Source organism: Rhizobium anhuiense (assembly GCF_003985145.1).
In the GTDB taxonomy this organism is placed as follows: Bacteria; Pseudomonadota; Alphaproteobacteria; order Rhizobiales; family Rhizobiaceae; genus Rhizobium; species Rhizobium anhuiense.
In genome coordinates, this window is sequence record NZ_ML133521.1 from 112789 (window position 1) to 227429 (window position 114641).

Genomic DNA, 114641 nt, shown 5'->3' on the forward strand with positions numbered 1-114641 from the left:
ATCCCGCATCTGTGGGGGTGCCTCGTCAGGCCCCTGCCGCATGATCCCGCTCGCGCCGTCTCCCCAACCTCATCGGGATGCACCCGGAGCATCTTCGGCGAGGTAGACCTCGATCAGCTCGTCGACGCTGCTTTCGGCGGTAAATCCGAGTTGCGCCGCGCGTTGCGGCGTAAAGGATTTCGGCCATCCGGCGACGATCTCCTCAATGACCTCGTCGCGGCGCCGATCGATCAAATCCGCCGCTTCGGGGCCGGCGGCACGGCGCAGCGCATCAATCTGGTCGGCAACGGTGGCGGCAACCCCTGGCATGGTGAGCGTGCGCCGGACACCGAGCGACGCTGTATCGAGCGTGGCGGCATGGATCAGGAAGCTGACGGCCGAACGCGGGCTCGCCAGCCAGTGCTTGACCGTTTCTTCGACCGGCAGAACGGCACGCTGGCCTGCGAGCGGTTCCCGCAGGATTCCGGAAAAGAAGCCCGATGCGGCGGCGTTCGGCGCGCCGGGGCGGATGACGATGGTCGGCAACCGAATTCCGATGCCGTCCACGAAGCCGCGGCGCGAATAGTCGGCAAGCAGAAGCTCCGATATCGCTTTCTGGACTCCGTAGCTGGTGAGGGGCGCCAGCACGTAGTCATCGGGAATGGGATCGGGAAACGGCGCGCCATAGACCGCGATCGACGAGGAGAAGACGAAACGGGGGACATAGGCTTGGCGACTGCCTTCCCGGCGGATCGCTTCCAGCAAGGCTCGCGTGCCGTCGAGATTGACCCGATAGCCGAGGTCGAAATTGCGCTCGGCTTCGCCGGAAACGATCGCGGCGAGATGGAAGATCACATCGGCCCGACCCGCCGCAAGTGCCGCCGCTGCGTCGCTTTCGGAAATATCGGCCGCCAGCGCTTCCGCCGGCACGGAGATGTCGGCGGGCACCGGCGGAAGCGTTACATCCACAAGCGTCATGCGCGTGATTGTATCTCCGCCGAGGAAACCGCTGCGCCCCAGTGTGGCGGCGAGCTTCCGGCCGATCATTCCTCCCGCGCCGATAATGAGAATATGCATCGTGTTTCGCCTCCCTGCGAACTACGAGAAGAGTAACTTGGTCGTCGTATAAATACGGGTTTCGTGGATTGCGAAGGCCGCAGCCGCAGCATCCGGGTCCCGCGTCTCCAGGCCGGCAAGGATCATCCGGTGATCGGCGATGCTGGTGGCGATGCTACCGGGCTGCGATACGACGCGCCTTCGGTGGCTGAGAAGGTAGGAATAGAGGTCGGCGGCCATATCAGCCAGCACCGCGTTGCCGCTGGAACGGTAGATAGCGGTGTGAAATTCCCGGTCGCATATCAAGAAACGGACAGGATCGTCACAGGCGGCCTCCTGTGCTGCGATCGACTTGCGGAGATAGTCAAGCGTCGAGGGCTCCATCTTGACCGCGGCAGCCCTGACGACCTGCGCTTCGATGAGAAGTCGCGCCTCATGAACATTGTCGAGACTGTAGGCCGCAATGTCGCGATACCGCGCAGCCTGGACAGCCAATTCGCCGACATCCTCCGATGCCACCACGGTTCGGGTCCCATGGGCGACGGAGAGAATCCCATGCGTGGAAAGGATGAGGATCGCGCCACGGACGGTCTCGCGGCTGACCGACAGCGCGGAAGCCAATTCGCGCTCGCTTGGCAAGGGATCGCCCACTTTGAGGATGCCCGTCGCTATGAAGGTCGCAATCTTCTGGACGACGAAGTCTTTCATCGACTTCTTCGGCGCTCCGCCGAGCGTCGCAACGTCGTCTTCGAGCATTGCTCGAACATCCATTGCTTTTCCCCCTCCCCGCGCTCAGGTCTACTGGTCCGGTAAGTGGACCAGTAGACCTGAGCGGAAGAGGCTTGTCAATGCAGCACGTCATGATCGGCCGAGCATCCTCGCCTTGACGATGACCCCTTCCGCACGGTCATCCAGGCGTTATAGTATGGGGAAGCAAGAGCGAGCGTGATGACGGGACAAGATACAAGCCACCTCCTGGAACGGATGACGATCGTCGGTGATCTCGAGGCCGCCTCCTTTGTCCCCTGGATCCGGCGCCACGCCGCCAAGCTTGGGCTGTCGCACACCATCTCTCATACGAGTCCCATGCGGATCGAACTTGAGGTTGCCGGGCCGGAGGAGCTGATCGACATGATGGAGATGGGATGCTCTCTCGGGCCTATCGACGTATGGGTCGAGGGCATAGAACGCACGACGATCATCGGCGAAAGAGCCTAGTACCGGCTACCGTGTATTTTGCGCCGTGCATATTATTTACTCAATGTTGCCAATGCGAAATAATTATGCAAACCTGATAAGGTTGAGCGGAATTGCCTCGATGCGGAGGCGGGACGTGCTCGGCAAGCATATGATTTTGTTTGGGAACTCTAGTCATGCCATCCGCTACGACCGGCTTTTGGACGCCAGTCGCTCTGTCCCGGGATTTGCCCGCCGGCACCGTCATGACGGCACGGACGGCAGCCGGATCGATTGCCCTGTGGCGCAGCGCTTCCGGGTGCATATCGGCATCGGCCGATCGCTGTCCGCATCGCGGCATGCGTCTGTCTCACGGCTTCGTGCGCGGCGAGGCGCTCTCCTGCATCTATCACGGCTGGAGTTATGGTCAGGCCGGAAACTGTCTCCGCATTCCGGCCCATCCAGGGCTGGCGCCACCGGAAACCATCCGCGTCGCCACCCATGACGTAGAGGAGGCGGACAACGTGATCTGGGTCGCCGTGGGCACGCCGGCTGCGAAGCCGCCGCGGCTTGAGGGCCTCATTCCCCTGCGTTCGCTGACGGCGTTGGCCGGCATTGAGGCGATTGAGGCGGCTGCTGGCGCGAAGGCAAGTCCCGAGGGTTTGCTCGAGTTCGACGTAACAACCGGGACCATCTGTCTGCTATTGTCCGCTCAAGAAGATGGACAGACGCTGATGCACGTGCTGCTGAAGGCGGACACCGGCCCCGCGGCGGGCATTGGCGCTTCGCGGGCCGCCGAGAGCCTGCGCCGCCGGGCCGAGGATCTTCAGAGGAAGGAGATCGGCCAATGACCATGCAGGCGATGACCGACGAATGGTATCCGGTCGGGCTCTTCAGCCAGCTCGACGGCGCTGGTCGCAGGACGGCACTGATGGGCGAGCCGATCGAAGTGGCGCGCGATGGCGACGGTAATGCCAAGGTGACGTGCGGCGACGGCCGTGTACTGCCGGTGCGCGTGCGTTACGGTCATGTCTGGTCCTCCCTCGGCGCGCCGAAGAAGGAACTTTTCCCGATTCCCGAGGCCGACCAGCCCGGCCGCCGCTTCGTCGATGTCGGCGTGGTGCGGGTGCGCTGCTCGCCGCTGCGTGCCGTCGAGAATTTTCTCGACATCGCCCATTTCCCCTTCGTCCACACCGACATTCTCGGCGCCGAGCCGCACACCGAGGTTCAGAACTACAAGGTCGATATCCGCGAGGAAGAAGACGAGGTCTGGGCGACGCAGGTGAAATTTTACCAGCCGCAGGCTGCCAAGTCGGCAAGCGGCGGCATCACCACGGAATATATGTACCGCGTGCCGGCACCGACCTGCTCCGTGCTTTACAAAACCTGCCCGCCGCGCCCGAGCGAATGGGATGTCATCACGCTTTTCGTGCAGCCGCTGGCCGAGGACCTCTGCGACGTCTGGCCATGGATGGCGCTCTTTGACGACGAGACCGCGATGACCGACCTCATCCACTTCCAGCAGACGATCTTTCTGCAGGACCGTTCGATCCTCGAAAATCAGATTCCGCGGCTGCTGCCGCTCGACCCCGGCATGGAAATCCCGACGCGGGCCGATCTGACATCGATCGCCTACCGGCGCTGGCTGAAGCGCCACAATTATACCTATGGCGCACAGCTGGTGGCGCAATGAAGCTCTACGACTACATTCTCTCGCCGAGCTGCTACAAGGTGCGCCTTATGGCGGCGCTGACCGGAGTGAAGCTGGAACTCCGCCCGGTAGATTTTCATCCCGGCGCCGAGCATCGCGGCCCCGAGCTGCTTGCGCTCAACCCGGCAGGCTCGATTCCGATCCTGGAGGATGGCGACCTGATCCTGACCGAATCCTCGGCCATTCTCGTCTATCTCGCCGCCAAGGCAGCACCCGAATGGCTCGGCGGCGGCAGGGCCGAGGAAGCGGCGCGGGTGCAGCAGTGGCTGTCGTTCTCCGGCCGGCTGACGGCAAGCCTCGGGGCAGCGCGGCTTCACGAAATGCTGCTGCGGCCGGGCGATATCGGCGCGCTGCAGGCCCAGGGCATCGCCGCGCTTCGCGAACTTGAGGCCGGGCTTGTCGAGCAGGGCCTTCGCGGCATGCGTTTCCTCGCAGCCGACCGGCCGACAATTGCCGATATCGCCTGCTTCCCTTATGTGGCGCTGGCCCCCGATGGCGGTGTCATACTGGATTCCTATCCCGCCATCCGGCTCTGGTCCCGAGCGCTGCGCGCCCTCGACAACTTCATCGAGATGCCAGGCATTCACCGGCTGCACGAATTGAAGCCCGAACCCCAGATCGAACCGGGCGAGGCGTGATGATGGCCGGCTACCTCCTGAAGAATTGCGCGGCCGTGATCGTCGACGAGGGCAAGGGACCGGTCGTCCATCGCAATGTCGATCTGCTGACCAGCGGCCCAGAGATCGTGGCGATCGGCGAAAATCTCGCGGCGGACGCACTGCCTCCCGGCACGACCGTTCAGGATGCTGCCGGCTGGTTCGTCTATCCAGGCCTGGTCAACACCCATCATCACTTCTTCCAGTGCTTCGTGCGCAACCGCGCCGATCTCGACTGGACGAAGCTCTCGGTGATCGAGTGGCTCGACCGCATCTACCCGATCTTTTCTCAGCTCAACGAGGAGTGCTTTTACCACTCCTCCGTCACCGCGATGGCCGAGATGATCAAGCATGGCTGCACCACGGCCTTGGATCACCAGTATAATTTCCCCCGGCATGCCGGGAAGCGGCTGATCGATCGCCAGTTCGAAGCGGCCGAGCTGCTCGGCATGCGTTTCCATGCCGGCCGCGGCGGCAACACCCTGCCGAAGTCGGAAGGCTCGACCATTCCCGACGAGATGCTGGAAACGACGGACGAATTCATCGCCGACTGCGCCCGGCTGATCGAGACCTATCACGATACCAGCCGCTTCAGCATGCGCCAGGTCGTGGTCGCACCCTGCCAGCCGGTGAACTGCTACCGTGAGACGTTCGTGGAATCGGTGGCATTGGCGCGTGATCGCGGGGTCATGATGCACACGCATGTCGGCGAGGGCGAAAGTCCGGTCATTCAGGCGCGTCACGGCATGCGCACGGTGGATTATCTCGAAGACCTCGGTTTTGCCGGACCCGACGCCTTCTATGCCCATTGCTGGGAGTTGACCCACGACGAACTCAGGAAGATGGCGGCCAGTGGCACCGGGGTGGCGCACTGCCCGGAACCCGTCTATCTGGTCGGCGCAGAAGTCACCGATATTCCCGCCATGGCCGCTTTCGGCCTGCGCGTCGGCCTCGGCTGCGACGGTGCTGCCTCCAACGACAATTCCAACCTGATGCACTGCCTGCACTCCGCCTACATGCTGCAGTGCCTCGTCTCCTCCACCCGCACCCACCCCGTGCCGCCGCCGGTCGATTTCCTCGGCTACGGCACGTCAGGGGGTGCCAGCCTGCTTGGCCGGCGCGATATCGGCCGACTGGCGCCCGGCATGGCCGCCGACCTGTTTGCGATCGACACCCGCCGCATGGATTATGTCGGCACGCGGCACGACCCGCTGAGCCTGATTGCCCGCGTCGGCATCGGCATGGCGACCGACATAACCATGATCAATGGCCGCATCGTCTGGCAGAAGGGCGAATTCCCCGGGCTCGACGAGGCCAAGCTGGCTGCCGAAGCGGAAGCTGCCCTATCCGCCGTGAAATTCTAGAAAACCAAAAGAGGGAACTGAGACCATGACCAAACTGACCCGCAGAAACCTGATGACGGCCGCTGCCGCCACCGGCCTTGCCGGTGTGCTCGGCAGCCGCCTTGCTTTGGCCGCCGACGCGCCGCTCGGCATCACCCTCGTCGTCCCTTCGCCGATCGGCGATGTCGGCTGGGGACATGCACTGGCCGCCGGCCTCGAGCCGATCAAGGCCGCTTACGGCGACAAGGTGAAGGTCACCGTGCTTGAGAATATCGCCGAAGGCCCGGATGCCGACCGCATCATGAACAAGACTGTCGCCGACGGAAACAAGTTCCTGGTCGCCGGCTCTTTCGGCTATCAGAACGGCGCCCTGCAGATCGCCCGCCGCGATCCGAGCGTTACGGTCCTGCATGCTTCCGGCTTCCAGGTCGCTCCGAACTTCTCGCCTTTCGCCGCCAAATATTTCCAGGGTACCTATCTGCTCGGCATGGCAGCGGCAGCGCTTTCCAAGACCGGCAAGCTCGGCTCCGTTTCGGCTTTTGCCATCCCCGAGCTCATCACCTCGATCAATGCCTTCACGCTCGGCGCCCAGGCGGTCAAGCCCGACATCGAAGTCTCGGTCGTCTGGGTCAACTCCTGGTTCGACCCGGCCAAGGAGCAGGAAGCCGCCAAGGCGCTGATTGCGCAGAAGTGCGACGTGATCTTCTCCAACGCCCAGGACACGCCGTCCGTCATCTCGGCCTGCGAGGAAGCCGGCGTCTATGCCTTCAACCTCAATTCTTCGATGAAGAAATATGCGCCGAAGACCTATCTCGGCTGCGTCGCGACGGATTGGTCACCATTCTTCAAAGCTTCGGTCGATGCCCATCTCGCCGGTACCTTCAAGGGCGCCAATGCCTTCCTCGGCGTCGCCGACAAGGTCGTCGAGGTGGTCGACTGGAATCCGGATATTCCGGCTGACGTCATGACCAAGATCAAGGAAATCGAGGCAAAGATCGCCGACGGCAGCTTCTCGCCCTTCACCGGGCCGATCGCCAAGGCCGACGGCAGCGAAGGCGTCGCATCCGGCGCGACCATGGCCGACCCCGAGATCATCGCCATGAATTGGCACGTCAAGGGCGTGTCCACGCCGCTGCCGAAATAAGTCATGACGACCCCGCTCCTGTCGCTGCGCGGCATTTCGAAGAGCTACGGCCAGATTCACGCCAACCAGGCCATCGATCTGGACGTGGCTCCGCAATCGATCCATGCGATTCTCGGAGAAAATGGCGCGGGAAAATCGACGCTGATGAAGCTGATCTACGGCGTCGAGCAACCGGATGACGGAGACGTCGTCTGGGAAGGAAAACCCTTGCGCCTCGCCTCTCCGGCGGAGGCAAGGCGCAACGGTATCGGCATGGTCTTCCAGCATTTTTCGCTGTTCGAGACCCTGACCGTCCTGGAGAATATTCGGCTGGTCGTGCCGGGCCGCAAGGCTGAGCTCAACGAACGCATCCGGACGCTTGGACGGGAGTTCGGCCTGGAAGTCGACCCGCTCGCCCACGTGCATGCGCTGTCCGTCGGCGAGCGGCAACGGGTGGAGATCATCCGAAGCCTGATGACCGATCCGAAGCTGCTGATCCTCGACGAACCCACCTCCGTCCTGCCGCCGCAACTGGTGGAGAAGCTGTTCGACACGCTGCGCCGGCTGCGCGACGGCGGCGTTTCCATCCTGTTGATCTCCCACAAGCTCGAGGAAATCCGGGCAATCTGCGACCGGGCGACCATTCTGCGCGGCGGCCGCGTGACCGGGAATGTCGACCCGCGTGAACATGATGCCCATGACCTTGCCCGCATGATGATCGGCCGCGACATGCCCGAACCCTTGTCGGCGCTGCCGCTGTCCGGCGGGGAAAAGCGGCTGGAGATCATCGGTCTGGACTATCAGCCGGACGATCCCTTTGCGGTGTCGCTCTCCGGCATCAGCCTCGAAGTGCATGCCGGTGAAATTCTGGGGATCGCCGGTATTTCGGGCAACGGCCAAAGCGAGCTTGCCGCGTTGGTCTCGGGCGAGACGGTGCTGGGGCGCGACCAGCGCGACCGGATCTACATGATGGGGATGGATGTCGGCAGGCTCGATGCCGCGGCGCGACGGACGCTTGGATTTGCCTTCGTTCCGGAGGACCGGCTCGGACGCGGCGCCGTGCCCGAAATGTCGCTTATCCTCAACAGCCTGCTGACGGCCCATCCGCTGAAGCTTTTGCGCCATGGTCTTCTCGACAAGGCGCGGGCGACGGCGTTCACCGAGGATTGTATCCGTCAGTATGATGTCCGCACACCCGGCCCGGATGCGGAAGCCGGGACGCTTTCCGGCGGCAATCTGCAGAAATTCATCGTCGGCCGGGAAATCATGCTGGCTCCCAAATTGCTGTTCGTGGCGCAGCCGACCTGGGGCGTCGATATCGGCGCCGCATCCGCCATTCGCAGCCGTCTGGTCGCATTGCGCAATCAGGGCATGGCGATCCTTGTTATTTCCGAAGAGCTGGAAGAGCTGTTCGAGCTCTGCGATTCCATCCAGGTGCTGCATCACGGCCGGCTCAGCCCGCCGCTAAAAACGCGGGACACACAGCCCGAAGAGATCGGCCGATACATGATCGGGGCACAAGCCTCACCCGAGAAAGTCCGTCTATGAGCGCTTGGTCCCCTGCTTTCGTTCCCACCCTGGTGCGCCGGGAGCGCGCCTCGCTTGCCGCGAGCCTGCTTGCGCCCGTCATGGCGCTTGTCATAGCGATCGCGCTCAACCTCGGCCTTTACATCCTGATGGGCCGTGACCCGGTCGCGGTCCTCTACGCGATGCTTTTCGAGCCCTTCCTCTCCTGGGCGTCATTTTCGGAAGTGCTCTTAAAGGCAGGCCCGCTCCTGCTGATCGCGCAGGGACTGGCGATCGGCTTTCGCGCCAAGGTCTTCAATATCGGCGCCGAAGGCCAGTTCATTCTCGGCGCGATCTTCGCCTCGGCCATTCCGGTCTGGTTTCCTCAGGCAACGGGCCAGTGGATCTGGCCGGCGATGCTGCTGCTCGGCGCCATCGGCGGCGCGCTCTGGGCCTCTCTCACCGCCTTCTGGCGCGTGCGCCTCAACGCCAACGAGATCCTCGTTTCGCTGATGCTGAGCCTCGTTGCGGCGCAGCTGCTGAACTATCTGCTGCTCGGCCCCTGGAAGGATCCGAACGGCTTCAACTTCCCCCAGTCGGTGATGTTCCAGTATGATGCGATGGTCCCGACCCTGATTTCCGGGACCCGCCTCAACGTCTCTTTCCTGATTACGCTCGCTTTGTTGGTTGCCGCCTGGGTCTTCATGCAGAAGAGCTTCATCGGCTACAAGCTGCAGGTCGGCGGCTTGGCGCCGCGGGCTGCCGGCTATGCCGGCTTCAAGGAGGGTTGGGCAATCTGGCTGTCGCTGCTGATCGGCGGCTTTGCCGCCGGTCTTGCCGGTGCTGCCGAAGTCGCCGGTCCGCTCGGCCAGCTGCAGCGTTCGGTCGCGAGCGGTTATGGCTATGCGGCCATCATCGTCGCCTATCTCGGTGGCCTGCACCCGATCGGCATCGTGGTCTCGGCGCTGGTCATGGCGGTCATCTATATCGGTGGCGACAATGCCATGGTCTCGGCCGGCCTGCCGATCGCCGCCGTCCGCGTCTTCCAAGGCAGTCTGCTGCTCGCCTATCTCATCGCCGTCGCCTTCGTGCGCTACCGCCTCGAATGGCGCCGCGCCGCCCACCGGAGCCCGTCATGAACGCCATCGAGTTCATTCTTGCCGGCATGCTTGCGGCGGCGACACCGTTTCTTCTCGCAGCCCTCGGCGAACTGGTGGCCGAGCGCGCCGGCGTCCTCAACCTCGGGGTCGAGGGATTGATGGCCTTCGGCGCCGTGCTCGCCTTCATCGTCGTCTATCAGGGCGGCGGACATCTCCTGGGCTTCGTCGTCGCCGGGTTCGGCGGCGCTGTCCTTTCCCTGCTCTTCGCCTTCGTCACCCTCGGATTCCGGGCAAACCAGGTGGCGGCGGGCCTTGCCATCGGCATTCTCGGCCAGGGCCTCTCGGCACTTTTCGGCAAGACCTATGAAAGCCTCACCGTCAGAGGACTTCCGAAGCTCGCCCTTCCCGGACTTTCGGAACTGCCGGTTATCGGCGGCCTTTTCGTCCAGGACATCGTCGTGTGGATTTCGCTCGCCGCGACCCTCGCCCTCTGGGCCATATTTGCCTACACCAAGCTCGGTCTCATCGTCCGCGCTGTCGGCGAGAACCCCAAGGCCGCGCATGCCATCGGTTATCCGGTCATCTCAGTCCGCGTCCTCGCCATCGCCTTCGGCGGCGCCATGGCGGGCTTCGCCGGTGCCTATGCGTCGGTGGTCTACACACCGCTCTGGGCCGATGGAATGATCGCCGGCCGCGGCTGGATCGCCATCGCCCTTGTCGTCTTCGGGACTTGGCTCACCGGCCGTATCTTCCTCGGCGCCTGCCTCTTCGGGGCGGTCTCGCTGATGGGGCTTGCAGCCCAGGCAACCGGACTGGATGTTCCCTCGCAGCTGCTGTCGAGCCTGCCCTATCTTGTCACGATCATCGTGCTCGGCATCATCTCCGCCGACCGTCGCCTGCTGAAACTGAACGGCGTTGCTTCGCTCGGCGAACCATTCGAGCGATAAAGACGCGCGGCGCTGCTATCTGCCGGCGAAGATGGTCAGCCGCGATCGAGCTTCTTTCCGCCGCGCGCTTCGAATTGGACGAGCAGCGACTTGAGTTCGATCTCGCGAACGCGGCGTGCCGCTTCATCCGGGCTGACCCATTCGAGGATACGCTGGCCCCGCTCCTTGAAATCGCCGCTGATATCAGTGACTTCAATCTGAAACATGTCGACGATACAGGGGGCCACATCGCCATTGTCGAGTTCTTTCAGATAGGTATAACGGCCGACCGGCTTCTTCTTCACCACCCCGCGCACGCCTGCCTCCTCCCACGCCTCGATTGCCGCTGCTTCGAAAGGCTTTTTCCCTTTCATCGGCCATCCTTTTGGGATGACCCAGCGTGCGCTCTCACGCGATGTGATCACCAGGATTTCGATCGCGGATCCGGCATCGCCGTAGCGAAAGCAAAGAGCGCCGTACTGTTGACGGAATGCACCGGCGAACAGCGTTTCAGGAACAGCAGCGAGCTGCCGTAGCAGTGACTGGGACTTGTCCGGTCGGGGCTTCCTGCTTTTCTTGCTCGGCGTCATAGTAGATGAATTACCGAATTTGCATGTTGCTTCAATTGCCTGAGCGTGTTTATGACAGATTTATGACAATCGGCCGCACGAGGAAGGTTCCCAGGCATGATGAGCATTTTTCGCAAGCTGATGCCACGGGAAGACAGATTCTTCGACATGTTTTCCAAGCACTCGAAGACCGTCGTTGCCGCAGCCTACGCCCTCGACCAACTCCTGAAGGGCAATGACGTCGAGAAAAACTGCGAACGTATCGTCACATTGGAAGACGAGGCCGACGACATCACGCGTGACGTTCTTCTTGCCGTTCGCCGAAGCTTCATCACGCCCTTCGACCGGGGAGACATCAAGGACCTTATCCAGTCGATGGATGATTCGATCGACATGATGCACAAGACAGTCAAGACGATCCGCTTGTTCGAGCAATCCAGCTTCGATCCGCTCATGCAGGAGATGGGCAGCGAAATCGTCAAGGCGGCAAATCTTGTCGCGGAAGCGATACCCCTGCTCGACAGATTGGGGGCCAATGCGCAGCGTCTCGCCGCCATCGCGGAGGAAGTCACCCGAGTGGAGGGACGTTCCGATGAGCTCCACGACCAGGGTTTGAAGGATCTGTTCTTGCGTCATGGCGCCAGCGGCAATGCGATGGCCTACATGATCGGCAGCGAAATCTACGGAGAGCTGGAGAAAGTCGTCGACCGCTTCGAGGATGTCGCCAACGAGATCAGCGGCATTCTCATCGAGAACGTCTGATGGATGCCTCCCTCGCTCTGCCGCTGCTGGTCGGCCTTATCGTCGTCGCTTTGTTCTTCGACTTTCTCAACGGCCTTCATGATGCGGCCAATTCCATTGCCACGATCGTCTCGACCCGCGTCCTGCGGCCGCAATATGCGGTCGCCTGGGCGGCGTTCTTCAATTTCATCGCTTTCCTGTTCTTCGGCTTGCATGTCGCCGAGACGCTGGGGACCGGCATCATCGATCCCGCGATCGTCTCGCCCCAACTGATCTTCGCCGCGCTCATGGGCGCCATCATCTGGAATATCCTCACCTGGATTTTCGGGATTCCATCGAGTTCGTCGCATGCGCTTGTCGGTGGGCTGGTGGGGGCCGGTCTGGCAAAGGTGGGCTTCAGCTCGATCGTCTGGAATGGTCTCCTAAAGACGGTCGGCGCCATTTTCCTTTCACCAGCCATCGGCTTCCTGCTTGCGCTGGTGCTGGTACTCGCCGTCTCCTGGTTGTTCGTCCGGCAGACGCCATTTGCGGTGGATCGGACCTTTCGCATCATGCAGTTCGTGTCCGCTTCGCTCTATTCGCTCGGCCACGGCGGAAACGATGCGCAGAAGACGATGGGCATCATCGCGGTGCTCCTGTTCAGTCAGGGATATCTCGGCCCGACATTCTACGTGCCGTTCTGGGTGGTCATTACCTGCCAATCGGCAATGGCTCTCGGTACGCTGTTTGGCGGATGGCGGATCGTTCATACCATGGGGTCGAAGATCACCCGGCTCAACCCCATGCAAGGTTTCTGCGCGGAGACGGGCGGAGCGCTGACGCTGTTCGGAGCGACGTGGCTCGGCATTCCCGTTTCGACGACGCATACCATCACCGGAGCAATCGTTGGAGTGGGCGCGGCTCGCCGTGTTTCCGCCGTGCGCTGGGGATTGGCCGGCAACATCGTGATAGCCTGGATCGTCACGATGCCGGCGGCGGCAGCAATATCCGCAGCGTTCTACGGACTTGTATCTTTGCTGCACTGAATGAGGTGAGAGCGAAGGCAATCGCCACGCATTACCCCTCTCCTGTTGAGCTTTGCCGCTGGAAAGACATCCATCCGGCCAGCTGCATCGCGGCTTTAATGTTGCGTGCACTGCACAAATAGAGCGCTTCCATGGCTGTGACTATCGTGGCAATCGCACAAAAAGGAAGCAGAAAACGATAGCGCCCAAGAAATAGGCAATCGTTAATTCTTCGCATTTCTCCTTTTGCTTCATGCTGTTACCAACTCCTCTCGAAATTGGCACGCTGCTTGCAGGTTCTTAGATGCACCGGTCAACGGCGACCGGGGCGGATAGGCGCGGCATAAGCGCCTGCATTAGACACCGACGTCGCAAGGTCTTTGCAATCCGGGATCTCTCATCCCTTGGACGCAATTTCCGGCGGCGTTTTTTTGTGTCCAAATTCAGCCAGCAGAGGGAACCTGCGCATGACAAAAAATTCGACGACTGGGATTTCGACAACCGGCATGACCCGCCGCGGCATGCTCAAGACGACTGCAGCGGCTGCCCTCATCGGCGCCGTCAAGACTGCCTTTCCATCGGGCGCCTTCGCAGCCGGAGCAGGGCCCGAGGTGAAAGGTGTCAAGCTCGGCTTTATCGCGCTCACCGATTCCGCACCGCTGATCATCGCCAAGGAAAAGGGATTTTTCGACAAGCATGGCCTTCCGGAAGCGGATGTGGCCAAACAGGCTTCCTGGGGTGCGACCCGCGATAATCTCGTGCTGGGCGGCGCAGCCAATGGCATTGACGGCGCCCATATTCTCTCGCCGCTCCCCTATCTCATGCACACCGGCAAGGTGACGCAGAACAATAAGCCGGTGCCGATGGCAATCCTCGCCCGGCTCAACCTCGACAGCCAGGGCATTTCCGTCGCCAAGGAATATGCCGAAACCGGCGTGCAGCTCGATGCCTCTAAGCTGAAGGCCGCCTTCGAGAAAAAGAAGACGGAAGGCAAGGAGATCAAGGCCGCGATGACCTTCCCGGGCGGCACCCATGACCTCTGGATCCGTTACTGGCTCGCCGCCGGCGGCATCGATCCGAACAAGGACGTTTCGACCATCGTCGTGCCGCCGCCGCAGATGGTTGCCAATATGAAGGTTGGCAACATGGACGTCTTCTGTGTGGGCGAACCGTGGAACGAGCAGCTCGTCAATCAGGGCATCGGCTTCACCGCCGCCACCACCGGCGAGCTCTGGAAGGGCCATCCCGAAAAAGCGCTCGGGCTGCGCGCCGACTGGATCGAAAAGAATCCCAATGCTGCCAAGGCGCTGCTGATGGCTGTCATGGAAGCTCAGCAATGGTGCGAAAGCATGGACAACAAGGCGGAGATGGCCGACATTCTCGGCAAGCGCCAGTGGTTCAACGTTCCGACCAAGGACGTGCTCGGCCGCCTCAAGGGCGATATCAATTATGGCAACGGCCGCGAGGTCAAGGCCACCGACCTCTACATGAAGTTCTGGAAGGACGGTGCCTCCTACCCGTTCAAGAGCCACGATACCTGGTTCATGACGGAAAACATCCGCTGGGGAAATCTGCCGGCGAGCACCGACGTCAAGGCGCTGGTCAACCAGGTGAATCGCGAAGACATCTGGCGCGAGGCCGCCAAGGATCTCGGCGTCGCGGCGGCCGATATTCCCGCATCGTCGTCTCGCGGCAAGGAGACTTTCTTCGACGGCAAGGTCTTCGACCCTGAAAATCCCTCCGCCTATCTCGACAGCCTTTCGATCAAGGCCGTCGCCTGACCCGCTCCGGCGCGCGATCGGCGCGCCGGCCTTTCATTCGTATGAGGAGCGCGTCGATGTCCGCCCTGGCAAATAAACAAAATCCCTCCACGGTCGCCTCTGCCAAGCCGGCGGCAAAGGTTCTGCCATTTTCCGGCAAGCATGGATCGCGGATCGATTTTCGTCGAGCGGCGCTGACCGCACTTCGCAATGTCGTTCCGCCGGCCGTGGTGCTGGCGCTCATCCTGCTCGTCTGGCAGGTGCTCTGTTCATCGACGGATGCGTCCTTGCCCTCGCCGCATCAGGTCTGGCAGGAGAGCTACGACCTGATCGCCTATCCGTTCTTCAACTACGGCTCCCAGGATATCGGGCTTGGCTGGCGCGTGCTCGTTTCGCTGCAGCGCGTCGTGTATGGCTTTGGCCTTGCCGCAGTCGCCGGCGTCATCATCGGGGCGATCATCGGTCAGTCGATCTGGGCGATGCGCGGCCTCGATCCGATCTTCCAGGTGCTGCGCACGGTCCCGCCGCTCGCCTGGCTGCCGCTGTCGCTGGCAGCCTTCCAGGATTCCAATCCTTCGGCAATCTTCGTGATCTTCATCACGTCGATCTGGCCTGTCATCATCAACACCGCCGTCGGCGTCCGCAATATCCCGCAGGACTACCGCAACGTCGCCGAAGTGCTGCGCCTCAACCAGTTCGAGTTTTTCTGGAAGATCATGCTGCCTTCGGCAGCGCCCTATATCTTCACCGGCCTCAGGATCGGCGTCGGCCTCTCCTGGCTCGCCATCGTCGCGGCCGAAATGCTGACGGGCGGCGTCGGCATCGGCTTCTTCATCTGGGACGCATGGAACTCGTCGCGCCTTCCGGACATCATCGTCGCGCTCGCCTATATCGGCATCGTCGGCTTCGCCCTTGACAAGCTGGTGGCTGCGCTCGGCAAACTCGTCACCCGCGGCGCCATGGCCAACTGAGGAACGCACCTATGAACGCCTATCTCAAACTCGACCATATCGACAAACATTTCGATCGGGGCGGCGTGCGCGCCGAGGTGCTGAAGGACATCAACCTGACGATTTCCGAGGGTGAATTCGTCTCGATCATCGGCCATTCCGGCTGCGGCAAGTCTACCCTGCTCAACCTGATTGCCGGCCTGACTCCGGTATCCGCAGGCGCCGTGCTGCTTGAAAACCGCGAGGTCAACGAACCGGGTCCGGAACGCGCCGTCGTCTTCCAGAACCATTCGCTGCTGCCCTGGCTGACGGTCTACGAGAACGTCAATCTCGCCGTCACCAAGGTCTTCAGCCGAACAAAGACCAAGGCCGAGCGGCACGACTGGGTCATGGCCAACCTCGACCTCGTGCAGATGGCGCATGCCAGGGATAAGCGGCCTTCGGAAATATCAGGGGGCATGAAACAGCGCGTCGGCATTGCCCGCGCGCTGTCAATGGAGCCGAAGATCCTGTTGCTGGACGAGCCTTTCGGCGCGCTCGACGCGCTGACCCGCGCCCATCTTCAGGACGCGGTGATGGAAATCCACGCCCGGCTTGGCAATACGATGGTGATGATCACCCATGACGTCGACGAAGCGGTATTGTTGTCCGATCGCATCGTCATGATGACCAATGGCCCGGCGGCCCGGATCGGTGAAGTGCTCGATGTGACCATGTCTCGTCCGCGCCATCGCATCGAACTCGCCTCCGACCGGACATATCTCAAATGCCGCGAGGCCGTGCTGAAGTTCCTCTACGAACGCCACCGTTTCGTCGAAGCCGCGGAGTAGACGCCGCGAAACAACTGGAGCGTTTGGTTGTCGGAGCCCTTTGTCTTGTAGCGGGGGCGGCGCTTGATTTCGGGCGCCGCGTCCTCTCTACTCCCCGGCCGTTGCAAATACCGCGCTGGCATCGCTGACAATTTCCACATGGGAATAGGCCGCCTGCCCCGCGGCCGCGGCGTCCGCGCGCATGATCGCGGTCACGATCCGGCCGTGCTCCTCATAGGATTTTGCCAAGCGCCCCGGCAAACGGAACTGTGCCCGTCGAAAAGGTGCCAGCCGCGCCCTGGTCTGCGTCACCATCTCGAAGACATGATCATTATGCGCACCTCGATAAAGCCGGGTGTGGAATTCGGTATTGTGAGCCGAATATTCCTCTTCGGCGCCGGCATGCACCAGCCTCACCGATGCCCGATGCTCCAACTCCAGCGCGCGCCGCTCATCGACCGTCATGCGCTCGGCCGACAGCCTGGCGCAGATTGCTTCAAGCTCCGCCATCGCCTCGAACATCGAATGCAGATAGGCCTCGGTGACATTGGTCACGAGGGCACTGCGGTTTGGCTCGCGGACGACCAATCCCATGGCGCCCAGCTCACGCAAGGCCTCGCGTACCGGCGTGCGCGAAACCTCGAAACGAACCGCGAGCGACACCTCGTCCAACTTCGCGCCCGGCAGGATTTCACCTGTGACGATCATGTCGGAAATCGCCCGCACCATCTGTTCGACGGTGGTTCCGGTGCGGATCACTTCTCTGCGCCTGGTCTGCTTCACAATACGAATCTGCTCACATCAACACTCTGCATACAGATGCCGTCCGAGACTCGATAAGTCAAATTGAGCAGGGAAGATATTGTTAAATTTTCGCTTTCTGATGAATAAGAGAGCTTGGCCTGCGCGAAGTATCAGCAATCACGCAGTCACGATGACCAAGAAATACCTGTTGATTACTTTTTGCGCAAGAAATCGATCAATCTGCATGCACTTTTCGGAGTGTGCATTTTGCAGAAACAAATAAATTATAAAAAACAATAGATTGATTTCTGGCACGCACATTGCATGCACTTTTCTGTACCCGTTCGAAACCGGCCCAGCGCCGCAAGGAGCATTCCGATGACCAAACTCCTTTCCATGAACCGCCGCAATTTCCTTCAGGCTTCCGCCGCCGGTGCGCTCGCCGGCGCCATGCCGGGCCTGATCGGCTCTCCAGCCGCAGCCCAGACCGCGCTGACCGTCGGCTTCATCTATGTCGGCCCCAAAGACGACTACGGCTACAACCAGGCGCATGCGGAAGGTGCCGCCGTGGTCAAGGCGCTGCCGGGCGTGACGCTGGTCGAAGAAGAGAATGTGCCGGAAACCGTCGATGTCCAGAAGACCATGGAGTCGATGATCAATCTCGACGGTGCGACCCTGCTCTTTCCGACCTCCTTCGGCTATTTCGATCCCCACATGCTGGCCATGGCCGCCAAATATCCCGATATCCAGTTCCGCCATTGCGGCGGCCTCTGGCAGGAAGGCAAGAACCCCGCCAATACCGGCTCCTATTTCGGCTATATCTTCCAGGGCCAGTATCTGAACGGCATCGCCGCCGGTCATGCGACGAAAAGCAAAAAGATCGGCTTCGTCGCCGCTAAGCCGATCCCGCAGGTTCTGCAGAACATCAACGCCTTCCTGCTTGGCGCGCGCACGGTCGATCCCGCTATCACCTGCCAGGTGATCTTCACCGGTGAATGGTCGCTCGCCGTCAAGGAAGCCGAAGCCACCAATGCGCTGGTCGATCAGGGCGCCGACGTCATCACCTGCCACGTCGACAGCCCCAAAGTGGTCGTCGAGACGGCGGCCGGCCGCGGCGCCTTCGTCTGCGGCTATCACGCCAATCAGAGCCCACTTGCTCCCGAAAAATACCTCACCGGCGCCGAATGGGCCTGGGGCAACGTCTACAGCGATTTCGTCAAGAAGGCGCAGGCCGGCGAAAAGCTCGGCAACTTCGTGCGCGGCGGCCTGAAGGACGGCTTCGTGAAGATGAGCGCGCTTGGCCCCGCCGTGTCGGCGGAGGGCCGCAAGGCTTTCGAAGCCACGCAGGCGGAGATGATGAAGGGCGGCTTCTCGGTCTTCAAGGGCCCGTTGAAGGACAATAAGGGCGACACCGTCGTGGCTGCCGACAAGAGCTACGCCGAAGATGCGATCGAGCTCGAGAGCATGAATTACCTGGTTGAGGGCGTCGTCGGGTCCACGGCGTAAACCGCGAAGGGAGAAGCGCCATGACCATCGAGGCCAATGATCCCGCACTCGCCATCGCGGAAAAACCGGCTTCGCTGCGCCCCGTCCTCGAATGGATCGCGCGGCGAGCCGAACCTGTCGTCATCGGCCTTGCGGCCATACTGATCGGTCTTGCGCTCTTCTCCCTCTTCATCCTGGCGGTCGGCAAGTCGCCGGTCACCCTCTTCCAACTGATGTATACCGGCGGCTTCGGCAGCTGGTTTTCGGTGCAGAACAGCTTAAGCCGCGCCGCACCCCTTCTCCTGACGGCGCTCTGCGTCGCCCTGCCCGCCCGTCTCGGCCTCGTCATCATCGGCGGGGAAGGAGCGGTCGTGCTGGGCGGCGTTGCGGCCGCAGCCATGGCTCTGCCGCTTGCCGGCACCGCGCCTGTCTTCCTCACCCTCATTCTGATGGCGATCGCCGCCATGTTGGTCGGCGGCATCTGGATCGGCCTTGCCGGTTTCCTGCGCCACTACCGCGGCGTCAACGAAACCATCTCGTCGCTGCTGCTATCCTATATCGCCATTGCCCTGATGAACCAGTTCGTCGAAGGGATGCTCCGCGATCCTGCAAGCCTCAACAAGCCGTCGACCAGGCCGTTGCCGGCGGACTATATGCTCGGCAAGATTCCCGGCATGGACGTGCATTGGGGTCTCGTCATCGGCATCCTCGCCTGCATTGTGTCCTGGATCGTGATCGAGGCGACGAGCTACGGTTTTGCCGCCCGCATCGCCGGCGGCAACGTGCGCGCCGCCCAGATCCAGGGACTTCCTGTGGGCAAACTGATCGCGGGATTTACCGCACTTGCCGGCAGCTTTGCCGGTCTGGCGGGCATGATTGAAGTGGCGGCGGTGCAGGGAAGCGCCAACGCCTCGCTTGCCGCCGGCTACGGTTATACCGGCATCCTCGTCGCCTTCCTCGCCAGGCACAATCCGCTGGCGATCATTCCGGTCGCGATCCTGCTCGGCGGCATCGACGCCTCGGGCGGCCTCATCCAGCGGCGCATGGGCCTGCCGGATGCGACGGTTCTGGTGCTGCAGGGGACGCTCTTCATCGTCATTCTCTTCTGCGAGACCTTCTACGGCCGCTTCAAGATCTTCAATCCCGACCTCTGGAAAAGGAGCCTCTGATGGAAGAGACAGGCATCGGCATCTGGGGCGTGCCGCTGGCGATCTTCGCAGGCGCCATCCGCGTGTCCACACCATTCATTTTCGTCAGCCTCGGCGAGACGATCACCGAGCGCTCCGGCCGCATCAATCTCGGCCTGGAAGGCACGCTGGTCTTCGGCGCCATGACGGCCTATGCGGTGGCCGTCATCACCGGCTCGCCGACCCTCGGCGTGCTCGCCGCCATGGCGGCGGGCGCAGTCTTCGGCCTCATCCACGGCTGGATCTGCAAATTCCCGAAGGTCAACGACATCGCCATCGGCATCGCGATGATGCAGTTCGGTCTCGGCATGGCGTTTTTCCTCGGCAAATCCTTCATCCAGCCGGTGGCGCCGAAACTGCCCTCGATTGCGCTCGGCGGCTGGTCGAGCACTCCGCAGATCCAGGCGGCACTCAATATCAACGTGCTGTTCTTCATCGGCGCAGCGCTGGCTCTCTTCCTGTTCTGGGCCTTCAAGAACACTCGCATCGGCCTGATCCTGCGCGTTGTCGGCGACAGCACCGACGCGGCCCGAGCCATGGGCATCGACCCGGACCGGGTTCGCCTGCTGGCGACCGCCGCTGGCGGCTCGCTGGCGGCGATCGGCGGCGCCTATCTGTCGCTCTACTATCCGGGCTCGTGGAACGAAGGCATCTCGTCGGGTCAGGGCCTGATGGCCGTGGCGCTCGTGATCTTTGCCCGCTGGAACCCGATCGGCTGCTTTCTCGCTGCCCTGCTTTTCGGCGGCGCCGGCGCGCTCGGCCCGGCGCTGCAATCGGTCGGCGTCACGCAAGGCTACTACCTCTTCTACGCGGCACCTTACGTGCTTACCCTCATCATCCTGATCGCCACGTCCTCGCCCACCCGCTCGCTCGCCGGTGCGCCGGGTGCGCTGTCGCTTACGAAATAACGGAGCTTGCCGATGAACGGACTTGGCGGCCTCAACAAATCCGAACACGGTGTGGGTATCGGCCTGGTACAACTCCAGCTGCCGGTGACGGTCACCAAAGCGGATCTGGCAAAACAGACGCAGGTGATCGTCGATCTGGTGGCCAAAGCGCGGCGCAACCAGCCGGGCATGGACCTCGTCGTCTTTCCCGAATATGCGCTGCACGGCCTCTCCATGGACATCAATCCGGAGATCATGTGCACGCTCGACGGGCCGGAGGTCGCGGCCTTCAGGAAGGCTTGCAGGGACAATGCGATCTGGGGCTGCTTCTCGATCATGGAGCTGAACCCTGGCGGCATGCCCTACAATTCCGGCATCGTCATCGACGATCAAGGCGAGTTGAAGCTCTATTACCGCAAGATGCATCCCTGGATCCCCGTCGAGCCCTGGGAGCCCGGCGATCTTGGCATCCCTGTCATCGAAGGCCCGCGAGGCGCCAGGCTCGCACTGATCATCTGCCATGACGGCATGTTCCCGGAGATGGCGCGCGAATGCGCCTATAAGGGCGCCGAAATCATGATCCGCACAGCCGGCTACACGGCGCCGATCCGCGAGGCCTGGCGCTTCACCAACCAGGCCAATGCCTTCTGCAACCTGATGATCACCGCCAATGTCTGTATGTGCGGCTCGGACGGCACGTTCGATTCCATGGGTGAAGGCATGATCTGCAATTTCGACGGCACGATCATCGCCCACGGCACCTCCGGCCGCGTCAACGAGATCATCACCGCCGAGGTGCGTCCTGACCTGGTGCGCGAGGCCCGGCTCGGCTGGGGCGTGGAGAACAATATCTACCAGTTCGGCCATCGCGGTTATGTCGCCGTCGCCGGCGGCGCGCAGGATGCGCCCTACACCTACATGCACGACCTCGTCGCCGGCAAATACCGCCTGCCATGGGAAGACGAGATAAAGGTCAAGGACGGCACGTCCTGCGGATTTGACAAGCCGATGCGCCGCTACGGCGAACCCCTCAAACCTGCCGCGGAATAGGAGAGAGAATGATGGACGCGATGGTCGAAACCGAAGGGCATTTTATCGACGCCGATCCGTATCCGTGGCCCTATAACGGCGCTCTAAGGCCTGATAACACCGCCCTTATCATCATCGACATGCAGACGGATTTCTGCGGCAAGGGCGGCTATGTCGACCATATGGGCTACGACCTGTCGCTGGTGCAGGCGCCGATCGAACCGATCAAACGCGTGCTTGCCGCTATGCGGGCCAAGGGCTACCACATTATCCACACCCGCGAGGGCCATCGTCCCGACCTCGCCGATCTGCCGGCCAACAAACGCTGGCGCTCGCAGCGGATCGGCGCCGGTATCGGCGATCCCGGCCCCTGCGGCCGCATCCTGACGCGGGGCGAACCCGGCTGGGACATCATCCCCGAACTCTACCCGGTCGAAGGCGAGACGATCATCGACAAGCCCGGCAAGGGTTCGTTCTGCGCCACCGACCTCGAACTCATCCTCAACCGGAAGCGCATCGAGAACATCATCCTCACCGGCATCACCACCGATGTCTGCGTCTCGACGACGATGCGCGAGGCGAACGACCGCGGCTACGAATGCCTGCTGCTGGAGGACTGCTGCGGCGCGACCGACTACGGAAACCACCTCGCCGCCATCAAGATGGTGAAGATGCAGGGCGGCGTCTTCGGCGCCGTCTCCAATTCCGAAACCTTTGTGAGCCAGCTGCCATGAGCACCGTTCGCGACACGCCCCTCCCCAAGGCCGGCAAGGCGGTCGGTATCGATACGCTCGGGATGACCATGCGCTTCGGTTCGTTCACCGCGCTCGACAACGTCTCGATGGCCGTTCCGGCCGGCTCTTTCCACGCCCTTCTCGGCGAAAACGGCGCCGGCAAGTCGACACTGGTCAAATGCATCATGGGTTTCTATCACGCGACCTCAGGTTCGCTGTCGGTCGACGGCCGCGAGGTGGCGGTCGCCTCCCCCAAGGATGCCGCAGCCTATGGGCTCGGCATGGTCTACCAGCATTTCACCCTGGTTCCCTCTCTGACTGGCGCGGAAAACCTGGTCATCAGCCGCACCGAAGTCCCCGCGGTGATCAACTGGGCCAAGGAGCGCAAGGACCTGGCGGGTTTCATGGAGCGCATGCCGTTCAAGATCCCGCTCGACAGGCCGGTAAGTGAACTTGCCGCCGGCGAAAAACAGAAGCTCGAAATCGTCAAGCAGCTCTATCTCGGCCGCTCCTTCCTCGTGCTCGACGAGCCGACTTCGGTGCTGACGCCGGCCGAAGCCGACGAGATGCTCGGCATCGTGCGCGGAATGACCGAGCGCGGCGAACTCACCGTGCTGATGATTTCCCACAAGTTCCACGAGGTGACGAAGTTCGCCGATGCCGTCTCGATCCTGCGGCGCGGCAAGCTGGTCGGCACCGGCAAGGTCGGCGAACTCTCCACCGCCGAGATGGCGGCGATGATGATCGGCGACGTCAAGCTCGCCGAGCTCGACAGCCGCCTGCCGGTGGCCGAAGCGGCAAGACCGGTGCTGACCGTCAGCCAGGTGAAGGCCCCCGATCGCTCCGGCCTGAAGACGATCGAGATCGACGCGCTGACGGTCCGCTCCGGCGAGATCGTTGGCATTGCCGGCATATCGGGCAACGGCCAGAAGGAGCTGACGGAGATTCTCGCCGGCCAGCGCCCGACCGATACCGGTGAGGTCATGGTCAATGGCGAGGCTTACGGCGCCACCCGTGACGAGACCCGCAAGAACAAGGTGCGTTTCATCCCCGAAGAGCCGTTGCAGAATGCCTGCGCGCCCAAGATGAGCGTGAGCGAGAACCTTGCGTTTCGCACCTTCGACTTGAAGCCGGACGGCAAGGACGCGATCTGGCTGAACAGGGGCGGCATGAAGAAGCGCGCCTCGGCGCTGATCTCCGATTTCAAGGTCAAGACCGCCTCTTCCTCCTCGCCGATCGCAGCGCTTTCGGGCGGCAACGTGCAGCGGGCGGTGCTCGCCCGCGAACTGACCGGCGATGTCGATCTGCTGATCGTCTCGAACCCCTGTTTCGGTCTGGATTTCTCGGCCGTTGCCGAAATCCGCGCCCGCATCATGAAGGCACGCAATTTGGGTGCCGCCGTGCTGCTGCTGTCCGAAGACCTCGACGAACTGCTCGAGATGTCCGACCGCATCATGGTCATTTCGGAAGGCAAGCTGGTTTACGAAACACCGGCACGCTCGGCCGATATCGGCGTGATCGGCGCCCACATGGCGGGACATCATTGATGGTGAAGATCAAGGCCGAACCTTTTGCCTTTCCGGTGAAGCACGACGAGCTCGCCCTCATCGTCATCGACATGCAGCGCGATTTCGCCGAGCCCGGCGGTTTCGGTGCAAGCCTCGGCAACGATGTCAGCCGCATCACCAGGATCGTTCCCGATGTCAAACGCCTCATCCAGGGCTTCCGCAATGCCGGCCTGCCTGTGATCCATACGATGGAGTGCCATCGGCCGGACCTTTCCGACCTGCCGCCGGCCAAACGCGACCGCGGCAATCCTGCGCTCAGGATCGGCGACGAAGGCCCGATGGGCCGCATCCTGATCTCGGGCGAGCCCGGCACGGCAATCCTGCCGGAACTCGCGCCCGTGAAGGGCGAAGTCGTCATCGAAAAACCCGGTAAGGGCGCCTTTTACGCCACCGAACTCGGCACCGTGCTGCAGCAGAAGGGTATCAAACAACTCGTCTTTGCCGGCGTTACCACCGAAGTCTGCGTGCAGACGACGATGCGTGAAGCAAACGACCGCGGTTATGAGTGCCTGCTCGCCGAGGAGGCGACGGAAAGCTATTTCCCGGAATTCAAAGCCGCAGCCATCGCCATGATCCGCGCTCAGGGCGCGATCGTCGGCTGGACCGCCCATGTCGACGACATACTGGAAAGCATTATCCATGCCTGACACGACCCGCGAACTGCTGACCTCGGGCGGCTGGAAGGCGCTGGAATTCGGCCCTTTTCGCGACGCGGTCACCATTCACTGGATCCGGCCCTTCGAGGGCGATCAGCCGGGCGTGGCGCTGTTGAAATATGAGCCTGGCGCCTCCGTTCCCCGTCATCGTCACGAGGGGCTCGAGACCATCCTGGTGCTCGATGGCGTTCAATCCGACGAGACGGGCGATTACTCCAGCGGCAGTTATATCGTCAATGCGCCGGGCAGCGAACACTCGGTCTGGAGTGACCCCGGCTGTGTCGTTCTCATCCAGTGGGACCGGCCCGTGAAGATACTCGAAGACGATATTGCCTGAACCCGACGTCGGAATTGGAGGTCTTTCCGACGATCAGGAAGGACATGAACGTCAGAGCAGCATCGAGGCTCCGCGATCGATATAGGTGTCCAGGAACTGTTCGAGCCGGGGGTTTCTCGGCCGTTTGAAGACGTCCTGCGGCGGGCCGGTGAACAGCACCTTGCCGTGATCGAGAAAGACGATCTGCTGGCCGACCGTCGCGGCAAATCCGATCTCGTGGGAAACGACGACCATCGTCATGCCCTCGGCGGCGAGATCGCGCATGACGTTCAGCACTTCGCCGGTCAGCTCGGGATCGAGCGATGAGGTCGGCTCGTCAAACAGCATGATCTTCGGGTTGAGGGCGAGTGCCCGGGCGATGGCGACGCGTTGCTGCTGACCTCCGGAAAGCTGCGACGGATAGTGCCCTGCCCTGGCCTCGAGGCCGACCTTGACGAGCTGGGCCATGGCCCGCTCCTCTGCATCCCTACGGCTCATCTTGTGAACGGTCTTCAGCGCTTCGCTGACATTGCCGAGCGCCGTCATATGCGGCCAGAGATTGAACTGCTGAAAAACCATCCCGATCTGCGATCGTATCCGCCGGTTCGCCGCCGCCGGCACCCGCTCACGGACGCCTTTGGCGTTTTCCGTAAAGCCAAGCACCTCGCCATTGATGGCGATCGTCCCCTTCGTCGATTCCTCGAGAAAGGCCATGCAGCGCAGCAACGTACTCTTGCCGGAGCCGGACGGGCCGATGACGCAGGAAACCTGTCCCTGCACGATATCGAGGTCGATGCCGTGCAACACGGTGGAACCGCCGAACGTCTTGACGAGATTTTTGACTGCGATCGCAGGAACGCTCATATGTTGAAAAACCTGAATCTGGAGAGTTTCGTTTCGGCGAGATGACCGAGCCAGCCGGTGATTTCGACGAGCGCCCAATAGAATAGGGCAAGCACGAAGAGCGCCTCGACGAAGGCATATTGCTGCGAGCCGATCGCACTCAGCGTCGCCGTCAATTCCGGCACGGTGATGATGGACAGCACGGCCGTCTCCTTCATGAGGATGATCGTCATGTTGATCGAAGGCGGCAGCACCAGCATGGTCATCTCCGGCAGCAATATGCGCCGGATGATCTGCCCTTGTGTCAGGCCGACGCACAGGCCGGCCTCGATATGTCCCTTCGGGACGGCGGCAAAACCCGAGCGGAAGATCTCGCTGAAATAAGCCGCGCCGTAGATGGAAAGGCCGATGATGCCGGCCGGGATCGGATCGAGTGACAAGCCGACGAAGGGCCCGCCGTAGTAGACGAGGAATATCTGGATGAGGAAGGGCGTGCCGCGCAGCACCGCAATGACAATGCCGAACGCCTTGTCCGGGATGACGCCGCCAAAACGTCTGGCAACGGCGATAAGGAAGCCGAGCGCAGCAGCGACTGGCGTGGTGACGATCCAGATGAGGAGGGTAAGCCATGCACCGCTGACGATATCGGGCAGGTTGTTGAAAATCACATTGATGTCGAAGGTCATCGCGGCACTCCCGGCAGGGAGCGTTCGATCAGGCCGCCCGCAAGGGCGACGATCCAATTGATGACGAAATAGATCAGCCCTGCGGACGCGAAAATCTCGAGCGGCAGGAAGGTGCTGCCGGCAAGGTCCTGGGCCATGCGCGTCAGCTCGATGACCCCGACGACCGAGACCAGCGACGACGCCTTCAGGATAAGGATCGCTTCGTTGACGAGCGCCGGGAAAGTCAGGCGCAGGGCGATCGGGGCCTTGATCCGGCGGAAGATCTGAACGGGAGTCATGCCGACCATTTCGGCAGACTCGACAAGACCCATGGGAACGCTGGCAAAACCGCCACGCAGATTTTCAGCCTGATAGGCTGCCGTACACAGCGAAAGACCAACGACGGCCGCAACGATACTCGGCACGTTGAGGCCAATCGCCGGCAGCAGGTTATAGATCAGCAGCAGTTGCACCAGCAGCGGCACGCCACGAAAAAAACTGATGAAAATTTGCGCCGGCAGGACGAAGAGCTGCTGTCGCGACAGCAGCATGGCGGAAATAACGATCGCGATCGCAAAGCCGATCAGGATAGAAACCACGCTGATCGTTACCGTGTAGATCGACGCTTGCAGAAGCAGTTCGAAAAGTTTGATGGACATGGGCGGTGTTTGCCTGGCGCTGCGGCCGTGAGCTCTGATGCCACGGCAGATTGCGCCCCGACCATTGGCGGGGCGCGTTCGTTCACCGGTGGCTCATCAGAATGCCGGATCCTTGACAGCATCAGGCGTATCGAAAGACGCACCAAACCACTTCTTCTGCAGCTCCGCCATGCGTCCATCTGCCTTGATCTTGAGCATCGCGGCATCGATCGCATCCATCAGGGGCGCATGATCGGCATCCTTGAGGCCGATAAAGCCGAAATAAGACTTCTTGCCGAATGGCGGCAGAACGACTTCGAACGTGCCCTTTCGCTGGCTGGCGACGAAGGCGATATTCGGTAGCGAATTGGCAACGCCGGCAATACGGCCGGCGGCGAGATCGGCGTAGGATTCGGTAAAGGCGGGATATTCACGCACGTCAACTTTGGTCGGCAGGGTGGCGGAGAACTCCTTCAACTGGTCGAGCTGAGCGGTTGCCTTGCCGACACCGATCGTCTTGCCGGCAATATCCTCCGGCTTGCTGATCGTCGTATCGCCAGCCTTCTTCAAAATGGCAATCGTCGCTTCGGCGATCGGCGGCGTGAAGCGATAGCGCTCCAAGCGCTTCTTGGTAATTGTTGCAGGACCTGCGACGACATCGAATTTGCCGGCCTCGAGCGCGGGGAAGACACCGTCCCAGGGAAGGGCGACCCACTCGATCTTGACGCCGAGTTCCTTGCCGATCTCGGCAAAGAGGTCGACGTTCAAGCCCGTATGTTCCCCGGCATCGATATAATCGAACGGGGCAAAAGCTGTTTCGGTGCCAACCTTGAGGGTGCCGGCTGCCTTGACGGCCGCAAGCGTGTCGGCTGCGTGGGCGGAAACGGCTGCTCCGATGAGGAACGCAGCGCCGACCAGACCCTTCAGCAGTGAATTTGCCTTCATGATCATCTCTCCAGTTTTCATTCCCCCGGTGGAGGAGTTTTGGTTCTCGACTTCGATTTCCTCTGCGCGGATTTCTATGCTCCGCTTTTGACTATACAAATAGATATAGGCGGGCCTAGAGTGTCAATGTAAAAGACGAGGAACGCAAAATTTGTGCCGGGCGGCAGCGATCTGCACCGGCGCGACCCGACCGTTCCGGAACTTATGATCGTTGACGCCGGATGAGGTGCGGACTTGGTATCGATTTACCAGCGTATTTTTACGGATATCGAGACGAAGATCATCAGCGGCATTTGGCGGCCGGGTGACTGCATTCCCGTCGAGCGCGAACTCGTGGCGCAATATCAATGCTCGCGCATGACGGTCAGCAAGGCGCTGTCGGCGCTGGCCGAGCGCGGCATGATCGTCAGAAGGCGCAAGACCGGTTCGTTCGTCGCCTCCCCCCAGATCGACCGCACGGTGATGGATATCCAGGATATCAGCACCGAGGCGGAACTGGCCGGGCACGAACACCACTTCGAAATCCTCGCCCGCAAGATCGAGCGCCTCGGAGAGGTGGAAGCGCAGCAGCTGTCGGAAGCTGCCGATGCAGAAGTCCTCAGGCTTCAATGCCTGCATATCGTCGACGGCAGACCGAATGCCATCGAGCGGCGCATCATCATGCTTGATGCCGTCCCGCGGGCGAGAGAAGAAAGCTTTGCCTCGACTCCCCCCGGCAAATGGCTGCTGCAGGAGGTTCCCTGGTCCAAGGCCAAACATGTCATTCGTGCCGTTTCGGCCGATAGTGCGACCGCCCGAATCCTGCAGACAGAGAAAGGCGAGGCCTGCCTTAGCCTCGTCCGCCAGACCTGGCAGAATGGCCGCACGGTGACTTATGTCGAGTTTGTCCATCCAGGCGACCGGTTCCAGTTTGCGGGGACCTTTCATCCGATGGCAAATTGAGTGGCGCAAATCACGAGAGGCTCTGCAAGTGACCGATGAGCGCTTCAAGACGATCCCGCTGAAGAGTTTGCAAGCCTTCGAGGCCGTGGGGCGCTGCGGCGGCGTGACGGCTGCGGCACTGGAGCTCAAGGTTTCGCCAGGGGCCATCAGCCAGCAGATTCGCAAGATCGAGAGCTTTCTGGGAGTTTCACTTCTGGAGCGCAGCGGACGAACCGTCGAGTTGACCGCCTGGGGCCGGCTCTATCATCAGGAGATATCGAAGGGGTTCGAGCAATTTGCGCGCGCCGAACAACTGCTGGAAAAGGCGCGCAATGAGACGGCACTGGTCCTCAGTGCGCTGTCCTCTGTCGTCAACAAATGGATCGGCAGGCGCATCTTCGACTGGCAGGCCCTTCATCCCGACGTGCAGGTGAGAATCATCGGACGCGACAAAGAGCCCCGGATCGGCTTCGATGATGTCGATTTCCGCGTGAGCTATGGGTCGGACGTGCTGCAGCACGAACATTATACCGAACTGTTTCGGGATTGGGTCGTGCCGGCCTGCTCGCCGGCGCTGATGCAGGATCGCGCGCATGCGGCTCGCGATCTCTTCGAACAGCCCTTGCTGCATGTCGAGTGGGAACGACACTTCACTCCCTATCCCAGCTGGGCGGAGTTTGCCGCCAAGGCCGGCATTTCCTTCGATGCGTCGACATCAGGCCTCTCTTTCACCCTGTCGAGCAGTGCGATTGACGCGGCCGTCAACAAACGCGGCGTCGTGCTGGCGCAAATGTCGATGATATCAGATGAGCTCGCGGCGCAAACGCTCGTCATTCCGGTCGACATACGCATTGCACTGCGTGAAAGCTATTTCCTCGCCTGGGATCGTGCGGCGTTGCAGAAGCCCCATGGGCGCGAATTCCGCGATTGGCTCATCGCTATTTCCCGTCAGCAGGCCGTGGCATCGGCACCCAAGCCAATGCTTTAGAAAAACTAAAATGGAACCCAGCTGGGCGATATTGATGAAAATTTGCGCTGGGCGATAATTCGCTCAGTCGCCCTGCGTTGGCGGCATGACCCGACAAAGCAGGAGAGCTCAATGGCGCACACCGACAAGATGAAACTCGGGACTTTCGTCTATACCTTCGGCTTTCATCCTGCCTCCTGGCTGCATCCGGCAAGCGACGTCAAGGGCGCCAACGACTTCGCCCATCTGCTCGATGTCGCCAAACGATCCCAAGCGGCGAAATTCGATTTCATGTTCATGGCGGATTCCCCCGCCGCTGCCGTCGGCGACGCCAATGCGCTTGCCCGCATTCCGACCAAGATGAACCGTTTCGAACCCCTCTCGCTGCTTTCGGCTCTGGCGGTCACCACCAGCGATCTCGGTCTCGTGGCGACCGTCTCGACCAGTTACTACGAGCCATACAATGTCGCGCGTCTGTTCGCCTCGATCGACCATCTGAGCCAGGGCCGCGTCTGCTGGAACGTCGTCACGTCAGATCACGACGAAACCGGCTACAACTTCAACCGCGAGGGGCTCGACCCGCATGCTCTACGCTATGAGCGCGGCAACGAATTCGTCGATGTCGTGTTCGGTCTTTGGGACAGCTTCGAGGAAGGCGCACTGCTTCTCGACCGTGAAAACGGTGTCTATTATGACAAGGACAAGCACCATACGCTCAATCACAAAGGTAAGCACTTCCAGGTTCGCGGCCCCCTCAACATCGCGCGAACGCCCCAGGGCCGCCCCGTCATCGCCCAGGCGGGCGGTTCGGAACCCGGAATAGACATGGCGGCGCGAACCGCCGAGATCGTCTTCAGCCTCGCATCGAATATCGAGCGTAACCGGGCCTTCTACGAAAACGTCAAGCGCCGGATGCCGGCCTATGGACGCGATCCGGACGATCTGAAAATCATGCCGGGCATCGTGATCAATGTCGGTGAAACCGAGGCCGAGGCAAAGGCCAAGGTCGATTATCTGATCGACAAGATGCATCCGGATGTCGGCCGATTGATGCTCTCCGAATTCCTGGAAGCGGACCTGCACGACGTCGCTCTCGACAAGCCCTTCCCTATGGATCGGCTGCCGGCGGCGCCGAAGGGGTCACGCGCTCTGTTCGACGAGCTGGTCGATTTCGTGAAAGGCGGCCACACCGTCGGCGAACTCATCCGGCACTATGCCGAGAAACATACTGGAAATGGCATCACGGGCACGCCGTCCCAGATTGCCGACTTCATGGAGGAATGGTTCGAGACGCGCGCCGCCGACGGCTTCATCCTGATGTTTCCGACCTTGCCGTCGAGTCTCGACGACTTCGTGCGGCTGGTCCTGCCCGAGCTTCGCCGCCGCGGGCTGTTCCGCGAGGAATACGAGGGCAAGACCTTGCGTGAAAACCTCGGTCTTTCAATGCCTGTAAACCGCTTTGCCAAAACGAAAGAGTCAGCCCGATGAGTGCCGAGGCTTTGATCAGCGAGGCGGACTTCAAGCTTTCGATGCGTCATCTGGCAGGGGCGGTCAGCGTGATTACGGTCGGCGACGGGCAAGACCGCACCGGCTTCACCGCAACCTCGGTGTCCTCGCTTTCGGCGGCGTTGCCTTCCGTCATCGTCAGTGTCAACCGCGCGTCTTCCTCATGGCCGGCGCTGCAGCGGTACGGCTGCTTCTGTGTCAACGTGCTCGCCGCCGACCAGCAGCAGGTGGCCCAATCCTTTGCCGGTCTCGACGGGCGAAAAGGCGCCGAACGTTACGGCGACGCGGGATGGTATCGCCTCAAGACGGGTGCCGCCGCCCTTGAAAATGCCCTGACGGTCCTGGACTGCAAGCTCGAAACCGCATTCCACTACAATTCTCATGCGATTTTGGTCGGACATGTCTGCGCTATCGAAATCCGGCAGGACATGGGACCCCTGCTTTACTGGCGCGGTGGCTATCATCAACTTCCGGCGGAGGCCGATCGCAGCGGTCTAGCGAAGGCGCTCGGATAATAATCCGATCGAGGCCACATCCGCGTTGGCGAAGGCAAGTCTGAGGTAGCGCTCCTGTCCCTCCCCGAAATAGGCGCCGGGCAAACAAACTATGCCGGCTTCCCTGGCGAGCTTTTCGGCAACCTCTGAAGACGATCGATCGGCGTGGGGATGGCGGACAAAGGCAAAATAGGCGCCGATCGCTCCGATCTTCCAATCCGGCAGCCCGGAAAAGACCTGCCTCAACGCATCGGCCCGGCGGGCGATCTCCAGCCGATTGCCGGCCCGCCAATCGGCAAGCGCCGGGAGGGCCAATGCAACGGCGATCTGAGCCGAGCGCGGCGCGCAGATCTGCATATTGTCCATGACCTTGGCGATCTCGGCGATGAGCTTGGGGCCTGCCGTGATCGCACCCAGTCTATGACCGGGAATGCAGAAGGATTTCGAAAAACTGTAGAGAAGAACGAGCGTGTCCTCCCAGTCCGGCTCGGACAGCAAAGAGTGCGGCCGCCCATAATCCTCGCCAAGGAAATCGCGATAGGTTTCATCGAGGATCAGCCAGGCGCCATATTTCCGGCAGAGGACGAAAAGCTCGTGCAGCAGGCTTGGCGGATACACCGCTCCGGTGGGATTGTTGGGTGTTACGACGGCAAGCATCTTCGCGCCGGCCGCAAGTGCAGCCTCGGCCGAACGCGGATCGGGAAGGAACCCGCCGGCGGCGGCGCAATCGACCAATCGACGCCCGATGCCCAGCATCGACAGCGTTGTGTCGTGATTGAAATAAAAGGGATTGGTGAGCGCCACCGTATCGCCGGCGCCCGCAAGCGCGATCGCCGCACACATGAAGGCCTGATTGCAGCCGGCGGTGATATGGATATTGCCGGCGGAAAGCTCGGCGCCGTAAAGCTCGGCAAGGTGAGCCGCATAGGTCTTGCGCAACAGAGGTTCGCCCTCGATCGGCCCGTATCCGGTCATCGCCTGTTGACCGGCCGCCTCGGCCAGAAGACGAAGCATTTCCGGATGCGCGGGATAGCCGGGGACGGCTTGCGACAGATCGATGAGCGGTCCTTTTTCGCCCTTGTATTCGCGGCTCCAGGCGACGACCGAAGGAATAGGCGGGGCAGAGAGGCGGGCAACGAGGGAATTGGGTTTTGCAGCGATCATGTCGATTTCTCTTTGATACCGATTGCTACAACGATACCAATTGCTTTCTCAACCTCTTTGTCTGACGAGACGGACCTGAAGCGGAGACGCAAGCGCATGGTGTGGGACAAAACGCGGCTGGAACAACTGCGGGCAGAATTTGCGGACGCCAATGGCGGCGAGATCTTCGACGAGAAGTTTCGGAAAGTGGCGGAGAAGATCATCTCCAAGAACGGCACGAGACTGGCGCCCTATGCCGGAATACCGACTTTCCTCAGCGCGCCTTACATGCAGGTTGCGGCCGAGGATCCGGACTTCGGCAATCTCCAGGTTGCGATCACCGGCATCCCCATGGATCTTGGCGTCACCAATCGTCCAGGCTCGCGCTTCGGACCGAGAGCGCTTCGCGCTATCGAAAGGATCGGCCCCTACAATCACGTTCTCGCCACGGCGCCGGTCTTCGATCTTCGGGTCGCCGACATTGGCGACGTGCCGTTCCAGAGCCGTTACCGGCTGGAGCTCAGCCACGACGACATCGAAAAACGCGTCGGCCAGATCGTCGATGCCGGCGTTGCCCCGCTTTCCGTCGGAGGCGATCATTCCATCAGCCAACCGATTTTGAAGGCCATCGGTCGGCAGCAACCGGTCGGCCTCATTCACATCGATGCCCATTGCGACACAAGCGGCGCCTTCGATCAGACGAAGTTTCATCACGGCGGACCGTTCCGCAATGCGGTGCTGGACGGCGTGCTCGATCCGACAAGGACGATCCAGATCGGCATCCGGGGTTCGGCGGAATATTTGTGGGAATTCTCCTATGCGTCGGGAATGACGGTGATCCACGCAGAAGACATCAGCGGAATGGGGATTGCCGCTGTCATTGCCAAGGCAAAATCCATCGTCGGCGATGGCCCGACTTATCTTTCTTTCGACGTCGACAGCCTTGATCCGAGCTTTGCGCCCGGCACGGGCACGCCCGAGGTCGGTGGATTGACCACGCGTGAAGTCCTGGAACTGATACGCGGGCTGAAAGGGATCAACCTGGTGGGTGGGGACGTCGTCGAAGTCGCCCCGCAATATGACGCAACGACCAACACGGCCCACGCCGCAGCACAGGTGCTCTTCGAAATTCTGAGCCTCATGGTGTTTAGTCCGTCGATCGGCAAACGCTAAGGCCGACCTCTCGGTCAACTCTGGCAATTGGACGGATGGGCCACCGCGGCACCTTTTCGCGACATGCTTAGTGAAGCGTGCCGCTGATCACCATTTTTGACACGAACGCGGATAGCAGCTGGCTGTCAAAATGACCTGGCGAATTCATCATGATGTTGATCGCCTCAGCTTGTGAGAAAGCGCGCTTATACGGCCTGATTGTCGTCAGGGCTTCATACACGTCGCAGATGGCCGCGAGCCGGGCTACGTATGGGATATTCTTTCCCGCGAGCCGACTAGGATAGCCGGAGCCGTCGAATTTCTCGTGGTGATGGCGGCAAATGTCGAGCACCTGCTTGGGCACATCGGCGACATGAGAAACCAGCTCATATCCCCGCTGAGGATGCCCGCGAACGAGACTCATTTCCTCAGCCGTCAGCTTGCCGGGTTTCGTTAAAATTTCGTCGGGGAGCGCCATTTTTCCAAGATCATGAACCAGGCCGCCAAGTCCCAGTACCCGTACCTCCTCTTCACCATGACCGAGGCCGCGCCCGAGAGTGATCATCAACGCGCTAACCGCCAGCGAGTGGAGGAACGTCAACTCATCCTTGTCCTTCAGCCTCGCGATTGCGATGAGTGCACCGGCGTTGTCGAGGGCTGCAGACATGATCCTCTCCACAGCAGAGCTTGCCGCATCACTGGCAAAAGTGGCTTTGATCCTGGCGTCAGCCAGCATGTGGCGAATTTGCGGTCTCGTATCCTCTACGCATTGTCTCGCCTGCTTGATTTCCCGCGCCGAAAACACGGCGCGGAGCTGGGCGTCAAACGCAACCCGATCGATTTCCTGTGGCCCACCTGGTTCGACATCCGAGCCTTTTCTGACGTCAATGACGACAGTCATCAGGCGACGTGCCATCAAGCTCTCAACCTGACCGGCCGATGAGATCAGGAACGGTTTGAACCGGCGTGTCGTATCTTCTCCATGAATTTCAACATCCTCGACATACATTCCCACCCGCAATTGACTCACATGTATTCTTTTTCGCATTTCTAATCCGATTCAGAATGACCTTGGTATCAGCGTAGTGTCGGGTATCGGATGGTCCTGGCGCGGAAATCCCGCCATCCGGGGTCAAGAGGGGCTGAAGGCTCTCGCAGAGGTGTTATTGTTGCTGAGCCGCTGTCCATGCTCCCTACCAAACCGACTTTCAGATCAGGTTACGAGGTTGATTAGATTTTGATCGAATGGACGCCGGAAGCCGAGCTTCGCGTATGAAAGGTTTTCTCCACCATTCTGACTCCTTTTCGAAAGCAGTGAGATTGACCTGATGTCACGTCATTCTCTAAAGACTGTGAACATACAATCCTAAGTCGTACCCTTGAGAGCGCCGGAGCGTGAGCCGCATAATTTTCGAGAGTAAGAAATCAGCTTATCGGATATGGTTCGGAATGCGTTGCAATGTCCCCATCTGGCCGTCGCCGCACAATGGAATTTGGCGTAAGAGATGATCGGTGGCGATAAATATGTTGGCTCCGTAGGAAAAGCATCGCTCGCGATCATCGCGCTGATGTTTCTGTCGCTGATCACCCTCTTGTCGCTCTGGCTGGTATCCAGCTACGAGACAACTGTGCGCCGTGGCGACGAGCGTGTCAGCGCCGCTTCCAAAATCGTTGCAGCCAACGCGAACTGGTTGAATTCCCTTGCTCGTGAGACCCTGCACCGGATCGATGATACTCTGGGGCCGAGCACATCTTTGCCCGGCCCGGATCGCCTGCGCGATCTTGCCGCTGCCGTCAACGACCTCCCGCCTCTGGCGACTGCCTATGTCATCGGGGCCGACGGAAAAACGCTCTTCTCGAATGATCGCGATATCAAGCCGATCGACGTTAGAGACCGCGACTACTTCGTCCGGCTGAGAAACGGTGCCGACGAATATACATCTTCGCTGATCATCAGCCGCCTTAGCCAGCGGCAGATATTCGTCTTCAGCCGCAGGCTAGAACGAAACGGCGTGTTCGCCGGCGTCGCCGTGATTGCCTTCGACGCGAGCATTCTAAGGCCAATATGGGACGCAGTCGCGTTAGGCGAGAACTCGATCGTCAGCCTCATCAGACGCGACGGGCAACTTATCGCCCGATACCCGGAACCCGACGGACCGGTCGATATGCGAAACCACAAGCTGTTTACCGACTATATGAGGAAGGCGACATCAGGCACCTACCGCTCCGTGTCGCCAGTCGACCATGAGGATCGCTTGGTCGCATACCGGATCCTCGAACGCACCCCTTTTGTGGCCATTGCGTCGGCAGACATCCATGTAATCATGCAGCCCTTCTGGGAGGATGCCAAAATTGCGGCTTCGTTGATCGCCTTCGCCCTCATCGGAGCTTTGGCAGCCGCTTTGTGGATCCAGAATCTCATCAAGGTCGACACATTGCACACCAGGCAGCTTGCGGATGCGTTGCGGTCAAATGAAACGCTCATGCGGGAGATACATCACCGAGTGAAGAACAACCTGCAGACGGTGATGGCCCTGTTGCGCTTACAGGGTTTTGAGCAGGAAGCCGTTCAAAAACTAAATCAGCGCATTTCTGCGATGTCCGCCGTTCACGAGCAGATGTACGGCTTCGACCAGTTTAGCGGGATATCCGCGCGCGAATTCATTCCATCCTTCGTCAAGACGCTGGTCGACGTCCATGGTCGCGCCGTGTCCGTCGCCTTTGAAATCGACGACATCGTCATTGCTGCTGACAAGGCAACGCCGTTTGCCCTCCTGCTCAACGAGTTGATTGCCAACAGCATGAAATACGCGTTCGAGGGCCGAGAATCCGGAAATATTCGCGTCATGCTGCACGCGACAGAGGGAGAGCAATCCAGGCTGACCGTCGCAGATAACGGGATCGGATTCGACGGTCGATCGGACGAACCCGGAATGGGGACAAGGCTGATTAAAGCCTTTGTAAATCAACTGCATGGCGAGGCGGAATACTACCGCGAGGACGGGACGCAGTTTACGGCGACACTCAAGCTCACTGATTGAGCGAGCATCAACTCGATGCCTGCGTCCCTGCGCATGCAGGCCTTCTATGCCTGCTGCATCGGGGAACACTTTTCGTCGCGCTTGGGCGACCCATCTTCCAGAATGCACTGCCGCTGGTGCGCGATTTCCTCGACCGCAGCTTGTCAGATGTCACCGGGAGAAAGACATGACGAATGTTCCAAGCATAGCTCGCATCTGGCGCGCCCGCACGAAGCCGGAATTCGCTGACGAATATGAAGCCTACAACCGGGCAGTGGGAATTCCTCCCCTGTTAAAGACAGCGCTTGGCGTTCAACTGCTGCGCGAAGACCGTGAGGATGAGACGTGGTTCACGACAATTTCGTATTGGGCCGACATGGAATCGATGACCGCGTTTACGAAAGGCGATCCACAGCAGGTTCACCATTTGGAACGGGACGCAGAACTACTGTGCGAACTTCCCGAGCGTATCCAGATACACAAGATAGTGGTTCCGCCTAGGCTGCGTTGAGAAGACCCGCCCTTCGCATATCTCCGTGACGTCTCTGCTCATATGGAAAGATCATACGCATGACGTCGCCAAGAAATCCAAAACGTTTTGGCTTGACTCCCAAAACGTTTTGGAGAATCTTTTTCTCACTTCGGGAGGAAGACCTTGGCCAATCTCAAACAACTCGCGCAATCGCTGGGACTGTCGATCACCACTGTGTCGCGTGCGCTTGACGGTTATGCCGATGTGTCGGCGGCCACGCGCGAGCGGGTTCGCGAGGCTGCCGACAAGGTTGGTTACCGGCCGAATGCTTCGGCCCGCCGTCTGCGCAGGCAGCGCGCCGAACTGGTCGCCGTCACGCTGCCGAGCGATCCCGGCCATATCGGCCCTCCGCATTTCCTCGATATGTTGTCGGGCTGCGCCGAACATCTTGCTGCTGCCGGCCTCAATCTGGTGATTGCGCCGGTGCCGCGCGGCGAGAGCGAACTCGATATCTGCCGCCGCTTCGTCGATGGCCGGCGCGTCGACGCCATGCTTCTCGTCCGCACCAAGCGGAGGGACGAGCGCGTCGAATTCCTGCAGTCGCGCGGTATTCCCTTCGTTACCAACGGCCGCACCGAAAGCCTGCTGCCGCATCCGTTTATCGACGGTGACGGCTTTGCCGGTTTTCGGGCCGCGACGCTGCGTTTTCATGCCACCGGCCACCGCCGTATCGGCCATATCGCCGGCCCGCAGGAATATTATTTCGCACATGACCGCTGCTGCGGCTGGCGGGCGGCGATGGAGGAATGCGGCCTAGCCACCGACCTCTGCGCCGAAGGTGCGCCGTTGGAACAGGGCGGTTATCTCGCGGCGCTCGAACTACTGCGCCAGCCGTCGCGTCCGACCGCGCTCGTCTGCGCCACCGACGAAATGGCGATCGGGGCGCTGAGGGCACTGCGCGAGGTCGATGGCGGCAATCAGATCAGCATCGTCGGCCATGATGACCTGCCGATGGGCGCCTTTACCAGTCCTCCGCTCTCGACCATGCGCATGACCGGCGAAAATCTCGGCGCGAGCTTCGCCTCGCTGCTGTTGCGCGCCATTGCCGGGGAACCCGCCGAAGAACTCCAGGAGCTTCACGCGATCGAATTCGTCGATCGCGACAGCCATCGCCGTCCCCTGAAGGCGGCATAGACAGCAGTGCATCTCAAACAAAAACAATGAAGGAGGAGAAGATGAAACATATCATGTCATTTGGAATTCTGGCTTCCACCGTGCTGGCCTTCGCCTCGCCGGTGCTTGCCCAGACGGTGTTCGTGTCCACCCAGCTTCGCCCGATCGAGGAGGCGACGGTTGTGCGCGAGGAACTCCTGAAGGACGTCGGCGCGGTTGATTACGTGGTCGAAGAGCCGCCGCAGTTTGCTGTCCGCATGGAAGCCGAGCGCCAGGCCGGCAAGCGCACCGTCAGCCTCGTCGGCGCGCTGCATGGCGAGCTTTCGCCGCTCGCCGACAAGGACACGCTCGAACCGCTCGACGATCTCGCCACGAAGCTGGCAGCGAGCGGCATGCCGCAGTCGCTGCTCGATCTCGGCAAGCTCGGCAAGTCCACCCAGCAGTACATTCCGTGGATGCAGGCGACCTATGTGATGGCCGCCAAAAAGGAGGCGCTGCAATACCTGCCTGATGGCGCCGACGTAAACGCGCTGAACTATGACCAGTTGATCGCGTGGGGCAAGAATATGCAGGAGGCGACCGGCCAGCCGCAGATCGGCTTCCCGGCCGGCCCGAAGGGGCTGATGGCGCGGTACTTCCAGGGCTATTTCTATCCATCCTTCACAGGGGGTGTCGTGCGCACCTTCCAAAGTGCGGACGCCGCGGCCGGCTGGGAGAAGCTGAAGGCGCTATGGACCTATGTGACACCGAACTCGACCAGCTACGACTTCATGCAGGAGCCGCTGGCTGCCGGCGAAGTCATGGTCGCCTGGGACCATATCGCCCGACTGAAGAATGCCATTTCCGCCGCACCGGATGATTATGTGGTCTTCCCCGCTCCCGCGGGTCCCAAGGGCCGCGGCTACATGCCAGTCGTTGCTGGTCTCGCCATTCCGAAGGGCGCGCCTGACAAGGCCGGCGCAGAAAAAATCATCGAGCACCTTTCCATGCCGGAGACGCAGTTGCTGACCGCCTCCAAGGTCGGCTTCTTCCCGACCCTCAGCGTCAAGCTGCCGCCGGATCTCGATGCCGGCGTCGCGCTGCTCGCCGGGGCGGTCACGGCCACCCAGGCTTCCAAGGACGCGGTCATCTCGCTGCTGCCGGTCGGCCTCGGCGACAAGGGCGGCGAATTCAACAAGGTCTACATGGACAGTTTTCAGCGCATCGTGCTGCAGAACGAGCCCGTCGCAGACGTGCTGAAGGCCCAGGGCGCCACGATGGCCAAGCTGATGACCGACACAAAGGCTGCCTGCTGGGCTCCCGATGCCAAGAGCGACGGCCCCTGCCCGGTCGAATAAATCCGCCCGCGACGCGTCCGGGCGAAATGCCCGGGCGCTCTTTCAACCCTCTGCTCGTCGAGGCGGAAGCCGATGACCAATAGCCGACCTTGGATCCCCTATCTGCTGATCCTGCCATCCGTCGCCTTTCTGGCGCTGCTGTTCGTCATGCCGCTGGTGCAGACGATCTGGCTGGCGGTTTCGGACAATGGCGCGCCGTCGCTGGCGAATGCCGAGCGCATGGTCACCGACATCAATTTCACCCGCTCCGTGAAGAACACCTTCCTGCTGACGATCGCGGTCGTGCCGGTGCAGATCGCCATTGCGCTTGCCATGGGCACGATGGTCGCCAAAGTCGGCCGCGGCCGCGAGACGATCCTCTGGATCTGGACAATCCCGCTCGGCATTTCCGATCTCGCCGCCGGTCTCGTCTGGCTGTCGATCCTGCAGAATACCGGCTATCTGAATTCGCTGCTCTTCGGCCTCGGCATCATCGGCAGGCAGGCAAGCTGGCTTTCCTACCAGACGCCGGTCGCGCTCTTCATCGCCATTGCGGTTGCCGAAATCTGGCGCGGCACGGCCATCGTCATGGTCATCATCGTCGCCGGCCTGAACCAGGTGCCGAAGGAATTCAAAGAAGCCGCCGAAATCTTCGGGGCTGGTCCGTGGACGCGCTTCTGGCGCATCACCCTGCCGCTGATCCGCCCCGCCCTGCAATCGGCGCTGATCCTGCGCACCGTGCTCGCCTTCGAGGTCTTCGCGGTGGTCTATGCGCTCGGCGGGCGCAATTTCCCGGTCCTCGTCGGTGAGGCCTACAACTGGCAGAACCAGAACCAGAACTACAGCGTCGCTGCCGCCTATGCGGTGCTGATCATGATCATCTCGCTCGCCGCCACGCTCATCTATCTGAAGGCCTTGAAGGTCGATCCGGAGCGCCTGCCATGACCACGGACACCATCAGCGCGGCCGCAGACACACCCAAAGCCGCCGGCTTCATCTCTTCACAACGCTGGCTGCTCTGGAGCGGCATTGCCGCACTCTGCGCCTGGGTGCTGGTGCCGATCTATCTGGTGGCGCTCGGCGCACTCGGCGGTCGCCAGGGCGTCTATGTCTGGCCGAAGACCGGCCTTCCCACCGGTCTATCCCTCGAGCCCTTTTTTCTCTTCCTGAAGACCGAAGGCGTCGTCCAGTCCTTTCTCAACTCGCTTGGTGCGGCCGGCATCACGGTGGCGCTTTCGATCCTGCTCGGCGCGCCGGCCGGTTACGCACTCGCCCGCTACGATTTCCGCGGCAAGGACAGTTACCGCCTTCTGGTGCTGCTGACCCGCGCCTTCCCGCTGGCAATCCTGGCGCTGCCGCTGACCGTCTCCTTCATCCGGCTCGGCCTTTACGATACGATCGTCGGCGTCGGCCTCATCCATACGGTCCTGGCGCTTCCGTTCGCCGCGCTCGTCACCCAGGGCATTTTCCTCGGCGTGCCCAGAGAGTTGGAAGAAGCCGCCTGGGTGTTCGGCTGCACCCGCATCCAGGCCTTCTTCAAGGTGGTCGCGCCCCTGGCTTTGCCCGGCATCGTCGCGACAGCGGTCTTTGCCTTCGTCATCTCGTGGAACGAGGTCTTTGCCGCGTCGGTGCTGACGGTGCGCAACCGCACGCTGACCGCCTACCTGCTGACGGTGCTCTCGGAAAGCCCGATGCACTACCGCTTTGCCGGCGGCCTGATGCTCATCCTTCCCTCGGTTGTCTTCATCTTCGCGGTCAGGCGTTACCTCTTCGCGATCTGGGGCATTTCCTCCAAATAACGGGACCATCGACATGGCCAATATTGTCATCGACCGCATCCGCAAAAGCTTCGGAGCCTTCCAGGCGCTGAAAGAGGTCTCGCTGACGATCAACGACGGCGAATTCGTCTCGCTGCTCGGTCCGTCCGGCTGCGGCAAGACCACGCTGCTGCGCATCATCGCCGGCCTCGAGACCGCAACATCAGGCGATGTCCGTATCGGCGACAAGTCGGTGATCGGTCTACCGCCTAAGGATCGCGGCCTGGCGATGGTCTTCCAGAACTACGCCGTCTTTCCGCATATGACGGTCTATGAGAACGTCGCCTTCGGGCTGCGGATGCAGAAGGCCGACGACACCAGGGTGAAGGCGCAGGTCGAAAAGGCCGCCGGCCTGTTGCATATCGAGCAATATCTCGACCGCTACCCGAACAAGCTTTCCGGCGGCCAGCGCCAGCGCGTCGCGGTCGCTCGTGCCCTTGCCGTCGAACCGAAGGTTCTCCTGATGGACGAGCCGCTTTCGAACCTCGATGCGCTGCTCCGCCTCGAAATGCGCACGGAACTCAAGACCGTGCTGCAATCGGCGGGGACCACGACGATCTACGTCACCCACGACCAGACGGAAGCCATGGGCCTTTCCGACCGCATCGCCGTCATGCATGGCGGCGTGGTCGAACAGGTCGGCCATCCGGTCGAGATCTACAATCACCCGGCAACACGTTTTGTCGGCGGTTTTATCGGCAATCCGCCGATGAACTTCATCAAGGTGCCGGTTTCGAACGGCCAGGTGGCGGCAGGGTCCGAGCAGTTTGCAGCGCCTGGGGAATCCGGCAATGAAGTCATCCTTGGCCTGCGTGGCGAGGCCGTCGAACTCGCGCCGTTGCCGCAGGGTCTCGAAATGAGAGTGCGCGTTGCCGAGCCGATGGGCTCGCATCTGCTTCTGACCGGTTCGATCCACGATCAGCCGGTCCGCGTCATCCTGCCGGCCTCGGAAACCGTGAAGAGCGGCGAGACGATTGGCCTGAAGCTCGACCAGAAGCGCATCACCTGGCTTTCGCCCGAAAGCGGCAAGTCGTTTCCGGCCGTCTTGGCCTGAGAATACCGGAGTTCCCGAAATGAACATGCATGTCGACCAAGCCAAGCGCATCCTCGCCGCCAACGATCGCGGCGGCTATACGGTGCCGACCGACCGGCTCTACCCTTTCCAGTGGAACTGGGATTCCGCCTTCGTCGCCATGGGCTTCGCGCTCTACGACACCGACCGCGCCTATCGCGAGCTGGAGCGGCTGGTCGAGGGCCAGTGGGCGGACGGGATGATCCCGCATATCGTCTTCCACGCCCCAAGCGAAACCTATTTTCCTGGACCGGATGTCTGGCGCACGAAGCACACGATCGCGACCTCCGGCATAACCCAGCCGCCGGTCTTCGCGATCGCACTGCGCAAGCTGCATGAAGCCGCCGGCAAGGGTGCCGAAGCCCGTACCCTGCCACTTTACGAAGCGGCGCTGAAATGGCATCGCTGGTGGTATTCCGCCCGCGATCCCGATGGCACCGGCTTGGTCGCGCTGCTGCATCCCTGGGAAAGCGGCAGCGACAATTCTCCCGCCTGGGACATCGCGCTCGCTCGTGTACCCACCACCACCGATACCCCTGTCGTGCGCAAGGATACCGGCCATGTCGATGCCGACATGCGTCCGCGTGACGAGGATTACCGCCGCTTCATTCATCTGGTCGATACCTATGCCGCCTGCGGCTGGGATCCGGCGAAACAATGGGAAAAGGCGTCCTTCAAGGTCGCCGAGATCCAGACGACCGCTATCCTGCTCAAGGCCGGCGAAGACCTCGAGCACCTTGCCCGGCTGTTCGACCGGACCGAGGACGCGATCGAGACCGCTGCCTTCAACAACCGCACTCGCAAGGCGATCATGGCCCAATGGCGGCCGGACCTCGCGCGCTTCGTCTCGCAAGACTTGATCTCGGGAGAAGATGTCGAAGCGGCGACGCAAGCCGGTTTCATCCCCCTCCTCTCACTGGATCTCGACAAGCAGATTGCCGACGCGCTGGTTGCGGAAATGAAGGCCTGGTCGAAGGATCTCAAGGTCGCCTTTCCGACGACGAAGCCGGGCATCGCCAGCTGGGAGCCGAAGCGTTACTGGCGCGGTCCCGCCTGGGCAATCATCAACTGGCTTCTGATCGACGGATTGAAGCGCAACGGCCACACGGCTGTCGCCGAAAAGCTGCGGCGATCCACGATCACAGCGATCGAAACGGAAGGTTTTGCAGAATATTTCGACCCGGTCACCGGCCAAGGCTGCGGTGGCCTCGGCTTTTCCTGGACGGCTGCCGCCTATCTGTGGCTTGAGCGACGCGTCGGCGTTACCTGAGCATCGATCTAGATCAATCCGGCTGCCATGGCTGCATGGTCAGCACGTTTCCGCCAAGCTTGGCGAAGGCGCGTTGGCGACAGGAGAAGACGAGGATCTGCTGGTCGCGCGATTGGCGGTGCAGCGCATCGAACATCCGCTCGATCCGGTCGTCGTCGGAATAAACAAGCGCATCGTCGAGGATGACAGGCGCCGGCCGGCCGTCGCGGGCAAGCAGCCGGGCGAATGCAAGGCGGGTCAGCACCGAGAGCTGCTCCCGCATGCCGCCGCTCAACCGATCGACATCCTCGTCCTGGCCGTTGCGGCGCACGATCTGCGGTAGCAGCGTGTCGCCGTCGAAGGTGATCGAGATATCGTCGAACAGCAGGCCGAGCAGCGGGGCGAGTTCGTTCATGATCGGCTTGAGATAGAGGTCGCGCGCCGCCGCCCGCGTCGCCGTCAGCGCCTTGCGCAGGCGATCGAGCACGCCGACCTCCGTCTCGAAACGCTTCACCTGCTCGCGCGCCGCTGCAAGCAAATCCCGGCTTTCCAACCAGTTTTCTTCTACCGCGCTGTCCGAGCGGGTGCGGATCTGACCGCCGAGATCGGCAAGCTCCTCGCGAAGCCTGGCAATTTCGCGTCCTGCGGCGTCGGCAACCGAGCGCGCCCGGGCAAGGGCGGCCTCTGCGCCTGCGAGGTCCCGCGCTGTCCGGCGCAAAGGTCCGGCCCGGAGCTCGACCGCATCGAACCGCTCTTTGGCGCTGGACAATTTTACGGCAAGGTCCTGTTGCACGGCATTTCGGCCGGCTTCGGGACCGATGATCGCCTCGATGGCCTCGAGTTCCTGACCAAGCCTGGCGTGCTCTGTCTGCGCGCGCAATATCGCCTCGCCGGCCTCGGTGCGCATCACCGATGCCTCCCGCGCCCGGTTCCGCGCCAGTTCGATGCGCCGCGTCGCATCCGCGAGACGGGCGCGCACCTCTTCCGGGTCGGCGTCGAGTTCGATCGGACCCTGGCTGAGTTCGGCAAATCGGGCGGCGTCGAGGTGAAGGGCGTCGATGCCCTTCGGGGCGAGATCGGCGAGCCGCTGGCGCGCCCGCACCAGCTCCTCGTGTTTGCTCCGCGCGGCAATGTCGCGCTGCCGCGCCGCGAGCAGACTGTCGACACCGAGCTTGGCAAGCAATGTTTGGCGGGCGGATTGCGCGGTCTCCAGCGCTCCGTCCTGCTCAACCTGCCGGCTGGAATGAATGGTCAGGGTGCCGACGCCTGCTATGTCGAGCCTCGCCATTCCGGCAAAGCTCCTATCCTCGCCCCCAGGCAAAGGCTGGTGGTCCATGCTCACCGATCCGGAGGCGTCTTTCAGGTAGTCGATCCGGAGCGTGGGAAGGTCGACTTCGGCGGCTGCGCGCAGTCCAACGATCTTGAGATCCAGCGCTTCGAGCCGTTCGATCCCATCGGCTGGAATGGCGAGCAATGCATGCGCCGCCTCCCCGTCCTCGATCTGCTGCCGCGCCGCTTCCGCCTGTTCGAGACGCAGACGAACCTCGGCCAGACGCTCGGCGGCGTGGCGCGAACGCAGTGCCGCCTCCAGCCGCGCGAGTAATTCGCGGTTGACCCGCTCGTCTTCTTCGGCCGCCTGCACCTCCGCCGTTGCGGCCTCGCTTTCAACAAGCGATGCCGTGCGTCGCTCGGCTGCATTGGAAAGCTCGTTCGCCGCCAAGGCGAAACGCCGCGCGAGTTCGCCGCTGCGGTTCAATGCGGCCTGGAAGCGCTCATATGCCTGCTGCGCCTCCTCGCGGCGGCTGGCGGCCAAGGCAGCCTCGGCATCGAGCGCCTTGAGTTCCCTCTCGTGCAGCTTGGCGGCTTCGAGCACCGCCTCGGCATTGGAAATAGCCGCCTTCCGGCCGGCCTCCTCGTCCGGATTTTCCAACTCGTTCAGTCTCGCCTGCACTGAGCGGCGGCGGTCGAGCGCGCCGTGCAGCATCTCCACCTCCTTGGCCAGCCGCGCCTCCTCCTCCTGCAGCCGGTCACGCTCCTCGAGAGCGGCGGCAAAGCGGCCTCCGGTCTTCGGCCGGAGCGTCGCGGTGACCAGGCGATTGAGTTCTTCCTCACAGGCTTCAAGCACCGCCGACATGCGCCGTCCGCCGGTCAGCGCCTCCACTTCGCCCTGCACCGACGACAGCAGGCTTTCGCGCACCCGCTTGTCGTTTTCTTCCTCACTCTTGCTGCGATTTTCGATGCCGGTGACGCCCTGGCGCACCCAGAGCAGGCCTGCCGGGCCGGAGGTTCCACCGGAAATGAGATCGCCGATGAAAGCCTCGGCTTCGTCGGCCTGAGCGACGAGCCGACCGCTGCCGAGATCGGTGACGCTGGCGCGCCGTCCGCCATAGAATTGCTTGGTCAGGCGGTAGCGGCCGGCGTCGATCGTGATATCGGCCTCGACGATCGGATTGCCGCCGCTATAGGGACGCAGCATCTGCACGTTCTTTGGCGTGCCGCTGTGCGGCTGGAAAAACAGGGCATGCAGCGCCTCGAAACAGGTTGATTTGCCATGTTCGTTGGCGGCGCTCAGCACATTGACGCCGTCGGTGATTCCTTCGACTGATATGCCGCGGCCGGCAAAGCGTTTGACATTGTGGAGGCGAAGGGCGGTCAGTTTCATCGATCGATCGCCTCGCAATAAGAAAACAGCCGGATTAATGCTTGACGCGCCACGGTCCTGTCGTCGCCGGAACGGGCCTCGTCGAGGCTTTCGGCAAGCAGCAAGTCCGCAGCATCGCGCAGCGCACCGGCTCGGTCGATGGTCTCGAGATCATCGCTCTCGCAATCGGTCCCTAGGAGGTCGGTATCGATCTCCAGATGTGCAAATTCCGGCGCGACCTGCTCCAGCAGGCTGATCATTGCCGTCCGCCCGTTCAACCGGGCACGGCCGGACAGCGCGACGCGCAACAGGGTTTGTCGCCGCGCGAACGGTTCCGGCAATGCGGCCTTCAGCGCTTCAACACCGTCTTCCGATGCCAGCAGCGGAAGCTGCAATGTCTGCCAGGAAAAGCTGGCGGTCGTCACCGCCGTCGTTGTCGGCATCGCCCCCTGTCCGGCAATGGAAACGACCATCGCCTGCCCTGGCCGGTCATGCTTGAAACGGTCCGGCTCGGGAGCGCCGCTGTAATATGTTCTGGCGTCCACCGCCACCAATCCGTGCCAATCGCCAAGCGCCATATAGTCGAGGCCGGCCAACGCCGCGCGGTTCGGCGCAATCACGTTCGTGGCCGTGGCATCCTCCGAAAATTCCTGGATCGGGCCATGGGCGAGGCCGATGCGGATAGCGCCGTCCGGCGTGTCGGCACCGGTCATCCATTCGGTCAGGTCGCGGCCCGGCCTCCTGGTCGTGCAAGGCGCCGGCAGCAGGACGACGTCAGGTCCAAGCGCAAGGGGTGCTGCTTCCGTCGCCAGAGTGACATTGTCGGGCAACACGCCGCGCGCCGCGCTCCAGAGCTGGTCCGCCAGCAGCGAATCGTGATTGCCCGGAAGCAGGACCCAGCGCAGCGGCGTATTCCGGGCCATCTCGCCAAGCGCCTGCCGAAGCACGGCGGGTGTCGGCGTCTCGGTATCGAATGTATCGCCCGCCAGCAGGACAACGCCCGCCCCATGCTCTCGCGCCGCATTGGCAAGCCTGGTGATCACGCCATGCCGGGCCTCACGCAGGCGCCCTCTCAAATCCTCCGGAAGATTGCCAAATCGCTTGCCAATATGAAGGTCCGAACTGTGCAGAAAGGAAAACATTAGCCAGCCATGTCTACGATGTGCCGCGAGCTTCCCAGCATGGCCAAGGGCTTCGCCCGCAGTGTCGTGATTCCGTTGTTCAGGGACAGACCATGCCTCCCGATAACTGGCGAGGCAAGCTTATCCTGGACAAACGCACTGTTATCCAATGCTTGTCTAACTCTCAGCGATATACGACATCGCATTGCCCAGCCGCCACCGTCCCTTGTCCGCTATTGTCAGCTGCCAACAGCGACGGAATGCCGGCGTTGAGGAACCTGGTCGAACACCACCAGCGCTCAGCTCACCTGCTCGTCCTGCCAGGAATCGAACGTTGCCGCCTGACCGTGACGGCGTCCGTTGCGGTCGACGAGATTCCAGACGATGGCTTTCTCGATATAGAAACGCCGCCCTGACTTGGCGATGCGAAGTCCGCGGTAGTCGGCGATAAAGCCGTTGGCTGCCACGGCATTCAGCAATCTCTCGCGCTCCGCACGGTCCGGCGCCTCTGCGGAAAGACGCGACGGCAAAGTGATGAACTCGTCCCATGAATATTCAAAGCAGGCCTGGGCCGCACGGTTGGCGTAGATGAAGCGTGGATCGGCTTCGGTGTTGTGAGCAAGGACTACGGCCGGCGACGTGTGGTAAAGCCATTCGGCCCCTTGGCCCTCCGGCGCCAGGCGGCGTCCGACGCTTCGTTCGAAGCTTTCCGCCATCAGGGCGTAAAATTCGAGATCGCAGGACAAGTCGAGTCCGGCGTCGTGATAGTTGGCAATCATGCTGCGCATCCTGGATTGCGACGAGAGATCCTGAAGGGATGTTCTCGCATGAAAAAGGACTAGGAAATCCTTTCGCGCTACAAAAAAGTGCAAGCTCCAAATGGGACGCCGTAAAAGCTGGGCAGCCGGGATTTCAGGTGTCGTCCCGGAGGTAACGCTCCGCGAGCCTTGCCCACATTGCCGCACCGACCGTCAGGCTGGCATCGGCGAAGTCATATTTGGCACTATGCAGGATGGCGGAATTCATGCCGTTGCCGAGGCGCAGGAAGCTGCCCGGCTTATGCTCGAGAAAGTGTGAAAAATCCTCGCTGCCGGGAATGAGCGGGCAGGTCGCGACCTTGTCTTCGCCGATCAGTTCGGCCGCGACGATGCGGGCAAAATCCGTCTCGGCAGGCGAGTTGACGACGACAGGATTGCCGCGATCATAGTCGATCTCGATCAAAGCACCGTGACCCTCGGCCACCGAGTGGGCAAGCTTGGTGATGCGCTCCTGTAAGAGATCGCGAATGCCAGGTTCGAAGGAGCGCACGCTCAAGGCGAGCTTGGCATATTCCGGAATGACGTTGACGGCATCGCCGGCATGGATGGTGCCGACGGTGATGACCGCCGTCTGGGTTGGATCCAGGTTGCGCGAGATGATCGTCTGCAGCGAGACGACGAGGTTGCACGCCACGACCACCGGATCGATGGTCAGGTGCGGCCGTGAGGCATGGCCGCCCTTGCCCTTGATGGTAATCTCGACGGTATCGGACGCCGCCATCATCGGGCCGGATCGCAGCAGGATGGTGCCTTCGGGAGCACCAGGATGATTGTGCAGGCCGAAGATGGCGTCGAACGGAAACCGCTCGAACAGGCCGTCGGCGATCATCGCCTGGGCGCCGCTATTCTTGCCCGCCTCTTCCGCCGGCTGGAAAATCAGCGTCACCGTGCCGTTGAAGCGACGGGTGCGGGCAAGATATTCGGCCGCCCCAAGCAGCACAGTGGTGTGGCCGTCATGGCCGCAGGCATGCATCTTGCCGGGCGTGCTGCTGGCATAGGGAAGTCCGGTTGCCTCGATGATCGGCAATGCATCCATATCGGCGCGAATGGCGATGCCCTTGTTACCCCGGCCGGCGCTGAGCCGCGCGACGACGCCATGGCCACCGACATTGCGGGTCACATCATAACCCCAGCCTTCCAGCTTTTCTGCGACATAACGCGCCGTTTCCGCCTCTTCGAAGGAGAGTTCCGGATGGGCATGCAGGTACTGGCGGGTCGCCTTCAACTGCGCTTCCATGGCTTCGAAATCGGAAAGGCGGGCATAGGCATTGTCGAGCGTGGGCATGAAAACATCCAGTATTGATCGAAAGAACCGTTGCTCCGGCCCGAGGGTCGAAGCAACCGACTGACATCGCTCAGAGAAAACGGGCGAGAAAGGCCTGGGTCCGGGGATGTTGCGGATTGCCGATGACATCCTCTGGCTTGCCCATCTCGACGACATTGCCGCCGTCCATGAACACCACCCGATCGGCCGCCTCGCGGGCGAAACCGATCTCGTGGGTAACGACGATCATGGTCAGGCCCTGTTTGGCGAGATCGCGCATGGTGGACAGGACTTCGCCGACGAGCTCCGGGTCGAGCGCAGAGGTGGGTTCGTCGAACAGCATCAGCTTCGGCTTGATCGCAAGCGCGCGGGCGATGGCGACGCGCTGCTGCTGACCGCCGGAGAGCTGGCGGGGATAGCTCCCCGCCTTTTCCGACAGGCCGACCCGCTCCAAAAGCCGCATGGCGTTCTCGGTCGCGGCCTTGCGGCTTTCTCCGTGCACGCCGACCGGGGCCTCGATGATGTTCTGCAGCACCGTCATATGCGGATAGAGATTGAACTGCTGGAACACCATGCCGATCTTGCGCCGCTGATGAGCGATCCTGTTGCTGGACAGCTTTTCCAGCCGGTCCTTGCGCAGGCGATAGCCGATCTGTTCGCCATCGACTTCGATGAACCCTTTATTGATCGCTTCGAGATGGTTGATGCAGCGCAGGAAGGTCGATTTTCCCGAGCCGGACGGGCCGAGCACGACGACGACTTCACCCGGCATGACGTCGAGGTCGATCCCCTTCAGCACTTCGAGCTGGTCGAAGGACTTGTGGACGTTGCGGGCTCTGACGAGCGGCTTTGCAATCGCGGCGGCGGTCAATGGCTTGCCTCCTCGACAAGGGTCTCGGATTTGGCGGCGACGGCATTGTTGCGCCGTTCGCTGCGGCCGTAATAGGCCTCGATATAGCTCTGGCCGAGATTGAGGATCGAGGTGATGAACAGGTACCAGAGGACCGCGACAAGCAGCATCGGCACGATCTCGAAGGTGCGATTGTAGATCGACTGGACGGAATAGAGCAGATCGGCCATGGCGATGACGCTGACGAGCGAGGTCGCCTTGATCATGCTGATCAGCTGGTTGCCCGTCGGCGGCACGATCGAGCGCATCGCCTGCGGAATGATGATCCGCCACAGCGCCCTGCCCTTGGTCATGCCGAAGGCTTCCGCCGTCTCGAACTGGCCGCGATCGACCGAGAGCAGGCCGCCGCGAATGATCTCGGCCATATAGGCCGCTTCGTTCAAGGCAAGACCGACGATCGCCGCCGTCATCGGCGTGATCACCGAATTGGTCTCCCAGCTCGCCAGCGTCGGGCCGAACGGAATGGCGATCGAAAGTTCAGGAAAAAGGGTCGAGAGATTGTACCAGAAGATCAGTTGCACCAAGAGCGGCGTGCCGCGAAAGAACCAGATGAACAGCGATGCCAGCGACTTTGCGAGCCGGTCGTTCGACAGCCGGGCGATTGCCAGCCCGAGGCCGAGAACGATGCCGATGGCCATGGCGATCACAGTCAGACCCAGGCTGACATAGAGGCCGCTGATGACAGTCGGATCGAAGAAATAGGCCGCGACGACGGGCCAGCCGAAATTCTCGTTATGGGCGACGATCCACAGGAAGTTCGCGGCAATGAGGATCACGGCCATCCATAGGACGAGCCGACCCGTTCGAAAGGGCTTGTGGGCGTGGGCAACATCCCGGAAGTCCGCACCGCCCGAAGGCGATGCGGCAGTCACGCCGTGATTGCTCATTTCGGCAGGGCTCCACCAAGATTGAGGCCGGGCTGCTTGATCATGTTGTTCTCAAGACCCCACTTCTTCATGATGGCGGCATAGGTGCCGTTATCCATCAACGCCTTGATCGAGTCGAGCAAAACGGGGCCGAGCGGCGAGCCTTTCGGCACGACGGCGCCCTGATAGAGGTCGTCGAAGCCGTTCTTCTGGCCGACGCCGCTCAGTTCCAGCTGGCCGTTTGCCTGAGACACGAAATAGGTCAACGGTGCCTGCGACGAGAAGAAGGCATCGGCGCGTTTGGAGCGGACCGCCAGGATCGAGCTCGGCTGGTCGGTATAGGACTGCACTTCGGGCGCTGGCTTGCCCGCCGTCTTGCACTTTTCGACCTGAGCCTGGATCACCTTTTCGGCGGAGCCGCCGGCCATGACGGCGATGCGATTGCCGCAGGCGCTGTCGAGCGAAGCGATGGCCTTCGGATTGCCTTTCTGGACGGAGAAGACCACGTATTCCTGAACCCAGTCGACGAAGTCATTGGCCTCTTCACGGGTCTTGAAGTCACCGATCGGACCGAAGGCGAACTGGTATCGGCCGGAATTGATGCCGGCGAGCAATGCGGTCAGTCCGCTGACAGTTTCGTGCTCGATCGTGACGCCGAGCATCTGGCCGATCGCATCGGTCAGATCGGCGCTGGCGCCGGTCAGTTCCGTGCCGGTGACGATCTCATAGGGAGGAAAAGAACCGTTGTTGACGGAGATCATCTTGCCGTCCGTGCGGATCTTCTCCGGCAGGCGAGCGCGAAGCGCGTCGTTGACGGTCTGCTTGGCGACGGCGGACTCCTCGGCGAAGACCGACGTCGTCATCATCAAGCCCATCAGGGCGGCGGAAGCGATCAGTTTCGAATGCATGTCATTCCCCTTTTTTGGTTTTGCGAAAATGTTAATTCAACGTCGAGGCCTGTGAGGGAGTTTCGCTGGCCTCGTTCACCGGGCCTTGGCGTGCCACGGAAACAGCTCGGCGGGCGTCAAACGGCGCGGCATGATCTTCTGTTCGTAAAGTTCCTCGGCAAAGTCGGCGATCATCGCCTCGTTCTCGGCAAACCCGCTGACGTTCCAGTTCGGCGGCAGGTCGGCCGCGCAGCGGCGCAATTCGTCGATCATCCAGGGCGTGGTGTCGGCATATTTCTCACGCTTCTCCAGCCAGAGACGCTGGGACTCGTCGATCAGCCCGCTGAGTTCATCCATGATCCAGGGATGCTCCCTGACGATATCAGCCTTGAAGCCGATCAGATGCATGCCCGGGACGTAACCGACCTCGTGGAAGTAGGCGACTTCAGCGGCGCGGAAATCATCCAGCACTTGGCGCAGGGGCGATTCCTGCTCGAAAAAACCCTTCGGCATGAAAGGCGTGAAGACGGCATCCAGCCCGCCATCCAGCAAGAGATCGACCATCGGGCGCTCGCCGGGGACCGCCTCGATGCGGCCGGGCCGTCCAAAACCATCGAGCCGGTCGGCGATCGGATGGGCCTCCGTCAGGCGTCCGGCATACCACATGGCATCCTCGACTCCGACGCCTTCGCGGCGCAGCGCGGCCCGGGTCCATGTATTTCCGGAATCGCGCCAGCCAGTCACCCCGATCTTCTTGCCGGCCAAATCGGACAGCGTGCGGATCGGGCTGCCCTTGGCGGTGATGATGCAGCGATGGCGGAAGCCGCGCATGATGAAGTTCGGCATGCCGAATATCCGATCATCGCCGTCATGACGCATCTGCGAATAGCGGCTGAAGGACATTTCCGCGGCGTCATGAGCCTGGTCATCGCCAAGGCTGGAGACCAGCGTGCCGACGCGATCCACTTTGATGTCGAGACGGGACGAACTGACATCGCCGAGAACAAGCGGCGTCATGTAATCCCAGTCTCTTAGGGCGATGCGAAGCGTCACAGGCATGCAAAAACTCACTGAAATGGCTCGACGAGCGGGAAATTAAATGTTCAAAATGATGAGTACAAATGTTATTACGTTATTGAACATTTAAAGTGAGAGAAAAATGGGCGATACGATCGAAGCCTCCTGGTTTGCCGAAAAAATAGCCGATCGCAGCATGCGGGGGATTGCCCTCGAAACGAGTGCACTGATCCGCGCCGGTGCCCTGCCGGTCGGCACGCGCATGCCGGCGATTCGCGATATCGCCTACGAATTGCGTGTCAGCCCAGCGACGATCTCCCAGGCCTGGAGCGAATTGCGGCGGCAGAAGATCATCAGCGGCCGGGGGCGCAACGGCACCTGGGTCAGCGGCGACCGCTTTGTCGCCAGGCCGGAGCGTCTTGCGAGTTCGGGAAATTATGCCGCTGGTGTGCTCGACCTCACCTTGGCCGGGCCGGATGCTGCACTTCTTCCCCGCCTTTCCGAAGCAATGGCCTATGGCGCGTCAGCCGCCGACCTCAACAGCTATGAGCGCAGTCGTATCGTGCCGGAGCTGAAGGACGCCGTTTCTGTGCGATGGCCCTATGAGGCGGAAGCCTTTCTGGCCACCAATGGCGGCTACAACGCCGTCTATACGGTGTTGCATGCGCTGGTCTCTCCGGGTTCGTCGGTCGCGATCGAACATCCGACCGCGATGCGGCTGCTCGATATCCTGGAAGATCTCGGGGTAAAAATCATCCCCGTCGCCTGCGACGGCGACGGCCCCTTGCCGGATTCGCTGCGCGAGGCGTTGCAGCAACGGCCGGCGGCCTTCCTGTTCCAGCCGCGGCTGCATTCCGTGACCGGCACGACGGTCAGTGCATCCCGCCTCGATCAACTCGGAGATGTGCTGGAAGGCAGCGATACGCTTGTCATCGAGGACGATGGCGTCGGCGACGTGTCGGCAGCGCCTCCGCATTCGCTGGGTGGCCGATTTGCGGAGCGGACGATCCATATCGTCTCACTCTCGAAAAGCCTCGGTCCGGATCTGCGTCTCGCCGTCCTGTCGAGCTCCGCGCCGATCGTCGACCAGATCCAGTCCTACCGTTCCTTCAGCGCCGGCTGGACCAGCCGCATCCTGCAGAGTGCCGCCGCCTGGCTGTTGCGCGATCCCGCAACCTGGCGGCTCATCGGCGAGGCGCGCGCGATCTATCAGCAGAGGCGCGACGCTCTTGCCGACGCACTCTGCGAACGGGGAATGGCGATACCGCCAGGCCAGGGCCTGTGCCTGTGGGTGCCCGTCGTCTCCGAACCATTCGCGATGGTGACGCTCGCCGCACGCAATATCGCCGTCAATCCGGGCAGCAAATTCTCCGTCCTGCCCAGCAATCATATTCGCGTGGCGACCAGCACGCTTGTGGATCGTTGCGAGGAAGCTGCCGACGCGATCGCGCTGGCGCATGCGCCGTGAAAGGCAGACGCCGCGGGGACACTACTTTCCGTCAAGCCACTCCTGCAGCTCTGCCTCCGCCCGCTCCAGTGCGCTGTAATTCAGCAGTTTGCGCAGGAAGGCGACGGTGACGGCGCGGGCGCGCAGATTGAAGCGGCCGTCCTCGTGGTCGTCGCCGGCGCTCTGGTAGACGTCGAGCTTGTCGTAGAGCTGTTGCAGGCGGTTCTGCACGCTGCGCAGCGACAGACCCCGGCGTTTGGCGATGGCCCGGTCGGTGAGGCCGAGCGCGATATCGACGAGGATCTCATATTCGGAATCGGTGAAGCCGTTCGTCTGGCCGAGGCTCTTCTGCTGCAGGCCCCGCACCTCGCGGTCGATGACGCACTGGCTCTCGATGAAGATCGAACGCAGCGCAAGCTTCAGCCGCTCGTCGGAGGCGGATTTCAGCACATAGCCATAGGCGGCGCCATCCGGCACGATGCGCGAGACGCCGCGCACATAGGCTTCGTCCGAATAATTCGACCAGAACAGGATGCGGGTCTCCGGCCGCTCCTTCCAGATGGTGCGCGCCGCCTCGATGCCGTTGCGGTTCGCCATCTGCAGGTCCATGACGATATGTGCCGACTTGTGGTCGCGGGCGAGCTTCTCGCCGACGGTTCCGTTCTCCGCCTCGATCACCGTGTCGCATTCCGGCAGGGCCGCGTTGACGGCCTCGTGCAGATAGGACCGGTGCAGCGGGTCGTCCTCGACGATCAGAACTTTCATCGTGCCCTTCTCCTCAGTTTGGCCCGTTCGCCGGGTCGTGTGGGCCAAGCGGCAGCACGACACGCACCACGGTGCCGCGATTGTTGTGGCCAGGCCCGGTGGTGAAGCGCGCCGAAATCAGCCGCGCCCGGGTCTTCATATTGTCGATGCCGCCGCCGATCCGTCCCCGCGCCTTGGCGAGCCCGGTTCCGTCGTCAAAGATTTCGATCGACAGCCGTTCGTCGTCGGCCTCGAGCCGCACCGTGACGGTGAGCGGAGCGGCATGGCGCACCGCATTGTTGATCGCTTCCTGGGCGATGCGAAACAGCGCGACGCTGACGGTCGGCTCCAGTCGTTCCAACGCGCCGTGGGTCTCGTCGACGAGGCCCCATTCGATGGCCGATCCGGTGTCGCGGGTCGACCGGTCGAGATGATGCTCGATCGCCTGGGCGAGGCCGAAGAGCTGGAGCACGGAGGGTTTCGCCTGCTCGATGATCTGCCGCAGATCCTGCATGCAATGCTGGAGTGAACGGGAAACGGGCTCCAGTGCCTCGGACGCCACTTCGCCGTTGCGCGACAGCCGATCGATCCGCCGGGCAAGCCGCGTCAGGTCGGCAAGCGTCTGGTCGTGCAGGTCCATGCCGATGCGCTGGCGTTCCTGCTCCAGGGCTTCGGTAAGCTTCAGCGCACCTTGCCGCAATCCCTCCTCGCGGGCGCGGGCTTCGGCCTCGACGATGGCCGAGCGTTGCGCCTGCTCGGCCGCCTGCAGCGCGAAGAAATAGGGCGTCAGCAGGTCGGCGATGATGCGGGCGCGTTCAATATCCTCCATCGTATAGACGCCCGCCCGGTGCGACGAACAGGACAGTGCCGCGATGATCGTGCCCTGCACCTTCATCGGCACATGCAGGCGGCTCCTCAGCGATTGTTCGACGATCGGCCGCTTGAACGCACCCTCGAAGTGGAAACGCGGATCCGTCATGGCGTCGTCCGCCAGCAGAAAGTCCACCTCGCCCCGGAGCAGCGAGCGGATGGGGCTGTTGACGACGGGCGCGCCGGCCAGATCGCCCCAGGCGGTCTCGATCCCCGTCTCGTAGGCCGTGTGGTAATTGCCGCCCTCCAGCAGCACGCAGACATCGAGATGGTCGTGCGGGATGATATGGGCGACCTCGGCTGCGACGGAACGGATGGCCGAGCGGAAATCGAGCTGGCCCGCGAGCAGCCGGGAAATGCCGAGATAGTGGTCGAACATGGCTGCGGGTGAAAGATGCAGCATCGTCAGTTCCTCCCCGAGATGCCAGCAGGCTCCTCAACCCGCCGCGATCCCTTCCCAGTAAGCGCCCGCGGAAGGGCCGCCGTCTTGCGTAAACCCGCAGCTTGTTGCGCAAAACCCGCAAACGACTTGCCGCCTTGACACTGTACAGGCCGATCGATCTCCCGCATCCTGCCCTTACTGAGAGGAGGAAGCTCAGTGCAAGAACAATTTTCACTCGGGCCCGATTGGGCCGGCAGGAGTGAAGCGATCCGCCGCCGGCGCGATCATCAGGGAGGAAGACATGACAATCCGCAAGATGTTTCTGGCATCGGCCGCTATTGCTTGCGCCGCGATGCCCGTTTCCGCCTTTGCCGACACGTCGGCCAAGAAAATCGCCCTTTCCAACAACTATGCCGGCAACTCGTGGCGCCAGGCCATGCTGACGAGTTGGGGCAAGGTGACGGGCGAGGCCGTGAAGGCCGGTACCGTTGCCGCAGCCGACCCCTTCACCACTGCCGAGAACCAGGCGACGGAGCAGGCCGCGCAGATCCAGAACATGATCCTGCAGGGCTATGACGCCATCGTGCTGAACGCCGCCTCGCCGACGGCGCTGAACGGTGCGGTCAAGGAAGCCTGCGACGCCGGCATCACCGTCGTTTCCTTCGACGGCATCGTGACCGAACCCTGCGCCTGGCGCATCGCCGTCAACTTCAAGGAAATGGGCCGCAGCGAAGTCGAGTACCTGTCGAAGAAGATTCCGGACGGCGGCAACCTGCTCGAGATCCGCGGCCTTGCCGGTGTCTTCGTCGACGACGAGATCTCGGCCGGCATTCACGAGGGCGTCAAGCAGTTCCCGCAGTTCAAGATTGTTGGCTCCGTTCACGGCGACTGGGCGCAGGACGTGGCGCAGAAGGCTGTTGCCGGCATTCTGCCGAGCCTGCCCGACATCGCCGGCGTGGTGACGCAGGGCGGCGACGGTTATGGCGCCGCACAGGCGATTGCCGCGACCGATCGGAAGATGCCGATCATCATCATGGGCAACCGCGAAGACGAGCTGAAATGGTGGAAGGAGCAGAAGGACGCGAAGGGCTACGAGACCATGTCCGTGTCGATCGCACCCGGCGTCTCGACGCTCGCATTCTGGGTGGCGCAGCAGATCCTCGACGGCAAAGAGGTGAAGAAGGACCTCGTCGTGCCCTTCCTGCGCATCGACCAGGACAATCTCGAAACCAACCTCGCCAATACCCAGGCCGGCGGCGTCGCCAATGTGGAATACACGCAGGCGGACGCAATCAAGGTCATCGAGTCGGCAAAGTAAATCTCCCGACGACTGCCGCGCGGCCGCAATTGGCCGCGCGGCATTCTTTGCGAAGCAGGCATGGCGGGCAGCATGGATGAGGTTTTGAAGGCGGTGATCGCCGTCGAGGGCGCCAAGGTGAGCTTCGGCGCGGTCAGGGCACTCGACGGCGTGACCCTCCGCGTCATGCCGGGCGAATGCGTCGGGCTGGTGGGACACAATGGCGCCGGCAAGTCCACCATCGTCAGCGTGATCAACGGCGGCCTCACGCCGCAAGAAGGAAGCGTGGCGAGCGACGGCGAGCGGCTGGAGCGCTACGGTATCAACGCGGCGCGTGCCCGCGGCGTACGCTGCGTCTTCCAGGAGCTATCGCTCTGCCCAAACCTTTCGATCGTCGAGAACACGCGTATCATGCATCGCCATCTCGGCGGCTTCGGCTGGCGCAGGCGCGCCGCAGAGATCATCGAGAAAAGCCTCGATGCCGTCTTTCCCCGCCACGGCATCGACAGCAGCCGGACTGTGGGCGATCTTTCGATCGCCGAGCGGCAGATGGTCGAGATATCAATGGCCTTTTCCGACGCCGGCATTGCGCCGCGTCTGGTGATCCTCGACGAACCCACTTCGTCGCTCGATGCAAGCCTTGCCCGGCAGATGCTCGATCATGTCCGCCGCTTCATCGCCACGGGCGGGTCCGTCATCTTCATCTCGCATATCCTGCACGAGATCCTCGAAACCTCCGATCGCATCGTCGTCATGAAGGACGGCCGTGTCGTCGCCGAGCGCCCGGCGCAGGGCTTCGACCATCACGGCCTGGTGGAAGCGATGGGCACCGTTGCGAAGGAGGAGACCAAGCAGCGCTCGGCGCGCGAACACTCCACCGCCCCGCTCATTCTGTCCCATCAGGCGAAAGGCCTGCCCTTTGCGGCGCGCAAGGGTGAGATCATCGGACTGGCGGGTCTGGCCGGCCACGGGCAGACCGAGCTGCTGCTCGCCCTGCATGCCGCCCAATCCGGCAATTGGCTGCCGGAGCGCGATCCGCTCGTCACCTTCGTCGCCGGCGATCGACGCCTCAACGGCGTCTTCGAGCTGTGGAGCATCCTGCGCAATTTCTCCATCGCCTCGCTCGGTGACCTCTCCCGGCGCGGCCTCATCCGCGCGGGCGAAGAGGAGACGAAGGGCGCTGACTGGAAGCGGCGGATCGAGATCCGCACGCCCGATATGGACAATCGCATCCTGTCGCTTTCCGGCGGCAACCAGCAGAAGGTGCTCTTTGCCCGGGCGTTGGCGACACGCGCGCCTGTCGTCTTGATGGACGATCCGATGCGCGGCGTCGACGTCGGCACCAAGCAGGAGGTCTACGCGATCATCCGCGAGGAAGCGGCGCATGGCCGGACCTTCATCTGGTACTCGACCGAAATGGACGAGGTCCGCCTCTGCGACCGTGTCTATGTCTTCCGCGAAGGCCGCATCACGGCCGAACTTGCCGGCGACGCCGTCAACGAGAAGAATATCATCGCCGCCTCCTTCGAAGGGGTCGCCGCATGACGGTCCGGCTGTCGTCCGACGCGATGCGTCTTGCCATTCCCGCCTTGTCGCTGACGCTGCTGCTTGCCGCCGTCTTCTGGCTGCAGCCGCGCGCCATGAGCTATGTCGGACTCAACCTGCTGTTCAACCTGGCTGTGCCGATCGCGCTGGCGACGATCGCCCAGATGATCGTGATGGCGGTGAACGATCTCGATCTCTCGATGGGCACATTCGTCAGCTTCGTCGCCTGCGTCACCGCAACCTTTTTGCGGGATGCTCCCGTGACCGGCGTGCTGATCCTTGCCGGGGCGATCGCAACCTATGCGGCCCTTGGCGTCGTCATCTATCTGCGCGACCTGCCCTCCATCGTCGTGACCCTCGGCATGAGCTTCGTCTGGGGCGGCCTTGCCGTATTACTGCTGCCGGCGCCGGGCGGGCAGGCGCCCGATTGGGTACGCTGGCTGATGACCGTCAAGCCGCCGCTGGCGCCGATGGCGATCGTCGCCAGCATCGTCATCGCCGTGGTTGCCCATCTCCTCGTCATGCGCTCCTCGCTCGGCGTGCTGATGCGCGGCATCGGCGGCAACCAGCGCTCGGTCGAGCGCGCCGGCTGGTCGATCGTCGCGGCGCGCGCCGCCGCCTATGGCCTTGCCGGACTCTTCGCTGTGCTCGCCGGCATAGCCCTCGTCGGCCTGACCACCTCGGCCGATGCCAATATCGCGCTGCGCTACACGCTGCTGTCGATCGCCGGCGTGATCCTCGGCGGCGGCGAGTTCATCGGCGGCCGCGTCTCCCCGATCGGCGCCGTCATCGGCGCGCTGACGCTGACGCTCGCCGGCTCGTTCCTGTCCTTCCTGCGGATCTCGCCGGACTGGCAGATCGGGGCGCAGGGCGCAATCCTGATCATCGTGCTTGGACTTCGTCTGATGTTGAACCGCCTGGAAAAGCGGGAGAAGCGCCGATGACCCCTCTCCTTCGCCTCTTTCGCAAACCGTGGATCTGGTCGTGGCTTGCCGCCTTCATCGTCTGGTTCCTGACGATCATGGTGACGCTCGGCGCCAGCACGCTCGGCCTGTCGCAGGCAGCCCTCACCTTCGCGGCCTTCTCGGTCATCGTCGGCATCGGCCAGATGTTCGTCATCACGCTCGGCCCCGGCAATATCGACCTCTCGGTTCCCGCCACCATGACGCTTGCCGGCACGGTGGCGCTGAAGCTGATGAATGTCGAAAACGGCATGATCCTGCCCGGTCTTCTCGTCGCCATCGTCATCGGCCTCGTGGTCGGCCTCGGCAACTATGCGCTCATCAAGGCGCTGCGCATTCCGCCGATCATCGCCACGCTGTCCATGAGCTTCATCGTGCAGTCCGCCGCGATCTGGACGAACCGGGGACTGCGCATCAAGCCGCCGAGCATGCTGGCGGAATTCACCACGTCGCACACGCTCGGCGTGCCGAATGTGGCGATCGTCGCACTCCTCATCTCGCTGCTGGCCTGGTTCCTGCTCGAGAAGACCATCTATGGGCGCTGGATCTCGGCGATCGGCCAGAGCATGCCGGCAGCCCGCATGGCCGGCATTCCGGTCGACGGCACGCGTTTCGTCACCTACCTCTTCTGCGCCGTTCTTGCCTCGGTCGCGGGCTATCTGCTGGCGTGCTTTTCCGGCGGCGCGGCGCTCAACATGGGCTCGGAATATCTCTTGATGTCGATCGCCGTCGTCGTGATCGGCGGCACGGCGGTCGCCGGCGGCGATTCCAACGTGCCGGGGATCTGGGGCGCATCGCTCTTCATGTTCCTGGTCGTCTCCATGCTCAACACCTACGGGCTCGGCGCAGGCATCCGCCTGATCATGACCGGCCTCATCATCATCAGCGTCATCATGCTCGCCGGCGGCCGCCGGGCCGGCATGCGATAATTGGGAAGACCGCCATGGCCGAGGCCAGCATCTACGAAATTCACGACCCGCGCTTCCGGCAGTTGATCGTCACGAGCGCCGGCCTCGACGAACTCTATTCCGGCTGCCGCTGGGCGGAGGGGCCTGTCTGGTTCAACGACGCGAACCAGCTCTTATGGAGCGATATTCCCAACCAGCGCATGCTGCGATGGACGCCGGAGAGCGGCATCTCCGTCTATCGCCAACCCTCCAACTTCACCAACGGCCATACACGCGACCGGCAGGGACGGCTGATTTCCTGTGAACATGGGACGCGCCGCGTCACCCGCACCGAGGTCGACGGCTCGATCACCGTGCTCGCCGATCGTTTCGAGGGCGCCAGGCTCAATTCGCCGAACGACGTGGTGGTGAAATCGGACGGCTCGATCTGGTTCACCGATCCCACCTACGGCATCATGTCGGACTATGAAGGCTATCGCGCCGTGCCGGAGCAGCCGACCCGCAACGTCTACCGGCTCGACCCGGCGACCGGCGCGCTTTCCGCCGTCGTCACCGATTTTACCCAGCCGAACGGCCTTGCCTTCTCGCCCGACGAGACCATTCTCTACGTCGCGGATTCGGCAGCCAGCCACGACGAAAACCTGCCGCGCCACATCCGCGCCTTCGACGTGGTCGACGGCGCAAGCCTCGCCAACGGCCGCGTCTTCTGCCAGATCGACACCGGCATCCCGGACGGCATCCGCACCGATATGAACGGGAACCTCTGGTCGAGTGCCGCCGATGGCGTCCATTGCTTCGACCCCGCAGGCAAACTGATCGGCAAGATCCGCATCCCCCAAACCGTCGCCAACCTCACCTTCGGCGGGCCGAGACGCAACCGGCTGTTTATTGCGGCAACACGGTCTGTTTATGCGGTGTACGTTGCTGTGAGTGGGGCTCAGATGCCGTGAGGGTTTGGCCTTGGCCGGATTCGAACCGCGGACCCTCAGTGACGACGCTCGCGGCTAGCCAGTTCTTTGTTTTAGGCTACTATCTTATCTCTAACCTGACCAGCATATGACGAGGCCTCAGGCGATCGCCCGAGGCCCGATAATATCAGGCGACTATGTGTTCTGCGCCATCGCCAATGCGAAAAGCCTGGCTTGTCTCTCAGCAAACGCGCGCGGGTTTGTTGGCCTGTCGCCGTCCAAGATTCGCGCTTCATCGAGGAGAAGCCAGGCAGCATCTTCCCGAAAGGCCTGGTCTTTCATCGCGGCGATGGCCTTCACCAGACTACTCTGCGCATTGACCTCGAGGACCGGTTTCGATGCGGTCTGTAGCCTGCCTGCCCCCTGGAGTATTTTCTCGAGTTGTCGATCCGGGCCATGTTCAGAGGCGACAAGGCAAACCGCACTCTCGGTCAATCGGCCAGAGACGCGGACATCGGCGACTTCCTGCCCAAGGAACCCTCGAGCAAAGTCGATAAACGCGGCAACTTCCGGAGAGGCTTCATGCTTGTCGCCGCCGCCCTCATCGTTGCCAGCTATGTCGTCCAGATCGGACAGGCCCTGCGTGATCGATTTGAACGGCTTGCCTTCAAAGTCCCGGGCATTTGTCGTCCAGAAGCTATCGACGGAATCTGTGAGCAGGAGGACTTCGATCCCCTTGGCGCGGAAGCCTTCGAGCTGTGGCGATGCATTCAGTTGATCAAGGGAAAGGCCCGTGATGTAGTAGATCGCCGATTGCCCCTCTTTCATGTCACGCAGGTAGTCGGCCAGACTGCGCGTTGCCTCGTTCGACGCGGTGCTGCGGAAACGAGACAGCTTGAGCAGCTGGGAGCGGCGTTCAAAATCGTCGTAGATCCCCTCCTTGACGATTGCCCCAAATAGATCCCAGAATTTACCGAACGTCTCGGCATCACCCTCGCCCATCTTTTCCAGCGCCGTCAGCACGCGACTGGTGACACCTTTGCGGATGGCGGCAAGGATCGGGCTATCCTGGATCATCTCGCGCGAGATGTTCAGCGGCAGATCCGACGTATCGACGATACCTCGCACGAAACGCAGATAGCGTGGCAGCAACTCTGCTTCATCGGTGATGAAGACGCGCTTCACGTAGAGTTTCATGCGACCGTGACGATCTGCATCGAAAAGATCGAACGGCTGCGAGCCGGGTATAAAGGCAAGCGCCGTATATTCATGGCGGCCCTCGGCGCGGAAATGGATATTGGTCAGCGGCTCGTCGTACTGGCCGGATACACCGCGATAAAAATCGTCGTAATCCTGCTTTGATATCTCGCTCTTGGGCTTGGTCCACAGCGCCGCACCATCGGTGACTTGAGAAGCCTCGGCACCTTCCTTCTCCGCGAGGCGGATGGGAACCGGCACATGGCCGGACTGGTCGCGGATGATCTTTTCGACCGTCCATTTGCTGGTATATTTTTTTGCGTCGTCCATCAGATGCAGCACGACACGCGTTCCCGTGACGGGCGCTTCGCTGAGGTCAACAGCCACGATCTCATAGCTGCCCTTGCCATCGGACGACCATTTCCAGGCTTGCTCCTCCCCGGCGCGCCGGGAGATTACATCGACCTTGTCGGCAACCATGAACGAAGAATAGAAACCAACGCCGAACTGGCCGATCAATTCGGCTTTCTCCCCCGCTTTGGCCGCCTCCAGCCGCTCCATGAAAGCGCGAGTTCCAGACCGCGCGATCGTGCCGAGCGCGTCGATCATCTCGTCGCGGCTCATTCCGATGCCATTATCCTCGACGACAAGGGTCGAAGCCTCATCATTGAGCGTGACCCGAATTTCCGGCTGAGCTCCATCTGTCGAGAGCTGCGGCCGGGAAATCGACTCGTAACGCAGCTTTTCGCAGGCGTCCGCCGCGTTGGAAATCAGCTCTCGGAGGAAGACGTCCTTGTCCGAATAAACCGAGTGCACCATCATGTGCAGCAGCCGGCTGACATCAGCTTCGAATGCATGTTGTTCAGGCTGCCGTTCTTGTACCGTGGTCATCGATAATCCCCATTTCGCAGAAACCGGGCGTCAGATGGTTTCCGTGCCGGTAAATGTCAAGCGGTGGCGGCGGGTAACATTATCGGTCGCCAGCGATGGCCTATCCTGCACCGTGAACCTACCAGTTCGCGCCGTTGCGCAATGGCGCGCGAGACCCGCGAGCGCTCTACCTTGACATCTTCGCTCTTGAAGAGATTCGAACTGTGGCAGCAGATCGCCGCGCAATTGGTCCATTCGATCAACTGAAGGGCCGATCACCCCAAAACCAAGACGCAAGGCTGGATGGTACCGGAACCGAACCGCGCCCGTCAAATGACGGACGCGGCTCAGCGGGAGGCGCCGGAGGATCAGTCTATCCGATTGCCTTCGGCGGAGAAGAGGTGGATTTTCTCGGATTTGGGCGCGAGGTGAATTTGCTGGTCGGGCTTTAAATCGACCCGCCGGTGCAGCACGATGGTTGCCGTCTGCGTGCCGACACGCACCGAAAGATGGGTCTCCGCACCAGTCGGCTCGACAGTCAGCACGGTGGCCGGAATGCCTGTCTCAGCAATGTCGAGGTCTTCCGGGCGGATGCCGTAGGTGCGCGCCGCGCTTTGGCTCAATTGCGGCGGAAGTGGCAGGAAAACGCCGCCTTCGATACGGAAGCCGCCGTCGCTGACGCCACCCTCGAAGAGGTTCATCGACGGCGAGCCGATGAAGGCGGCGACGAAGGTGTTATCCGGACGGTCGTAGAGATCGAGCGGTTTGCCGATCTGCTCGATGCGGCCGGCACGCATGACGACGATCTTGTCGGCCATGGTGATCGCCTCGATCTGGTCGTGGGTGACGTAAACGATGGTCGTGCCAAGGCGCTGATGCAGCTCCTTGATCTCGCTGCGCATGGTCACCCGCAGTTTGGCGTCGAGGTTGGACAGCGGCTCGTCAAACAGGAACACTTTCGGATGGCGTACGATGGCGCGGCCCATGGCGACGCGCTGGCGCTGGCCGCCGGAAAGCTGTTTCGGCAGGCGCTCCAGCAGGGGTTCAAGTGCGAGAATGCCGGCGGCTTCGCTCACCAGCTTGTTAATTGTCGCCTTGTCGCGCCCCTGCAGCTTGAGGGCAAAGCCCATATTTTCGCGCACCGTCATGTGCGGATAGAGCGCGTAGGACTGGAACACCATGGCGATATCGCGCTCCTTCGGCGCGACGTCGTTGACGACGCGGCCGTCGATACGGATTTCACCGCCGCTGATATCCTCCAGCCCCGCCAGCATGCGCAGAAGCGTGGACTTGCCGCAGCCCGACGGTCCGACGAGCGTGACGAACTCACCGTCCTCGATATCCGCGGAAACCCCGTGGATTACCGAGGCTGCGCCGTATTGTTTCAGAACCCGGTCGATTGCTACCGATGCCATTGTCTGTCCTCCCTTACAGTTTCAATTGCCAGACGCCGGCCTCGGCGACGACGCCGGTGAGCGTTGCCGAACGTGCGGCGGCAAAGCCCGGAATGCGTTTGGACCCCGTCCAGCGGCCGTTGTCAGCGAAGACCTCGATGGAACCGGCATCGAGGAAGATGCGCAGGCTCGACGGTTTCGCGCCGGTGGCGATGTAACGCGGCGGCGTCTTATCGGTGCGGGCGTCGAAGACAATCGCCAGACCATCGGCATCGAGTTTCACACCGAGATCGACATCCGGATGATCGAAGGTGAGATCGAAGGCGGCGCCCGGCTCGGTGAGATCAAGTGTGATCTCGACGGCGCCGGTGCCGAGCGGCACGGTCTTGCCGGCGGCAAGCGCGGTGTCGTCCAGCAACTGATGGCGCAGGCTTTCGACGGCTGCGACCGGCGGGGTCAGCACGGTGTCGCCATCGAGAAGCACGCGGCGCGGCAGGGTCATGGCCGTCGGGAAATCGTCCTTCTTGGAAAAATCCGTCCAGTTGGCGAGCCAGGCGATGCCGACCGGCTCGTCGCCATCAACGAAGGCCTGGAAGGCATAGGCATCCGAACCGAAATCCAACTCCTGTTCGAACTCCGCGGTGAAGGTGCGGCCATCGAAACCGCCGACGGTGACGGAAGTGAGGTTGCGGCGGCCGGTGGCCGGGTCGCGGCTGGTGAGCAGACCGAAGATCAGCGCCCAGCGGGTCTGTCCGTTTTTGCCGGAAAGCGGCACCATGCAGGGGCATTCCGCCGCCGTCATGCCGAAACCGTCCTCGCGATGGATGATGCCGAGGAAGGTCCAGCCATCGGCACCTTGCGCGTCTGCGGTTTCATAGAGCAGTACTACGCCGCCCTGCCTGTCGCGGCTGCCGAGCAGCATCTTCAAGCGGCCGTCCGGGCCTTTGAAGACATAGGGGTCGCGGAAATCGGTGGTGAGGTTCAAGCCTTCCGGGCGCAGCGGCAATATGGTTTCCGGCAGGCCGGCGACGATGCCGTCGCGGCTGACGGCGGAAAGCTGGATTTGCTCTTCCGGTTGCCGGTCACGCACATGCTCGGTGTAGAAGACGCGGATTTCCTCGCCTTCCGGGCCGGTGCCGGGGATCGCTGAGCCGGAGAAGGCGCCGCCACGGCCATCGTCCTTTTCCGATAGATGCGCCGCCGGGAAGAGGAAGATGGGCAGATGCGTCCAGCGGACGAAATCCTTCGAGACGGCATGGCCCCAGTGCATGGTGTTCCAGCGCGGCTCATGAGGATAGTGCTGGTAGAAGAGGTGAGCGTTTCCGCCGAACCGTCCAAAACCGTTCGGATCGTTCATCCAGCCAAAGGGCGGGCGGAAGTGGTAGCTGTCGGGCACGTTGGGGGCGGCGGTGCGGGCATCGCTGTGGAGGACGCTGATGCCCTCCTTCATCACGGTTTCCGGCCGGAAGACATAAGCGACGGAGAGCGCTGTGGTTGCCGCATCATAGGACAGCGTAGCCCAACCGCCTTTCGCGAGCGTCACAGCGAAGAATTCAAATTCCCCCGTGCGGCGGGTCGAGGGCTCGCCGATGTCGTTGCCATCAACGGCGACGAAGAGCTTCGCCTCGCTGGCGGCATGGCGTGCCTTCAGCCAGAGATGCAGCACCGTGCCTTCGGGGAGCGCCGCTTCGATGGTTTCAGGTGCTGACGTTTCGGACTTGGCCTGCAGAGACATAATCAACCTTTCACGGCGGAGCCGACGAATGAACTGACGAACCAGCGCTGGAAAGCCAGATAGAGAATGAGGACCGGGATCATCATCAGCACCGAGGCGGCCATGGCGCGGTCCCAGTAGATGCTGTCCTGTCCGAAGAAGGTGGCGATGGCGACGGCAATCGGCCGAGCATAATCGGTCTGGGTGACCAGCGTCGGCCAGAGATACTGGTTCCAGCTTTCGATGCCCATGAGGATCGAGACGGTGGCGAGCGCCGGCAGGCTGAGCGGCATGTAGATCGACCGGTAGATGCGGAAGGCCGATGCGCCATCCATTTCCGCCGCTTCATACAGTTCCTTCGGCAGCTGCGCGAAGAACTGGTAGAAGAGGAAGACATAGAGCGGGCTTGCCACCCAGGGCAGGATCTGCACCGCGAAGGTATCCGTCAGCCCCGCCCGCGACATCATGACGACGAGCGGCATGATGATGCTTTCCTGCGGGATGACATAGAGCGCGACGACCAGCGCCAAGAGGACCGCCTTGCCGCGCAGCGAGCCCCAGGCCAGAACGAAGCCCGCCATGGAATTGATGACCAGACCCGAGACGACCGTGGCGACGAGGATCACCAGCGAATTGAAGAGATATCGGCCATAGGCCAGCTCGCCGGAGAAATGGGCGATCTCCTTGTAGTTCGACAGCGTCGGGTCGCTGACCCAGAAGGCGCGGAAACTGCCCATGTCGGCGAGGATGCGGAAGCGGTCGTCCTTCAGGCTGGCGATCAGCAACATGAACAGCGGCGAGATCATCACCAGCGCGATGACCAGGATGCAGAGGCTCTGCACGATGCGCAGGCTTCTCTTGCCGCTGCCCGTTGCGATTGCCAGCGGGGCTGGCTGGCTCAAAGCGATATCAGACATCGAAGCGCCTCAGGAGTTTGCGTTGCAGGAGCGCGATCAGAAGAACGATGACGAAGAGGATGACGGAAACGGCCGATGCGTAGCCGAGTTTCTGCTCCTCGAAGCCGGCGCGCACCATGTAGTGGACAACGGTTTCGGTGCTTTCCTTCGGGCCACCCTGGGTGAGGATCGCCACCTGCGTATAGAGCTTGAAGGCCTGGATGGTGGTGATAACAAGCACGAAGACATGGGTCGGGCGAAGGCCGGGCATGGTGACGTGCCAGAAGCGGCGCAGCGCGCTTGCCCCGTCGATGCGGGCGGCATCGTATAGTTCTTCGGGAATGCCCTGCAGGCCGGCGAGATAGATGATCATCTGAAAGCCATAGGCCTGCCAGGCCGAAAGCAACACGATGGAGAACATCGCCCAGTTGGGGTCGCCGAGCCAGTCGATCGGCTGGATCGTGCCGCCGGAAAGGAACCCGACGATCTGGTTGAGCGGGCCGCTCGGATACTGAAACAGCGTGCCCCAGATGACGCAGACCACCACCATGGAGGTGATCGCCGGCAGGAAGAACAGGCCGCGCAGCAGGTTCTGCATCGGCAGCTTCTGATGCAAGAGCAGCGCGGTCAGGAAGGCGAGGCCGCACTGCACCGGCAGCACCCAGATGGTGAAGCGCGTAACGTTCCACAGCGCGGTCCAGAACAACGGATCGGTGAAGACGCGCTCGAAATTCAGGAGGCCGACGAAGCGCACCGGCGTCGGGCGCGGCACGAGCGGCTGGTTGGTCATCGCCGTCCAGAAGGACAAAAGGAACGGCGTGATCAGGAATATCGTCAGAAGCAGAACGGCAGGCGCGATCATCGCCATTTCCTGCCAGAGCCGCTGCTTGTCGCGGCGTGCGGCAGGACGCCGCAAAGCGGGCGTGGAGGTCTGTTGCAAAGTCATTGTTTCCTCCTCATCGGTATCGTCCGGAGATGGTGTAGGGCCGGCCCGAGAACCGGCCCCGTCAAAACCTCTTACTGCTGCTCGTCGAAGGGCGGGTAGCCGGCGTTGTCCTCGATATCCTCGTCGATCTTCTTGGCAGCGGCCGTCAGCGCTTCCTGCGCGTCACCACCGTTGAAGATCTTGTCGACGGCCTGCATGAAGGCCGAAGTGATCGTCGGATAGGCCGGGTGCGGCGGACGGGCGATCGCGGTCTTGGAAGCCTGCTCAAAGGCGATGGCGAGCGGACCGCCTTCCGCATAGAGCGGGGATGCGGCGGCGAAGCTCTTCAGGCCCGGATAGGCAGACTGGGTTTTGGCGTACTCCCGGTACTCCTTGTCCTTCAGCAGGAAGCTCAGGAACTTGCCGGCGATCTCAGGGTTTTCCGAGGTTGCGGAAATGCCCCAGATCCACGTTCCGTTCGGGCTCACGCCCTTGTCGCCGATCTTCGGCAGCGGCATGACGACGATATTGTCCTTCATCGCTGCAGATGCCTCGGCGTAGAACCAGTGGCCGCCCATGGCGAGCGCGGCCGGCTGTCCCTCGGCGTAGAACTGGTTGGTGCCCGACGACGTCGGTACCACCCAGCCCTTCTTCACCCAGTCCTGCATCATCGTCAGCGCCTTGACGCAGGCCTCGCCATCGAGCGTGCCGCTGGCCTTCCAGGTCTTGCGGTCGATCAGGTCGCAGCCGGCGCTTTCGAGCAGGGGGCCGTAAGCATAGGTGATCCACTCGGTCTTGATGCCGTAACCCCGGAAGGTGTCGATCGGCCACTTCACGCCTTCGAGCTTGGAAAGCTTCTCGAGATAGCCTTCGAACTCCTTGCGGGTCCAGGCATCGTCGACCGATTTCGGAATGCGGGCGCCAATGGCTTCTAGATATTTCTTGTTGCCGTAGAGCACGACCGAGGAGTCGGTGAGGCCGAGCGCATAGAGGTCCTTGTCGATCGGATAGGTGCCCTGGGCGATATTCGAATCCGTCATGTCATCGAGCAGATCCTTGTCAATGAGCGGCTTGACGGGCTGCAGATAGCCGGACCAGACATAGTTGGCGAGGAACGGAGCATCGAGCTCCATGATATCGGGCAGCTGCTTGGCCATGACGGCGGCGCTGAACTTTTCGTTATAGGCATCATGCGGCGCGTAGATCATCTCGATGTCGACATCGGGATTGGCGGCCTCGAAGCGGGCGGCAACGTCGCCATAGGCCTTCACCCAGCCGGGATCGCCCTGGTGCATAACGTGGATGACGGTCTTCGCCTCGGCAAAACCGGCGGTTGCGACCAGCGCGGCGGACGCGAAGAGCGCGGAAAGTAAACGATTACCCATCGAAGTCTTCATTGATATTCTCCTCCTGTTAGACACTATTCGATGTTCAGACGGATGCCCGTTCGACCAGATGGAACGGCAGTTTCCGCAGATGCGGCGGTTCGGGCTGCTCGGCCAGGAGGATCTCCATGGCAAGACGGCCCATGGCGCGGTGCGGCAGGGCCATCGTCGTCAATGGCGGGTCCAGCCGCGAGGCAAGCTCGACCTGGTTGTCGAAGCTTGCCACCGCGATATCATCCGGAATGCGAAGGCCGGCGCGGGCAAGCGCCGCATAGACTTCCATCGCCACGCGGTCATTGCCGCACAGGATGGCATCAGGCCGTTGACCGGATTTCAGAAGCGCCTCCACATGAGAGGCAACAAGGCTGGGCGCGCGGTCGCTGTAGACGCTGCGGCGCACTGCCGGCAACACGCCGACGGGGTCGATGCCCCCCTCCTCAAGCGCCGCGCGAAACCCCATCTCGCGCAGCGTGCCGGCGAGAATGCCCGGCAGGTTGATGAAGGCGATGCGCCGTCGGCCGGCGACGAGGAGATAACGCACGATCTCCCGCGCGCCGCCCTCTTCGTCCGGCACCAGCGCGGTGACGCGGCCGGCCGCCTCGCGGCAGTTGATCATGACGCCGACCGTGCCCGCCAACCTGTCCGACAGCGCCACCTCCTTGTGGTACATGGCGGCATAAGCAATGGCGCGCGGCCGAAACTGCTGCACCTCGTCGAGCACCGAGCCGATAGACTGGCCGCTGCTGTGGTTGACTGCAAAGACCGCCATGCCGGCGCCGCGGGCCGCTCCGTCGAGGCCGCGCACGATCTCGGTGGCGAAGGGCGAAGTGATGAGGCCGTCGGAGACGACGCCGACCAGCGGCAGCCAGCCCTGACGCACGCCACGCGCCGCAAAGTTGGTCACGTAGCCGAGTTCTTCCGCGATGGCCTTGATCTTCTGGCGCGTATCGTCCGACATGCGGGCGGAGCCGCCGTGCAATGCGCCGGAAACCGTCTTCACCGAGACGCCCGCACGTTCCGCGATGTCAGAAAGCGATACTGCCACGATCCTCACCATCCTCCTTGGGTGATCGATTACCCAATAGTGGCAGCAGACATCTTTTGTCAAGCGGCTTTAATGCGCACGCTCGGCGTTCCGAACACCTATCTGTCGACATCAATCCTTACCGATCTCCTCGACAATCAGCGCCGACACGCTGCTTGCAGTGGCGCAGTTGGCGACGCCGTGAACGACAAAGGAACGAATAGCGGTCGGCGAGGCAGGGCTTTGTCAGTCATTTGCCTGGCATTTGCCCCACAACGCACATCAAAACGTGTCGCCGCTTCCTCTCTGCCACGCAGCGTTTACATCTCGGGAATGTCACGTCTTGTTTGCATGTGGCATCGGCACCTTGGACAGACTTTCCGGAAGCCCCAGGAACTCGGCAATATTTTCGATGGTCTCGGCCGTGGTCATGTCAATTTCAAGCAGTTGATGTGGCCGGCCGCGAAAAAACCGTCTGATCGACTCGTTTCTGGTCAAATAGGCCCGGATATATTCGTCTTTATTGAAGAGTTTTTCCCATTCAATCGCATCCTCGCCGACGTCGAATGATGAATGAAACTTGTAGTCCGGCGTACGCATCAGGAAGGCGTAGGCATGAGCTTCCGCACAGTAGCCCCTAAAAATATATTGGTCTTGCTGAATATGTTCCTTGGTTATCTGGTTGCCGTCGGCGAGGCCAAAACGCTTGGCCGTAAACCGCATTTGGGAGCGAAACCAGTCTTCCGGATCTCGGACCGTCAGGATGAAACGCGAATTGGGGAAGAGCGCGTCGAGGGCGATGAAAACTTCGCTTTCGGCAAACGGACTGTCCTGAAAAGCATCGGCATTTTGCACATAAGCAATGAGCTTACTGTAATCTCCCCGGCGAGCAGAGTAGCTTGTCAACTCGCCCTCAACCTGATTTCCGACTCTCAGGCCGCAGAGCGTAAAAACGTCGGCCAGAGTCGTCGTCCCGGTCTTGTGACCGCCTATCCCGAATACCTTGTTGAAACTCCGTCGGGATGCAAGGGCGCTTCGAGCTTCAGCAATATGCCTTGCTAATAAATTGTTCAAAAAGCATCTCCTGTGCAATCGCTCCGCTGAGGGCGGGCGTCGAGCAATGTCTCGATCTGGATGGCAAGCTGATCGGGATCGGAACCCACCGTGCGAAGACAGAGCTCCGGATTCTCTGGCGGCTCATAGGGGGAGCTGATTCCGGTGAAGTGCCTGATCTCGCCGGCGATCGCGCGCTTGTAGAGTCCCTTCGGATCGCGCTTGGCGCATTCCTCTATCGGTGTGTCGATGAACACTTCGAAGAACTCGCCTTTTTCCATCATCTCGCGGGCAAGCTGCCGTTCTGCACGGAACGGCGAGATGAAGGAGACGAGCACAATGAGGCCTGCATCGGCCATCAGCTTGGCCACTTCCGCAACGCGGCGGATGTTTTCGATACGGTCCTCATTGGTGAAGCCAAGGTCGCGGTTGAGACCGTGGCGAATATTGTCGCCATCCAGCACATAAGTCGAGCGCCCTTTGCCGTGGAGCAGCTTCTCGACACTATTGGCAATGGTCGACTTGCCGGATCCTGAAAGCCCGGTAAGCCAAACGACGGCCGGTCGCTGATTCAGCAGGGCCGCACGCGACTTGCGGCTAACCTCAAGCGCCTGCCAACGAATATTTTCCGTTCGACACAGGGAAAGATCGATCATAGCGGCGCCGACAGTCAGATTGGCCATCGGGTCGATCAGAATGAAATTGCAGGCGTTACGTTTGCCATTATGGCGTTCACGCTGCAGCTTCCGCCCTCGATCCGGTGTTCAAGACGAAATGAGATGGACGACCAAAGATATGACGTGGCGGCGGATGTTGACGTGCTTGTGATCACGGGCGCTCCTCTATGATGGATAAGGGAGGTGTGAACGCATTACAGAACCCTTAGGTACTATAAATAAGAAGCTACCCAGTTGCAATAGCGATCGTTGGTAGCGCGGGGCGTAAGGGAGGGAGGCCCATTGTGTACCACGGCGTCGATTTTCGACCCCGGTAAACCGTTCTCTGCAGCAGTCAGAAAAGCCCTTTCAATGCTGAAGGATATGTTGCCGGACGAGTTCCTGCAACCGCTCGGCTTCGCCGGCGGCGATGGCGTCGATCATCATGTGATGTTGGCGGCCGGATTGCTCGATGCGGGCGCGGGTGCGCCATTGGGATACCGGGGCAGAGGAGGTGCGCTGGCGGATTTCGGTGATCAGGTCGACCAGTTCCAGATTGCCGCCGAGGACAAGCAGGTGGCGGTGGAAGGCGAGGTTTGCCTCGTAGAGCTCCAACATCGTGCCGTTCAGCACCATCTGGTCGAAATGCTCGGCAAGCGTCCTGAGCGTGTCGATGTCCTCGGGCAAGGCATTCTGCACGATCGTTCCGGCAATGGCCGTTTCGAGGATGATGCGGATCTCGCTGACCTCGCGGGCGCGGCGGCCATCCGGCTCGTAGACATGGTAGCCACGGTTCGGCACATGTTCGACCAGCCGCTTTTGTGCGAGGCGATCGAGCGCGCGGCGCACTTCCGGGCGGGTGCATTTGTAGCGCCGCTCCAGATCGATCTGCTTCAGCCAGGTTCCCGGCAACAGCACGCCGGCCAGAATGTCCTGAAGGACAAGGTCCGTCACATCGCGCGTGTCGGAAGCCGCCTGCTGCTGGTCCATCACGACGTCTGCCATTCCAAATCCCCTGTTTCGCATACCGTTAACACGCCCGATCGAATTTCTGTAGGCTGTCGAACGCCTTAGAAAAATGTCCAAAATTTATTCATGCATACGGATTGCGCAGAAAAATTTTGTAGCCTAAATTGGCGCCAATTTTGGATACTATGTGAATCGAAGTCGTTTTGAAAGCCATGAAAAACACCGAAGCCGTCTGGGATATCGTCGAGGCAAAGCGCGAGGCCTTCTTTGCGCTGAGCGACCGGATCTGGGACATGCCGGAGACGAATTACGAGGAATATCGCTCCGTCGCGGAGCATGCGCGCCAGCTCGAAGCCGAAGGTTTTCGCGTCGAGCGCGGTATTGCCGGCCTGCCGACCGCCGTCATGGGTGAAGCCGGCGAAGGCGGTCCTGTTATCGCCATCCTCGGGGAATTCGATGCCCTGCCGGGCTTGAGCCAGGAGGCGGGTGTCGCGGAAAAGCGCGAAGTCACGGCGAATGGCAATGGCCATGGCTGCGGACACAATATGCTCGGCGCCGGCTCGATGTTGGCGGCAGCCGCGGTCAAGGATTTCCTGGCAGCAAACGGCCTGAAGGGCCGCATTCGTTATTACGGTTGCCCGGCGGAAGAAGGCGGCTCCTCGAAGGGCTTCATGGTTCGATCAGGCGTTTTCGACGATGTCGACATTGCCATTTCCTGGCATCCGGCGGCCTTTGCCGGCGTCAACAATCCGGTTTCGCTCGCCTGCAACGAGCTCAATTTCCATTTCACCGGGCGCGCCTCGCATGCTTCGGCGACACCTCATCTTGGCCGCAGCGCGCTCGATGCCGTCGAACTGATGAATGTCGGCGTGAACTATATGCGCGAGCATATGCCGTCGACCGCCCGCATCCACTATGCCGTCACCGACACCGGCGGTTCGGCGCCGAATGTCGTGCAGGCGCGCGCCACCGTCCGGTATCTCATCCGTGCGCGCAACCTGCCGGAATTGCTGTCGCTCGTTGCCCGCGTGAAGAAGGTCGCCGAAGGCGCTGCGCTGATGACCGAGACGTCAGTGCGCAGCGAAGTCATCAGCGGCGATGCAAATCTGGTCGGCAACGCACCGCTCGAAGAACTGATGTTTGCCAACCTTCAGCGCCTCGGCCCCCCTGTTTTCGACGACGCCGACCGCGCCACCGCCCGCCAGTTTCAGGCGACGATGAGCGCTGAAGACATCGCCTCTTCCTATGCGCGCTTCGGCCTGAGGCGGAAGAAGGATCAACCGCTCTGCGAAGAGATCTTCCCGCTCTATGCCGGTGACAGCACGATCGTAGGCTCGACCGATGTCGGCAGCGTCAGCTGGGTCGTGCCGACCGTGCAGATGCGTGGCGCGACCTATGCCATCGGCACCTCCGGCCACTCCTGGCAGCTGGTTGCCCAGGGCAAACTTCCGGCGGCGCACAAGGGCACCGAACATGCGGCCAAGGTCATGGCAAGCACGGCCATAGAGCTGATTTGCAATCCCGGTCTCATCGAGGCCGCCAAGGCCGATCTCAAGGAGCGCCTCGACGGCATGCCCTTCGTCAACCCGATCCCGGACGATGTCCAACCGCCGCTGCCGGAAAGGCAGGCGCCATGAGCCAGCCCGGCATCCTCGAGCTCATCAGCTTCGGCTCCGATGGTTGGGGCAAGGCGCTGCTTGCCGGCGCGTGGATGACGATACTGATTGCTCTGGCCGGCTATACGATCGGCGCCGTGATCGGCTCATTCGGCGCCTGGGCGAAAATTTCGGGCGGTCGCAGCCTTCGGATCGCCGCCGACGCCTATACGACGGTACTGCGCGGCATCCCCGATCTCCTGGTCATCTACCTCTTCTATTTCGGCGGCAGCGCCGTCGTCACGGCTGTCGGCCGGCTGTTGGGCGCCGAGGGTTTTCTCGGTTTTCCGGGTTTTCTTGCCGGGTCGCTCGCCGTCGGCGTCACCTCGGGCGCGCAGTTCACCGAAATCTTTCGCGGCGCCTTCAAGGCCGTGCATGCGGGTGAGATCGAGGCGGCGATTGCCTGCGGCATGGGCCGGTTGCTGCGCTTTCGTCGCATCATTGCGCCGTTGACGCTTCGCCACGCACTGCCGGGGATGGGCAATGTCTGGCAGGTGGTGCTGAAGGAATCCGCCCTCGTCTCGATCACCGGCGTTGCCGAGCTGCTGCGGCAGACGCAGGTGGCGGCCGGCTCGACGGGCCTTCCCTTCGACTTCTACGTCATTGCCGGGGCGATCTATCTGATGATCTCCACCGGTTCCGGCCTCTTTCTCAGGCGCGCCGAAAGGCACTTCTCGCGCGGCGTCAGGAGGGGCTGATGGACTGGCAATTCCTGTTCGAAACCTTCGTAAGCCTCATCTCCGCCATTCCGCTGACGCTGGAACTTGCCGCCACCTCGATTGCGCTCGGCGCCGTTCTGACGCTTAGCCTCGCCCTCTGCCGGCTTTCCGGCATCATCGTGCTCGAATGGTTCGCCCGTGCCTATGTCTTCGTGTTCCGCGGAACGCCGCTGCTCGTCCAGATCTTCCTGATCTATTACGGCCTTGGCCAGTTTCCGGAGGTGCGCCACAGTTTCCTCTGGCCATTCCTGCGCGAGCCCTACTGGTGCGCGGTCCTGGCGCTCACCCTGAATACCGCCGCCTATGCCGGCGAGATCATCCGCGGCGGGCTTTTGTCGGTGCCCTTCGGCCAGATCGAAGCCGCGCGCGCCTGCGGCATGCCACGATTGATGCAGTTCCGGCGCATCGTCCTGCCGCTTGCCATCCGCCAGGCACTGCCAGGCTACAGCAACGAAATGATCGCCATGGTAAAGGCCACCTCGCTCGCCTCGATCATCACGCTGATGGAAGTCACCGGCGTTGCCGCCAGGATCATTTCGGAAAGCTATCGGGCGATCGAAGTGTTCATCGTCGCTGGCGCCATCTATCTCACGATCAATTTCCTGCTGACGCGTCTCGTCCATCTCGCCGAATATTGGCTAAGCCCGCATTTGCGCCAGCCTGCTCCATACCATCCGGTTGCGACATCCGTATCTCCACTTGAAGGAAACGCCCGATGACAGCGGCGAATGCTTCCCCTTCCCCGATCGCGCTCAGCGTCAAGGATCTGCACAAGAGCTTCGGCCCGGTCGAAGTCCTCAAGGGCATCTCGCTCGACGCTCGTGAAGGCGATGTGGTGTCGATCCTCGGCTCCTCGGGTTCGGGAAAATCCACTTTCCTGCGCTGCATCAACCTGCTGGAGACACCGAATTCCGGGGAAGTCACCGTCGCCGGTGAAACGATCCGCATGCTTCCCGACGCGAGAGGCGGCAGTCGGCCAGCCGACCGCAGGCAGGTGGACCGCATCCGTTCGCAGCTCGGCATGGTCTTCCAGAGCTTCAATCTCTGGTCCCACAAGACCGTGCTCGAAAATGTCGTCGAGGCGCCGATTTATGTGCTCGGCCGCTCCCGGAGCGAATGCATCGAAGAGGCGGAAGCCCTGCTTGCCAAGGTGGGCATTGCCGAGAAGCGCAATTTCTATCCCTCGCATCTTTCCGGCGGCCAGCAACAGCGCGCTGCAATCGCCCGCGCCCTGGCGATGCGGCCGAAGGTGATGCTGTTCGACGAACCGACCTCGGCGCTGGATCCGGAGCTCGTCGGCGAAGTGCTGCGGGTCATGCGCGCGCTGGCAGAAGAAGGCCGCACCATGCTGGTCGTCACCCATGAAATGGGCTTTGCCCGCGATGTCTCCAGCCGCGTCGTCTTTCTGCACAAGGGCGTCGTCGAAGAAGACGGCAGGCCGCAGGATGTCTTCGCCCATTCGCAGTCGGATCGTTTCCGGCAGTTCATCAGCCAATAATTCCATCAGCTCAAACGAAGAAAAGGGGAACAAAACATGACATTCATTTCACGGGTTCTGACCGCCCTGTCGGCTACCGCGGTACTGGCCCTGTCAGGCACGGCGCATGCGGAAGACAAGACCTGGAAGACGGTGACGATCGCCACCGAAGGCGCCTTCAAGCCCTACAACTTCACCAAGCCGGATGGCACGCTGGACGGCTACGAGATCGAGCTGACGAAATATCTTTGCGACCATATGAAGGTCGAGTGCAAGATCGTCGTGCAGAACTTCGACGGCATGATCCCGGCGCTCAATGCCGGCAAGTTCGATGCCATCATCTCCGGCATGTCGGCAACGGCCAAGCGCGAGGAAGTGATCGCCTTCAGCGATTCCTACGGCTCCACCGGCCAGGCCTTCGCAACCTCCAGGGAAAGCGACCTCGTCAACCTGCCGGAAAAGGGCGAGGTCTTTTCGCTTGGCAGCAACGAAGCCGGGGCGATCGCCGAGATCGACAAGATCAAGCCGATGCTGCAGGGCAAGACGATCGGCGTGCAGACCGCCTCCACCGGCGCCGCCTTCGTCGATAAATATCTCAAGGGTGTGCTTGAGGTGCGCGAATACAAGACGACCGAGGAGCACGACCTCGACCTCAAGGCCGGCCGCGTCGATCTGGTGATGGCATCCATGGCCTATCTCATCACCGCTTCGCAGAAGCCGGGCAATGAAGACATGACGACGGCCGGTCCGCGCTTCCAGGGTGGTTTCCTCGGCCGCGGCAGCTCCGTCGGCCTGCGCAAGGACGACACCAAGCTGAAGGCGATGTTCAACGACGCGATTGCCGCGGCAAAGGCCGACGGCACGATCAAGACGCTGTCGGAAAAGTGGTTCGGCTTCGACGTGACGCCGAAGTGAACGGCTGATTCCTCCAAGACATCAAGCCCGGCGAGCAGCATCGCCGGGCAACCGCAGAGCGCCCTACGTAAAGACCCTCAAAAATTCTTCGGTCTCCATGAGTTCGAGCTGCACGGAAAATCGATCGTGCAGAAGTTCCAGTGACGCATCATGCGTATCGTCGGCGCCGCTGCAGACGGCATCCTTCAGCACGATGACGCGATAGGCGAGATCGATTGCACCGAGCGTCGTGGCCAGCACGCAGACATCGGTTTCACCGCCTGTTATGACAAGCGTGTCGACCCGCTCCGATTGAAGGATCGGATGCAGGCGGCCGTCGATCCAAGGGGAATAGGTGCGTTTGTCGAAGTGCCTTGCCGGCGGAACCAGTGCTGCCAGCGACGAGGCCAGATCGATGAAGCCGCGGGGAAGATGTTCGCCCGTCATCATCCACCATTTGCGGTAATAATCTCGCCATTTCCCCGGCATGTCGTCGGCGCGCTCGGGTGGCAGGAAGCGGGTGAAGATCGTTCGGGACGGATGCCGCCCGGCCAGTTCTTCGATCTGCGGAGAGATCCGCACCATCCAGGGAACGTGCCACGGCGTGTCCTCGGCAAACATCCGCTGCATGTCGACGCAAAGGTGCCGCCACTCCCCGACCTCGCCCATCAGATCCTCCATCCGGTCTTCGGGCGTCAACCGCCGTGCCCGGCGAAAGTTCCTGGCGGAAGATCAAAAGCCTCTCAGGCGACGGCGCTCGCGGCTTTGCGAAAACAATCGAGGTCGCCAACAGGAACCGGTTTGGAGAAGAAATAGCCTTGGAGATCGGTGCAGCCGAGGGCGGCCAGAAAGTCGCGTTGATATTCGGTTTCGACGCCTTCCGCCGTCGTCGAGATCCCGAGGTTGCGGCTGAGCGCGACGATGGCGCCGATGATGGCCGCTCCGTTGGCTTTTGTCCCGAGTTGCGAGACGAAGGATCGGTCGATCTTGATACGGTCGATATCGAAACGCACCAGATGGCTGAGGCAGGAAAAGCCGGTTCCGAAATCATCCAGCGAAATCTGAACACCTCGGCTGCGCAGCGACCTCAGCACGGTATAGACATCCGAATTATCCTCGATGAGCGAGGACTCGGTGAGCTCCAACTCGAGCTGGGACGGCGGCAGGCCGCTCTCCTGCAGCACGGCGAAGACTTCCTCGGCAAAATTCGGCCTTCTCAACTGGGCGGGAGACACGTTGACCGCAACAAATGTGCCTTCCGGCCATTTGCGGGCAGCCCTGCAGGCTTCGCGCAATACCCAGAAACCGAGAGCGTCGATGAGGCCGCCTTCCTCGGCGACTGGGATGAAGCTCGCAGGCGTCAACAATCCGCGCTGACTGTGACGCCAGCGCACCAGAGCCTCCGCGCCAGACGCCGTATATCCCGGCTCTGCACGATGTACCGTCTGGTAGTAGACCTCGAGCGATCCGTAGTCCGGCCTGTTCGCAAGCGGTTCGGATGGTGAACCGTCCGCGGAGGAGGCCGCACTTTTGGCCAGAACGTCCCGCAATTCGTTCTTGAGAATGTCGCGCGCATTCCTGCCGCCGTCCATGGATGGGGAATAGATGCGCCACTGGCCTCTCCCGCCCATCTTTGCCTCGTATAGCGCGACATCGGCGTAGCGCATGATGTCATCGGCATTCCGTCCGGCGTCCGGTACGACGGTCACGCCGATCGAGCCGCCGACCCGTGCGACGGCCTCGCCCCGCAAAAGCGGGAAGGGCTTGCCGAGTTCGGCAACGATCGCGTCGCATATTGCCGGCAAAACCTGATCATCATCCTTGATATCACGCAGAAGCAGGGCGAACTCGTCCCCTCCGAGCCGGGCAAGCGTGTCGCCCGGACGAAGCAGGGCGCGAATCCGTTCCGCAGCCATCCTGATGAGTTCATCGCCGGCGGCATGGCCGAACGTGTCGTTCACGGCCTTGAAGCGGTCGAGGTCGAGAAGTGCGACCGCCGAGCGCTCGGTCGAATTCTGCGTCTCGGCCAGGCACTCCTCAAACCGCATCGCGAACAAGGCGCGATTGGGAAGGTTGGTCAGCACATCATGCAAGGCGAGCTGCCTTGCGTGCAGCTCGCTTTTCTTCAACTCGCCGAGACTGCTTCGCAGGCGCACCAGCAGGACCGAGAACAGGATCGCGATCACCAGGGCGGCAATCGAAAGCGCCGGCATCAACCGGCCGATCACCCTCGAACCCGGAAGATCGGGCCGCCACACGATGAAGCCGATCGGCTCGCCGTTTGCCGTGGCGTCGATCTGGAAGGCAACTTCGTTTTCGTCTGCGTCGGCCGTGCGCGCGAAGCGCGCGCCGTTGAGGCCCTGTTGCCGGCTCAATTCGTCCAGCGCCGCACCGTCGATAAACCGCACGACGATCAGGAATTGCCGCATCGTCTGCCGTTGCCCCTCATCGGGTTCGTTGATGGCGACCACGCCGACGATCGTCGGCCGACCTTCCAGCCGCATCAGATTGGCGAGCGCTGGGTTGGAGCTGCCAGTGCTTGCAAGGCGGCTTTCCATTGAGGACGGTGTTCTCTCGTTGGAAACCGTGCCTTGTCTCAACCCAAGGCGGGCATCCTGAAGCAGCGGCAAAAACAGAGGCTTCATCCAGCGATAACGCTTTTCCGTTTGGGCGTCCGCCAGCATGAGCAACTGCGCCTTCTCGTCGACGACGAAGGCCTGATCGTAGCCGAAGGCGGACATTGCGGTCTGGCTGATCGCACTCCCGGCCGCCGCCGTCAGAACCGCGTCGAGGCTGGAGGAACCTCCGGCCGAACGGGCGGCGGGATAAACACGGGTGAGATAGCCGTTGCCGAACTGGCCGATGACATGCGCGACTTGATCGACCTGTTCGCGCAAGCGGGCATTGACAAGGTGGCGCTGTCGATCAAGGGCGGCAGCATCGCTCTCGGTTCCCGCCCACAGTGCCGACAGCACGACCAGTCCGATCGCTCCAAGCCCGCTGACGGCAATCAGAAACAGAATTCTCCCCGAAGCAATCCAGGACTGCTGAAACGTGTTGGAGCTGGAAGGAAGAACGATGTGCAAGCCTGGACCCCTGAACACCACGACACGGGCGCATTGGCCGAGGCTAACAAAGAAGCGTTCACGTAGAATTAAAAGCTGCGGCGCACTATGGGCGAGATCGATACGCCCCAAGGAGCTCCCGACGATGCGCATATCCATTCAGACTATCGTGCGCGGCGCGCTGATGACGGGCGCGGTGGGTGTCTTTCTGGCGATCTCGCCGCTCGAGGTGGCTGCGCAAGATCGCATGCCGATGAGAATTGCCGTCGAAGGTGCATTTCCGCCCTTCAATTATCTCGATGCGAATAACAAGCTGCAAGGCTTCGACATCGATATAGCCAATGCCCTCTGCGAGGTCGGCAAGTTCGAATGCGAATTCATCATCGAGAAGTGGGACGACATCATTCCCAATCTCGTTGCCGGGAAATACGACTCGATCATCTCATCCATGTCGATGAGCCTTGAGCGGCGTCAAAAGGTTGCCTTCACTGAAAAATACTACAACAGTCCGTCGGTATTTATTGCCCGGAAGGATTCCGCAATCAGCGATGTCAGCCCCGCCGCTCTCAGCGACAAAATTCTTGGCGTGACGTCGTCGACGGCGCAGGAATCCTATGCCAACCATCTTTATCCGGACATGAAAAAGACGGTGTTTCGGTCTTCGCCGGAATTATACAAAGGCCTGGCGGATGGGAGCGTGGACATTATTCTCGAGGATAAACTCGCCATCTACGACTGGATTGCGAACACGAAGGCGGGAAGCTGCTGCGAGTTCAAGGGGCCGGATCTGGTCGATATCACCTATTTTGGCGAAGGTGCCGGGATCGCGCTGCGCCTCGATGACAAGGAGCGCCTTGCGCGCCTGAACGAAGCGTTGAAGAGCATCAAGGCGGACGGGACCTACGACATGATCAACGCAAAATATTTTCCGTTCAGCATTCAGTAGTTCGTCACTCAAATTGTCATGTGACAAATGCGGAATGGCCGGTTTTCCGCCGGCCATCCCTGTCAGGTAAAGTTCCTCGGTCGCAATCGCTAGGCGGCTTTCGCGACCTCGCCGTGCGGATCGAGGACATATTTCGTCGCCGCGCCCTGGTCGAAGCTCTCATATCCACTGGCGGCATCGTCGAGCGGGATGACCTTGGCGTTGACGATATCCGCAATCGGCAGCCGGTCATGGAGGATCGCCTGCATGAGCTGGCGATTGTATTTGAGCACCGGGGTCTGGCCGGTGTGGAACGACTGCGCCTTGGCCCATCCGAGACCGAAACGCAGCGACAGATTGCCGTGTTTGGCGGCATTGTCGACGGCGCCCGGGTCTTCGGTGACATAGAGGCCGGGAATACCGATCGAACCTGCGGCGCGGGTAATCTCCATCATCTGGTTGAGCACGATCGCCGGCTGTTCGCCGCCCGAGTGGCCGCGGGCCTCGAAGCCGACCGCATCAATGGCGCTGTCCACCTCGTTGGTGCCGACGACCTGCGCGATCATATCGCCAAGACGGTCGCTCTTCGACAGGTCGATCGGCTCGAAGCCGACCTTGGCCGCATGCGCCAGACGATCCTTGTTGAAATCGCCGATCATCACGACAGCAGCGCCGAGAATGCGAGCCGAAGCTGCAGCCGCAAGGCCGACAGGGCCGGCGCCTGCCACATAGACGGTCGAGCCGACACCGACGCCTGCCCGCACGGCGCCATGGAAGCCGGTGGGCAGAATGTCGGAGAGCATGGTGAGATCGCGGATCTTCGCCATCGCCTTGTCCCGATCGGGGATTTTCAGCAGGTTGAAATCCGCATAGGGAATGGTGACGTAGCGTGCCTGCCCGCCGATCCAGCCGCCCATGTCGACATAACCGTAAGCACCGCCGGCGCGGGCCGGGTTCACCGTCAGGCAGACACCGGTGTCTTGAGACTTGCAGCAGCGGCAACGGCCGCAGGCGACATTGAACGGCACCGAGACGATATCGCCGACGTCGAGCATCTCGACGTCGATGCCTTTCTCGATGATTTCGCCGGTGATTTCATGACCGAGGACCAAGCCCGGCATCGCCGTCGTGCGGCCGCGGACCATGTGCTGGTCGGAGCCGCAGATATTGGTCGAGATCACCTTCAGGATCACACCGTGCTCGATGCGGCGGCCGTCGGGCGCTTCCAGCTTCGGGTCGTCGATGTCGCGAACTTCGACCTTGCCCGGCCGGAGATAGACGACGCCTCTATTCTTGCTCATGGATTCCTCCCACTTGTTTGAATGCCTCGATCTGCAACCGATGCAGCCGATGGCAACCTTCCCTCCGGCCTGCCTCCTCTGCAGCCCGGTCTACAACACAGGATACCGCCGCATCGGGCGATATTCGGATTTTGCAAAAACAGATTGGATGGAGAAGAGAAGTGAACGCCCGGGTTTTGCCTGTCGTTCTGCTCGCGATCGCCCGCCGCAATCCGTCGATTTGCTGTGCCAAGAGCTGGTTTCCGGCTCCAGAATCTCCTTTCGATCCGTCTCGATATCTCTCCGGATCTCTATCCGGCGATTTCCTTGAGGATTTCAGTTCTTCTACCGCTGCGGAACAGCGCCGGCGTCAGGCCGGTGTCCCAAGGTCCATTTCGCCAGTTTGCGAGATAGCGCTTTGAACACCACAAGCAAACCACGACTGACGGAAAACAGCGATCAAGAAAACGACATGGGCGCAACTCAAAGACGACAGTCGGCAAGGTCGCAATGGCTCGCTGCGTAGCGGAAATAATTGATCCCGCGAATACGGCGGTTTTTCGGATCGTCGGGGACGATTTGATATGGGAGACTTAGGCGCGATGTGGCCGCCGGCTGCGGTTGACGTCGATGGCCGTATGCCAGAGCACGGCGCCGAGGATGATCGCACCGCCGAAAAAGGTGGCGACGGGCGGCTGTTCGGAAAACAGCAGCCAGACCCAGAAGGGCGTGAGCACGATTTCCATCGTGCCGATCAGCGCCGCCTCCGCCGGCGGCATCCGCTTTGCCCCGGCAAGAAAGAGCACCAGCGCCAGGGAAAAATTGGTCGCGCCGAAGGCGGCAAGGACGATCCAGTTGTGCAGGTCGAGCGAGCCGACCGAACCGAACGGCGCGAAGAGAACGAGGGTCAGGAAAGCGCTGACCACGGTCGGCGGCAGGCTCGGCACCTGCGGACTGATGCGCGGAATGATGATGACGAGCGCGAAGGACGCCGTCATGCCGAGCGCCAGCAGATCGCCCCACCCCGTCCCGCCCCCGATCGACGAGGCGACGATGACCGCGACGCCGAGGAGCGAGACGCCGCCGGCAATCAGCGTCCGCCTGGCGACCCTCTCCTTGAGGATGAGCCAGCCGAGCAGTGCCGCGATGAAGGGCGCGGTCGCATAGATCATCGTCACATTGGCGACGGTGGTCATGTAAAGCGACCCGATGAAGCATCCCTGACTGAAGGTCTGGCATGCGATCATCGCAAGTCCGGACGGATGGAAGACGGAACGCCATTGCTGCCGTGAAATACCCCCCTCGAGGAAAAGGCAGGGGATCAGCAGGAACAGGCCGCCGAACAACGACCGCCAGGCGATCGCCGTCCATACGTCAGTGGTGAGCAGCCGCGAATAGACGCCGCTCGCGCTCCAGGCAAGCGTCGCGGCAATGATGAGAAGCACACCCTTCTCGTGCTCGCTGCCTGCGAGGTGTCTGGCCGGATTTTCAAGGGTCACGCGGATATTCTCAAAGAAGGAAGTCGAACGCGGCTCTTTTCTGCCTCAAGAATTGACATTAGACAAACGAATAGTAGAGATAGCTATCATCGATTTTTTCTATGGCTATTCCCATGCACGAGCCGATTGAGAGCGACCTGCTGAGGACCTTTCTTGTCGTCGCCGAGACCTCGAATTTCTCCGCGGCTGCCCAGCGCATCGGGCGGACGCAGTCGGCTGTCAGCACCCAGATCAAGAGGCTCGAGCAGACGATCGGCGAAGCTCTGTTCGAGCGCGGCGCCCGCGGTGTGCTGCTTACACGCCAGGGCATACAACTCGTGCCCTATGCCCGCCGGATCATCGACCTCCTAAGCGAGGCCGCCGCGACGATCCGCAGCAAACCGCTGGATGGGCCGGTGCGCATCGGAATTCCCGAGGAATACAGCCAGACGGTGCTGCCGGCGGCCCTTGCGGCTTTCGCCGTACGCCATCCGGCCGTCGAGGTCACGGTGTCCTGTGACTATACCGTCCGCAACCTCGCCGCCCTCGAGCGGGACGAACTCGATCTGGCCGTGGTCTTCGACTGGAGCGACCAGACGAAAGGCGAGGTCCTCTGTATCGACCCGACCGTCTGGGTCACATCCATGGTTCACCGGCTGCACGATATCGATCCCCTGCCGATTGCGACCTATCGTAACTCCACCTGGTCGCGCGATTATGCGCTCCGGTCGCTGGAGCAGATCGGCCGCCATTACCGGATCGCCTTCATCGCCGATACCGGCTCGGGGCTGAAGAATGCCGTGACCGCGGGCCTTGCCGTCACCACGCTGTGTCGCAGCAACATTCCGCCCGGCTGCCGCGAGTTGACTGCCGAAGACGGCTTCCCACCGGTCGATTCCTCGAAAGTCGTGCTCCGGCGCAATCCCTACCGATCCAGTGAGGCAGTTCGCGAACTCGCGGATATGTTACGAGACGCCTTCCAGCCTACGTCGGTGTGATGCGGCGGCGCAGACGGCGCCGGGTCTCGGACGGGCTTTCTGAAAAACTCGCGCGGTAGCTTCTCGCAAATGCCGAGGCCGAGTTGAAGCCGGTCGCCGCCGCGATGTCGGCGAAGGAGGCGGTCGTCTCGATCACCTTGCGGCGCGCCGCGTTCAGGCGCAGCGCGAGATAATGCACATGCGGCGGCGCGCCGATGTTCTGCTGGAAGAGATCCTGCAGATGCCGGGCGCTGATGCCCACCCTGCGGGCGAGCCGCGTGAGAATCAGAGGCTGCTCGATATGCTCCTCCATGAGCTTTACTGCCTGCGCCACGCGGGGATCGTGCATGCGCAATCCCGCCGAGGCTGCCGAAAGCGGCTCATCGGCATGGAAGGACGGCTGCTCGTAGCGAAACAGCCGGCTGACTTCGAGCGCCAGCGAATAACCCTGCCGCTGCCGGATCACCTCCAGCATCAGGTCGACGGTCGGAAGCGAACCTGAGGTCGTCAGCCGCTTGCCGTCGATGACAAAGCGATCCTTGACCGCTCGCACTTGCGGATAGGCCAGCGCAAAATCCTCGTAGTCCTCCCAATGAACGGTCGCCGGCAGTCCGTCGAGCAGGCTTGCTTCCGCCAGCAGCCATGTGCCGGATTCGATGCCGGCAATCACCGTACGGTAGCGGGCAGCCTGGGAGAGCTGCATCTTCAGCGCCGGCGTAGCACTTCGGCGCCAGTTGTAGCTGGCAAGCACGAAAAGCGGCGTATCCTCGGTCGTCGCCTTGAAAGCGCCTTGGGCGGGCACGGCAATATCGCTGGTGGTCGGGACCGGTGCTCCATCCGGCGTCAGCAGCCGCCAGCGATAGAGCTCGCTGCCGGAAATGCGGTTGGCGCCGCGCAGCGGCTCGATGACCGAGGCGATCAGGATCAAATTCGCGTCCGGCAGGACGAGAAGGTCAATGTCGAGCCGTTCCGTCGATCGCTGCAGCAAGGTCGCCTCCGTCGAGTTCCGATAATGTATCGATTACTTCCGAAAGTGCAACGCATCGCCATCCATCCTGTCGCGTAATGCTGACAAGACGAGGGAGAACAAGAACATGCCTCTTGCGATGAACCGCGATGTTTTCATCACCTGTGCCGTCACCGGCGCCGGCGATACGGTTTCCAAATCCAGCCACGTGCCGATCACGCCCAAGCAGATCGCCGAGTCCGCCATCGACGCGGCAAAGGCCGGGGCTGCGGTGGTCCACTGCCATGTCCGGGATCCGGACACGGGTGCCGCCAGCCGCCGCAACGACCTCTACAGGGAAGTCACCGACCGCATCCGCTCGGCCGATATCGACGTCGTGCTCAATCTCACCGCCGGCATGGGCGGGGACCTGATCTTCGGCGATGTCGAAAGCCCCCTTCCCCTCAATCCGAAGGGCACCGATATGGCCGGCGCCACCGAGCGCGTCAGCCATGTCGCCGAATGCCTGCCTGAGATCTGCACGCTCGACTGCGGCACGATGAACTTCAACCTCGGCGACTATGTCATGACCAACACGCCGGCCATGCTGCGGGCGATGGCGAAGAAGATGACCGATCTCGGCGTGCGGCCCGAGATTGAAGCCTTCGACACCGGCCATCTCTGGTTTGCCAAGCAGCTTGCCGAGGAAGGCCTGATCGAAGATCCGGTGCTGATCCAGCTCTGCATGGGCATTCCCTGGGGCGCGCCGGACGATCTCAATACCTTTATGGCGATGGTCAACAACGTTCCGCAGAGTTGGACCTTCTCAGCCTTTTCGATCGGCCGTAACGCCATGGCCTATCCGGCGGCCGCGGTTCTCGCCGGCGGCAACGTGCGCGTCGGCCTGGAGGACAACCTTTTCGTCGGCAAGGGCCAGCTCGCCACCAATGCGCAGCTCGTGGAAAAGGCGGTGCAGGTGGTCGAAGGCATGGGTGCCCGGATCATCGGTCCGGAAGACGTTCGCAAGAAACTCAAACTGACGAAGCGCTGAGGACGGCATGACACGGATCAACAAGGCGGCCTGTATCGGCGGCGGCGTCATCGGCGGCGGATGGATCGCGCGTTTCCTGCTGGCCGGCATCGACGTCGATGTGTTCGACCCGCATCCGGAGGCGAACCGCATCGTCGGCGAGGTGCTCGCCAACGCCGAAAAAGCCTATGCCATGCTGACCGGCGCGCCCCTGCCGCCGCGCGGCAGGCTGACCTTCTGCACGACGCTCGCGGAAGCCGTCGCTGGCGCCGACTGGATTCAGGAAAGCGTGCCGGAACGGCTCGACCTCAAGCGCGGAGTCCTGACCGAGATCGATGCCGCGGCGCGCCCGGACGCCCTGATCGGCTCTTCCACTTCGGGCCTGCTGCCGTCCGATCTGCAGCGCGACATGAAGCATCCCGAGCGCCTCTTCGTCGCCCATCCCTATAACCCCGTCTATCTCTTGCCGCTCGTCGAAATCGTCGGCGGTGAAAAGACCTCGGCGGCGACCATCCAGGCGGCGATGGAAAGACTGGCGCCGATCGGCATGAAGGGCGTCCACATCGCCAAGGAGATCGAGGCCTTCGTCGGCGACCGGCTGCTCGAAGCTCTGTGGCGCGAGGCTCTGTGGCTGATCCATGACGATATCTGCACCGTCGAGACGCTCGATGACGTCATCCGCTACTCTTTCGGCCTGCGTTGGGCGCAGATGGGCCTGTTCCAGACCTACCGCATCGCCGGCGGCGAGGCCGGCATGCGCCACTTCCTCGCCCAGTTCGGTCCCTGCCTCGCCTGGCCCTGGACCAAGCTCACCGATGTCGTCGATCTCGACGATGCGCTGATCGAAAAGATCGGCCGGCAATCCGACGAACAGGCGGCCGGCGTGTCGATCCGCGAGCTTGAACGCATCCGTGACGAAAACCTCGTCGGCATCCTGCAGGCCCTCAAGGGCGGCGATGGCGGCAAGGGCTGGGGCGCCGGCAAGCTCTTGAAGGACTTCGAGCAATCGCTCTGGGCACAAGGCGGCGGGACGACTGCGTCTGTCGACCCGTCGAAACCGCTGAGGCTCGTCGAGACGAAAGTCAGCCCTGCCTGGGTCGACTATAACGGCCATATGACCGAACACCGCTACCTTCAGGTTTTCGGCGATACCTCGGATGCGCTGCTGCGCCTCATCGGCGTCGATGTCGCCTATGTTGAGGCGGGGCACAGCTACTATACGGTGGAAACCCACATCCGCCATCTCGGCGAGGCAAAGCTCGGCCAGACGATCCATTCGACCTGCCGGGTCCTCTCCGTCGACGACAAGCGGCTGCATGTCTTCCATACGTTGCACGATACGGCGACGGGCGAGGCCATTGCCACCGCCGAGCACATGTTGCTGCATGTCGACAGCAAGGCCGGCAAGGCCACGCCGGCGCCGGCCGTCATTCTCGACAAGGTCAAGGCGATCGCCGAAGCGCAGGCGAATTTGGCCGCGCCTGAAGGCGTCGGCCGTCACGTCGGCCAGAAACGGTAGGAGGATCGGCATGGATTTCGGATTGAGCGAAGAACAGGAAATGATCGTCGAGACGGTCCGCGCCTTCGTCGAGACCGAAATTTATCCGCACGAAAACGAGGTCGAGCGCACAGGCATCGTCCCGCCGGAGCTCGGAGACGAGATCCGGCGCAAATGCATCGATCTCGGCTTCTACGCCTGCAATTTCCCGGAGGAGGTCGGCGGCGCCGGCCTCGATCACGTCACCTTCACGCTGGTCGAGCGGGAGCTCGGGCGCGGTTCCCTCGGGCTGACGGTTTTCTTCGGCCGGCCCTCCGGCATCCTGATGGCCTGCGAGGGCGAGCAGCGAGAGCGCTACCTCCTGCCCGCCGTGCGCGGCGAGAAGATCGACGCGCTTGCGATCACCGAACCGGACGCCGGTTCCGATATGCGCGGGATGAAATGCGCCGCCCGCCGCGACGGCGGCGACTTCGTCCTCAATGGCACGAAACACTTTATTTCGCATGCCGATGTCGCCGATTTCGTCATTGTCTTTGCCGCGACGGGTGAGGAAGAAACGCCGAAAGGCATCAAGAAGAAGATCACCGCCTTCCTGGTGGATCGCGGCACGCCGGGCTTCGAAATCCGCAAGGGCTATGATTCCGTTTCGCATCGTGGCTACCACAACTCGACGCTCAGCTTCGAAGATTGCCGGATACCCGAAGCCCAGGTGCTGGGCGAGGTGCATCGCGGCTTCGACATAGCCAATCAATGGCTCTACGGCACGCGGCTGACGGTTGCCGCCACCTGCGTCGGCCGGGCACGGCGCGTCTTCGACATGACGCTGCCCTATGCCGCCGAGCGCAAGCAGTTCGGCAAGCCGATCGGCGCCAATCAGGGGGTGTCGTTCAAGCTCGCCGATATGATCACCGAGATCGACGCAGCCGATTGGCTGACACTTGCCGCCGCCTGGCGGCTTGATGCCGGGCTGCCTGCAGACCGGCAGATCGCCTCGGCCAAGCTTTACTCCTCGGAAATGCTCGCCCGGGTCACCGATGAGGCGATCCAGATCTTCGGCGGCATGGGCCTGATGGACGACCTGCCGCTCGCCCGCTTCTGGCGCGATGCGCGCGTCGAGCGCATCTGGGATGGCACCTCCGAAATCCAGCGGCATATCATCAGCCGCGACCTGCTTAGACCTTTGGGAGCGTGAGCCGATGACATCTCGCCCGCTCGACCGCCTGCTCAGACCGCAAACGATCGCCGTCTTCGGTGGCCGCGAGGCGCGCAGGGTGATCGAGCAGTGTGATCGTATGGGTTTTGCCGGCGAGATCTGGCCTGTCCATCCGAAGCTCGACGAGGTGCTCGGACGGCGCTGCTATCGCTCGGTCTCGGATCTGCCGTCAGCGCCGGATGCCGCCTTCGTCGGCGTCAACAGGACGCTGACCGTCGAGATCGTCCGCAGCCTTTCTGAAGCCGGTGCCGGCGGGGCGGTCTGTTATGCATCGGGTTTCAGCGAGGCGACGGGTGAACTTGAGGATGGCGCCGAGCTGCAGCGGGCCCTGCTGGAGGCAGCGGGCGATATGCCGATCCTCGGGCCGAATTGCTACGGGCTGATCAACGGTCTGGACGGCGCGCTGCTCTGGCCCGATCAGCATGGCATGCAGCGCATCGAACGTGGCGTCGCGATTCTCACGCAGTCCTCCAATATCGCCATCAACCTGACCATGCAGACCCGTGGGCTGCCGATCGCCTATGTGGTCACGGCCGGCAACCAGGCGCAGACATCGCTTGCCGATGTCGCCTGCGCATTGATCGACGACCCACGCGTTACAGCGGTCGGCCTTCATGTCGAAGGCTTCGGCGATCTCGCTGCTCTCGAACGCCTGGCCGCCATCGCCCGGTGGTCGAGGAAGCCGGTCGTCGTGCTGAAGGTCGGCAGATCGGAACAGGCAAAACGTGCGGCCGTATCACACACCGCCTCGCTTGCCGGCAGCGATGCCGTCGCCGATGCCGTACTGGCCCGTCTCGGCCTTGGCCGTGTCCAGACCTTGCCGGCACTGCTCGAAACCCTGAAGCTGCTGCATGTCGCCGGCCCGCTTGCAAGCCATTCGATCTCGTCGATGAGCTGCTCGGGGGGCGAAGCCTCGCTGATGGCGGATGCCGCCGTCGGTCGCAAGGTGGAATTCCCGGCGCTGCAGCCGCAACAGCTACCGCGTCTGCGGCGGGTGCTGGGCGAGATGGTGACGCTTTCCAATCCGCTCGACTACCACACCTTCGTCTGGGGCGATCTCGCACGCCAGACCGAAGCCTTCGGCGCCATGTTCGAAGGCGGCTATGCCCTCAATCTCGTCGTGCTCGACTTCCCGCGTGGCGACCGCTGCGATGCCTCCGAATGGGCGATGACGGCGGATGCGGTCATTGCGGCCGCCGCCGCAACCGGTGCGCTGGCCGGCGTGCTGGCGACCCTTCCGGAAAACATGCCCGAGCCGATCGCAGATCGGCTGATGGCGAATGGCATCGTCGCCTTCTGCGGCATCGACGAAACCATCATTGCAGCGGAAGTCGCCGCCGGCATCGGCCAAGCCTGGAAAGCGCCGCCTCCCTTGCCGCTGCTCGACGTGCCGTCCATGGGCGGCGAGATCGAGACGCTGACGGAAGCCGATGCAAAGACGGAACTTGCTGCCTGCGGCCTCCCTGTTCCTCGGGGGCTGCAGGCTTTTTCGTCCCGGGAAGCTGCCGAGCAGGCCGAGCGGCTCGGTTTCCCCGTCGTGCTGAAAGCTCTCGGCATTGCCCACAAGACCGAGGCCGGCGCTGTCGCACTCAACCTTAGGAATAGTGAGGCAGTGTCGGATGCGGCGGCGGCCATGCCGCCGAATTCAGGTTATCTCGTCGAGAAGATGATCAATCCGCCGGTTGCCGAGCTCATTGTCGGCGCCATCCGCGACCCCGTCTTCGGATTGTCACTTACGCTTGGAGCGGGCGGAATCTTCGTTGAATTGCTTGAAGATTCTATCCTTTTGCCGCTTCCGGCGACAAAAACCGACATTCACGCGGCGATTTCACGGCTTAAACTTGCAAAATTGATCTATGGCTATCGCGGGAGACCAAAAGGCGACCTCGAGGCCGTCGTCGATGCTGTCTCAGCAGCGGCAGATTATGTCGTAATGAACGCGGCACGCCTGGAGGAACTGGACATTAATCCGTTGATGGTTCTTCCCGAAGGGGACGGCGTTGTCGCAGTCGATGCCCTGATACGGCGGAGGAGGTAGCATAGGTTGAGCGATCCCATTCGCACACGACAGGACGGCGGAGTCCTCGAAGTCGTCATCGACCGGCCGAAGGCGAACGCCATCGACCTTTCGACCAGCCGTGCCCTGGGCTTGATCTTCCGGGATTTCCGCGACGATCCGGCATTGCGTGTCGCCATCGTCTCGGGTGCCGGCGAGAAGTTTTTCTGTGCCGGATGGGATCTCAAGGCGGCGGCATCAGGCGATGCAGTCGACGGGGATTACGGTGTCGGCGGCTTCGGTGGGCTGCAGGAACTGCGCGACCTCAACAAGCCGGTCATTTGTGCGGTCAACGGCATCTGTTGCGGCGGCGGACTGGAGATCGCGCTTTCTGCCGACCTGATCATCGCCGCCGAGCATGCGACCTTCGCTCTGCCGGAAATCCGCTCGGGCACGGTTGCCGATGCGGCTTCGATCAAGCTGCCGAAGCGCATCCCCTACCACATCGCCATGGACATGCTTTTGACGGGGCGCTGGCTCGACGTTCACGAGGCGCATCGCTGGGGTTTCGTCAACGAGGTCCTGCCGGCCGACAGACTGATGGAGAGAGCATGGGAGCTTGCCCGGCTGCTCGAAAGCGGGCCGCCGCTCGTCTATGCCGCCATCAAGGAAATCGTGCGCGAAGCGGAGGGTTCGACATTCCAGACTGCCATGAACAAGGTCACCAAGCGGCAGTTTGCGACGGTCGACAAACTCTATTCGAGCGAGGACCAATTGGAAGGCGCGCGGGCCTTCGCCGAGAAGCGAAGCCCCATTTGGAAAGGAAAATGACCAGGCGGCAGCAACCGCACTATTTTCCCGCATGATGCGGGCGACGGAGGTGGAGAGGAAACCGCCTGCGGATCTGCCCGGAAGTTCTGTCAACGCACCATAAAGAAGGAACTGGGGAATGAACGACTACACCAAATATCTCGCAAGCCGTGTCACCGCCGGCGGGCTCAGCCGCCGCGAATTCATGGGACGCGCCATGGCGGCGGGCATCACACTTGCCGTCGCCGACAAGCTCTTCACCGAAAGTGCGCAAGCCGCCGAACCGAAACGCGGTGGCCACTTGAAGCTCGGCCTCGAAGGAGGTGCCGCCACCGATTCGAAGGATCCGGCAAAGTTCCTGTCGCAGGTCATGTTCTGTATCGGCCGCTGCTGGGGCGACATGCTGGTCGAGTCCGACCCGCTGACGGGTGCCGCCGTGCCCTCGCTTGCCGAATCCTGGGAGCCCTCGAAGGACGCTGTCACCTGGACCTTCAAGATCCGCAAGGGTGTCAAGTTCCACGATGGCAAGGAACTGACGATCGACGACGTCGTTGCGACGCTGAAGCGCCACACCGACGCAAAGTCGGAATCCGGTGCGCTCGGTGTTCTCGGCTCGATCAAGGAGATCAAGGCCGACGGCGGCAATCTCGTGCTGACGCTCAGCGAAGGCAATGCCGACATGCCGCTTCTGCTGTCGGACTACCACCTGGTCATCCAGCCGAACGGCGGCGTCGACGATCCGCTGGCCTCGATCGGCACCGGCCCCTACAAGATGACGAGCTTCGAGCCCGGCGTCCGCGCCACCTTCGAAAGGAACAAGGACGACTGGCGCACCGACCGGGGCTATGTCGATTCGATCGAAATCATCGGCATGAACGATGCCACTGCCCGCATCGCGGCGCTTTCGTCCGGTCAGGTGCACTACATCAACCGCGTCGACCCGAAGACCGTCAACCTGCTGAAGCGTGCGCCGAATGTCGAGATCCTCTCGACCGCCGGCCGTGGGCACTACGTCTTCATCATGCATTGCGACAAGGCGCCATTCGATAATAACGACCTGCGCCTGGCTCTCAAATACGCCATGGACCGCGAGACCATGGTGCAGAAGATCCTCGGCGGCTACGGCAAGGTCGGCAACGACTTCCCGATCAACAGCACCTATGCGCTGTTCCCCGAGGGCATCGAGCAGCGCGTTTACGATCCCGACAAGGCCGCCTTCCACTACAAGAAGTCCGGCCATAGCGGCTCGGTCCTCCTGCGCACCTCCGAAGTCGCCTTCCCCGGCGCCGTCGACGCGGCCGTCCTCTATCAGGAAAGCTGCAAGAAGGCCGGCATCGAGATCGAGGTCAAGCGCGAGCCGGGCGACGGCTACTGGACCAACGTCTGGAACGTCCAGCCCTTCTCGACCTCCTATTGGGGTGGCCGTCCGACGCAGGACCAGATGTATTCCACCGCCTATCTCTCGACGGCGGATTGGAACGACACCAAGTTCAAGCGTCCTGACTTCGACAAGCTGCTGCTGCAGGCCCGCTCCGAATTGGACGAAGCCAAGCGCAAGGACATGTACCGCACCATGGCGATGATGGTGCGCGACGAGGGCGGGGTGATCCTGCCGATGTTCAACGATTTCGTGAACGCCTCCACCAAGCAGGTGAAGGGTTATGTCCACGACATCGGCAACGACATGTCGAACGGCTACGTCGCAACCCGCGTCTGGCTGGACGCCTGAGGATAAAGGGGCGTTTGCCCCCTCCGATCTCCAACGAAGCCGGGACCGTGGGATGAAACCCGCGGTCCTCCCGCCGTTTTAGCGCGAGGTCCTCGCCATGACCAATCCTGCCCCCAGCATCTTGCCCGGCCTCGGGTTGCGGCAGCGTTTTCCGCTGCTGGCCCTCATCCTCGAGCGCTTCGTGCTCAGTCTCGTCCTGCTTTTTGCCGTTTCCATCCTGATCTTCGGCGGCCTGGAAGCCCTGCCCGGCGATTTTGCCACCACCTATCTCGGCCAGTCGGCGACGCCGCAGGCGGTTGCCAATATTCGTCAGGATCTCGGGCTGAACCGTCCGGTCACGACGCGCTACGTCGAGTGGCTCGGCAATGCCGTCCAGGGAGACTTCGGCACCTCCTGGGCCAGCAAGAATTCGGTGAGCGAGCAGATCGGCAAACGCCTTGGCAATTCGCTTTTCCTGGCGGGTTTCGCAGCGGTGATCTCGGTGCCGCTCGCCGTCGGCCTTGGCATGCTGTCGGTGCATTTCCGCAATCGGCTACCGGATAAGATCATCAACGTGATCTCGCTTGCGGCGATCTCGCTGCCGGAATTCTTCATCGGCTACCTGCTGATCCTCTTCTTCGCGGTGAACCTTGGCATGGCGACCTTCCCGGCGACGGTCTATGACAGCATGGGTTTCGGCGAGCGGTTGAAGGCGATCGCGCTGCCGACGGCGACGCTCGTGCTCGTCGTGCTTGCGCACATGATGCGCATGACGCGGGCGGCGATCCTCTCCGTCATGTCGTCGGCCTATATGGAGACGGCAGAGCTGAAGGGCCTCAGCGCCTTCCGCGCGATCGTCAAGCACGCCGCTCCCAATGCGCTCGCCCCGATCATCAATGTCATCGCGCTGAACCTTGCCTATCTCGTGGTCGGCGTCGTCGTTGTCGAAGTGGTCTTCGTCTATCCCGGCATGGGGCAATATATGGTCGATGCGGTCACCGTGCGCGATATGCCCGTCGTGCAGGCCTGCGGCCTGATCTTCGCGGCCGTCTACATCTTCCTCAACATGACGGCCGATATCCTTGCGATTATCGCCAATCCCCGGCTGAGGCATCCGCGATGAGATTGAGAGACATCCCCATCACCGCCTGGATCGGCATGGCCGGTATCGCCATCGCCTTCATCTTCGCTATCTTTGCACCCTGGCTCGCCCCCTATGGCGAGACGCAGGTCGTCGGCGACGTCTGGCAGCTGCCGGATAATCAATATATCTTCGGCCTCGACAATCTAGGCCGCGATATCCTCTCGCGCCTGATCTACGGCGCGCGCACGACGCTGCTGGTCTCGTCCGCCGCCACCGTCATCTCCTTCTCGCTCGGCATTATCCTGAGCTTCACCGCTGCCGTCTCGCGCGGCATCATCGACACGGTGTTTTCCCGCTTCAACGATCTGATGATGTCGATCCCGACGCTGATCTTCGCGCTGGTCGTTCTGGCGGTCCTGCCGCAAAATATCGTCGTGCTGATCCTTGTCATGGCGATCCTCGATTCCACCCGCGTCTACCGTCTCGGCCGCGCTGTGGCGCTCGATGTCGCGGTGATGGAATTCGTCGAGGCGGCCAAGCTGCGCGGCGAAGGCAAGCTCTGGATCATCTTCCGCGAAATTCTGCCGAACACGCTGTCGCCGCTGCTGGCCGAGTTCGGGTTGCGCTTCGCCTTCTCGATCCTGTTCCTCTCGACGCTTTCCTTCCTCGGCCTCGGCATTCAGCCGCCGGCGGCCGATTGGGGCGGCATGGTCAAGGACAACAAGGACGGCATCATCTTCGGCATATCGGCAGCATTGGTGCCGGGCACGGCGATCGCCGTGCTTGCCGTCTGTGTCAACCTCGTCGTCGACTGGCTCCTGAAACGCACATCCAGCCTCAAGGGAGGGCGCGGCGATGCCTGAGCTTCTTTCCGTTCGCAATCTGAAGATCGAAGCAACCAGCTACCCGCCGGGCGAACCGCCCAGGCGGGTGACGATCGTCGACGGCGTTTCCTTCGATCTGCAAAAGGGCAAGGTTCTCGGCCTCATCGGGGAATCGGGCGCCGGCAAGTCGACGATCGGCCTTTCCGCACTCGCCTATGGCCGGGGTGGCGCGGAAATCACCGGAGGCGAGGTCTTGCTCGACGGTGCCAATATCCTGGCGCTCGGCAAGAACGGCATCCGTCAAATCCGCGGGGCGCGGGTCTGCTATGTGGCGCAGTCTGCGGCCGCTGCCTTCAATCCCGCCCATCGGCTCGGCGACCAGGTGATTGAAGCCTCTGTCAAGCATGGTTTGATGACGAAGGACGAGGCGCGCAAGCGTGCGCTTTATCTGTTCGGGGTTCTCGGCCTGCCCAATCCCCAAACCTTCGGCGAGCGCTTTCCCCATCAGGTCTCCGGCGGCCAGTTGCAGCGGGCGATGACGGCGATGGCGCTCTGCTCCAACCCCGAACTGATCGTCTTCGACGAGCCGACCACGGCGCTCGACGTCACCACGCAGATCGACGTGCTGGCGGCGATCAAGCATGCGATCGAGGAAACGCATACCGCCGCCCTCTACATCACCCACGATCTCGCCGTCGTCGCCCAGATCTCGGACGACATCATGGTTCTGCGCTATGGCAAGCAAGTGGAATATGGCAGCGTCCAGCAGATCATCGAGGCACCGCGGGAGGATTATACGCGCGCCCTCGTCAATGTCAGACAGGCCTATCGCGAGGAAGCCGCCGATCAGTCCACGGCACTCCTCAAGGTGGAAAATGTCAGCGCCGAATATTCCAACGGCTTCAAGGTGCTGCACGATGTCTCGCTGCACGTGCCGAAGGGCCAGACACTCGCGGTCGTCGGCGAGTCCGGCTCGGGCAAGTCGACCCTGGCGCGCGTCATCACCGGCCTGTTGCCGCCGAGCAGCGGACGCATCGTCTTTGACGGCAAACCGCTGATGCCAGGCCTCAAGAGCCGGCCGAACGACGACCTGAGGCGCATCCAGCTGATCTACCAGATGGCCGATACGGCGATGAACCCGCGGCAGACGGTCCGCGACATCATCGGCCGGCCGCTGACCTTCTATTATGGCCTCAGAGGTGCCGAGAAGACCGCCCGGGTCAAGGAACTGCTCGACCAGATCGAAATGGGCAAGGGCTTCGTCGATCGCTACCCCGCCGAACTCTCCGGCGGCCAGAAGCAACGCGTGGCGATCGCCAGAGCGCTGGCCGCCAAGCCCGAACTCATCCTCTGCGACGAGCCGACCTCGGCGCTCGATCCGCTGGTGGCGGAGGGTATCCTCAAGCTGCTCCTGCGCCTGCAGGAAGAAGAGCAGTTGTCCTATGTCTTCATCACCCACGATATCGCGATCGTCCGGGCGATCGCCGACAGCGTGGCGGTGATGCATCGCGGCAAGCTGGTGCGGTTCGGCCCGAAATCGACGGCGCTGTCGCCGCCCTTTGACGATTACACCGATCTGCTGTTGAAATCCGTACCGGAAATGGAAATCGGCTGGCTGGAACGGGTGCTCGCCACGCGTCGCATGGAGAGCGCCGGTAACTGACTTGACTAGGTGACTTGACGAGGGGCGGAACCCTCGTCGCATGCAATGTGCATCAAGGAATGAGCATGACCTCGCGCGGCTTTACCACCATCGAGAATGAATGGATCATGCTGAAGGATGGGACGCGGCTTGCCGCGCGCATCTGGATGCCGGACGGCGCGGACGAAGATCCCGTTCCCGCCGTCTTCGAATTCCTGCCCTACCGCAAGCGGGACGGAACCTGCCTCAGGGACGAGTCGACCTACCCGGTCTTTGCTGCGGCCGGTATTGCTGGCGTGCGCGTCGATATCCGCGGCTCCGGCGAATCCGATGGTGTCATCGATGGCGAATATACAGAATGCGAGCTTGCCAATGCCTGCGAGCTGATTGCCTGGATTGCCGCGCAGCCATGGTCGAACGGCGCGGTCGGCATGATGGGCATCTCCTGGGGCGGCTTCAACAGCCTGCAGGTCGCGGCATTGCGTCCGCCGGCGCTGAAGGCCGTCATATCGATCGCCTCGACCGTCGACCGCTACAATGACGACATCCATTACAAGAACGGTTGCCATCTCTCCGCCCAGCTCTCATGGGCGGCGACGATGCTCGGCTACCAGTCGCGCCCGCCCGATCCGGCACTGGTCGGCGAGCGCTGGAAGCAGATGTGGCTGGAACGCCTGGCAGGCGAACCCTTCTTCATGGAGGCGTGGCTGGCCCACCAGCGGCGCGACGATTTCTGGCGTCACGGCTCGATCTCAGAGGATTTTTCGAGCGTGGAGATTCCGGCACTTGTCGTCGCCGGCTGGGCGGACGGCTACCGCAATACGCCTCTGATGGCGATTGAAGGTTTGGGCCGCAAAGCGAAGGCGCTGATCGGGCCGTGGGTGCACAAGTATCCGCATTTCGCCTGGCCGAAGCCGCGCACGGATTTCCACGGCGAGGCGATTGGCTGGTGGAACAAATGGCTGCGCGGCGACGATAACGGGATCGACGGGCTGCCGCAGGCCCGCGCCTATATTCTCGATGCCATCCGCCCTGCCCCGCGACGTGACAGCGATCCGGGTTTCTGGGTTGCCAAGGACGTCTGGTCGCCGCCGCGGATGCAGTGTTTTTATGTCGAGCAATTCGGCAAGCTGACGGAAGGCATGCCGATCCCGCACGCGCCCGAGCATCCCGTCTATCTCCGCTCTCCGCTCGACACCGGGACGGCATCCGGCGAATATTTTACGCTGAAACCCGACGCCGAAATGGCGATCGATCAGCGTTCGGACGATGCCGGCTCGCTGGTCTTCGATACGATGCCGCTTGCCGGCGATTGCGACTATCTCGGCCGGCCCGTGCTGACGCTTGCACTGCGCTCCCGGGCGACGGGCGGAAATCTCTGCGCCCGGCTCGTCGATGTCCATCCGGATGGCACGGCGACGCGTGTCGCCTTCGGCGTCGTCAACCTCACCCACCGCGACGGCAATGCAGATCCCAAGCCGCTGGTGCCAGGCGAAAGGGTGTCGATCCGGCTCGTGCTCGATGCCTGCGGTTATCGCTTCCGCAAGGGACATCGCATCCGCCTTTCGCTTTCCACCGCCTATTGGCCGATGATCCTGCCGCCGCCTGGTGACGAGGGCATCGAGGTCGACATCGCGGCACTCGGTCTGGGGTTGCCGATGCTCGGCGAGCATCAGAGGATCGACATCAAGGAACCGGCCAATCCCGATCCGCTGCCGAAATACATCGAGCACGCGGCGGCCGCGACGAAGCGGCAGGTCGTCCGCGATCTCTCGGCCAACCGGACGGAGTATCACATCCACGAGGATACCGGGCTCACCGAACACCCGGGGACAGGTCTCTCGACCCGGCAACTGCGGGAGGAAGTCTGGTCGATTTCACCCGATAATCCCCAGTCGATGACCGGGATGTCGACCTGGACCTGCGACATGCGCCGCCCCGGCTGGTTCGTCCGCACGGTCGCGACCGCGCATATTGCCTGCACCCGGACCGAGTGGATCATCAGCGCCGTCGTCACCGCGTTCGAGGACGACGTACAGGTCTTCGAAAAGGTCTTTGCGGAAAAGCGGATCGCGCGTGACCTGATGTGATCGTCAGGTCTGCGCAAAACGCCTTGTGGCCTCGCAGACGGCACGGAAGCCGTCGCGGGCGCCATCGCTCATGTGGCGGGCGCGCAGCCATGCATGCACCATCTGCGGCTCCTCCCGGAACCAGACGTCGACGCCCTCTTCGGTGAGCCGGGCGGCATAGTGCCGGCCGTCGTCCCGAAGCGGATCGAAATGCGCGACCGTGATGAAGGCCGGCGGCAGCCCTGCAAGCGAAGCTGCCTGCAGCGGCTCGGCGATCTCATTGCCTGCCGGCGCCTGCAGGATCTCGCGGTAATAGGCGACATCCGCCGTCGTCAGGCCGGGGGCTGCGGCCATTTCGATATAGGAGCCTGCGGCAAGATCGCCACCGAGCGCCGGGTAGATCAGGACCTGGCCGACGACACCGGACAGGCCCTCGTCGCGCGCCCGCAATGCAAGACCGGCGGCAAGATTGGCGCCGGCGCTGTCCCCGATCAGCACGACCTTGCTGTTGGCGGACAGCAGATGCTTCAACACTGCAAAGCCGTCATCCGTCTGTGCCGGCCAGCGATACTCAGGCGCCAGCCGGTAATCGACGGAAACGAGTTCCGCTCCGGCGAAATCGGCGATCTCGGCGCAGATGGCATGATGGCTTTCGAGCGAACCGACGACGAAGCCGCCGCCATGAAGATAGAGTAGAATGGTGCGCGTGCTGATTTTGCGCGGACGGTAGCGCCGGATCGGTATGCGCTGCAGCATGCCGTCGGCAAAGATCATCTCAGGGGGTAGCGGCCGGTCGAAACGCGCGCAAAGAGCATCATACCAATGGCGCTGCTGCTCGATCGATGCTTGAACGGCGTCCGGCGGATAGAAGGAATCGCAAATCGCCAGAAACTGCAGGATACCCTTTTCGGTGGGGGCAGGCGGTTGAGCGGACATGGAGGTCCTTTCGCGATTTGGGGCATGACAGATCATGTCCCTGGCCGACTTTATCCTCATCATGCGCCTTTGTGACGGAGCCGATCTGTCTGGCCGCGACCCATGAATGTCGCGACTTTCAAAATTTGCGATAATTTTTTCAGCGCCGACCCAAGGAAAGCCATCCGAGAAACGTCTCAATCTCGAAATAGCATCTTGCTGGTCGGTTTGGGGTAGGTGCGGAATTGGATGCGGAGCTCATAGAACGAGCGCAGGGCGGCGACCGGGAGGCCTTCGGGCAACTGGTCTCGCGTCATTATCATTTCGTCCACGCGACGGCGTGGCGCTGGTCGGGCAGTTCCACGGATGCCGACGACATCGCACAGGAGGTCTGCGTCAAGCTCGGCGCGGCCATCCGCAGCTTTCGCGGCGCCAGTCGCTTCAGGACCTGGCTCTATACGCTGACGCTGAACGCCGCCCGCGACCACCGACGCAAGCTTGCCCGAGAGGAGCAGACATTCCGCGCTTATGCCGCCGAACCGCAGCCGGATGCGCCTGATGGAAATGACGACGAGCTATCGGGCGAATTATGGGCCGCCGTGCGCGCCTTGCCGGAAAGGCAATGCGACGCGGTGCTGCTCGTCTATGGCGAAGGCCTCAGCCATTCTGCTGCCGCCGATGTCATGGGCTGCTCGGAGGCGACCGTGTCCTGGCAGGTCCACGAGGCGCGTAAGAGGCTGAAAACAGTGCTCGGCAAGGAAGAGGTATGACCGTGGACAAGGAACTGGAAAAGCTCTCCCGCCTTACGCCGCCGGCACCCGATCCGGAGGCGCGCGCGCGTGCGCTTGCCGCAGCGATGCAGGCCTTCGACACCGCCGAAAATAATGCGCAGGCGCCCCAAGGAAATGCGAAAGGCTGGCGTCAAAGCTCCATCATCAACTGGATATGGAGCCCTGCCATGAACAAGAAATTCCTCGCCGGTTCAGCCCTTGCGACGCTGCTCGTCATTCCGGCTGCCGGTTATCTCACGATCGAGCTGACCCGCAACGGATCGCCGATCGTCGACCAGACCGAGATCGCCGGCAACCTGTCGCGAGGTGAGGCGTCGAAACAACCGGTCGCAACTGCGGGCCAACCCGTCACGGTCACGCCGGAGATTCCGCCGCAAGCACCGGCCGAGAACGGCCCCCTGACTGAGCAATCTGTCGCTGACGCGCAAGGCCCGCAGGACAAGGAGTCTCAAATCCTCGCAAAGCCCGATGCGGGACGGACGTCCGAATTCGATGCCGACGACATCGCTGCCCTTACGAACAAGTCGGAGAGTTCTGCCGCGGCCCTCGGGGCAGCCAAACGCTCCGCGCCGGCCGCACCCGGCATCGCCCCCCAACAGCAGCTGGCCGAACCGATGGCCGTCGCCCCCTCGCCTGCGCCGCCGGCGGACGGACCTATCCAGATCCAGCGCGATCCCGGCCCCGAGCGGTTTGCCAATGCCGCGGCAAATCCGATCAAGAGCGTCGCGACGGATCCGGTTTCGACCTTCTCCGCCGATGTCGACAGCGCCTCCTATTCCTTCGTCCGCCGGTCGTTGACGGGTGGGGCGATGCCCGATCCGCAATCGGTTCGCGTCGAGGAGATGATCAATTATTTCCCCTATGACTGGCCGGGTCCCGACAATGCCGACCAGCCGTTCAAGGCGACGGTGACTGTCATGCCGACCCCGTGGAACCACGACACGGAATTGATGCATGTGGCGATCAAGGGCTATGACATCGCACCGGCAACCACGCCGCATGCCAATCTGGTCTTCCTGATCGACGTCTCGGGCTCGATGGACGAGCCGGACAAGCTGCCGCTTCTCAAGAGCGCTTTCCGTCTTCTGGTCAACCGGCTGAAGGCCGACGACACGGTCTCGATCGTCACCTATGCCGGCAATGCCGGCACCGTGCTGGCGCCGACGCGGGTGGCGGAGAAATCGAAGATCCTGTCGGCGATCGACGGACTGGAGCCCGGCGGCTCGACCGGCGGCGCCGAAGGTATCGAGGCCGCCTATGACCTTGCCAAACGGGCCTTCGTCAAGGACGGCGTCAACCGGGTGATGCTGGCGACGGACGGCGATTTCAATGTCGGCCCGTCGAGCGACGAGGACTTGAAGCGCATCATCCAAGAGAAGCGCAAGGACGGCATCTTCCTGACCGTTCTCGGCTTCGGGCGGGGCAATCTCAACGATTCCCTGATGCAAACGCTGGCCCAGAACGGCAATGGCAGTGCGGCCTATATCGACACCTTGGCGGAGGCACAGAAGGCGCTGGTCGAAGAGGCCGGATCGACGCTGTTTCCGATCGCCAGCGACGTCAAGTTCCAGGTCGAATTCAACCCGGAAAGGATCGCCGAATACCGCTTGATCGGCTACGAGACGCGGGCACTGAACCGCGAAGATTTCAACAACGATCGTGTCGATGCCGGCGATATCGGCTCCGGCCACAGCGTCACGGCGATTTACGAAATTACGCCCAAGGGAAGCCCCGCGGTCATGAATGACGACCTGCGTTATGGCGACAAGGCGCCGGCTGAGACCGCCGATGCCGCGCGTCAAGACGAGCTTGCCTTCGTCAAGATGCGCTACAAAAGGCCGGGCGAGGACAAGAGTGCTCTCATCACCACGCCTGTCAATGACAGCAACGCGGTCGCCGCCGTCGATGCCGCGCCGCAGGATGTCCGTTTCTCCGTGGCCGTCGCCGCCTTCGGCCAGAAACTGAGCCGCATCGCCGCCCTCGATTCCTATTCCTATCAGGCGATTGCCGATCTCGCCGCGGCATCGCGGGGAACGGATAGCTTCGGCTACAGGTCGGATTTCCTCGGCCTGGTCCGGCTGGCGGACGGCCTCAGCCAGCGGTGAGGTAAGACGTAAATGCCGTCCCAAACGAGAGGCCGTCCCAAAAGGGCGGCCTCGGCTTAGTGATTACCCCGGTCTCGACCCGTTGGCAGCGAGATAGACAGCATAAAGGGACGTGCTTGCGGTGATGAAGAGACGGTTCAATTTCTCTCCGCCGAAGGTGACGTTGGAGACGCCCTCGGGAATATGGATCTTGCCGATCAACGTTCCATCCGCGTCATAGGCGTGGACGCCATCGCCGGCGCTCGTCCATATCCGGCCTTTCCGGTCCACGCGAAAACCATCGAACAGGCCTGAGGTACATTCCGCGAAAACGCCGAGATCGCTCAGTCGTCCCTCATTCGAGACTGCGAGCGTCCGGATGTGACGCGGGCCGCCGGGCCGGTGCGTTGCCCCGGTATCGGCGACGTAGAGCACGCTCTCATCCGGGGAAAAAGCCAGTCCGTTCGGCTTGACGAAATCGGAAGTGACCTGATCGGTCGTGCCTGTTGCCGGGTCATGCCGGTAGACGTGGCATCCGCCGATTTCCTCCTCGCCGTAGTCGCCCTCGTAGTCGTGAAGAATACCGTAGCTCGGGTCGGTGAACCAGACGGTCCCATCGGATTTGACGGCGACGTCGTTCGGGGAATTCAGCCGTTTGCCTGCAATTCGATCGGCCAGAACGCTAATCCTGCCGTCGAATTCGGTGCGGGTGACACGGCGCGTCAGGTGCTCGCAGGTGATGAGCCGGCCCTGATTGTCGACCGTGTTGCCGTTCGAGTTGTTGCTGGGCGCGCGGAAGACCGACGTATGCCCGCTGGTATCGTCGTAGCGCATCATCCGGTTGTTGGGGATATCCGAGAAAACCAGATACCGCCCGGCGGCAAACCAGGCCGGTCCCTCCAGCCAGCGCCCGCCCGTCCAAAGCCGCTCGACGCGGGCGTGGCCCACGAAGCAGCTTTCGAAACGCGGGTCGAGAACCTCGAACCCCGTACCGTCAATTTGCCCGAACATGATGCTCCTCCGTTTCATCAATTGTTATCGATACCATATTGTCGTGTTTTGAAGCTGTCGTACAGGTATCGATGCGCCGAGAATCCTGGTTTTTCGACTGCGGAACCGTGCATCACTGCAATAAAATCGATTGTGCGATGATAGCGATAACTTTATCCTGTGTTGAATTGCCCAACTCGGAAGCTTTGTGAAAGCGGAGACCAGTGACAAACGAGGATGTGCCGAAAGACAAGCGTCTCAAGCCGGGAGAGGCTCAAAAGCTGACGATGGCGGAGGTCGCCAAATATGTCGGCGTCTCCGCCATGACCGTTTCGCGTGCCTTTCGCCAGGATGCGAGCGTTTCCGAGGAGACCCGCAAGCGCATCATGGAAGCCGTCGATGCGCTCGGCTACGTGCTCGATCTGTCGGCCGGCAGCCTTTCGTCGCGGCGCAGCGGCTTCATCGCCGCCCTGGTGCCGTCGATCAACAATTCGAATTTTTCCGACACCGCACGCGGCATTACCGATGCGCTGGAAAATACCGGCCTTCAGCTTCTTCTCGGCTATACCGACTATTCGGCGGAGAAAGAAGAAGAGCTGATCGAAGCGATGCTGCGCCGCCGCCCGGAAGGCATCATCCTGACCGGTGGTTCGCACACGGCGCGCGCACGGCGGATGCTCGCAAAAGCCGGCATTCCCGTTGTCGAGACGTGGGAACTTCCGGAAGATCCGATCAATCAGGTCGTCGGCTTCTCCAACAGCGAGGCGATGTCCTTGCTGGTGCGGACGCTTGCCGGCCAGGGATATCGGAAGTTCGGTTATATCGGCGGAACGACGGCGCGCGATACGCGCGGCAGCCAGCGGCGCAGCGGTTTCCAGAAGACGGTTGAAGAACTCGGCCTCGGACCGGGACGGATGATTTCCTTCGGCGTTCCGCCCATCACCATGGAACAGGGTGGCCAGGCAATCGTCAGCCTGCTGGAGCGCTGGCCGGACACGGAAGTGGTTCTCTGCGTTTCCGACCTCTCCGCCTTCGGCGCCATCATGGAATGCACGCGCAGGGGAATGAAGGTTCCTCGGGACATCGCCGTTGCCGGTTTCGGCGATTATGAGATCTCCTCCATCTGTCATCCGCGCATCACCACCATCAATGTGGACTGTTATGGCATCGGTCGCCAGGCGGCCGGTCGCCTGCTGCACGCCCTGCAAAGTGGCGAGGCGACCGGCGATGAGATCACATTGACCGGCTATAGGGTTGTCCTGCGCGAAAGCACGGACAGGAACGGCACGCCGACAGCTTGAGCACCACAACGCCGCGCGTCTTTCAGATGCGCGGCGTTGCAACAGTTTGAATTTTTGAACATCTATTTCTGAATCGATTCCGATTTAAGGAATGATCCAGCAGGTTCAGAAGGCGATCTGGACTTTCATCGACTTGCTGCGATCGCCGGCCAATTCGAAAGCGGCGACGGCCTCGTCGATTCCGAAGACACCTGTTAGTAGTGGCTTCAGATCGACGCGACGCGCGTTGATCAGTTCGACGGCGAGCGCAAATTCCTCGTGAAAACGGAATGTCCCGCGCATCTCGATCTCTTTCGCAACGATCATGTTCTGCGGAATCGAGACATCGCCGCCAAGGCCGAGCTGAACGAGAACGGCGCCGGGCCTGAGCGTCTCCAGGCCCGCGCGCACCGCCCGTTCATTGCCTGACGCCTCGAACATGACGTCGAAATATCCCTTGTCGGCGCTATAAGCGGCGAGGTCGGCGGCATGCGTGGCAACGTTGATCGTTCTGTCGGCGCCGCTGGTGCGGGCAATCGCCAGAACGCTGTCGGTCACGTCGGTCGCGACGATCTCGCGGGCGCCGAGAACGCGGGCTGCAACGATCGCCAGCATGCCGATGGGGCCGCATCCGGTGACGAGCACCCGTTTGCCCAGCAGCGATCCGGCGCGGTTTGCCGCATGCAGCGTCACGGCAAAGGGTTCGGCAAAGGCGGCCTCGTGGATGGAAATGCCATCGGCGACCTTGTGGCATTGCCAACGTTCCGCCACCAGCCGCTGGCGAAAGCCGCCCTGAATATGCGGCATCGGCATGGCACTGCCGTAAAACCGCATGTTGAGGCAGTGATTCTGCTGTCCCTTCAGGCAATATTGGCAATGGTTGCACGGCCGGCTCGGCGAAACCGCAACGCGGTCTCCGACGGCAAGGTCGGCGACGCCGGAGCCCAGCGCCTTGACCGTGCCGGCGATCTCATGGCCGAGGATCATCGGTTCGCGCAGGCGCACGGTGCCGAAACCGCCATGATTGTAATAATGCAAATCGGAACCGCAGATACCGCCGGCTTCGATGGCGATCTCCACCTGCCCGGCGCCCGCAACCTCCGGCTCGCGCTCCTCGATCCTCAGATCCTTGGCGGCATGGATGACGATGGCTTTCATATCGGGACCCTCACACGACGGGAGTTGGAAGCGGGTTGCCGGCAAAATGCGCGGCGAGATTGTCTCTGACCAACTGGCCCATGGCCTTACGCGTCTCGACGGTACCGGAGCCATGATGGGGCTGCAACACCACGTTTTGGAGCGTCAGGAAACGCGCGTCGATCTTCGGTTCGTTCAGGAAGACATCAAGGCCGGCGGCCTTGATCGTGCCATCCCGAAGGGCTGCGATCAGCGCCTCTTCGTCGACGGTCGTTCCGCGCGAAACATTGATCAACATGCCGTTGGGACCGAGCGCTTTGAGCACATCGGCGTTGATGATCTTCATGGTCGCCTGCCCGCCGGGGACGATGACGATCAGAAAATCGGCCCAATCGGCAAGTGCGACCAAGTCCGGCTGGTAGGCATGGGCAACATCCTTGTGCTCGTTGCGGGCGAAGTAGGAGATCTCACAGCCGAAAGCGGCGGCCCGCTTGGCGATCGCCTTGCCGATCCGCCCCATGCCGGCGACCCCGACTTTCTTGCCGGAGACCCTCGTCACCAGCGGCATGGCGACGCTGCCCCACTGGCCGGAGCGGACGAGAACGTCGGCCTGCGGGATCTGCCTTGCCGTGGCAATCAGCAGTCCGATGGCGATATCGGCGACATCTTCGGTCAGCACGTCAGGCGTGTTGGTGACGCGAATGCCGTTGGCGCGGGCATAGGACAGGTCGATAGCGTCGGTGCCGACGCCATAACAGGAGACGATCTCCAGCTTCGGCAATTGCGCCATCAGCTCTGCGGACGCGCCGAGTTCGCCGCGCGTCGCTATGGCGCGGATATCCTTGCCGACTCTTGCAATCAGTTCCTGCCGGTCGGTTGCTTCCCACAGGCGATGGATGCGGTAGTTCGCCTCCAGATCCACCATGTCCCATTCCGGATAAGCTCCGGCCATCAAGATTTCCATCTCAGGCATTCCGTTTCCATCCCGCATTTTGACAGTTGATTATGTTATCGATAACATATAATTCGAAAAAGGGATGTCAAGTGAGTTTCACCGCCAGCGGCAGCGTCAGCCGTCGCCCGCGGCGAGACCGGAGGAGTTATGAGATGAAGAACTTGTTTGATCTTACCGGACGCCTTGCCCTGATCACCGGCTCGAGCCAGGGGATCGGTTATGCCCTGGCCGAAGGGCTGGCGCAGCATGGCGCCGAGGTCATCATCAACGGCCGCACGCCCGAAAGCGTCAAACGCGCGGTCGCGAGCCTCAAGGATCAAGGCCTGTCGGCCCATGCTGCGATCTTCGACGTCACCAGCAAGGACGCCGCCAAAGAAGGCATAGATGCGATCGAAGCCGATATCGGGCCGCTCGACATCCTGATCAACAATGCCGGCATGCAGTTTCGCACGCCGCTGGAAGACTTCCCGGCGGACAAATGGGAGCTGCTGCTGACCACCAATATTTCGAGCGTGTTTTACGTCGGCCAGGCGGCGGCCAAACCCATGATCGCCCGCGGCCAGGGCAAGATCATCAACATTGCCTCCGTGCAAAGCGAACTGGCGCGCCCCGGCATTGCTCCCTACACGGCGACCAAGGGCGCGGTGCGCAATCTGACCCGCGGCATGTGCGCCGACTGGGCCAAGTACGGCCTGCAGATCAACGCGATTGCGCCGGGCTATTTCAAGACGCCGCTCAACCAGGCGCTCGTCGACAATCCGGAATTCTCTTCATGGCTCGAGAAGCGGACGCCGGCCGGACGATGGGGCAATGTCGAGGAACTGGTCGGCGCTGCCGTCTTCCTCTCGGGCCGCGGCTCGTCCTTCATCAACGGGCACACGCTTTATGTCGACGGCGGCATCACGACCTGCCTCTGACAGAGACGGGACGATGAAGCGCGAGAAAATGGCACCGCCTCTGGCCGTTGTCGTCATGGGCGTCAGCGGCTGCGGCAAATCCTCGGTCGGAGAACGCATTGCTGCCCAAAACGGCATGGCGTTTCTAGAGGGCGACCAGCTCCACCCGCCTCAAAACGTCGAGAAGATGGCGCAGGGCATACCGCTGACCGACGACGACCGCCTGCCCTGGCTCGACCGGATCGGCGCGGAAATCAGCACCGCGCTGGACGCATCGCAAGGATTGGTGATTTCCTGTTCGGCGTTGAAGAGAAGCTATCGGGACAGGTTGCGGCAGGCGGCGGGCGGGCGCCTGGCCTTTGTTTTCCTGGAGGGGTCCCGCGATCTGCTGCTGTCGCGGATGCAGGCGCGTCAAGGCCACTTCATGCCGGCGTCCCTCCTCGACAGCCAGTTGCAGACGCTGGAGCCGCCGGCCGGTGAGCCTGGTGTGGTGACGGTGGCGATCGATAATGCCTTGGATGATATTGTAGCGCTGGCTTGCAAGGGATTGAGCGGCATGGCCGTCAAGGGAGGAGATTAGCATGCAGGATGATCACAGGGCAGATGTCGCCGTCATCGGCGCCGGCATCATGGGAACGGCAATCGTCAGCCGATTGATCGAAACCGGGCACAAGGTCTCGGTCTTCGACCTGGACGCCGAAAAAGTCGCGGCTTTGCAGGCCAAGGGTGCCTATGCGGCAGGCTCCGTGGAGGATGCGGTCTCACGGTCGGCGTTTTGTGTGCTCAGCCTCAATCACGCAAATATCGTCCGGGCCGTCGTCTTCGGCGAAAAAGGTGTTTCGGCGGCTGCCAATGCCGACAAGGTGCTGATCGACATGTCCTCGATCGACCCGGCCGAAACGGCCGACATGGCGACACGGTTGCGCCGGGAAACCGGCATGGCATGGGTGGATTGCCCATTGTCCGGCGGCGTGCCGGGTGCGCTGAGCGGACGCCTGACGATCATGGCCGGCGGCAGCCCCGAGGATTTCGAGCGGGCGCGCGTGGTGATGCGGCATCTTGCCGCCAATTACACGCTGATGGGCGCATCGGGCGCCGGGCAGACCACGAAGCTGATCAATCAGCTGTTTTGCGCCGTTCTGTTCCAGGCCGTCGCCGAGGCGGTCAAGCTCGCTGAAGCCGGCGGCGTCGATCCGGCTGCCATTCCGGCAGCCCTTGCCGGCGGCAGGGCGGATAGTCGCATATTGCAGGAATTCATGGCGAAATTCGCCGCCCGGGATTTCTCGCCGACAGGCAGGATAGACAATATGTTGAAGGACTTGGATTCGCTTCAGGCCTTTGCGCTGAAGACGAAGACGCCATTGCCGATGACCGGCGCGGTGGTCGAGATCCACCGCCTGCTCTGCTCTGCCGGCCTCGGGCCGAAGGACTCGGCCGAGATGATGCGGCTTCTCGACGGATTTCAGGCCGGCTGACGTCAATTCCTCGAGAAATTCGCGATCGTCATCTTTCCGCTTGACCATCCGTAAATGTTATCGATAACATACAGTCAATGACAACTGCAGCTTTGGGAGGAGCCACAGTGGAAGCCAAGAGACTGCTGGAGTTCCAGTCGATCACCAAGAGCTTCGGCGGCACGCAGGCGCTGCGGGACGTCTCGATCGACCTGCGCGAGGGCGAAATCCTCGCGCTGCTGGGAGAAAACGGCGCCGGCAAATCGACGCTCATCAAGACACTTGCCGGCATCTACAAGCCTGATAGCGGCGACATCCTGTTTCGCGGCCAGAGCTATCATCACCGCCCTCCGAAGCCGAACGAGCGGCAGCCGGTTGCCTTCATCCACCAGGATCTCGGTCTGATCGAGTGGATGACGGTCGGCGAGAACATGGGCCTGTCGCAGGGCTTCTCGATGCGTCGCGGCCTGATCGATTGGAACAGGACGCAGGCGCGTGCCAAGGAAGCCTTGAAACTGGTCGGCTGCGATTTTGATCCCACCACGCGGGTCTCGGCGCTGTCGCGCACCGAAAAATCGCTTGTCGCCATTGCCCGTGCGCTTGCCGTCGAAGCCGACGTTCTGGTGCTCGACGAGCCGACGGCGAGCCTTCCCGCCGATGAAGTCGATCGGCTGTTCAATGCGATCCGCCCGCTGAAGGACCGCGGCGTCGGCATGATCTACGTCTCCCACAGGCTCGACGAGATTTTCCGCATCGCCGATCGGGTCGCCGTTCTGCGCGACGGCTGTATGGTGGGACAGAAGCCCGTCAGCCAGACGACACCCGACGACCTGGTGACGATGATCATCGGCCGCAGCGGCGACAGCCTCTTTTCCAAGACGGAGATCAGGCCCGGCAAGGCAATCGTCGAGGTTCGCGATCTCGTTTGCGCCGGCACGAGCCCGATATCCTTCGATATAAGAGAGGGCGAGCTTCTGGGCCTTGCTGGATTGCGTGGCGCCGGGCAGGAAAGGATCGGCCGCGCGCTGTTCGGTTGCGAGCCCTTCAACGGCTCGGTTCTGCTGCATGGCGAGGCCCCGGACCTTTCGAGCCCGCTGCGGGCCATGGCGTCGGGCATCGGCTTGATTGCCCGTGACCGGACGGAGGAATCCGTGGCGCTGTCGCTTTCCATTCGGGAAAATACCTATCTCAATCCGGGCGCCGTCGGACGTGGGCTTTTGTCCTTCCTGTCGCCGCGCGGCGAAGCCGATCTTGCCCATAAGATCGGCCATTCCGTCGGCCTGCGGCCGAACGACCCGGATTTGCCGGTGGAGGCCCTGTCGGGCGGCAACCAGCAGAAGGTGGTCGTCGGCCGCTGGCTGGCGACCGGCCGCAAGCTGCTGATTGCCGAAGATCCGACCGCCGGCGTCGACATCGGCGCGCGTGCGGAGATCTACCGTCTGATCACGCAGGCACTCGAGGCCGGTCTCGCGGTTGTCGTGGTGTCGACGGATTTCGAGGAAATCGCCCATATCTGCCACCGCGCGCTGGTCTTCTCGCGCGGCAAAATCGTCAGTGAACTGATTGGAAGCGCCCTGACGACGGAGGCGGTCATCACAGCCGCATCCGCATCGGAAGCCGCTTGAGCCATCGGGAGAACAGCCATGCAATCCATTGAATCCACGGCGTTGGAGCCGACCAAGAGCGAAATGGCCGGCCTGTCCACAGGCCAGAAGATCGGACGCCTGATCCCGGTTTACGGGCTGGTGATCCTGACCGTCGGCCTGATCGT

The 114641-nt window shown here is 62.0% G+C and carries 104 protein-coding genes and 1 pseudogene (1 of these 105 running past the window's edge); 66 read left to right on the plus strand and 39 right to left on the minus strand.

Features of this window, described 5'->3' with window-relative positions; translation table 11 throughout:
• Positions 1–69 precede the first annotated feature (69 nt).
• Both denD and EEQ99_RS00585 read right to left on the minus strand, forming a co-directional pair.
• On the minus strand, positions 70–1056 hold the full coding sequence (gene denD, locus EEQ99_RS00580) for a D-erythronate dehydrogenase (RefSeq protein WP_097542585.1): 987 nt from the start codon (positions 1054–1056) through the stop codon (positions 70–72).
• A 21-nt stretch (positions 1057–1077) separates the two neighbouring features.
• Entirely contained in the window at positions 1078–1806 is a 729-nt protein-coding gene (locus EEQ99_RS00585) for a FadR/GntR family transcriptional regulator (protein WP_025554837.1), read from the minus strand.
• 177 nt (positions 1807–1983) lie between these two features.
• Here EEQ99_RS00585 and EEQ99_RS00590 point away from each other — a divergent pair, with 177 nt between their 5' ends.
• The 9 genes from EEQ99_RS00590 to EEQ99_RS00630 all read left to right on the plus strand — a co-directional run bounded on the left by EEQ99_RS00590 (position 1984) and on the right by EEQ99_RS00630 (position 10597).
• Positions 1984–2253, plus strand: a complete 270-nt coding sequence (locus EEQ99_RS00590) for an acylphosphatase (RefSeq protein WP_047612016.1) — start codon at positions 1984–1986, stop codon at positions 2251–2253.
• Positions 2254–2408: 155 nt separating this feature from the next.
• On the plus strand, positions 2409–3062 hold the full coding sequence (locus EEQ99_RS00595) for a Rieske 2Fe-2S domain-containing protein (RefSeq protein WP_127429856.1): 654 nt from the start codon (positions 2409–2411) through the stop codon (positions 3060–3062).
• A complete protein-coding gene (locus EEQ99_RS00600; RefSeq protein ID WP_127429857.1) occupies positions 3059–3904 on the plus strand; it encodes an aromatic ring-hydroxylating oxygenase subunit alpha in 846 nt (281 codons plus the stop codon). The genes EEQ99_RS00595 and EEQ99_RS00600 overlap by 4 nt, the downstream gene beginning before the upstream one ends.
• Positions 3901–4560, plus strand: a complete 660-nt coding sequence (locus tag EEQ99_RS00605) for a glutathione S-transferase family protein (RefSeq protein ID WP_028756311.1) — start codon at positions 3901–3903, stop codon at positions 4558–4560. The genes EEQ99_RS00600 and EEQ99_RS00605 overlap by 4 nt, the downstream gene beginning before the upstream one ends.
• A 2-nt stretch (positions 4561–4562) precedes the next feature.
• Entirely contained in the window at positions 4563–5942 is a 1380-nt protein-coding gene (locus EEQ99_RS00610; protein WP_127429858.1) for an amidohydrolase, read from the plus strand.
• A 25-nt stretch (positions 5943–5967) separates the two neighbouring features.
• A complete protein-coding gene (locus tag EEQ99_RS00615) occupies positions 5968–7065 on the plus strand; it encodes a BMP family ABC transporter substrate-binding protein (RefSeq protein ID WP_025554779.1) in 1098 nt (365 codons plus the stop codon).
• 3 nt (positions 7066–7068) lie between these two features.
• Complete coding sequence (locus EEQ99_RS00620; protein ID WP_127429859.1) at positions 7069–8592, plus strand: ABC transporter ATP-binding protein; 1524 nt, start codon at positions 7069–7071, stop codon at positions 8590–8592.
• Positions 8589–9689 (plus strand): ABC transporter permease, encoded by a 1101-nt coding sequence (locus EEQ99_RS00625; RefSeq protein ID WP_127429860.1) that lies wholly within the window; start codon positions 8589–8591, stop codon positions 9687–9689. The genes EEQ99_RS00620 and EEQ99_RS00625 overlap by 4 nt, the downstream gene beginning before the upstream one ends.
• On the plus strand, positions 9686–10597 hold the full coding sequence (locus EEQ99_RS00630) for an ABC transporter permease (RefSeq protein WP_025554754.1): 912 nt from the start codon (positions 9686–9688) through the stop codon (positions 10595–10597). The genes EEQ99_RS00625 and EEQ99_RS00630 overlap by 4 nt, the downstream gene beginning before the upstream one ends.
• 35 nt (positions 10598–10632) lie before the next feature.
• Here EEQ99_RS00630 and EEQ99_RS00635 read toward each other — a convergent pair whose 3' ends face one another.
• Positions 10633–11166: an NUDIX hydrolase gene (locus tag EEQ99_RS00635; protein WP_025554752.1), complete on the minus strand. Its 534-nt coding sequence runs from the start codon at positions 11164–11166 to the stop codon at positions 10633–10635.
• 96 nt (positions 11167–11262) lie between these two features.
• Between EEQ99_RS00635 and EEQ99_RS00640 the strand changes: the two genes are divergently transcribed.
• From EEQ99_RS00640 to EEQ99_RS00660, 5 genes are all read left to right on the plus strand, one after another.
• Positions 11263–11907: a DUF47 domain-containing protein gene (locus EEQ99_RS00640; RefSeq protein ID WP_025570521.1), complete on the plus strand. Its 645-nt coding sequence runs from the start codon at positions 11263–11265 to the stop codon at positions 11905–11907.
• A complete protein-coding gene (locus EEQ99_RS00645; RefSeq protein WP_025570519.1) occupies positions 11907–12911 on the plus strand; it encodes an inorganic phosphate transporter in 1005 nt (334 codons plus the stop codon). Before EEQ99_RS00640 ends, EEQ99_RS00645 begins: the two co-directional genes overlap by 1 nt.
• 446 nt (positions 12912–13357) lie before the next feature.
• Positions 13358–14671: a CmpA/NrtA family ABC transporter substrate-binding protein gene (locus tag EEQ99_RS00650; protein WP_127429861.1), complete on the plus strand. Its 1314-nt coding sequence runs from the start codon at positions 13358–13360 to the stop codon at positions 14669–14671.
• Between the two features lie 56 nt (positions 14672–14727).
• Positions 14728–15621, plus strand: a complete 894-nt coding sequence (gene ntrB / locus EEQ99_RS00655; protein WP_025570515.1) for a nitrate ABC transporter permease — start codon at positions 14728–14730, stop codon at positions 15619–15621.
• An 11-nt stretch (positions 15622–15632) separates the two neighbouring features.
• Positions 15633–16430 carry an ABC transporter ATP-binding protein gene (locus EEQ99_RS00660; protein WP_025570514.1) on the plus strand — a complete coding sequence of 266 codons (798 nt, stop codon included), beginning with the start codon at positions 15633–15635 and terminating at the stop codon, positions 16428–16430.
• An 87-nt stretch (positions 16431–16517) separates the two neighbouring features.
• On the opposite strand, the gene EEQ99_RS00665 is transcribed toward EEQ99_RS00660, so the two are convergent.
• Positions 16518–17192: a GntR family transcriptional regulator gene (locus EEQ99_RS00665; RefSeq protein WP_025570068.1), complete on the minus strand. Its 675-nt coding sequence runs from the start codon at positions 17190–17192 to the stop codon at positions 16518–16520.
• Between the two features lie 339 nt (positions 17193–17531).
• Between EEQ99_RS00665 and EEQ99_RS00675 the strand changes: the two genes are divergently transcribed.
• Genes EEQ99_RS00675 through EEQ99_RS00710 form a run of 8 tightly spaced genes read left to right on the plus strand, consistent with a single transcriptional unit; the run spans position 17532 to position 25036 of the window.
• Positions 17532–18659 (plus strand): BMP family ABC transporter substrate-binding protein, encoded by a 1128-nt coding sequence (locus tag EEQ99_RS00675; RefSeq protein WP_025570118.1) that lies wholly within the window; start codon positions 17532–17534, stop codon positions 18657–18659.
• Between the two features lie 20 nt (positions 18660–18679).
• Positions 18680–19807: an ABC transporter permease gene (locus tag EEQ99_RS00680; protein WP_097622433.1), complete on the plus strand. Its 1128-nt coding sequence runs from the start codon at positions 18680–18682 to the stop codon at positions 19805–19807.
• Positions 19807–20733: an ABC transporter permease gene (locus EEQ99_RS00685; RefSeq protein ID WP_025570114.1), complete on the plus strand. Its 927-nt coding sequence runs from the start codon at positions 19807–19809 to the stop codon at positions 20731–20733. The genes EEQ99_RS00680 and EEQ99_RS00685 overlap by 1 nt, the downstream gene beginning before the upstream one ends.
• Positions 20734–20745: 12 nt before the next feature.
• The gene (locus EEQ99_RS00690) at positions 20746–21762 is read left to right on the plus strand and encodes a formamidase (RefSeq protein WP_097622434.1); all 1017 of its coding nucleotides are present in this window, start codon (positions 20746–20748) and stop codon (positions 21760–21762) included.
• Positions 21763–21773: 11 nt separating this feature from the next.
• The gene (biuH, locus tag EEQ99_RS00695) at positions 21774–22475 is read left to right on the plus strand and encodes a biuret amidohydrolase (protein ID WP_025570110.1); all 702 of its coding nucleotides are present in this window, start codon (positions 21774–21776) and stop codon (positions 22473–22475) included.
• Positions 22472–24022, plus strand: coding sequence for an ABC transporter ATP-binding protein (locus EEQ99_RS00700; RefSeq protein WP_097622435.1), 1551 nt, complete (start codon positions 22472–22474; stop codon positions 24020–24022). The genes biuH and EEQ99_RS00700 overlap by 4 nt, the downstream gene beginning before the upstream one ends.
• Entirely contained in the window at positions 24022–24690 is a 669-nt protein-coding gene (locus EEQ99_RS00705; RefSeq protein WP_025570106.1) for a cysteine hydrolase family protein, read from the plus strand. The genes EEQ99_RS00700 and EEQ99_RS00705 overlap by 1 nt, the downstream gene beginning before the upstream one ends.
• Positions 24683–25036 carry a cupin domain-containing protein gene (locus EEQ99_RS00710; RefSeq protein WP_097596054.1) on the plus strand — a complete coding sequence of 118 codons (354 nt, stop codon included), beginning with the start codon at positions 24683–24685 and terminating at the stop codon, positions 25034–25036. The genes EEQ99_RS00705 and EEQ99_RS00710 overlap by 8 nt, the downstream gene beginning before the upstream one ends.
• 51 nt (positions 25037–25087) lie before the next feature.
• On the opposite strand, the gene EEQ99_RS00715 is transcribed toward EEQ99_RS00710, so the two are convergent.
• The 4 genes from EEQ99_RS00715 to EEQ99_RS00730 form a co-directional block, all read right to left on the minus strand.
• The gene (locus EEQ99_RS00715; protein ID WP_025570103.1) at positions 25088–25879 is read right to left on the minus strand and encodes an amino acid ABC transporter ATP-binding protein; all 792 of its coding nucleotides are present in this window, start codon (positions 25877–25879) and stop codon (positions 25088–25090) included.
• Positions 25876–26544: an amino acid ABC transporter permease gene (locus tag EEQ99_RS00720; protein ID WP_025570102.1), complete on the minus strand. Its 669-nt coding sequence runs from the start codon at positions 26542–26544 to the stop codon at positions 25876–25878. The genes EEQ99_RS00715 and EEQ99_RS00720 overlap by 4 nt, the downstream gene beginning before the upstream one ends.
• Positions 26541–27182, minus strand: a complete 642-nt coding sequence (locus EEQ99_RS00725; RefSeq protein WP_025570101.1) for an amino acid ABC transporter permease — start codon at positions 27180–27182, stop codon at positions 26541–26543. The genes EEQ99_RS00720 and EEQ99_RS00725 overlap by 4 nt, the downstream gene beginning before the upstream one ends.
• A 96-nt stretch (positions 27183–27278) precedes the next feature.
• Positions 27279–28106, minus strand: a complete 828-nt coding sequence (locus tag EEQ99_RS00730; protein ID WP_025570099.1) for a transporter substrate-binding domain-containing protein — start codon at positions 28104–28106, stop codon at positions 27279–27281.
• A gap of 234 nt (positions 28107–28340) precedes the next feature.
• Here EEQ99_RS00730 and EEQ99_RS00735 point away from each other — a divergent pair, with 234 nt between their 5' ends.
• From EEQ99_RS00735 to EEQ99_RS00750, 4 genes are all read left to right on the plus strand, one after another.
• Positions 28341–29048, plus strand: a complete 708-nt coding sequence (locus EEQ99_RS00735; RefSeq protein ID WP_097622437.1) for a histidine utilization transcriptional repressor HutC — start codon at positions 28341–28343, stop codon at positions 29046–29048.
• A gap of 28 nt (positions 29049–29076) precedes the next feature.
• Complete coding sequence (locus EEQ99_RS00740) at positions 29077–30015, plus strand: LysR family transcriptional regulator (protein ID WP_127429862.1); 939 nt, start codon at positions 29077–29079, stop codon at positions 30013–30015.
• Positions 30016–30126: 111 nt separating this feature from the next.
• Complete coding sequence (locus EEQ99_RS00745) at positions 30127–31482, plus strand: LLM class flavin-dependent oxidoreductase (RefSeq protein ID WP_127429863.1); 1356 nt, start codon at positions 30127–30129, stop codon at positions 31480–31482.
• Complete coding sequence (locus EEQ99_RS00750; RefSeq protein WP_047614579.1) at positions 31479–32015, plus strand: flavin reductase family protein; 537 nt, start codon at positions 31479–31481, stop codon at positions 32013–32015. Before EEQ99_RS00745 ends, EEQ99_RS00750 begins: the two co-directional genes overlap by 4 nt.
• Here the strand turns inward: EEQ99_RS00750 and EEQ99_RS00755 are convergent.
• On the minus strand, positions 31995–33158 hold the full coding sequence (locus EEQ99_RS00755) for an aminotransferase (RefSeq protein ID WP_097622440.1): 1164 nt from the start codon (positions 33156–33158) through the stop codon (positions 31995–31997). The genes EEQ99_RS00750 and EEQ99_RS00755 overlap by 21 nt on opposite strands.
• A 96-nt stretch (positions 33159–33254) precedes the next feature.
• Between EEQ99_RS00755 and speB the strand changes: the two genes are divergently transcribed.
• Positions 33255–34310 carry an agmatinase gene (gene speB, locus EEQ99_RS00760; protein ID WP_097622441.1) on the plus strand — a complete coding sequence of 352 codons (1056 nt, stop codon included), beginning with the start codon at positions 33255–33257 and terminating at the stop codon, positions 34308–34310.
• Positions 34311–34377: 67 nt separating this feature from the next.
• Here the strand turns inward: speB and EEQ99_RS00765 are convergent, their stop codons facing one another.
• Entirely contained in the window at positions 34378–35337 is a 960-nt protein-coding gene (locus tag EEQ99_RS00765; RefSeq protein WP_047614585.1) for an HD-GYP domain-containing protein, read from the minus strand.
• A 457-nt stretch (positions 35338–35794) separates the two neighbouring features.
• On the opposite strand from EEQ99_RS00765, the gene EEQ99_RS00770 reads away from it, so the two are divergent.
• From EEQ99_RS00770 to EEQ99_RS00805, 8 genes are all read left to right on the plus strand, one after another.
• The gene (locus tag EEQ99_RS00770; RefSeq protein WP_097596057.1) at positions 35795–37330 is read left to right on the plus strand and encodes a sensor histidine kinase; all 1536 of its coding nucleotides are present in this window, start codon (positions 35795–35797) and stop codon (positions 37328–37330) included.
• 166 nt (positions 37331–37496) lie between these two features.
• Positions 37497–37820, plus strand: a complete 324-nt coding sequence (locus EEQ99_RS00775; RefSeq protein WP_097622442.1) for an antibiotic biosynthesis monooxygenase family protein — start codon at positions 37497–37499, stop codon at positions 37818–37820.
• Positions 37821–37964: 144 nt separating this feature from the next.
• A complete protein-coding gene (locus tag EEQ99_RS00780; protein WP_097622443.1) occupies positions 37965–38975 on the plus strand; it encodes a LacI family DNA-binding transcriptional regulator in 1011 nt (336 codons plus the stop codon).
• 41 nt (positions 38976–39016) lie between these two features.
• The gene (locus EEQ99_RS00785) at positions 39017–40291 is read left to right on the plus strand and encodes an ABC transporter substrate-binding protein (RefSeq protein ID WP_097596073.1); all 1275 of its coding nucleotides are present in this window, start codon (positions 39017–39019) and stop codon (positions 40289–40291) included.
• Positions 40292–40363: 72 nt separating this feature from the next.
• Positions 40364–41215, plus strand: a complete 852-nt coding sequence (locus EEQ99_RS00790; protein WP_047614591.1) for a carbohydrate ABC transporter permease — start codon at positions 40364–40366, stop codon at positions 41213–41215.
• On the plus strand, positions 41212–42069 hold the full coding sequence (locus tag EEQ99_RS00795; protein WP_127429864.1) for a carbohydrate ABC transporter permease: 858 nt from the start codon (positions 41212–41214) through the stop codon (positions 42067–42069). Before EEQ99_RS00790 ends, EEQ99_RS00795 begins: the two co-directional genes overlap by 4 nt.
• A 13-nt stretch (positions 42070–42082) precedes the next feature.
• On the plus strand, positions 42083–43141 hold the full coding sequence (locus EEQ99_RS00800) for an ABC transporter ATP-binding protein (protein ID WP_047612080.1): 1059 nt from the start codon (positions 42083–42085) through the stop codon (positions 43139–43141).
• 19 nt (positions 43142–43160) lie between these two features.
• On the plus strand, positions 43161–44429 hold the full coding sequence (locus EEQ99_RS00805) for an MGH1-like glycoside hydrolase domain-containing protein (protein WP_127429865.1): 1269 nt from the start codon (positions 43161–43163) through the stop codon (positions 44427–44429).
• 13 nt (positions 44430–44442) lie between these two features.
• Here the strand turns inward: EEQ99_RS00805 and EEQ99_RS00810 are convergent, their stop codons facing one another.
• The 8 genes from EEQ99_RS00810 to EEQ99_RS00845 all read right to left on the minus strand — a co-directional run bounded on the left by EEQ99_RS00810 (position 44443) and on the right by EEQ99_RS00845 (position 53974).
• The gene (locus EEQ99_RS00810) at positions 44443–47070 is read right to left on the minus strand and encodes an AAA family ATPase (protein WP_127429866.1); all 2628 of its coding nucleotides are present in this window, start codon (positions 47068–47070) and stop codon (positions 44443–44445) included.
• The gene (locus tag EEQ99_RS00815) at positions 47067–48191 is read right to left on the minus strand and encodes a metallophosphoesterase family protein (protein ID WP_127429867.1); all 1125 of its coding nucleotides are present in this window, start codon (positions 48189–48191) and stop codon (positions 47067–47069) included. The genes EEQ99_RS00810 and EEQ99_RS00815 overlap by 4 nt, the downstream gene beginning before the upstream one ends.
• A gap of 278 nt (positions 48192–48469) precedes the next feature.
• Positions 48470–48949, minus strand: coding sequence for an MEKHLA domain-containing protein (locus tag EEQ99_RS00820; protein WP_164735881.1), 480 nt, complete (start codon positions 48947–48949; stop codon positions 48470–48472).
• A 133-nt stretch (positions 48950–49082) separates the two neighbouring features.
• Positions 49083–50273 (minus strand): M20 aminoacylase family protein, encoded by a 1191-nt coding sequence (locus tag EEQ99_RS00825; RefSeq protein ID WP_127429868.1) that lies wholly within the window; start codon positions 50271–50273, stop codon positions 49083–49085.
• 70 nt (positions 50274–50343) lie between these two features.
• A complete protein-coding gene (locus EEQ99_RS00830) occupies positions 50344–51123 on the minus strand; it encodes an amino acid ABC transporter ATP-binding protein (RefSeq protein ID WP_028757324.1) in 780 nt (259 codons plus the stop codon).
• The gene (locus EEQ99_RS00835) at positions 51120–52049 is read right to left on the minus strand and encodes an amino acid ABC transporter permease (RefSeq protein ID WP_127429869.1); all 930 of its coding nucleotides are present in this window, start codon (positions 52047–52049) and stop codon (positions 51120–51122) included. Before EEQ99_RS00835 ends, EEQ99_RS00830 begins: the two co-directional genes overlap by 4 nt.
• Entirely contained in the window at positions 52046–52936 is an 891-nt protein-coding gene (locus EEQ99_RS00840) for an ABC transporter substrate-binding protein (RefSeq protein ID WP_047612092.1), read from the minus strand. Before EEQ99_RS00840 ends, EEQ99_RS00835 begins: the two co-directional genes overlap by 4 nt.
• Before the next feature lie 75 nt (positions 52937–53011).
• Complete coding sequence (locus tag EEQ99_RS00845) at positions 53012–53974, minus strand: nitrate ABC transporter substrate-binding protein (protein WP_127429870.1); 963 nt, start codon at positions 53972–53974, stop codon at positions 53012–53014.
• Between the two features lie 100 nt (positions 53975–54074).
• Here EEQ99_RS00845 and EEQ99_RS00850 point away from each other — a divergent pair, with 100 nt between their 5' ends.
• Positions 54075–55400 carry an aminotransferase-like domain-containing protein gene (locus EEQ99_RS00850; RefSeq protein ID WP_127429871.1) on the plus strand — a complete coding sequence of 442 codons (1326 nt, stop codon included), beginning with the start codon at positions 54075–54077 and terminating at the stop codon, positions 55398–55400.
• A gap of 21 nt (positions 55401–55421) precedes the next feature.
• Here EEQ99_RS00850 and EEQ99_RS00855 read toward each other — a convergent pair whose 3' ends face one another.
• Together EEQ99_RS00855 and EEQ99_RS00860 are read right to left on the minus strand one after the other, a co-directional pair.
• Entirely contained in the window at positions 55422–56144 is a 723-nt protein-coding gene (locus EEQ99_RS00855; RefSeq protein ID WP_008536437.1) for a response regulator transcription factor, read from the minus strand.
• A gap of 13 nt (positions 56145–56157) precedes the next feature.
• On the minus strand, positions 56158–57396 hold the full coding sequence (locus tag EEQ99_RS00860; protein WP_063475765.1) for a GAF domain-containing sensor histidine kinase: 1239 nt from the start codon (positions 57394–57396) through the stop codon (positions 56158–56160).
• Positions 57397–57676: 280 nt separating this feature from the next.
• Here EEQ99_RS00860 and EEQ99_RS00865 point away from each other — a divergent pair, with 280 nt between their 5' ends.
• From EEQ99_RS00865 to EEQ99_RS00885, 5 genes are all read left to right on the plus strand, one after another.
• Positions 57677–58693, plus strand: a complete 1017-nt coding sequence (locus EEQ99_RS00865; RefSeq protein WP_097542561.1) for an ABC transporter substrate-binding protein — start codon at positions 57677–57679, stop codon at positions 58691–58693.
• A gap of 72 nt (positions 58694–58765) precedes the next feature.
• Complete coding sequence (locus EEQ99_RS00870; protein ID WP_127429872.1) at positions 58766–60217, plus strand: sugar ABC transporter ATP-binding protein; 1452 nt, start codon at positions 58766–58768, stop codon at positions 60215–60217.
• Positions 60214–61161, plus strand: a complete 948-nt coding sequence (locus EEQ99_RS00875) for an ABC transporter permease (RefSeq protein ID WP_097596066.1) — start codon at positions 60214–60216, stop codon at positions 61159–61161. Before EEQ99_RS00870 ends, EEQ99_RS00875 begins: the two co-directional genes overlap by 4 nt.
• Complete coding sequence (locus tag EEQ99_RS00880) at positions 61158–62108, plus strand: ABC transporter permease (RefSeq protein WP_047612104.1); 951 nt, start codon at positions 61158–61160, stop codon at positions 62106–62108. The genes EEQ99_RS00875 and EEQ99_RS00880 overlap by 4 nt, the downstream gene beginning before the upstream one ends.
• A gap of 14 nt (positions 62109–62122) precedes the next feature.
• Complete coding sequence (locus tag EEQ99_RS00885) at positions 62123–63037, plus strand: SMP-30/gluconolactonase/LRE family protein (protein WP_097596067.1); 915 nt, start codon at positions 62123–62125, stop codon at positions 63035–63037.
• 153 nt (positions 63038–63190) lie between these two features.
• Here EEQ99_RS00885 and htpG read toward each other — a convergent pair whose 3' ends face one another.
• The 10 genes and pseudogenes from htpG to EEQ99_RS00935 form a co-directional block, all read right to left on the minus strand.
• Positions 63191–65083, minus strand: a complete 1893-nt coding sequence (gene htpG / locus EEQ99_RS00890) for a molecular chaperone HtpG (RefSeq protein WP_097542558.1) — start codon at positions 65081–65083, stop codon at positions 63191–63193.
• 347 nt (positions 65084–65430) lie between these two features.
• On the minus strand, positions 65431–66477 hold the full coding sequence (locus tag EEQ99_RS00895; RefSeq protein ID WP_127429873.1) for an ABC transporter ATP-binding protein: 1047 nt from the start codon (positions 66475–66477) through the stop codon (positions 65431–65433).
• Positions 66478–66490: 13 nt separating this feature from the next.
• Positions 66491–68191 carry a glycoside hydrolase family 32 protein gene (locus EEQ99_RS00900; RefSeq protein WP_127429874.1) on the minus strand — a complete coding sequence of 567 codons (1701 nt, stop codon included), beginning with the start codon at positions 68189–68191 and terminating at the stop codon, positions 66491–66493.
• Positions 68192–68193: 2 nt separating this feature from the next.
• A complete protein-coding gene (locus tag EEQ99_RS00905; RefSeq protein WP_028757242.1) occupies positions 68194–69087 on the minus strand; it encodes a carbohydrate ABC transporter permease in 894 nt (297 codons plus the stop codon).
• Positions 69080–70012, minus strand: coding sequence for a carbohydrate ABC transporter permease (locus EEQ99_RS00910; RefSeq protein WP_127429875.1), 933 nt, complete (start codon positions 70010–70012; stop codon positions 69080–69082). Before EEQ99_RS00910 ends, EEQ99_RS00905 begins: the two co-directional genes overlap by 8 nt.
• A 71-nt stretch (positions 70013–70083) precedes the next feature.
• Entirely contained in the window at positions 70084–71376 is a 1293-nt protein-coding gene (locus EEQ99_RS00915) for an ABC transporter substrate-binding protein (RefSeq protein WP_164735903.1), read from the minus strand.
• 46 nt (positions 71377–71422) lie between these two features.
• On the minus strand, positions 71423–72433 hold the full coding sequence (locus EEQ99_RS00920) for a LacI family DNA-binding transcriptional regulator (protein ID WP_127429877.1): 1011 nt from the start codon (positions 72431–72433) through the stop codon (positions 71423–71425).
• A gap of 303 nt (positions 72434–72736) precedes the next feature.
• Entirely contained in the window at positions 72737–73474 is a 738-nt protein-coding gene (locus EEQ99_RS00925) for a sulfotransferase (protein WP_127429878.1), read from the minus strand.
• Positions 73471–74187, minus strand: a pseudogene (gene cysC / locus EEQ99_RS00930) (adenylyl-sulfate kinase); the annotation flags it as partial. The pseudogene cysC and the gene EEQ99_RS00925, both read right to left, overlap by 4 nt.
• A gap of 291 nt (positions 74188–74478) precedes the next feature.
• Positions 74479–75114 carry a GntR family transcriptional regulator gene (locus EEQ99_RS00935; RefSeq protein ID WP_127429880.1) on the minus strand — a complete coding sequence of 212 codons (636 nt, stop codon included), beginning with the start codon at positions 75112–75114 and terminating at the stop codon, positions 74479–74481.
• A 176-nt stretch (positions 75115–75290) separates the two neighbouring features.
• On the opposite strand from EEQ99_RS00935, the gene EEQ99_RS00940 reads away from it, so the two are divergent.
• From EEQ99_RS00940 to EEQ99_RS00960, 5 genes are read left to right on the plus strand one after another with little or no spacing between them, the layout of a single operon-like run.
• On the plus strand, positions 75291–76715 hold the full coding sequence (locus tag EEQ99_RS00940; RefSeq protein WP_127429881.1) for a M20 family metallopeptidase: 1425 nt from the start codon (positions 75291–75293) through the stop codon (positions 76713–76715).
• Complete coding sequence (locus tag EEQ99_RS00945) at positions 76712–77431, plus strand: ABC transporter permease (RefSeq protein WP_028757250.1); 720 nt, start codon at positions 76712–76714, stop codon at positions 77429–77431. The genes EEQ99_RS00940 and EEQ99_RS00945 overlap by 4 nt, the downstream gene beginning before the upstream one ends.
• On the plus strand, positions 77431–78171 hold the full coding sequence (locus EEQ99_RS00950) for an ABC transporter permease (protein WP_127429882.1): 741 nt from the start codon (positions 77431–77433) through the stop codon (positions 78169–78171). The genes EEQ99_RS00945 and EEQ99_RS00950 overlap by 1 nt, the downstream gene beginning before the upstream one ends.
• Positions 78168–78950, plus strand: a complete 783-nt coding sequence (locus EEQ99_RS00955; protein ID WP_127429883.1) for an ABC transporter ATP-binding protein — start codon at positions 78168–78170, stop codon at positions 78948–78950. Before EEQ99_RS00950 ends, EEQ99_RS00955 begins: the two co-directional genes overlap by 4 nt.
• Positions 78951–78986: 36 nt before the next feature.
• Positions 78987–79844: a transporter substrate-binding domain-containing protein gene (locus EEQ99_RS00960; protein ID WP_127429884.1), complete on the plus strand. Its 858-nt coding sequence runs from the start codon at positions 78987–78989 to the stop codon at positions 79842–79844.
• 63 nt (positions 79845–79907) lie between these two features.
• Here EEQ99_RS00960 and EEQ99_RS00965 read toward each other — a convergent pair whose 3' ends face one another.
• Positions 79908–80492 carry a cysteine hydrolase family protein gene (locus EEQ99_RS00965; protein WP_127429885.1) on the minus strand — a complete coding sequence of 195 codons (585 nt, stop codon included), beginning with the start codon at positions 80490–80492 and terminating at the stop codon, positions 79908–79910.
• 74 nt (positions 80493–80566) lie between these two features.
• The gene (locus tag EEQ99_RS00970) at positions 80567–82930 is read right to left on the minus strand and encodes a putative bifunctional diguanylate cyclase/phosphodiesterase (RefSeq protein WP_127429886.1); all 2364 of its coding nucleotides are present in this window, start codon (positions 82928–82930) and stop codon (positions 80567–80569) included.
• A gap of 103 nt (positions 82931–83033) precedes the next feature.
• Between EEQ99_RS00970 and EEQ99_RS00975 the strand changes: the two genes are divergently transcribed.
• The gene (locus tag EEQ99_RS00975; protein WP_047612136.1) at positions 83034–83834 is read left to right on the plus strand and encodes an ABC transporter substrate-binding protein; all 801 of its coding nucleotides are present in this window, start codon (positions 83034–83036) and stop codon (positions 83832–83834) included.
• A gap of 89 nt (positions 83835–83923) precedes the next feature.
• Here the strand turns inward: EEQ99_RS00975 and fdhA are convergent, their stop codons facing one another.
• Both fdhA and EEQ99_RS00985 read right to left on the minus strand, forming a co-directional pair.
• On the minus strand, positions 83924–85114 hold the full coding sequence (fdhA, locus tag EEQ99_RS00980) for a formaldehyde dehydrogenase, glutathione-independent (RefSeq protein WP_028757431.1): 1191 nt from the start codon (positions 85112–85114) through the stop codon (positions 83924–83926).
• A 572-nt stretch (positions 85115–85686) separates the two neighbouring features.
• Positions 85687–86592 carry a DMT family transporter gene (locus tag EEQ99_RS00985; RefSeq protein ID WP_127429887.1) on the minus strand — a complete coding sequence of 302 codons (906 nt, stop codon included), beginning with the start codon at positions 86590–86592 and terminating at the stop codon, positions 85687–85689.
• Positions 86593–86705: 113 nt separating this feature from the next.
• Here EEQ99_RS00985 and EEQ99_RS00990 point away from each other — a divergent pair, with 113 nt between their 5' ends.
• Positions 86706–87569 (plus strand): LysR substrate-binding domain-containing protein, encoded by an 864-nt coding sequence (locus EEQ99_RS00990; protein WP_097542547.1) that lies wholly within the window; start codon positions 86706–86708, stop codon positions 87567–87569.
• Here EEQ99_RS00990 and EEQ99_RS00995 read toward each other — a convergent pair.
• Positions 87556–88566 carry a GlxA family transcriptional regulator gene (locus EEQ99_RS00995; RefSeq protein WP_244604761.1) on the minus strand — a complete coding sequence of 337 codons (1011 nt, stop codon included), beginning with the start codon at positions 88564–88566 and terminating at the stop codon, positions 87556–87558. The two genes, EEQ99_RS00990 and EEQ99_RS00995, sit on opposite strands and share 14 nt — an antisense overlap.
• A 76-nt stretch (positions 88567–88642) precedes the next feature.
• Here EEQ99_RS00995 and bcoG point away from each other — a divergent pair, with 76 nt between their 5' ends.
• The 10 genes from bcoG (at position 88643) to EEQ99_RS01045 (ending at position 102389) form a co-directional block, all read left to right on the plus strand.
• Complete coding sequence (bcoG, locus tag EEQ99_RS01000; protein WP_063475777.1) at positions 88643–89545, plus strand: 3-dehydrocarnitine:acetyl-CoA trimethylamine transferase BcoG; 903 nt, start codon at positions 88643–88645, stop codon at positions 89543–89545.
• Positions 89546–89552: 7 nt separating this feature from the next.
• Positions 89553–91043, plus strand: a complete 1491-nt coding sequence (locus EEQ99_RS01005; protein WP_127429888.1) for a carnitine 3-dehydrogenase — start codon at positions 89553–89555, stop codon at positions 91041–91043.
• Positions 91044–91053: 10 nt separating this feature from the next.
• Positions 91054–92214 (plus strand): acyl-CoA dehydrogenase family protein, encoded by a 1161-nt coding sequence (locus EEQ99_RS01010; RefSeq protein WP_063475779.1) that lies wholly within the window; start codon positions 91054–91056, stop codon positions 92212–92214.
• 4 nt (positions 92215–92218) lie between these two features.
• The gene (locus EEQ99_RS01015; RefSeq protein WP_127429889.1) at positions 92219–94273 is read left to right on the plus strand and encodes an acetate--CoA ligase family protein; all 2055 of its coding nucleotides are present in this window, start codon (positions 92219–92221) and stop codon (positions 94271–94273) included.
• Positions 94274–94279: 6 nt separating this feature from the next.
• A complete protein-coding gene (locus tag EEQ99_RS01020) occupies positions 94280–95062 on the plus strand; it encodes a carnitinyl-CoA dehydratase (protein WP_097595551.1) in 783 nt (260 codons plus the stop codon).
• A 118-nt stretch (positions 95063–95180) separates the two neighbouring features.
• On the plus strand, positions 95181–96770 hold the full coding sequence (locus EEQ99_RS01025) for an ABC transporter substrate-binding protein (protein WP_047612155.1): 1590 nt from the start codon (positions 95181–95183) through the stop codon (positions 96768–96770).
• Positions 96771–96867: 97 nt separating this feature from the next.
• Positions 96868–97872: an ABC transporter permease gene (locus tag EEQ99_RS01030; RefSeq protein ID WP_063475782.1), complete on the plus strand. Its 1005-nt coding sequence runs from the start codon at positions 96868–96870 to the stop codon at positions 97870–97872.
• Positions 97869–98696, plus strand: a complete 828-nt coding sequence (locus tag EEQ99_RS01035; protein ID WP_047612159.1) for an ABC transporter permease — start codon at positions 97869–97871, stop codon at positions 98694–98696. Before EEQ99_RS01030 ends, EEQ99_RS01035 begins: the two co-directional genes overlap by 4 nt.
• Complete coding sequence (locus tag EEQ99_RS01040; protein WP_063475783.1) at positions 98689–100320, plus strand: ABC transporter ATP-binding protein; 1632 nt, start codon at positions 98689–98691, stop codon at positions 100318–100320. The genes EEQ99_RS01035 and EEQ99_RS01040 overlap by 8 nt, the downstream gene beginning before the upstream one ends.
• A gap of 65 nt (positions 100321–100385) precedes the next feature.
• Positions 100386–102389, plus strand: a complete 2004-nt coding sequence (locus tag EEQ99_RS01045) for a CocE/NonD family hydrolase (RefSeq protein ID WP_127430143.1) — start codon at positions 100386–100388, stop codon at positions 102387–102389.
• A 3-nt stretch (positions 102390–102392) separates the two neighbouring features.
• Here the strand turns inward: EEQ99_RS01045 and EEQ99_RS01050 are convergent, their stop codons facing one another.
• Positions 102393–103304 (minus strand): alpha/beta hydrolase, encoded by a 912-nt coding sequence (locus EEQ99_RS01050; protein WP_097542541.1) that lies wholly within the window; start codon positions 103302–103304, stop codon positions 102393–102395.
• Positions 103305–103528: 224 nt separating this feature from the next.
• Here EEQ99_RS01050 and EEQ99_RS01055 point away from each other — a divergent pair, with 224 nt between their 5' ends.
• Together EEQ99_RS01055 and EEQ99_RS01060 are read left to right on the plus strand one after the other, a co-directional pair.
• Positions 103529–104053, plus strand: a complete 525-nt coding sequence (locus EEQ99_RS01055) for an RNA polymerase sigma factor (protein ID WP_097542540.1) — start codon at positions 103529–103531, stop codon at positions 104051–104053.
• The gene (locus tag EEQ99_RS01060; RefSeq protein ID WP_127429890.1) at positions 104050–106179 is read left to right on the plus strand and encodes a vWA domain-containing protein; all 2130 of its coding nucleotides are present in this window, start codon (positions 104050–104052) and stop codon (positions 106177–106179) included. Before EEQ99_RS01055 ends, EEQ99_RS01060 begins: the two co-directional genes overlap by 4 nt.
• A gap of 63 nt (positions 106180–106242) precedes the next feature.
• On the opposite strand, the gene EEQ99_RS01065 is transcribed toward EEQ99_RS01060, so the two are convergent.
• Positions 106243–107169 (minus strand): SMP-30/gluconolactonase/LRE family protein, encoded by a 927-nt coding sequence (locus EEQ99_RS01065; RefSeq protein ID WP_097542538.1) that lies wholly within the window; start codon positions 107167–107169, stop codon positions 106243–106245.
• A gap of 203 nt (positions 107170–107372) precedes the next feature.
• On the opposite strand from EEQ99_RS01065, the gene EEQ99_RS01070 reads away from it, so the two are divergent.
• Complete coding sequence (locus EEQ99_RS01070; RefSeq protein ID WP_097542537.1) at positions 107373–108449, plus strand: LacI family DNA-binding transcriptional regulator; 1077 nt, start codon at positions 107373–107375, stop codon at positions 108447–108449.
• A 105-nt stretch (positions 108450–108554) separates the two neighbouring features.
• Here the strand turns inward: EEQ99_RS01070 and EEQ99_RS01075 are convergent, their stop codons facing one another.
• The gene (locus EEQ99_RS01075) at positions 108555–109586 is read right to left on the minus strand and encodes an L-idonate 5-dehydrogenase (RefSeq protein ID WP_097542536.1); all 1032 of its coding nucleotides are present in this window, start codon (positions 109584–109586) and stop codon (positions 108555–108557) included.
• A gap of 10 nt (positions 109587–109596) precedes the next feature.
• The gene (locus tag EEQ99_RS01080) at positions 109597–110538 is read right to left on the minus strand and encodes a 2-hydroxyacid dehydrogenase (RefSeq protein ID WP_127429891.1); all 942 of its coding nucleotides are present in this window, start codon (positions 110536–110538) and stop codon (positions 109597–109599) included.
• Between the two features lie 134 nt (positions 110539–110672).
• Here EEQ99_RS01080 and EEQ99_RS01085 point away from each other — a divergent pair, with 134 nt between their 5' ends.
• The 5 genes from EEQ99_RS01085 to EEQ99_RS01105 all read left to right on the plus strand — a co-directional run.
• Complete coding sequence (locus EEQ99_RS01085; RefSeq protein ID WP_047612176.1) at positions 110673–111437, plus strand: SDR family oxidoreductase; 765 nt, start codon at positions 110673–110675, stop codon at positions 111435–111437.
• A gap of 13 nt (positions 111438–111450) precedes the next feature.
• Complete coding sequence (locus EEQ99_RS01090) at positions 111451–111996, plus strand: gluconokinase (RefSeq protein ID WP_127429892.1); 546 nt, start codon at positions 111451–111453, stop codon at positions 111994–111996.
• Between the two features lies 1 nt (position 111997).
• Entirely contained in the window at positions 111998–112891 is an 894-nt protein-coding gene (locus EEQ99_RS01095; RefSeq protein WP_097542533.1) for an NAD(P)-dependent oxidoreductase, read from the plus strand.
• 107 nt (positions 112892–112998) lie between these two features.
• A complete protein-coding gene (locus EEQ99_RS01100; RefSeq protein ID WP_097542532.1) occupies positions 112999–114495 on the plus strand; it encodes a sugar ABC transporter ATP-binding protein in 1497 nt (498 codons plus the stop codon).
• Between the two features lie 18 nt (positions 114496–114513).
• Positions 114514–114641, plus strand: partial view of an ABC transporter permease gene (locus EEQ99_RS01105; RefSeq protein WP_028757289.1) — the start only. 913 nt of this gene lie beyond the right edge of the window; 128 of the gene's 1041 nt are visible here — the first part of the coding sequence; the start codon lies at positions 114514–114516; its stop codon lies off the right edge, out of view.

Bases quoted from the DNA above. Each gene is read 5' to 3' on its own strand.
- denD (WP_097542585.1), bottom strand. From the start codon at position 1,056: ATGCATATTCTCATTATCGGCGCGGGAGGAATGATCGGCCGGAAGCTC.
- EEQ99_RS00585 (WP_025554837.1), bottom strand. From the start codon at position 1,806: ATGGATGTTCGAGCAATGCTCGAAGACGACGTTGCGACGCTCGGCGGA.
- EEQ99_RS00590 (WP_047612016.1), top strand. From the start codon at position 1,984: ATGACGGGACAAGATACAAGCCACCTCCTGGAACGGATGACGATCGTC.
- EEQ99_RS00595 (WP_127429856.1), top strand. From the start codon at position 2,409: ATGCCATCCGCTACGACCGGCTTTTGGACGCCAGTCGCTCTGTCCCGG.
- EEQ99_RS00600 (WP_127429857.1), top strand. From the start codon at position 3,059: ATGACCATGCAGGCGATGACCGACGAATGGTATCCGGTCGGGCTCTTC.
- EEQ99_RS00605 (WP_028756311.1), top strand. From the start codon at position 3,901: ATGAAGCTCTACGACTACATTCTCTCGCCGAGCTGCTACAAGGTGCGC.
- EEQ99_RS00610 (WP_127429858.1), top strand. From the start codon at position 4,563: ATGGCCGGCTACCTCCTGAAGAATTGCGCGGCCGTGATCGTCGACGAG.
- EEQ99_RS00615 (WP_025554779.1), top strand. From the start codon at position 5,968: ATGACCAAACTGACCCGCAGAAACCTGATGACGGCCGCTGCCGCCACC.
- EEQ99_RS00620 (WP_127429859.1), top strand. From the start codon at position 7,069: ATGACGACCCCGCTCCTGTCGCTGCGCGGCATTTCGAAGAGCTACGGC.
- EEQ99_RS00625 (WP_127429860.1), top strand. From the start codon at position 8,589: ATGAGCGCTTGGTCCCCTGCTTTCGTTCCCACCCTGGTGCGCCGGGAG.
- EEQ99_RS00630 (WP_025554754.1), top strand. From the start codon at position 9,686: ATGAACGCCATCGAGTTCATTCTTGCCGGCATGCTTGCGGCGGCGACA.
- EEQ99_RS00635 (WP_025554752.1), bottom strand. From the start codon at position 11,166: ATGACGCCGAGCAAGAAAAGCAGGAAGCCCCGACCGGACAAGTCCCAG.
- EEQ99_RS00640 (WP_025570521.1), top strand. From the start codon at position 11,263: ATGATGAGCATTTTTCGCAAGCTGATGCCACGGGAAGACAGATTCTTC.
- EEQ99_RS00645 (WP_025570519.1), top strand. From the start codon at position 11,907: ATGGATGCCTCCCTCGCTCTGCCGCTGCTGGTCGGCCTTATCGTCGTC.
- EEQ99_RS00650 (WP_127429861.1), top strand. From the start codon at position 13,358: ATGACAAAAAATTCGACGACTGGGATTTCGACAACCGGCATGACCCGC.
- ntrB (WP_025570515.1), top strand. From the start codon at position 14,728: ATGTCCGCCCTGGCAAATAAACAAAATCCCTCCACGGTCGCCTCTGCC.
- EEQ99_RS00660 (WP_025570514.1), top strand. From the start codon at position 15,633: ATGAACGCCTATCTCAAACTCGACCATATCGACAAACATTTCGATCGG.
- EEQ99_RS00675 (WP_025570118.1), top strand. From the start codon at position 17,532: ATGACCAAACTCCTTTCCATGAACCGCCGCAATTTCCTTCAGGCTTCC.
- EEQ99_RS00680 (WP_097622433.1), top strand. From the start codon at position 18,680: ATGACCATCGAGGCCAATGATCCCGCACTCGCCATCGCGGAAAAACCG.
- EEQ99_RS00685 (WP_025570114.1), top strand. From the start codon at position 19,807: ATGGAAGAGACAGGCATCGGCATCTGGGGCGTGCCGCTGGCGATCTTC.
- EEQ99_RS00690 (WP_097622434.1), top strand. From the start codon at position 20,746: ATGAACGGACTTGGCGGCCTCAACAAATCCGAACACGGTGTGGGTATC.
- biuH (WP_025570110.1), top strand. From the start codon at position 21,774: ATGGACGCGATGGTCGAAACCGAAGGGCATTTTATCGACGCCGATCCG.
- EEQ99_RS00700 (WP_097622435.1), top strand. From the start codon at position 22,472: ATGAGCACCGTTCGCGACACGCCCCTCCCCAAGGCCGGCAAGGCGGTC.
- EEQ99_RS00705 (WP_025570106.1), top strand. From the start codon at position 24,022: ATGGTGAAGATCAAGGCCGAACCTTTTGCCTTTCCGGTGAAGCACGAC.
- EEQ99_RS00710 (WP_097596054.1), top strand. From the start codon at position 24,683: ATGCCTGACACGACCCGCGAACTGCTGACCTCGGGCGGCTGGAAGGCG.
- EEQ99_RS00715 (WP_025570103.1), bottom strand. From the start codon at position 25,879: ATGAGCGTTCCTGCGATCGCAGTCAAAAATCTCGTCAAGACGTTCGGC.
- EEQ99_RS00720 (WP_025570102.1), bottom strand. From the start codon at position 26,544: ATGACCTTCGACATCAATGTGATTTTCAACAACCTGCCCGATATCGTC.
- EEQ99_RS00725 (WP_025570101.1), bottom strand. From the start codon at position 27,182: ATGTCCATCAAACTTTTCGAACTGCTTCTGCAAGCGTCGATCTACACG.
- EEQ99_RS00730 (WP_025570099.1), bottom strand. From the start codon at position 28,106: ATGAAGGCAAATTCACTGCTGAAGGGTCTGGTCGGCGCTGCGTTCCTC.
- EEQ99_RS00745 (WP_127429863.1), top strand. From the start codon at position 30,127: ATGGCGCACACCGACAAGATGAAACTCGGGACTTTCGTCTATACCTTC.
- EEQ99_RS00750 (WP_047614579.1), top strand. From the start codon at position 31,479: ATGAGTGCCGAGGCTTTGATCAGCGAGGCGGACTTCAAGCTTTCGATG.
- EEQ99_RS00755 (WP_097622440.1), bottom strand. From the start codon at position 33,158: ATGATCGCTGCAAAACCCAATTCCCTCGTTGCCCGCCTCTCTGCCCCG.
- speB (WP_097622441.1), top strand. From the start codon at position 33,255: ATGGTGTGGGACAAAACGCGGCTGGAACAACTGCGGGCAGAATTTGCG.
- EEQ99_RS00765 (WP_047614585.1), bottom strand. From the start codon at position 35,337: ATGCGAAAAAGAATACATGTGAGTCAATTGCGGGTGGGAATGTATGTC.
- EEQ99_RS00770 (WP_097596057.1), top strand. From the start codon at position 35,795: ATGATCGGTGGCGATAAATATGTTGGCTCCGTAGGAAAAGCATCGCTC.
- EEQ99_RS00775 (WP_097622442.1), top strand. From the start codon at position 37,497: ATGACGAATGTTCCAAGCATAGCTCGCATCTGGCGCGCCCGCACGAAG.
- EEQ99_RS00785 (WP_097596073.1), top strand. From the start codon at position 39,017: ATGAAACATATCATGTCATTTGGAATTCTGGCTTCCACCGTGCTGGCC.
- EEQ99_RS00790 (WP_047614591.1), top strand. From the start codon at position 40,364: ATGACCAATAGCCGACCTTGGATCCCCTATCTGCTGATCCTGCCATCC.
- EEQ99_RS00795 (WP_127429864.1), top strand. From the start codon at position 41,212: ATGACCACGGACACCATCAGCGCGGCCGCAGACACACCCAAAGCCGCC.
- EEQ99_RS00800 (WP_047612080.1), top strand. From the start codon at position 42,083: ATGGCCAATATTGTCATCGACCGCATCCGCAAAAGCTTCGGAGCCTTC.
- EEQ99_RS00805 (WP_127429865.1), top strand. From the start codon at position 43,161: ATGAACATGCATGTCGACCAAGCCAAGCGCATCCTCGCCGCCAACGAT.
- EEQ99_RS00810 (WP_127429866.1), bottom strand. From the start codon at position 47,070: ATGAAACTGACCGCCCTTCGCCTCCACAATGTCAAACGCTTTGCCGGC.
- EEQ99_RS00815 (WP_127429867.1), bottom strand. From the start codon at position 48,191: ATGTTTTCCTTTCTGCACAGTTCGGACCTTCATATTGGCAAGCGATTT.
- EEQ99_RS00820 (WP_164735881.1), bottom strand. From the start codon at position 48,949: ATGATTGCCAACTATCACGACGCCGGACTCGACTTGTCCTGCGATCTC.
- EEQ99_RS00825 (WP_127429868.1), bottom strand. From the start codon at position 50,273: ATGCCCACGCTCGACAATGCCTATGCCCGCCTTTCCGATTTCGAAGCC.
- EEQ99_RS00835 (WP_127429869.1), bottom strand. From the start codon at position 52,049: ATGAGCAATCACGGCGTGACTGCCGCATCGCCTTCGGGCGGTGCGGAC.
- EEQ99_RS00840 (WP_047612092.1), bottom strand. From the start codon at position 52,936: ATGCATTCGAAACTGATCGCTTCCGCCGCCCTGATGGGCTTGATGATG.
- EEQ99_RS00845 (WP_127429870.1), bottom strand. From the start codon at position 53,974: ATGCCTGTGACGCTTCGCATCGCCCTAAGAGACTGGGATTACATGACG.
- EEQ99_RS00850 (WP_127429871.1), top strand. From the start codon at position 54,075: ATGGGCGATACGATCGAAGCCTCCTGGTTTGCCGAAAAAATAGCCGAT.
- EEQ99_RS00855 (WP_008536437.1), bottom strand. From the start codon at position 56,144: ATGAAAGTTCTGATCGTCGAGGACGACCCGCTGCACCGGTCCTATCTG.
- EEQ99_RS00860 (WP_063475765.1), bottom strand. From the start codon at position 57,396: ATGCTGCATCTTTCACCCGCAGCCATGTTCGACCACTATCTCGGCATT.
- EEQ99_RS00865 (WP_097542561.1), top strand. From the start codon at position 57,677: ATGACAATCCGCAAGATGTTTCTGGCATCGGCCGCTATTGCTTGCGCC.
- EEQ99_RS00870 (WP_127429872.1), top strand. From the start codon at position 58,766: ATGGATGAGGTTTTGAAGGCGGTGATCGCCGTCGAGGGCGCCAAGGTG.
- EEQ99_RS00875 (WP_097596066.1), top strand. From the start codon at position 60,214: ATGACGGTCCGGCTGTCGTCCGACGCGATGCGTCTTGCCATTCCCGCC.
- EEQ99_RS00880 (WP_047612104.1), top strand. From the start codon at position 61,158: ATGACCCCTCTCCTTCGCCTCTTTCGCAAACCGTGGATCTGGTCGTGG.
- EEQ99_RS00885 (WP_097596067.1), top strand. From the start codon at position 62,123: ATGGCCGAGGCCAGCATCTACGAAATTCACGACCCGCGCTTCCGGCAG.
- htpG (WP_097542558.1), bottom strand. From the start codon at position 65,083: ATGACCACGGTACAAGAACGGCAGCCTGAACAACATGCATTCGAAGCT.
- EEQ99_RS00895 (WP_127429873.1), bottom strand. From the start codon at position 66,477: ATGGCATCGGTAGCAATCGACCGGGTTCTGAAACAATACGGCGCAGCC.
- EEQ99_RS00900 (WP_127429874.1), bottom strand. From the start codon at position 68,191: ATGTCTCTGCAGGCCAAGTCCGAAACGTCAGCACCTGAAACCATCGAA.
- EEQ99_RS00905 (WP_028757242.1), bottom strand. From the start codon at position 69,087: ATGTCTGATATCGCTTTGAGCCAGCCAGCCCCGCTGGCAATCGCAACG.
- EEQ99_RS00910 (WP_127429875.1), bottom strand. From the start codon at position 70,012: ATGACTTTGCAACAGACCTCCACGCCCGCTTTGCGGCGTCCTGCCGCA.
- EEQ99_RS00915 (WP_164735903.1), bottom strand. From the start codon at position 71,376: ATGGGTAATCGTTTACTTTCCGCGCTCTTCGCGTCCGCCGCGCTGGTC.
- EEQ99_RS00920 (WP_127429877.1), bottom strand. From the start codon at position 72,433: ATGGTGAGGATCGTGGCAGTATCGCTTTCTGACATCGCGGAACGTGCG.
- EEQ99_RS00935 (WP_127429880.1), bottom strand. From the start codon at position 75,114: ATGGCAGACGTCGTGATGGACCAGCAGCAGGCGGCTTCCGACACGCGC.
- EEQ99_RS00940 (WP_127429881.1), top strand. From the start codon at position 75,291: ATGAAAAACACCGAAGCCGTCTGGGATATCGTCGAGGCAAAGCGCGAG.
- EEQ99_RS00945 (WP_028757250.1), top strand. From the start codon at position 76,712: ATGAGCCAGCCCGGCATCCTCGAGCTCATCAGCTTCGGCTCCGATGGT.
- EEQ99_RS00950 (WP_127429882.1), top strand. From the start codon at position 77,431: ATGGACTGGCAATTCCTGTTCGAAACCTTCGTAAGCCTCATCTCCGCC.
- EEQ99_RS00955 (WP_127429883.1), top strand. From the start codon at position 78,168: ATGACAGCGGCGAATGCTTCCCCTTCCCCGATCGCGCTCAGCGTCAAG.
- EEQ99_RS00960 (WP_127429884.1), top strand. From the start codon at position 78,987: ATGACATTCATTTCACGGGTTCTGACCGCCCTGTCGGCTACCGCGGTA.
- EEQ99_RS00965 (WP_127429885.1), bottom strand. From the start codon at position 80,492: ATGGGCGAGGTCGGGGAGTGGCGGCACCTTTGCGTCGACATGCAGCGG.
- EEQ99_RS00975 (WP_047612136.1), top strand. From the start codon at position 83,034: ATGCGCATATCCATTCAGACTATCGTGCGCGGCGCGCTGATGACGGGC.
- fdhA (WP_028757431.1), bottom strand. From the start codon at position 85,114: ATGAGCAAGAATAGAGGCGTCGTCTATCTCCGGCCGGGCAAGGTCGAA.
- EEQ99_RS00990 (WP_097542547.1), top strand. From the start codon at position 86,706: ATGCACGAGCCGATTGAGAGCGACCTGCTGAGGACCTTTCTTGTCGTC.
- bcoG (WP_063475777.1), top strand. From the start codon at position 88,643: ATGCCTCTTGCGATGAACCGCGATGTTTTCATCACCTGTGCCGTCACC.
- EEQ99_RS01005 (WP_127429888.1), top strand. From the start codon at position 89,553: ATGACACGGATCAACAAGGCGGCCTGTATCGGCGGCGGCGTCATCGGC.
- EEQ99_RS01010 (WP_063475779.1), top strand. From the start codon at position 91,054: ATGGATTTCGGATTGAGCGAAGAACAGGAAATGATCGTCGAGACGGTC.
- EEQ99_RS01015 (WP_127429889.1), top strand. From the start codon at position 92,219: ATGACATCTCGCCCGCTCGACCGCCTGCTCAGACCGCAAACGATCGCC.
- EEQ99_RS01025 (WP_047612155.1), top strand. From the start codon at position 95,181: ATGAACGACTACACCAAATATCTCGCAAGCCGTGTCACCGCCGGCGGG.
- EEQ99_RS01030 (WP_063475782.1), top strand. From the start codon at position 96,868: ATGACCAATCCTGCCCCCAGCATCTTGCCCGGCCTCGGGTTGCGGCAG.
- EEQ99_RS01035 (WP_047612159.1), top strand. From the start codon at position 97,869: ATGAGATTGAGAGACATCCCCATCACCGCCTGGATCGGCATGGCCGGT.
- EEQ99_RS01040 (WP_063475783.1), top strand. From the start codon at position 98,689: ATGCCTGAGCTTCTTTCCGTTCGCAATCTGAAGATCGAAGCAACCAGC.
- EEQ99_RS01045 (WP_127430143.1), top strand. From the start codon at position 100,386: ATGACCTCGCGCGGCTTTACCACCATCGAGAATGAATGGATCATGCTG.
- EEQ99_RS01050 (WP_097542541.1), bottom strand. From the start codon at position 103,304: ATGTCCGCTCAACCGCCTGCCCCCACCGAAAAGGGTATCCTGCAGTTT.
- EEQ99_RS01060 (WP_127429890.1), top strand. From the start codon at position 104,050: ATGACCGTGGACAAGGAACTGGAAAAGCTCTCCCGCCTTACGCCGCCG.
- EEQ99_RS01065 (WP_097542538.1), bottom strand. From the start codon at position 107,169: ATGTTCGGGCAAATTGACGGTACGGGGTTCGAGGTTCTCGACCCGCGT.
- EEQ99_RS01075 (WP_097542536.1), bottom strand. From the start codon at position 109,586: ATGAAAGCCATCGTCATCCATGCCGCCAAGGATCTGAGGATCGAGGAG.
- EEQ99_RS01080 (WP_127429891.1), bottom strand. From the start codon at position 110,538: ATGCCTGAGATGGAAATCTTGATGGCCGGAGCTTATCCGGAATGGGAC.
- EEQ99_RS01085 (WP_047612176.1), top strand. From the start codon at position 110,673: ATGAAGAACTTGTTTGATCTTACCGGACGCCTTGCCCTGATCACCGGC.
- EEQ99_RS01090 (WP_127429892.1), top strand. From the start codon at position 111,451: ATGAAGCGCGAGAAAATGGCACCGCCTCTGGCCGTTGTCGTCATGGGC.
- EEQ99_RS01095 (WP_097542533.1), top strand. From the start codon at position 111,998: ATGCAGGATGATCACAGGGCAGATGTCGCCGTCATCGGCGCCGGCATC.